Source organism: Streptomyces sp. NPDC008163, from assembly GCF_042956885.1.
GTDB lineage: Bacteria > Actinomycetota > Actinomycetes > Streptomycetales > Streptomycetaceae > Streptomyces > Streptomyces drozdowiczii_A.
Map to the genome: position 1 here is coordinate 112,306 of NZ_JBIBHG010000008.1, position 111,748 is coordinate 224,053.

Sequence of the window (111,748 nt, forward strand, 5' to 3'; positions counted from 1 at the left end):
CTACCAACAAGTGGACGGTCGGCAACCTTCCTATTGCGCTGCCGCCTATCGAAGACCAGAGAGAGGCCGTCGCGGCCCTCGACGAGCAGACAGCCGCGATCGGATCGCTTATTGCGGAGACCGAGCGGTTCATCGAGCTTGCCCGGGAGCGGAGGGCAGCGTTGATCACTGCGGCGGTTACGGGGCAGATCGACGTACGAGAGGCGGCGTGATGGCCGACCACAACGAGGTGGTCTTCGAGACGGAGATCTGTGAGCACCTGCGGGATCGCGGCTGGCTGTACTCGGCGAACGACCATGACGGTGGTGAGTATGACCGCGAGCGTGCGCTGTTCCCCGCTGATCTGTTCGCGTGGCTGGAGGAGACGCAGAAGCCGGCGTACGAGAAGGCGTTGAAGGCCGCGGGCTCGCAGGCGAAGTTCCTGGACGTGCTGACCGCGGCGCTCGACCGGCCGCTGGAACACGGCGGCGGCACGCTGAACATCCTGCGCAACGGGGTGCAGTACATCGGCGGTGGCCGGTTGAAGATGGCGCAGTTCCGCCCGGAGACGTCCCTCAACGCGACCACCACAGCGCACTACGAGGCGATGCGGGTACGAGTGGTGCGGCAGGTGCACTTCTCGACCGCCGACCAGCGCAGTATCGATCTGGTCTTCTTCATCAACGGACTCCCGGTGGCCACGGTGGAGCTAAAGACCGACTTCACCCAGTCGCTGGATGAGGCGATCAACCAGTACAAGCAGCATCGCAATCCGTTGTCGAACGGGCGGCCGGAGCCGTTGCTGTCGTTCGGGCACCGGGCGCTGGTGCACTTCGCGGTCTCGAACGACCTGGCGGCGATGACCACGAGGCTGGAAGGGGAGAAGACCCACTTCTTGCCGTTCAACATGGGCTTGGACAGCGGTGCCGGCAACCCGCCCGGTGCGGACGGGCGATCATCGACGGCGTACCTGTGGGAGCACGTCTGGCAGAAGCACGCCTGGCTGAACATCATCGGACGGCTGATGATCGTGCAGACCAAAGAGGAGTGGGACGTCACCACCGGCACCTCGGTACGGCGTACGAGCATGCTCTTCCCGCGCTTCCACCAGTGGGAGGCCGTCACCAAGATTGTGGAGGCGGTGAAGGAGGAGGGTGTCGGGCAGCGGTACCTGATTGAGCACTCGGCTGGGTCGGGGAAGACGAACACCATCGCCTGGACGGCTCATCGGCTGGCCCGTCTACACGTCGATGATCAGAAGGTCTTCGACTCGGTCATCGTGGTCGTGGACCGCACCGTGCTCGACTCCCAGCTGCAGGACGCGATCCGGCAGATCGACGGCAGCGGCAAGATCGTCACGACGATCAGCCCCGAGGACGTCCGCAAGGCCGGCGCGAGGTCGAAGTCGGGTCTGCTGGCGCAGGCGTTGAAGAACGGTGAGCTGATCATCGCGGTGACGGTGCAGACCTTCCCACATGCGCTGAACGAGATTCGGACCGATGCCAGCCTGAAGGGCAAGCGCTTCGCTGTCATCGCCGATGAGGCGCACTCCTCCCAGTCAGGTCAGATCTCCTCCAAGCTGAAGCAGGTGCTGACCGCCGAGGAGGTCAAGGAGATCGAGGAGGGCGGCGAGGTCGACGTGGAGTCGATCCTGGCCTCAGAGATGACCGAGCGGGCCGAGTCTGAGAACATCTCCTACTTCGCCTTCACCGCGACGCCGAAGAACAAGACCCTCGAACTGTTCGGCCGCAAGGGCGCCGACGGGAAGCCGCATGAGTTCCACCTGTACTCGATGAAGCAGGCGATCGAGGAGGGCTACATCCTCGGTGTGCTCAAGGGGTACCAGACTTACGACACCGCGCTGAAGATCGCCGACAAAGCCGAGAGTGGTGACGGAGGGGAGGTTGAGGAGGCCACCGCCCGCAAGGGGCTGATGCGATGGGTGCAACTCCACCCGACGAACATCAGCCAGAAGGTGCGGATCATCGTCGAGCACTTCCACGCCAACGTCGCCTACCTCCTCGAAGGCAAGGCGAAGGCAATGGTGGTGACCGACTCCCGCAAGTCCGCGGTTAAGTACAAGCTGGCCATCGACGCCTACATCGCCAGGCGTCGCGCCGAAGACCCCTCGTACGACTACCGCACGCTGGTCGCCTTCTCCGCTGGGGTGGCGATACCCGAAGATGAGACCTGGCACAGTGACTGGGGTCCGCAGCCGTCAAAGGACGCCGAGTTCACCGAGGCCAACATGAACCCCGGCGCCGGGGCTGATCTGGCGGCCGCGTTCAAGGGCGACACCTACAAGATCATGTTGGTCGCCAACAAGTTCCAGACCGGCTTCGACCAGCCCTTACTCACGGCGATGTACATCGACAAGAAACTGTCAGGCGTCACCGCCGTGCAGACGCTCTCCCGGCTCAACCGCACCCACCGCACCCCAGGCGGAGAGCAGAAGCGCAAGACATTCGTCATTGACTTCGCCAACAAGCCCGAAGACATCAAGGCAGCCTTCGAGCCGTACTTCAAGAACGCCACCCTGGAGACCGAGACCGACCCGTACGTCGTCGTCCACCTGGCCAACAAGCTCGCCCAGGCCAATATCTACACCGAGGACGACGTCCGTAAGGTCGCCGAACTATGGGTGACCCGGAAGGGCAACAACGCGCTCTCGGCGGCGATCAGCCCGGCACAGCACGACTTCCGGCGCCGCTACGCGCGAGCGATCGAGGAAGAGGACAAGGTCGCCCTCAACGCGCTCGACCTCTTCCGCAAGGATGTCTCCACCTACGTACGCCTCTATGACTTCATGTCCCAGATCGTCGACTACGGCGACCCCTACATGGAGATGCTCTCGATCTTCCTGCGCCTGCTGGAGAAGGTCATCGCCGAGTCCGCCTGGGCGGCCGAGGTGGACCTTTCCGACGTGGTGCTGGTCGGGGTCAAGCACAGCAAGGCGAGCCCGGTCGACATCTCGCTCGTGGGCGACGGCCAACTGAAGGGCATCAGCGCCGCCGGCACGGGCACGAAGAAGGAGCCGAAGTACGTTGCGCTCCAGGTCGTCATAGGCAAGATGAACGACCTCTTCGGTGCCGAAACATTCGCCGAGTACCAGGTCCGGGAGTTCGTACAGGGGCTCGTCCAGCGGTTGCTCACCGACTCGAACCTGGTGAAGCAGACCAGGGTGAACACTAAGAAGCAGTTCCTGGAGTCGCAGGACTTCCAAGCAGCGGTTACGGAGGCGGTTGCAGACAACCAGGACGCCCACAACACGATGGCTGACTACTTTTTCACCGACGGGCCAGCTATCAACTCGATCATCGTCGCCCTCGCGGATGCCTTCTACGAAGCAGCGATCGATCAGCAGGTGGATTCTTAGTACGGCAGCACGCATGTCGCGCCCCCAGCAGACCGACCCGCTGAATCTCGGGTGGAGCGCACCAGGCCCGCGTCGCGCAGGGTCTGCAGGGCGCGGGAGACCTATGGCTCGCACCGGTTAGTAGTCGCCGGGGTACAGCGCCACTAACTCAGTTGACCCGCGTCCGCCTTGTCCGGATCCTGAAAGGTTCGTCTCCACCAACGCGAGAGGACGATCATGAATGAAGCATGGGTCAACATCGGCTGGGCGAACAACGCAGCGCGGCTCGATCTAAAGAAGGTGGAGGGTGCCAGCGGGCTCGGCGTGATGCAGCTTCGGTTCCACGTCGAAGTATCTTGTCGAGATGAAGCGGCAGCTCAGAAGCCGCTGTGGTTCGAGGGCGGGTTGTTTGCAGAGGGACTTGGAACGTCGAGTGGGTACGTGCGACGGCTTGTGGTCGAGGACTCACCGGTCACCCTGCACAGCCTGGCCGCTACGACGAACTTCGTCCTGGTGGCCGACATCGACCATCGACAGCTCCAGGTCATCGAGGAGCATCGCACGAGCGGGATGAAGTTCCGGTTGCAGCTCACCGGTACCGCCATGACTGATGGCAACCTCGAACGCGTCGGGGTGGGGAATGTCGAGTGCGAGCTCACCCAAAGCGACTGGGCGGCGGTCCTTGAGCAGATGCAGTACCGTCGCCTGCTCCTGATCGAGCTGGACGCACCGGACGCCCACCGGTCGGCTGAGTACAAGCTGGCTCTCGACTTCTACCGCAACGCCGAGAAGCAGTACCTCAAGCAGGAGTGGCGTCTGACGGTAGAAGCGCTCCGCCAGTCGCTTGCGGCCCTCGTCGGGAAAACCGTTGACGAAGAGGATGAAGCGGCCGATGTGGAAGCGGCGTTCAAGACACTCCGCAGGGAAGCCAACAAGACCAAGATCGGCTACTCCCCGCGTGCCGAGCAGGTGCGGCGTGCGCTGAAGTTCATGTGTGACCTGGGGGCTCATCCGGAAACGGCCGAGACGACCAAGGCTGAGGCGTACGCCACTCTCCTCATGGTCGGTGGACTGCTGCACGGGTGGCAGATCTGATTCGGATGAGGAATGTGCAGTCCCCGGACTCGTAGGCAGGTGCTGACCAACCCCGCGCCGGCCTAGAGCTGCTGAATCAAAGTGCCCTGCCGAGCTCAAGGATTAGCTGCGAAATACAGGACTGGCCAGCGGAACTGCGGAAAATTACTTTCCGGATGCGTAGAGTTGGGATATAACGTGCACATGAACGAGCAATCCGCTCTTGAGTTTTCTGACCGTCTAGAGTATGTCGCCAACGCGCTCGGCACAGAGCCATGGGTCACCGTCTACGAGCTCGCGAAGGGTGAACGCGAGGAGGTAAGTTACCACTGCGCGCTCGCTCGCCCCGAGGTTCTGGAAAGGTGCCTTGCCAACACCTCGTGGGATCTACTTATCGGTCACGGGATGCCCGGCTTCTCATTCTATGGTGACGGTCGGCATGAGTACCACCGCTTCGGCCGTGACGATGGGGTTGAGCCGTTCATTATTGACCGCGATTTCCACGGCCTGAAGTCGTCCTATCTTGAGCTGTCCGAAGAATTCCGACACTTCCACAACCTCTACGAGGACCGGAAGAAGGGTGTCTTCATCGCTCTGGACGACAATGGTGACGACGTGGAAGTTGTCCGTATGGCGCCGCAGAAGGTTCAGGTTCGGGCGAAGTACCTCAAGGAATATCTGGCAGCCCGCGGCATTGTGATACTGCTCTTCTTCGAGTTCGACCGTTGGTCCTCGAGGACGCTGGACGAGCTTGGGATTGAAAAGCAGAACGTGGACGAGCAGGAGGCGAACTATCGGTACATCCGGTGGGTAGACATGCTCCCCGGCATCACCGATCCTGCCCGCCGTACCATGGCTCGTATCATGGGAAAGAAGGTCGTCAACGGTTCTGGGAACCCGCTCCCTTCATGGGTGAGGGACCGTAGTGGCCAGCCGTACGAGGATTTTGTCATTGGGGTGGACGAGGAGGGGAATAATATCCTCTACACCTGTGACGAGGAAGAGTTGGCAAACTACTTCGGCAAGAATCCTGGTTCGCCTCACTACTTGACGCCCGTCTTCTTCAACAAGGCCGTCATGGCCAAGTACTACAGCGATCCGGCGAAGTACCGGGTTGAAGACAGTCACCTTTACTGTGGTGGGTACTGGGGCTTGCGCCTCGATAACAACCACCGGGACTACGTGGTCGTCTACCTGGGTGACCTCGGGAAGCTGTCTCACAAGGAACAGCTCTACTGGAAGAGCTTCAATGTCGTGCCTGACGGAGGCGTGAGCGAGGTTGCGTACCGGCGCGGCATCTTGGGTGAATGGGCTGCTGCCGACGAACCAGCACTTTCCTTCAAAGCCTCGTACGGGCGTTTCCGTGACGGCTGGCGTGAGCGCTTTAGCTGGGATCTGTTCAAGCCGCTCAAGCCGGAGGATGAGCACTACTGGGCGACCCTGCACGTACCTGCGAGCGAGAACCAGCGGGAGTTCGACGACCAGGTCATGTCGCTGTCGAAGGTTCTCATCGAGCGGCTGAACGAACGCGAGATCGCCAAGTACATCACGGTCGAGCAGAATGACAAGGGTATTACGAAGTTTCAGAAATACCTAGATGAGATTGGGTTTCCCGACCGACAGGAACTCATCACGCTGCTGCGTAATCTCAACGGTCTACGCAGCGGGCCGGCTCATGTTAAGGGGAGGGACTATCAGCGAGCTGCCGAGCACTTCTCCCTTTATGAGAAGGGTTTTGCTCAAGCGTTCTCAGACTTGCTGGTGAGGGCGACCGAACTCGTTGACAAGCTGGGCATTTTCGCGATGCCGAGCGACGAACAGTGAGTCGTGCGCGTTTGGTCTGAATGGCCTGAAGCCCCGGCCGCAGGCAGATCGGAACGTTCTGTTGGAATCAGTTGTTGGGGGATAAGTGAGAGTCTGCTTTCTGATCAACGAAGGTTGGAGCTCGCCGGAGGCCGGAACTTGGGGATGGCTCACAATGAGGGAATCCCTGGTGCGAGTGTTCATGGAATCCGTTCCGCGGCATAGGCGTCATGCCCGCTTTTCCACGGGAACTCTTCCACTGCGGCGGCTTGCCCAAGAGGTGGGCGGCACTGAAGCCGCTGCGAACAGCGTTCTCGGCGAGCACTGGGCAGCCTGGAGCACTTTCTTTGGACCGGACCTTGCCAAACACGTCGAATCATTTGATATCGCAGGTATGGTCGTGGAATCTTTGACTCCCTCGGACGCCCGCGCCATGCACATCCGGCTGAAGGATAGGGAGTGGTACCTGGGAGCAGTGCAAATTCGTCCGGAGATTCCGGAGCACTGGGCGGTGTTTCTGAAGGGTATCCCGAGCCGGTTTCGGATCTTCGAAGACTCCCTCTATTTGTTTCATAGGGGATATGAGTTGGAAGTCGAAGACAACCGAGACCACGTGGAATATCGTGAGTGGGAATCTTCCGGCCTCTTCTCCTCGGTCCGCTGGGAGGACTCCGGGGTGCGGGAGACCATCTTTGATCCATACGACAACATGCAGCACTTTCGCAGGCTCGGCGAGGCGGACGAACTGCTGCACGGCCAGTTCTCATCTGCGCTGGGTGAGACTCTGATGCGTTGCTCAGACCTGAACCCGAACCTCACTCAACGGCTCCATGCGGCCATCAAGGCGTTCGAGGGCCACGAGACGGCGGAAGAACTGGCGCATGTGTCGTTGTCCTGTCGACGATTCACCGAAAAACTTGCGGACTGCCTATATCCTCCACGTGATGAGAAGGTAAACGGACGAAAAGTCGGCCAGGCTGAGTACCGGAACCGCCTGTGGGCATACGTCGCGGAAAATGTCACCTCTGACACCTCGCGCGAACTACTCATCGCGAACGTCGAGGACCTGGGAAAGCGGATTGACAAGCTGGACAGCCTGAGTAACAAGGGGCTGCACTCTGACGTTTCGTCCTCAGATGTGAACCGGTTGTTGCTTTCGCTTCTTGTCGTGACACATGACTTGATCTCGCTTCGCCCGCCCGGCGGTGCCTTCTCGTACGAACCGTACGAGACCACCATTCGTACCTTTATGGAGGGGTTGCGGCAACAACAAGAACGTCGGTCTCAGGATGACGAGGAATAGAGTTGTCAGTGGCTGGCGCGGATCATCACGGTGAGGACTGGTGAGGCCGGTGACGGTTGGCTCTGCCCGATGTCCTCGTACCCCCACGACTTGTAGAGCGCATGGACTTTTCCGCCCCCAGCAGCCGGGTTGACCATGAGCGTCACGTACGGTTCATCGCGCGTGGCGAGGAGGGCGTCGTGGATGCGGCGGGCGGTGCCGGTCTTCCGCCAGGTCGGTCGGACGCCGATCTCCTTCAGGGCCACGGCCGGGCGCTTGGTGTACTTCTCCGGCGGCGTCGGGTTGGTGCGCTGCCAGTAGCGGTCGCCGTGCTCGATGGTGTTGCCGTAGGCGTAGCCGACCGGGTGCCCGTCGGCGTAGGCGAGGACGGCCGTGAATCCTGGCTCGCAGCCGTGTCGGTCAAGGCGCTCGCCGAACGCGGTGACGGCGTAGTTCGGCAGGTGGAGGAGCGGGGCGCGCACGTCGGCGTACACGTCGAGGAGGTCGCCGCGGGCTGTGTCGAGGGTGGTGAAGGTGCGCAGTTCGATGGCGGGTGCCGTGGTCATGCGGCCATCCTCCAGTTGGCGGCGTGATCGGTCCAGGTCTGCACGGTGGAGCTGCCCGGAGCGGTGGCGCGCAGCGCGGCCCCGAACTCCTGCAGCATGCGCGTTACCCGGGCGTGCTGGGTGGCGGCTTCGGCGGGGACCTTCATCGCGGTGGCCGTGGCGGCATCGGGGGCGCCCTGTGCGAGCTGGGCGTGTGCGAGCCGGGTGGTGGTGATGGCCCGGGAGCGGATCATGTGGGGCCGGAGGGCGGCCAGGCAGCGGTGGGCGTGGTACTCGGCGGTCGAGTAGTCGCCGAGCGCCAAGTGCGCGGAGAGGGCCAGGGAGTCCAGCTCGGCCTGGTCGTAGAAGGCAAGCATCCACACCGGCCGGTAGTCGGCGGGGTCGGCGCGCAGCATGGCGTCCTGCGCCTGCTCGAAGGCCCGGCGGGTGCCGGTGCGGTCCTGGGCCGTTCCGTGGATGGCGCCCTGGCGGGCCAGGCCGAGGGACGCGAACAGGGGGTCGCGGCGGGTGAGGTGCAGGTTGCGGGCGACGTCGTTGGCGGCGAACGCGTCGGCGGGACGGCCCATGTGGCGGTACATGGTGCCCGCGTGGCACGTATGGACCGAGGAGCGCATCCTCCACTGGAAGCGCACCGGCGAGAAGCCCTCGTCAGTGATGGTCTGGACGCCGGAGCACACCGGCCTCTTCCTCGACCACGTTGCGGAGGACCGCCTGTACGCCCTGTTCCACCTAATCGCGTTCCGCGGACTGCGACGGGGCGAGGCGTGCGGGCAGAAGTGGACCGACACCAACCTGGACGCCGGTCTCATCACCGTCGCCAAGCAACTCGTCGTGGACGGCTGGGAGGTGTACGAGGACGACCCCAAGACCGACGCCGGCGCGCGGACCATCGCACTGGACTCCGACACGGTCCAGGCTCTCAAGCAGCACCGCGCCCAGCAGGACAAGGACCGCGAGGAGTGGGGGAGCGCCTGGGTGGAGACGGGGCGGGTCTTCACCAAGGAGAATGGCGAGCTGCTCCATCCCGCCAACGTCACGCGGCGGTTCATCGAGCTGTACGAGGAGATCGACCTCCCACCGATCCGGCTCCACGACCTCCGCCACGGCGCCGCGACCCTCGCCCACGCGGCCGGGGCCGACCTGAAGGACATCCAGGAGATGCTCGGCCACTCCTCGATCACCATCACGGCCGACACGTACACGAGCCTGCTCCCCGAGGCCGACTTGGCGATCGCCGAGGCCGCAGCCCGGCTCGTCCCGCGCGCCCGCGCCACCTCCGAAAACACCGCCCCCGAAGCGGAGCCCGAGCCCGACGACGCGGAGCATCCCGGCCCGGAGTCCGTGCCGGACGATGCTGATCCGTTGGGAGGAATTTCGGAGATCAACTCTCCGTCCGCTCACGCACCGCTCACGCAAACGGCCCCGGACGAGGAGTCCGAGGCCGAGTAGTAGCCCTCCCTGGGGGAGAAATCCCAGGTCAGAGCGGTAACGCGTTGTGCCCCCGGCAGGATTCGAACCTGCGACACCCGCTTTAGGAGAGCGGTGCTCTATCCCCTGAGCTACGAAGGCATGGCTGTGGCCGCCAGTGTAGCGGGTGGTGTGCTCGGTGCACGGGGGGCTTGGGGATCTTGGGAGGGCAGCGTTGGGGTGCCGGCCGTGAGGGGGCGTTCGTCGCCCGGAGGCCCCCGCGTTCCCGCCGCCCCTGGGGAAGCCCCTAAGGCCGTGTCACCTGTACCCGGTAGTCCCCCTTCTCGTCCTTCTCCAGTACCGAGATCCGTATCCCGTTCGCCCGGTCCGTGAACGTGTCGCCCGGTTGGTACGGGGCGTCCGAGAGTTCCGCGTGGACGTTGGGGAGGCGGGTGCAGCCGGGGCTGTTCTTGGTGCTGTCGGTGACCGAGACCGGGCCCTGGCCCGTGTCCACGTCGGAGCTGACCTTGTAGATGAGGACGCCGGGGCGGCAGACCGCCTGGTCGTTGCCCGCCTGGGTGCGGACCTCCACCGCGTAGCCGGACTCCGCGGTCAGGGGGACGAAGGCCAGCTTCAGGCCGCCCCGGGTGGCCAGGGGCTCCAGGACGTGGTCCGTCGTGCCGGAGCGGGCGGCGCAGCTCACCTGGTCGTTGTCCAGCCAGCCCAGCTTCCACTTGTGCCAGCCGAGCAGGTCGTTGTTGGCGCCCCAGTCCTCGGACATGATGTCCCAGTGCCCGACCGAGCCGCCGCCCTCCATCGTGTAGAGGTCGGGGAGCCCGAAGACGTGGCCGTTCTCGTGGGGCAGGACCCGGTAGCCGGTCTGGGCGTACGAGCCCGAGCCGTCGTCCTGGCGGCTGTAGACGAATGAGGTGTTGGACAGCGGCACCCCGTCCGCGATGGGGGCGTCGTCGTTCCCCGAGAAGGTCACCGAGAGCACGGTGTCCAGGGCGGAGGGCCCGGCGTTCGGGGTGACCAGGATGTTGACCAGGTCGTACTCGTCGAAGTCCACCCTCGGGTCCGCGGCCGCCACGATGTCCTGGACCAGGTGGCGGTAGCCCGGCTCGTACGGGGAGCCCCGCTCGATTCCGTACTCCTCGAAGGGCAGCGGCATCCGCAGCCACGAGCGGATCGGCGCCTCCGGTATGTAGGTGAGACGGCCGTACGAGCTCGTCCGGAACCAGTCCGTCGTCTGCGGGAAGAATTCGGCCAGCCGGTCCATGGCCGGCTCGGTGCCCTCCGCGTCCGGGAAGTCGATCATCAGGTTCAGCGCGCGGACGCGGCCGGTGGAGCGGGCGTAGCCGGGCTGCGTCGGCATGCCCTCCGACATCTGTACGCCCATGGCCGACGCGATCCGGCAGGGGCCGAGCCCCGTGGCCAGGGGGGCCGTCGCGGCGGGGCCGGCCGACGCGGGGCTCTGGAGGGGCAGCGTGCTGCTGGCGGTCGCCAGGGCCGCGATGATCAGGGCCGTTGCAGCGCCGAGAGCGACCGGGCGGCGGTGCTTGCGTATCCGGCGGCGGGGCTGCTGCATCGAGGCGCCTTCCGGTCCGCGGCAGCCGGCCGACCCCGGCTGCGCTCTGCCGTCAGCCTCTGCCGGGTGATCGCGGGCCGCTCGCTGGGTGCGCCGTTCGGTTGGTTTTCCGGCGACGGCGGTGTGCGTGACGCAGGTCACAAATGGCCGGGAAATAACCGGGGACCCTCTCCCCGTTTGCACTCGTGTCCCCGCGAAACGGGGAAGCGGTCCCCGGTTGTTTCTCCGGCCGGAACCGCACAGGGAAGAACCGGAAGACGAAGAGACCCGGAAGACAAGGAGCACCGCCGTGGCCACCACCGCACCCGCGCAGCCCCGTACGCCCAGGCCGAGGGCCGACGCGCTGCGCAACCGGGAGCGGATCGTGACGGCCGCGCGCGAGATGTTCGTGGAGTTCGGGCCCGACGTGCCCCTCGACGAGGTCGCCCGCCGCGCCGGAGTCGGCAACGCGACGCTCTACCGGAACTTCCCCGACCGGGCCGCCCTCGTCCACGAGGTCGTGCTCGCGGTCACCTCCCGCACCACCGACCGCGCCGAGGAGGCCACCGCCGAAGAGGCGGACCCCTTCGACGCGCTCACCCGCTTCGTCCACGCGGCCGCCGACGAACGCATCGGGGCCCTGTGTCCCATGCTCTCCGGCGGCTTCGACAAGGACCACCCCGAACTGCTCGCCGAGCGCCGGCGCCTCGAAGAGGCCGTCGAAGGGCTCGTCGCGCGCGCCATGTCCGCGGGGCGCCTGCGTACCGACATCGCCGTCGGAGACGTACTGGTCGCCCTCTCCCAGCTCACCCGGCCGCTGCCGGGCATCGCCTGCCCGAACATCGACCGGTTCACCCACCGCCACATCCAGCTGTTCCTGGACGGACTCGAAGCTCCGGCCCGGTCCGTACTCCCCGGAACGGCGGCGACCTTGGAGGACCTGCGGCGCCGCACGTGACGTGACCCGCGCCCGCCTGACCTCTGCGACCTGAGCCCGACTTCCTCCCGTCCGTATACGTGTCCTCAGCCGTGCCCGCGACCAGCGGCACGCACGGTTCGCGATCTCTCGCGCCCTCGCGCGCTCCTAGGTGGCTGCTCCCATGTCAAAAACACCTGATCTCCGACTCCCCGACCCCAGTCGCTGGAAGGCCCTCGCCTTCATCGCGCTCGCGCAGCTGATGGTGGTGCTCGACGCCACGATCGTGAACATCGCGCTGCCGCACGCCCAGACCGCGCTCGGTATCACCGACGCCAACAAGCAGTGGGTCATCACCGCCTACGCCCTCGCCTTCGGCGGGCTGCTGCTCTTCGGCGGGCGCATCGCCGACCTCTGGGGCCGCAAGCGCACCTTCGTGGTCGGCCTGATCGGCTTCGCGCTGGCCTCCGCGCTCGGTGGCGCGGCGCAGAACCAGGGCATGCTCTTCGGTTCCCGCGCCCTCCAGGGCGTCTTCGGCGCGCTGCTCGCGCCGGCCGCGCTCTCGCTGCTCGCGGTGATGTTCACCGACGCCAAGGAGCGCGCGAAGGCGTTCGGCATCTACGGGGCGATCGCTGGTGGCGGTGGCGCCGTGGGCCTGATCCTCGGCGGTTTCCTGACCCAGACGCTGAACTGGCGCTGGACCTTCTTCGTCAACATCCCGTTCGCGATCGTCGCCGCCGCCGGTGCCTACTTCGTCATCCGCGAGCCCTCCGGCAGCCGCAACCGCTCGTCGCTCGACATCCCGGGCGTCGTCCTGTCCGCGCTGGGTCTGGTCTCGCTGGTGTACGGGTTCACCCGCGCCGAGTCCGCGGGCTGGTCGGACGCGCTGACCATCGGTTCGTTCGTCGCCTCCGCCGTGCTGCTGCTGGCCTTCGTCCTGACCGAGGCCAAGGTGAAGTCGCCGCTGCTCCCGCTGCGCGTCGTGATGGACCGCAACCGCGGTGGTGTCTACCTCTCGCTGGGCCTGGCCATCATCGCGATGTTCGGTCTGTTCCTCTTCCTCACGTACTACCTGCAGGTCGTGAAGGGCTACTCGCCGATCAAGACCGGCTTCGCCTTCATGCCGATGATCGCGGGCATGATCACCGGCTCCACGCAGATCGGCGCCCGGCTGATGACCCGGGTCCCGGCCCGCAGGCTGATGGGCCCCGGCTTCCTGACCGCCGCCGTCGGCATGCTGCTGCTCACCCAGCTGGACATCGACTCCTCGTACGCGGCGGTCATCCTGCCGGGCCAGCTGCTGCTGGGTCTGGGCATGGGTACGGCGTTCATGCCGGCGATGTCGCTGGCCACGCACGGTGTCGAGCCGCGTGACGCCGGTGTCGCCTCGGCGATGGTCAACACCTCGCAGCAGGTCGGCGGTGCGATCGGCACGGCCCTGCTGAACACGATCGCCGCCTCGGCCGCCACGGCGTACGCCACCTCGCACGCCGCGCTCGGCGCCAAGAACCCGGAGCTGCTGAAGCTCCAGTCGATGGTGCACGGCTTCACCGGTGCGATCTGGTGGGCCGTCGGCATCCTGGTGGTGGCCGCCGCCATCGCGCTGACCTTCGTCAACGCGGGCCGTCCCACCCCGGCGGGGACCACCGGAGGCTCCGCTTCCGGTGACGCCGAGGGCATCGAGGACGAGCTCCGGGTCCCGGTCGTCGCCCACTGACCCGGCCCCCTTGCCGATACGTTTCTGCCCCGGTTCCCTCGTACGGAGGAACCGGGGCAGACGTGCGTAACGGCGGGGTTCAGCGCAGCCAGGGGAGGTCGGCGTCGGCGCCCTCCGGCTGGAGTCCGGCCGCCAGGATCTGCATGATCTCGCCCAGCGAGCGCACCTGCTCGGGCGTGAGGCGGTCGAACATCGCCTGGCGGACGGCCTTCACATGGCCGGGGGCGGAGCGCCGGAGCATCGCGTGGCCCTCGTCGGTCAGGACGGCGTTCTGGCCGCGCTTGTCGGAGGGGCAGTCCTCGCGGCGCACCCAGCCGTTCTTCTCCAGCCGGGCCACCGCGTGGGAGAGGCGGGAGCGGGTGATCTTGGCGTTCCTGGCCAGTTCGGTCATCCGCAGACGGTGCCGGGGCGCCTGGGAGAGCTGGACGAGCAGGCCGTAGTAGATGTGCGGCATGCCGGCATCGGCCTGCAACTGGCGGTCGAGGTGATCCTCCAGAAGCGTGGTGGCGTGCAGATACGCCCGCCAGACGCATTGTTCTTCGTCGGTGAGCCAGAGCGGCGCACCGGTTGATGCCGTGGTCATGTACTCCACTGTACGACCTTTTCTTGAAAGTTGAACTAGATAGGGCTAAGGTCTCTCAAGGTAGGAGCTTGAAGATTAAAGAATCCTTCCTGTCGAAGCCCTCTACAAGAAGAATTACCTTGAGTAGCCGCAGTTGGGGAGTGTCATGACAATCACCGCGGAGCGCATGCCCGCCCTCTACCTCTCCCACGGAGCCCCGCCGCTCGCCGACGACCCCGTCTGGCCGGGCCAGCTGGCCGCCTGGTCGGCGGAGCTGCCGCGACCCACCGCCATCCTCATGGTGTCCGCGCACTGGGAGGAGGCACCGCTCGCGCTCGGCGCCACCGAGACGCTTCCGCTGGTCTACGACTTCTGGGGCTTCCCGGAGCACTACTACCGGGTCGAGTACGCCGCCCCCGGCGCCCCGCGGCTCGCCGAGAGCGTCCGCAAGCTGCTGCGCGGCGCCGGTACGCCCGTCCAGGACACCCCGGGCCGCGGCCTCGACCACGGCGCGTACGTCCCGCTGGTCGAGATGTTCCCGGACGCCGATATTCCGGTGCTCCAGATCTCCCTGCCCACGCTCGACCCGCAGAAGCTCATGGCCATCGGACGCAAGCTCGCGCCACTGCGCGACGAGGGCGTCCTGATCATCGGCAGCGGCTTCTTCACGCACAACCTCGCCGCCCTGCGCCACACCGGCGGCGGCGTCCCCGGCTGGTCGGTGGAGTTCGACGACTGGGGACACCGCGCGCTCCAGGCGCAGGACATCGACGCGCTCCTGGACTTCGAGCACAAGTCCCCGGCGGGCCGCCTGGCACACCCGCGCACCGAGCACTTCGCCCCGCTCTTCGTCACCCTCGGCGCCGCCGAGCAGGAGCTCGGCCAGGGGCGCAGCGTGATCGACGGCTTCTGGATGGGGCTGGCGAAGCGCTCGGTGCAGTACGGCTGAGCCTCTTACGGGTGCGGCGTCACAGCACCGGCGGGTTCAGCTCCACCGAGCGCAGCGCCGCCGCCAGGGCCGGTGCGTCGCCCACGTCCAGCGCGGTGTCCGTGAACTTGATGGTGTGGTCGTCGCCGTGTGCCGCCGCCCGCTCGAACAGCTCCCCGGCCGTGAGCGACGCCCCGAACCCGGCCGGCAGGACGGCGGCCTCGGCGGGGGAGTACGCGGCGGTCACCGCCGCGCTCGCCGCCCACGCCGCACCCACGCTCGGCACCCACAGCTCGCGCGGCAGCGCCGGCAGCGTCCGCAGGACGGCGTTGGGCGCGGTCGCCGCGTGCACCAGCATCACCGGGTTGCCGTGCCCGTACTCCGTGTAGCGGTGCACCGCGGCCCCCACCAGCTCCTGCAGCCGGGCGCGCGCCTCGTCCGCGTCGGTCACGGCCGCCCCCTGCCACTGCGGGAACGCCGTGATCTGGGCCAGCCGGGCCCGGATGCCGCCGCTCTGGTCGGGCACCCGGTCCACGGCGTCCAGGGCGGCGCCCGCGGTCGGGACCGGGGCGAGCGGGGCGAGCGGAGGCAGCGGCTCGTGGCGGGCGGCCCAGTAGCCGAGCGCGTGGGCCAGCTCCCTGACGCGGGGGCCGGTCTCCTCGGTCGTCAGCAGGGTGCGCACGCTGTGGCCGAGCCGGATCGCCGGATGCGTGGAGCCGCCCGCGATGCCCGGGAGCAGCCGGGGCCACCACTCGGCGAGCACGTCGCGCCAGGGGCGGTCGGCGGTCTCCCGCTCGAAGTACACCGCCCAGTCGGCGATGCGGCGGGGGTCGCCCAGGGCCTCCCGCCAGTTCGCCGGGGTGACCTCGGCGAAACGGTCCGGCATGTCCTCCAGCTTCGTCCGGTAGTAGTCGAGCCAGCGGTGCACGGTGGCGGACTGGCCGTTGCGGACGAGGGCCTCCACGGCCATCGGCGCGTGATTGGTCAGCCAGCCCTCGCGCTCGGGGCCGGAGGAGTGCAGCCGTTCCAGGGCCTCGTCGAGCGTGCCGGTGGTGTCGGGGGCGGTGCGGTGCGTCGTCTCGTTCATGACAGTGACGCTAGGCACCCGGCGCGCGCCCGGTAACGGACTGCGGTCCCGAGCCTGCGGGCATGGGGCCTAGGACTCCGGACCGGGGGCCCGCGGGACCGGGACCAGGGCGGAGGTCCGGGCAACCGGCTACCCGTACCCGGCGTCTTCCGGGGTACGGGGGGTGTCGAGGGGCCCCGGAACGACCCGGGTACCCGGCCTGACCAGCACGGACGTGCCCGGCTGCGGCATGCGCCCGCCCCGGTGGCGGGACAGGGTACTGCATGATCGCGAAATTGAATGCCAGGCATGGGAATTCTGTCCGGATTCCAGTCGTTGTTTCCATCGGATGCAGGGCACCCGAGAGGGTGTCGCGACCTACTCAGCAAGGGAGCACGCATGGCAACCCGTGCCGTCGCCCGTCGTTCGTCCGCCACCGGCGGGACCAACCGGGCGAGCAGTGTTCGCGCCGTGGGCGGAGAGATCGCCGATCGCGACCTGGTCGGCATGTACTTGGACGAGATAGCGCGTACGCCGCTGCTCGACGCCGCCAAGGAGGTCGACCTCTCCCAGGCGGTCGAGGCCGGTGTCTACGCACGCCAGATCCTCGACGGCCAGGTGGAGAGCGACGCGGGCGGCGCCTCGCGCGAGGAGCTGGAGGCGCTGGTCGCCGAGGGTGAGCGCGCCAAGGACGTGTTCATCCGCTCCAACCTCCGACTCGTCGTCGCCGTCGCCCGCCGCTACCCGCGAGCCGGGCTCCCCCTGCTCGACCTGATCCAGGAGGGCAACGCGGGCCTGGTGCGCGCGGTCGAGAAGTTCGACTACGCCAAGGGCTTCAAGTTCTCCACGTACGCCACCTGGTGGATCCGCCAGGCCATCACCCGCTCCATAGCGGACCAGTCGCGCACGATCCGGCTCCCCGTCCACCTGGTGGAGGAGCTGGGCCGCATCCGCCGGGTGCAGCGCGAGTTCAACCGGGAGAACGGGCGCGACCCGGAGCACGCCGAGATCGCCGCCGAGCTGGGCTCCACCCCGGAGCGCGTCGGCGACGTCCTGGACTGGGCCCGCGACCCGGTCAGCCTCAACATGTCCGTGGACGACGAGGGCGACACGCAGTTCGGTGACCTCCTGGAGGACACCTCCGCCATCTCGCCCGAGCAGTCCGTGCTCACGCTGCTGCGCAGCGAGGAGCTGGAGGAGCTGATCGGCAAGCTCGACAACCGCACCGCGTCGATCATCCGCATGCGGTACGGAATCGAGGACGGCCGGGAGCGCACGCTCACCGAGGTCGGCAAGGAGCACGGCCTCACTCGCGAGCGCATCCGCCAGATCGAGAAGCACGCGCTCCTCGAATTGAAGCGAATGGCTCACGACACGGGCTTTGACGCTGCGGCCTGAGCCCGAGTCCAGTAACCTCCGAATTGGGCCGCTTCACCCGGCCCCCAGAGCTGAGTCCCGGCGCCCACCCCCCCTGGCGCCGGGGCTCATCCTTTTCTGCCCGGTCTCCGCTACGCCCCGCCGGACCCCGCGCGGCTGAGCCGGCCGCCCAGCTCCGTCACGTACGCCACCAGCTGCGGCGGCCGGTGCACGGTGAACTCGCAGTCCACCATCGCCAGCCGCACCGCCAGCCACTCCAGCTGATCCCGCAGCACGGCCCGCAGCCGGCAGCCGCCCTCGCCCTCCGGCTCCAGCGGCCCGATCCGGCCGTGCAGCCGCGACGCGACGAACTCCGGCGGCGCCGCGAAGCTCACCTCCACCTCGATCTCCGGCTGCCGGCGCGCCATCGAACTGGACAGGAACTCCGCCGCGTCCCCCTCCGGCAGCTCCCTCGGCGTGAACCGGGCGCCGGTCGCGAACGGCTCGCTGACCCGGTCCACCCGGAAGGTGCGCCACGCCTCGCGCCCCAGGTCGTACGCCACCAGATACCAGCGCCACCCGGTGCTCACCAGCCGGTACGGCTCGACCTGGCGCCGTGACTCCGCGCCGTCGCCCGCCCGGTACGCGAAGCGCAGCCGCTCCCGGCCGGTGACCGCCGACGCCATCACGGTCAGGGTCTGCGGGTCGATGGTCGAACCGTCGCCCCGGGCGAGGGGGACCGTCGCGTTCTGGAGGGTGGAGACCCGGTGGCGCAGCCGGGACGGCAGCACCTGCTCCAGCTTGGCCAGCGCCCGTACGGACGCCTCGTCGACGCCCTCGATGGCATGGCCGGCGCCCGCCCGCAGCCCCACCGCGATGGCGACCGCCTCCTCGTCGTCCAGGAGCAGCGGCGGCATGGCGGTGCCCGCCACGAGCCGGTAGCCGCCGACCGAACCGCGCGAAGCCTCGACCGGATAGCCGAGGTCGCGCAGGCGGTCGATGTCGCGGCGGATCGTGCGCGGGCTGACGTCGAGGCGCTCGGCGAGCTCGCTGCCCGGCCACTCGCGCGGTGTCTGGAGCAGTGACAGCAGATTCAGCAGTCGTGCCGGGGTATCGGTCATGTCACTCAGCATGCGCGCCCATTGGGTCATGATCTGGCCTATTGGCTGTTTAAGTTCTTTCCATGACTTCCTCCGCACCGCTGCCGTCTCCCGCGGCACCTTCGGACCGCCGCCGGTGGTTCGCCCTGGCCATCGTGATGACCGCGGCCTTCATGGACCTGGTCGACGTCACGATCGTCAACATCGCCATCCCCAGCATCGAGCGGGACACCGGCGCCTCGTTCAGCTCCATCCAGTGGATCGTCGCCGGATACGCCCTGGCCTTCGCCGCCGGGCTGATCACCGGCGGGCGGCTCGGTGACATCTACGGACGCAAGCGGCTCTTCCTCGTCGGCATAGGGGGTTTCACCCTCGCCTCCGCGCTCTGCGGCTTCGCCGCCAACCCGGAGATGCTGGTCGCCTCCCGCTTCCTCCAGGGCGGCACGGCGGCCCTGATGGTGCCGCAGGTGCTGTCGATCGTGCACGCCACCTTCCCCGCCCACGAGCGCGGCAAGGTCTTCGGCCTGTTCGGCGCGATCGTCGGCCTCGGCGCGGTCTCCGGACCACTGCTGGGCGCACTGCTGACCGAGTGGAACATCGCCGGTCTCGAATGGCGTCCGATCTTCCTGATCAACCTGCCGGTCGGCATCCTCGGCCTGGTCCTGGGCAGCAAGTTCATCACCGAGTCCAAGTCGCCCAGGGCGCTGCGCCTGGACCTGGTCGGCGTCGTGCTCGTCACGCTCGGCATGTTGATGCTGATCTACCCGCTGACCCGAGGCCGTGAGCTGGGCTGGCCGCTGTGGGGCTATCTGTCGATGGCCGGGAGCGTCCTCGTCTTCCTCGTCCTCGTGCTGTTCGAGCGCGCCAAGGCCGGCCGGGACGGGTCGCCGCTGATCGAACTGTCGCTGTTCCGGGTGCGGAGCTTCGCCGCCGGGATCGCCGTGCAGCTTACCTTCGGCATCGGGCTCGGCATCTTCTTCCTGGTCTGGACGCTGTACATGCAGATGGGCCTCGGCTGGAGCGCGCTGCGGGCCGGTACGACCGGTGTTCCGTTCTCCGTCTCCGTGTCGGTGGCCGCCGGTCTCTCCGTGCAGAAGCTGGTGCCCCGCTTCGGCCGCAAGGTCCTCCAGACGGGCGCCCTGCTCATGGCGGCCGGCCTGCTGCTCTACATCTGGGAGTCGCACCACTACGGCACGGGCATCACGTCCTGGCAGATGGCGCTGCCCCTGGTCGTCATGGGCGTCGGCATGGGCCTGATCGTGGCACCGCTGGCCGACGCGGTGCTCTCCGAGGTGCCCAAGGAGCACTCGGGGTCCGCCTCCGGCCTGTTCAACAGCGTGCAGCAGATGGGCAACGCGCTCGGACTCGGGCTGGTCTCGGTCGTCTTCTACGGGGCGATCGGCGACCGGCTGACCCCCGAGCAGGTCGGCCCGGCGTTCGCGGACGCCTTCGAGCAGTCGCTGTGGTGGGTGGCCGGGGTGCTGCTGCTGATCTTCGTGGTGATGTTCGCCCTGCCGGCCAGGCCGAAGCAGCACGTAGAGGGCGCGGCGGACGACGAGCCGGCCACGACGGAGCCCGCCGAGGAGCCGGTGCTCACGCACTGAGCCGACGGCGTACGAGGCGGAGTCACAGTGCCCGCGTCCCCCCGAGGGACGCGGGCACCGCGGCCTTCCGCGCGGCGGGCGGTCCGTCGGCGGGCCGGGGCCGGGACTCCGTTCAGCAGATGCGCGTACGGGCTTCCATCGCGCAGCGCGCCGTCGCCTCGTCGCCGTACACCTCGCACATGTGGCGGCCGTCCGGCGTCGCCGTGTGCTCGACCTCCCACAGGCTCGTCTCGCTGCCGTCGAGGAGCAGGAACGCGTGCTCGTACAGCGTGAAGCCGGCGTCCCGGCCCTCCACGCGGCACTGCCGGCCGAAGACCTGCGTGATGTGGTGCGCGAAGGCGGCCCGCAGCATCCGGGCGGTCTCCTCGCCGGGCACATCGCCGTTCTCCGCGCGGCGCAGCACGCGGCGGGCGTGGTCCGCGGAATTGTCCGGCGCGTACATCCGGGGGAGCGGGGCCGGGGGCGCGGCCAGCAGCGCCGACATGAGCTCCAGGTCGGCCCGGGCCGCTTCGGCGTCGCAGAAGTCGGGGACGTCCCACAGGCTGCCGGTCAGCCGGGCGGCGGCGATGTGCGCGTCGGCCTCGTCGTCGTACAGCTCGTGCTGCCGGGTGTCGGGATGGCCGTCCCCGCGCGGACCGCTGTGCACCAGCTCCCACAGGGTCAGCGCGGAGCCGTCGCTCAGCAGATACGTATGGCGGTAGGTCTCGCGGTGCAGGGTGGCGCTGTGGTGCGAGGAGTGCAGGGAACTGCTGTGGGCCAGCGCGGAGCCCAGCCGCTCCACCGTGCCGTCGGGGAGGTCGAACGAATTGAGAGCCCGACGCAGGATTCGCTCGACGTGCTGCTCGGTCGTCTCGTACGGATCGCTCAAGGTGCTGTCTCCAGGCCGTCGCCGCGTGTGACTTGATGCGTGCATAACGTAGCCCCTGGGGCTGACATCGGGACCGGGGTTCAGAAAAACGCACGGGGCGCACGGAAGGTTCCGCGTACGGGATGCGGGCTTCCTGGCGCGGGCGGGGCTTCCTCGCGCGGGCGGCGCGCTTCCTCGCTCGCGGGGGCCGGGCTTCGTTACGCGGGGGGCCCGTAGAGGTCGCTGTACGAGGGGAAGGTGCCCCCGCCGTCGCGGCCTCGAACGCCCTTCGCCGCCCGGACCGCCTTCACGATGGCCCGGGCCACCACCTCCGCCCCCGCCGCGAGCAGCGGGTTGAGCGCGACGGGGTCCTCCGCGTCCAGGTCCCGCCGGCCGGTGGCGAGCGCGAACACGGTGTCCCCGTCGGTCATCAGGTGCACGGGCCGGATGGCGCGCGCCAGCCCGTCGTGCGCGGTGCCCGCCAGCTTCTGCGCCTGCGCCCGGCTCAGGGCGGCGTCGGTGGCGACGACGGCGAGCGTGGTGTTGAGCGGGGGGCGCGCGTCCGTGCCGGGCGCCTGCGCCAGGCGCCGCCGCGCCGTCTCGTGGACCTCGGCCGGCGGGGCGACGGCCGGCTCCTCGCCGCCGTACTCCCCGAACAGCACCCCCGTACGGGGATCGAGCACCGAGCCCGCCGCGTTGACCACGACGAGCGCGCCGACGGTGAGCCCGGAGGGCAGCAGGACGCTGGCGCTCCCCACCCCGCCCTTGAGCTGCCCGGCGACCGCCCCCGTGCCCGCGCCGACGCTCCCCTGCACGACCGCCGCGCCCTCCTCGGCCCGTGCGGCGTCCGCCACGGCCGCCCGGCCCGTCGCCGCGTCCGGCCTGGCCCGCCAGTCGCCGCCGCGCCCCAGGTCGAAGACGCAGGCCGCCGGGACCACGGGGACCACCTGGGCCGGATCGGCGCCCACCCGCACCCCGCGCCCCCGCTCCTCCAGCCACGCCATGACCCCGGACGCTGCGTCGAGCCCGTACGCGCTGCCGCCGGTGAGCACGACCGCGTCGATGCGCTGGACCAGGTTGCGCGGATCCAGCGCGTCCGTCTCCCGCGTCCCCGGCCCGCCCCCGCGCACATCGACGGCGGCGACCACCCCGCCCTCGGGCGCCAGCACCACGGTGGTCCCGCTGAGCGCGCCCTTCCCGGCGACCTGGGCGTGACCGACGCGCAGCCCGGCGACATCGGTGAGGGCGTCCTGACGGGGCATCGGGGGCTCCTTGGGATGGGGGTCGGAGGGGCGGGCGGCCAACGTACCGCCGACGACCCCTCACACCTGGGGGCCTCCCCCCCGCCGCCGACGACCCCTCACACCTGGGGGGCCTCCCCCCCCGCCCCCGCCCCTCCCCACCTCCACCCGCCCCCACCTCCACCCGCCACCCCCACGACGCGCTCACCCCCTGGCGTCACAAAACAGGGTCAACCGCCACATACCGTCCTACCGTGTCACCGTGACCGAGCCACCTGAAGCCGCAGGCGCAGCCGCGCAGCCCGTCCCCGGGGGTCGTACCGGGACCGTCGACGCGGGCGGCGGTGTGCCGGCGCCGGGCGGGTCCGGGCGGGCCGGGGGGCTCGTTCCCCGGTCCGTGACCGCGCGGGCGACCGCGGCCGGCGTCATCGTCTCCCTGCTGCTCGTCGTGGCCATCGTGCTCGGCAGCCGGTTCCTGGAGCACTTCGACTCCGCGCTGCTGCCGTACGCCGTGGCCACCGTGTTCCTGGCCTTCGGCGTCGCGTACCGCTACACCGTCTGGGTCTCCGCGCCCGGCGCCAAGCGGCTGTTCAAGAAGGGCTGGGGGAGCCTCTTCTCGATGGACAACTTCCGTCGCGCGCCCACCGCGCTGCCGAAGATGATCGCCACCTACCTCGGCTTCCAGAAGTTCCTCGGCGCCCGCTCGCACGCCCGCTGGGCCGCCCACCAGCTGATCTTCTGGGGCTGCATCCTCGCCGCGCTGATCACCTTCCCGCTGACCTGGGGCTGGTTCACCTTCACCTCGAACACCGGCTCCGGACCCGGCTACGAGATGCGTATCTGGGGCTTCAAGATCCTCGGCTTCGACTCCCTCGACTTCCTCGGCTGGCTGATGTTCCACGGCCTGGACATCGCCGCCGTCCTCGTCATCCCCGGCGCCTCCTACTTCCTGTGGCGGCGGATGAAGGACCGCGGGGCCGTCACCGGCCAGCGGTTCGCCTACGACCTGGTGCCGCTGATCGCGCTCATCGTCATCTCGGTCACCGGGCTGCTGCTCACCTTCTCCTCGATCTTCCTGCACGGCGGCGGCTACGAGTTCCTGGCGATCCTCCACATGGTCGCGGTGGTCTTCACCCTCATCTACATCCCGTTCGGGAAGTTCTTCCACATCGTCCAGCGCCCCGCCGCCGTCGGCATGCAGCTGTTCAAGTACACCGGCCGGCAGGACGAGGAGGTCTTCGCCTGCCGCCGCTGCGAGGAACCCATCGACACCGCCCCCTACGTCGAGAACCTGCGCGGCACCATGCGCGACCTCAGCCTCGGCTTCGACGAGTGGGCCGAATACTGCCCGCGCTGCAAGCGGGTGCTGCGAGGCAGCGCCTACCTCTCCCAGGTGAAGAAGGGTTTCAAGTGACCGCGGACTCGCGAACGCCCGAACCGCATGCGGTCGTTCCCATCGATCCCTCCCTCGCCCCGCCGGGCACCCGCGCCTTCCGCGACGCGGGCGGCATCCCCGCCGACCGGTGGCACGCCGACCAGAACGGCGAGACCCTCGTCCCTACCCACTGCTGCTTCTGCGGCGTCCAGTGCGGCATGTATCTGCGCGTCGACCGCGGCGGCAAGGTCTTCGGCGTCGAACCCCGCAACCACGACATCAACCGCATGCGCCTGTGCCCGAAGGGCATCAACGCCTACCAGCAGATCAACCACCCGGACCGGCTCACCGCCCCCCTGATGCGCCGCTCCCGCGACGAGGACTTCCGCGAGGTCTCCTGGGACGAGGCGCTCGACTTCACCGTCGCCGAGATCCGCCGCATCCAGAAGACGTACGGGAACGACGCCTTCGGACTGCTGGGCGGAGCGAGCCTGTTCTCCGAGAAGACCTATCTGGTCGGCAAGTTCGCCCGGGTCGCCCTCAAGACCCGGCACGTCGACTACAACGGCCGGCTCTGCATGGTCAGCGCGGCCGGCGCCAACAAGCTCGCCTTCAACATCGACCGGGCGGGCAACCCCTTCTCCGACATCCTCCTCACCGACTGCCTGCTCATCGCCGGCTCCAACGTCGGCGAGTGCTTCCCCGTCATGACCCAGTACGTGTGGGGAGCCCGGGACCGCGGCGCCAGCCTCATCGTGGTCGACCCCCGCGAGACGGCCATCGCCCGGACCGCCGACATCCACGTCGCCCTCAAGCCCGGCACCGACTCGGCGTTCTTCAACTCCGTGCTGAACGTCGTCATCGCGGAGGGCCTCACCGACGAGGCGTACCTCGCCGCCCACGCCACCGGCTGGGAGGAGGTCAAGGCCAAGGTCGCCGAGTACCCGCCGTCCCGCGCCGCCGAGATCTGCGGCATCCCCGCCGAACAGATCGTCCAGGTCGCCCGTACCTTCGCCCGCGCCCCCAAGGCCATGGCCTGGCACGCCCGGGGCATCGAACACCACTCGCAGGGCGTCGAGAACTGCCTCACCGTGATCAACCTCTGCACCGCCACCGGACACATTGGCAAGCCCGGCGCCGGCTACGGCACCATCACCGGCCAGGGCAACGGGCAGGGCGGCCGTGAGCACGGCCAGAAGTCCGACCTCCTTCCCGGCGGACGCTCCATCAACAACGCGGACCACCGCCGGCAGATCTGCGAGATCTGGGGCATCGAGGAGTCCGAACTCCCGCCCGCCGGAACCTCGATGATGGAAATGGTCTGGCAGATGCAGCGCCGCGAGATCCGCGGCCTGATCGGCATCTGCAACAACCCCTTCGTCTCCCTGCCCAACTACAAGGTGGTCAAGGAGGGGTACGACGCCACAGAGTTCCACGCCCAATTCGACTTCTTCCTTTCCGAGACCGCCGCCAACGCGCACGTGGTCTTCCCCGTCACGACCTGGGCCGAGGACGACGGCGTCATGGCCAACGCCGAGGCCCGGGTGGTCAAGCACAACAAGGCCCAGGACCCGCCCCCAGGAGTCCGGACGGACACCTGGGTGATGTGTGAACTCGCCCGCCGGCTCGGGGCCGGTGACAAGTTCGCCTTCGACAACTCGCGCCAGGTCTTCGACGAGCTGCGGATCGCCTCCGCCGGCACCGTCAACGACTACTACGGCATCACCTACGAACGGCTGGAGGAGACCGGCGGCATCGCCTGGCCCTGCCCCTCCACCGACCACCCCGGAACCCCCCGCCTCTTCGAGGACGGCAGGACCTACCACCCCGACGGCAAGATCCACCTCCAGGTCGTCGAGTGGCACCCGCCGATGGACCCGTACGACGACGAGCACCCCATGACGCTCACCACCGGACGCACCGTCGCCCACTTCCTCTCCGGCAACCAGACCCGCAGGCTCGGCGGCCTGGTCGAGCAGACCCCCCGCCCCTGGGCCGAGGTCCACCCCTCCCACGGCTTCCGCAACGGTGAACCGGTCCGCGTCGTCACCCGGCGCGGCAGCGAGGTCTTCCCCGCCCTGGTCACCGAGGCGATCCGCCCCGACACCGTCTTCATCCCGTACCACTGGCCGTTCCCCACCGCCGCCAACGCGCTCACCATCGACGCCCTCGACCCCCGCTCGAAGATCCCCGAGTACAAGGTGTGCGCCTGCCGCATCGAGCACGCCGAGCGGATCGACGAGGTCCCCGCGCCCCCGGTCGCCCCCGGACACGTCGCGTACCCGGAGACCCAGGTCTCCCGCACCGACCCGCTGCCGCCCACGTCCCCGCAGGGCCGCGGCACCTCGGAGAGGAGCTGATGCCCGCATGATGGGCCGAACGATCTTCATCGACCCGGGCCGCTGCATCGGCTGCCAGGCGTGCGTCTCCGCCTGCCGCGAATGCGACTCGCACCGCGGCAAGTCCATGATCCACCTCGACTACACCGACGAGGGCCAGTCCGTCGCCTCCCTCCCCACCGTCTGCATGCACTGCGAGGACCCCGTCGCCCCGTGCGCCGAGGTGTGCCCCGCCGACGCGATCCTGGTGACCGCCGACGGCGTCGTGCAGCAGGCCGACACCACCCGCTGCATCGGCTGCGCCAACTGCGTCAACGCCTGCCCCTTCGGCGTACCGAAGATCGACCTCCAGGCGAAGCTGCAGATGAAGTGCAACCTCTGCTACGACCGCACCGCCTACGGCCTCGCCCCCATGTGCGCCACCGTCTGCCCGACCGGAGCGCTCTTCTACGGAACCGCCGAGGAACTCCAGGCCGAACGCCCCGGTGTCCAGGTCGCCGACTCGTTCGTCTTCGGCGAGAGCGAGGTCCGCACCGGCGTCGCGATGGTCGTGCCCGCCGACCGGGTCCAGTGGCCGGTCCCCGGCGGCCTGCCCGTCGTGGAGATCAACGGGAAGGACGTCCGACGGTGACCGAGACCGACTACCCGCCCCCCGGCGACCCGAGGCAGCCCCCGACCGGCGACCCCGGCGGCACTCCGCCCGGCGCCCCCGGACAGCCGGCCTCCGGCGACCCGCGCGAGGCCCTGCACGACCGGATCGCCGCCGACGCCCTCACCACCCGGCGCGACTACCTGCGCATCGTCGCCACCGTGTCCGGCGGGCTCGCCATCGGCGGCCTCGGCGTCGCCGGCGGCATCCTGCCCCGCCACGGCGACCCCGACGACAGCAAGGCCCCCGCCCCCAAGAAGATCGCCGCCCAACTCCTCCCCGGCGAGTCCATCGCCTTCGACTACCCCGACGAGGAGGACCGGGCGGTCGCCGTCCGGCTCAACGACGGCACACTCGTCGGCTACTCCGCCATCTGCACCCACCTCGCCTGCGGGGTCCTCTGGCGCAAGGACCGGGGCACCGAGGGTGAGCTGTACTGCCCCTGCCACGAAGGCGTCTTCGACGCGCGCAGCGGCGAGGTCACCGCGGGGCCGCCGCCCCGGGGGCTGCCCAAGGTCGTCCTCACCGAGGAGACCGACGGCAGCATCTGGGCCGTCGGCACCACGCACTCCGGCGAGAGCATCGAGCACGGGCTGTGCCGCCAGTTCGGCGAGGACCGCCCCGACCTGGCCTCCCGCCTCGGCTGCCCCGGAGTCCGCGACGGTGGTGCCGAGGCGCCCGCCGCCCCCGGCGGAACCGGCCGCACGGCGGCTCCCGGCCCGGTCGCCCCCGGCCCGTCCCGTACGCGCACCGGAGCCGGCGCGTCCGACACCCCCGGGAGCCCGTCATGAGCGACGACGACCACCGGCCTCCCGGCGCTCCGGGCCCGCAGCCCGCGCCCGACCCGCAGACCCCCGGCCCTCCGGAGCACCCCGGCCCGCACTACCCCGAGTACCACCCCGGCAGCGCGCGGGCCGAGCTCAACCGGCCCGTCCACGAGCGCTACCCGCAGATCCGGCCCACCAGCGGCTACGGCGACCCCCGCGTCCGCCACACCGGGCCCGGACCCGGTGCCGGCACCGACCAGGAGCCCGAGCGGTCCTCCAAGCTCACCGCCCGCCTGGTGCTGGCCATGTCCGTCGTCATCGGGCAGCTGTGGGGCCTGACGGTCATCGTGGACGAGTGGATGGAGGGCAACTCCGGCACCGCGTGGTGGGGCGCAGGCTTCCTCTGCCTGTCGTTCCTCGTCGTCCTCGGGCTCTGGCTGCTCGACCCCAAGGACCGCTGACCGGCCCGCCGGGGCGGGGCGGCCGTACCCTGGAGGCATGAGTACCGCCCCCGCCCCCGGACCGCGAGACGCGAAGCCCACCACGCCGGACCGGCCGAGGCCCGAGCCGGCGCTGATCTTCGACGATCCGCTGGACCAGCAGTCCGCGGACGACACGGACCAGGGGTGGGGCGAGCGGGCCCCGTCCGGCGGCAGCGCCGCGGACCTGGCACGCTTCCTCGACGAGAAGCCCCCGCACCACATCTGACGCCGGTCGCCGTCCAGGGCGGCGACCCACCGTCGTACGGCACGGGCCGCCCGCCTCAGCACAGGACCACCGCGAATCCGCCGGAGATCCCCGCCCCCGCGAGGCCCGCCGCCGTCGCCCTGGGCACCGCGAGGACGATCAGCGCCCCCTCGCCCGCCAGGTCCCCGGCCTCCGCCGACGGCACCCGCTCCACGCGCGCACCCCTGGCCACCACCCGGGCCTCCGCCGCCGCCCCGGGGCCTCCCGACGCGACCACGTCCACCCGGTCGCCCGGCCGCAGCAGCCGCACGGTCTCCGCGTCCGCGATCCGTACCGGCGCCGACACCAGGCGTACCGGAGGCGAAGCCCGTTCCCGGGACGCCGCCCGCGCCGTATCACCGCCGTGCCCGCCGTCACTGCCCCCGGCCAGTCCGGAGACGGCGAGCGCGGCCGCTGTCAGGGCCAGGGCCGCCGCCATCGAACGGCGCTGCCGCCACATCGCGCGGCGCAGTCGCTGACCGGCACTCACGCGCACCCGCAGCGGCGGGAAAGCGGGTACTCCGCACGGCGGGGGAGCGGGCAGTGGTCCCACCGGCCCGTCCGCGTAAGGAGCGGTGGAAGGGGGCTGGGGGACGGAGTGGAAACCGGACGAGCGCATCGCGAACACCGCCTGCGTCAGGGGCCGATGGGGCAGGCCCGGCCACCGGAACCCCGAGGTCCCGGCCGCCGGACAACCCCCACGATGCACCGGTCGCCCGATTCCCGCCGGAGCCTGTGGACCGCCGACCACATGGGGAAAACTCCGTCACCCGCAGGCGGGAACCCGCAGGCGGGAACCCGCAGGCGGGAACAGGCAAGCAGGCCCACAGGCAAGGCGGGAACAGGCAAGCAGGCCCACAGGCAAGGCGGGCCCACAGGCAAGGCGGGCCCACAGGCACGCGCGACCACTGGCCGCCGGACCCCCCCGCCGCAGCCACAACGCCCCTACGGCAGCGCGATCCCCGTCTCGATCCCGTCCAGCGCGTGCCCGCACGCGCACCCGCGGTCCTCAGTCGCCGGCAGCCCCGCCACCGCGTCGAAGAGGACCGAGCGCAGCCGGTCCACATTGGCGGCGAAGACCTTCAGCACCTCCTCGTGAGAGACGCCCTCGCCGGCCTCCGCGCCCGCGTCCAGGTCCGTGACCAGGGTCATCGTGGTGTAGCAGAGGCCCAGTTCGCGGGCGAGCACGGCCTCCGGGTGTCCGGTCATGCCGACGACGGACCAGCCCATCGCCGCGTGCCAGCGCGATTCGGCGCGGGTCGAGAAGCGCGGGCCCTCGACCACCACCAGCGTGCCGCCGTCCACCGCCTCCCAGTCCCGGCCCCGCGCGGCGGCCAGCGCCACCTTGCGGCCCTCGGGACAGTACGGGTCGGCGAAGCCCAGATGCACCACGTTCGGCTGGACCCCGTCGGCCCGGGTCTCACCGTCGTAATAGGTCTGCACCCGCGTCTTCGTGCGGTCCACCAGCTGGTCCGGCACGATCAGCGTGCCCGGCCCGTACTCCGGGCGCAGGCCGCCCACCGCGCACGGGCCCAGCACCTGGCGCACGCCGACCGAGCGCAGCGCCCACAGGTTGGCGCGGTAGTTGATGCGGTGCGGGGGCACGTGGTGGCCCCGGCCGTGCCGGGGGAGGAAGGCCACCCGGCGGCCGCCGGTCTCGCCGATGAAGACGGAGTCGCTGGGGTCTCCGTAAGGGGTTTCCACGCGGACCTCGGTGACGTCCTCCAGGAAGGAGTACAGCCCCGAGCCGCCGATCACGCCGATCTCTGCGTTCGCCATGCGGTCACCCTAGGCCGTGTCCGCGGAGCACCGTCCGGCGGGCGCGGGCGCGCGAAGACCCCGCCGGACAGGTCGGCGGGGTCTTCGTGAAAGCTGTGGAGCCGGTCGCTCAGGCGGCCGACGAACCGCTCGTCGAGGAAGAGGAAGAGGAAGACGACGAGGAGGCGGACGACGCGGACGCCGGGGCCGCCGAGGACTTCGAGTCCGAGGACGCCGAAGACGTGGACGAGCCGGAACCGGAGCTCTTCGAGGCCGAGGGAGCCGGCGTGCTGCTCGACGAGGAGCCGCGGCTGTCGTTCCGGTAGAAGCCGGAACCCTTGAAGACGATGCCGACCGCCGAGAACACCTTCTTCAGGCGTCCGTCGCAGTTCGGGCACACCGTGAGGGCGTCATCGGTGAACTTCTGCACCGCTTCGAGGCCCTCGCCACACTCGGTGCACTGGTACTGGTAGGTCGGCACTTTGTTCCTCCTGGCACTCTGACTCGATGAGTGCTAACGACGCTCCATAGTGACGTATTCCGCTGGATCAGTCCACCGTGACCGGCCCGCGGTGACCGATACCACGCGCCACGGTCCGCCCCACACCGGCCGCCAGGAGCCTCGAACGCAGCGTCAGCAGGGTCGCCAGGGCCAGCACCGTACCCACCAGCGGGACCAGGAAACCGGCGCTCGCGCCGTGTCCGTCCGCGAGCCGGCCGGCCACCGTCACCGCGGCCGCCTGGCCCAGCGCGACCGCGCCCGTCAGCCAGGTGAACGCCTCGGTCCGCGCCGAGCCCGGCACCAGCGCCTCGACCAGCGTGTAGCCGCTGATCAGGGCCGGAGCGATGCAGAGCCCGACCAGCAGGCCGAGCGCGGCGAGCAGCGGCGCCGAGTGCACCGCCCACAGGCCGGACGCGGTCAGCGCCAGCGCCGTGTAGCCGACGAGCAGGCGGCGGCGGGGGCCGGACTTCCAGGCGACGGCCCCGCAGGCGATCCCGGCGAGCATGTTGCCGGCGGCGAAGATCCCGTACAGCACACCATTGGCGCCCGGGTTGCCGATCTCCTCGGCGAACGCGGTCAGCGAGACCTGCATGCCGCCGAAGACCGAGCCGATGCCGAGAAAGGCGACGGCCAGCACGCGCACACCGGGGATCGACAGGGCCGAGGCGTGCCGCTCGGCGCCGGGCAGGGCGCGGTCGCGGACCGGCGGCTGCGTGGCGCGCCGCGCGGCGAAGAGCAGACCGCCGACCAGGGTGAGCGCGGCCTCCGCGATCAGGCCGGCCGCCGGGTGCACGCCCGTGCAGAGCGCGGTGGCGATGACCGGGCCGATGACGAAGGTGAACTCGTCCGTCACCGACTCGAACGCGGCGGCCGTCGCCAGCAGCGGGGACGCCTCGCGGCCCGGCGCCGCGCCGAGCATCGCCGCCCAGCGGGCCCGCACCATGGGGCCGATCTGCGGGACGGACGCGCCGGTCGGCACGGCCGCGGCGAACAGGGCCCACAGGGGCGCGTCCGCCAGGGCCAGCGTCACCAGGAGCGAGACGGATGCGGCGTGGACCAGGACGCCGGGCAGCAGTACGGCCCGCTGGCCGAACCGGTCGGCGAGCTTGCCGGTCTGCGGCGCGAACAGAGCCATGGAGACCCCTGTGACGGCTGCGACGGCGCCGGCGCTCCCGTAGGAGCCGGTGGTGTGCTGGACCAGCAGCACGATGCCGATGGTCAGCATCGCGAAGGGCTGCCGTGCGGCGAAGCCGGGAAGGAGGAAGGTCCACGCCCCGGGGGTGCGCAGCAGCTGCCCGTATCCGGGGCGTTCGGAGACCGTGGACGCCACGGTCCTTGCCTTTCTGCCGCCTGGTGGCCGTGCCCCCGGGCCGGCACTGGAGTGCGGGCCCGGGCGGGGCTGCCGAGAGCTGTCCTCTTCGCGCGGAACTGCGGTAGATGCCGGGCGCTCGTGGCCGGTGTGCGGGGCACAGCCGGTACGGAGGACGCCACGACCGCCATACGGTCGCGCCAGCTCTGCGTCAGGCAGAGTTGGTCGATCAATTGGTGGTGCTGGGTTTCCTTCATGCTACAGGCAGGAAGGGCGGGGGCCCTGCGATTGTGTGCACCCCGCCCCTCACCGCCTGTGAACTCCGTGTGTGCTCAGTGATGTGCCTTCGCGTTGCGCTTCTTGCCCTCGTCCGCCCTGCCGCCGAGCTTCTTGACGGCCTTGAGCGCCCCGGCCACCTGCGGTACGGGGGACTCCTGTCCGGCGGGGTGCCCGCCGGGAGTTCCGAGCCAGCCGGCCAGCTTGCCGCCCTCGGCGACCGCGCGCAGGCGTGCCTCGGCCGCGTCGCGCACCGGGTCGGTGGCCACGACGAGCAGTTCGTCGCCGCGCCTGAGCACCGTCGACGGGGCGGGTACGAAGCTCTTGTCGTCGCGCACCACGAGGGTGACCGCGGCGCCCGCGGGCATGCGGAGCTCCCCGACCTCGACGCCGTGCATCTTCGACTCCGAGGGGATGGCCACCGACAGCAGGTGCCCGCGCAGCCGTTCCAGGGGCGCCGATTCGATGCCCAGGTCGGCGGCGTCGGACGGGTCGTCCTTGATGTTGAGGGCCTTGGCGAGCCAGGGGAGGGTCGGGCCCTGGATGAGCGTGTAGACGATCACCAGGACGAAGACGATGTTGAAGACCCGGGTGGAGCCGTCGATCCCGGACACCATGGGAATGGTCGCCAGGATGATGGGTACGGCGCCGCGCAGCCCGGCCCACGACATGAGGGCCTTCTCCTGCCAGGGCAATCGGAACGGCAGCAGGGAGATGAAGACCTCCAACGGCCGTGCCACCACGGTCAGCACCAGGCCCACGACGACGGCGGGCCAGAAGTCGTCCAGCAGGTCGTGCGGGGTGACCAGCAGGCCGAGCAGGACGAACATGCCGATCTGGGCGAGCCAGCCGAGCCCGTCGGCGAAGCCCCGGGTCGCCGGCCAGTGCGGCAGCTTGGCGTTGCCGAGGATCATCGAGGCCAGGTAGACGGCGAGGAACCCGCTGCCGTGCAGCATGGCGCCGGCCGCGTACGCGGACACCGCGATGGCCATGACGGCGATCGGGTAGAGGCCGGACGCGGGGAGCGCCACATGGCGCAGCCCGTACGAGCCGAGCCAGCCGACGGCGATGCCGACGGCGGCGCCGATGGCCAGCTCCAGGGCTATCTCGCCGATCAGCACGTACCAGCTGTCGACCTCGCCGATGGTCGAGAAGGCGACCACCAGGATCACCACGGGGGCGTCGTTGAAGCCGGATTCGGCCTCCAGGACACCGGTGACGCGGGCGGGCAGCGGGACCTTGCGCAGCACGGAGAAGACCGCGGCGGCGTCCGTCGACGAGACGACCGCGCCGATGATGAGCGCCTGCCGCCACTCCAGGCCCACCAGGTAGTGCGCCCCGGCCGCGGTCACGCCCACGCTGATGCCGACGCCGACGAGCGACAGCATCACGGCCGCGGGCAGCGCCGGTCTGATCTCTTTCCACTTCGTGCCGAGTCCGCCCTCGGCGAGGATCACGACGAGCGCCGCGTAGCCGATGACCTGCGTCAGTTCGGCGTTGTCGAACTTGACGTCGAAGAAGCCGTCCTGGCCCAGGGCGATGCCGATGCCGAGGTACAGGAGCAGGCTGGGGAGCCCGCTGCGGGACGAGACGCGTACCGCCACGACGGCGACGAGCAGGACGAGCGAGCAGACGAGCAGGAGTTCGTTGAGCGTGTGGACAGTCAGTGGCCGGTCCTTTCCCTGCGTACGCCTGCCGGATCGTCTTCCGGCGGCCGGTACTTCGTTACCTTACCTAATCTTTAACGTTTTCTTGATGCGTTCGAGTATTCGTACGATCGCTACGCAATTCGAGCCATCCTGATACCGCGTCCGAGTGGGTGACGCGCTGCGCCTATGGTTGCTCCTGCACTCCCAGGACCGCCCTGCCCTCGAAGGACAGCGATGCCCGCCACAACAACCGCCTCTTCCGGATCCACCGGTACCGCCGGTGGCGGGCCGCGCAAGAAGAAGAAGGGGCGCCGCGCCCGCCTGCTCTTGATCGTCCTGGTGCTGGCGCTCGTCGCGGGCATCGGTTACGGAACGTACTGGTCCGTGTCCACCGTGCGTGCCTCGTACCCGCAGACCAATGGGACCATCCACCTCGACGGCCTCTCCGGCAACGTCGACGTCAAGCGCGACGGCTACGGCATCCCGCAGATCTACGCGGACTCGGACGCCGACCTGTTCCGCGCCCAGGGCTTCGTCCAGGCGCAGGACCGCTTCTGGGAGATGGACGTACGCCGTCACCTGACGGCCGGCCGGCTCTCCGAGATGTTCGGCTCCGGCCAGGTCGAGACGGACTCCTTCCTGCGGACGCTGGGCTGGCGCAAGGTCGCGCAGGAGGAGTACGACACCGTGCTCTCCGCCGAGACCAAGAAGAACCTCCAGGCGTACGCGGACGGCGTGAACGCCTACCTCAAGGGGCGCGACGGCAAGGACATCTCCGTCGAGTACGCCGCGCTGGGCCTCACCAACGACTACAAGCCGTCCCAGTGGACCCCGGTCGACTCGGTCGCCTGGCTGAAGGCCATGGCCTGGGACCTGCGCGGCAACATGCAGGACGAGATCGACCGCTCGCTGATGACGAGCCGGCTCGACCCCGACGAGATCAAGCAGCTCTACCCCGATTACCCGTACGAGAAGCACGAGCCGATCGTCACCGAGGGCGGCATCTCCACGGCCACCGGCACCTTCGACCCCAAGGCGACGGACACCGGCGCGAGCGGCGGGAACACCGTGGCGGACGCGACCCAGGGTCTGAACACGCAGCTCGGCGCGCTCTCCGACACCCTGGACGAGATCCCCGCGCTGCTCGGCCCGAACGGCACCGGCATCGGCTCGAACTCCTGGGTGGTCTCCGGCAAGTACACGACCACCAACAAGCCGCTGCTCGCCAACGACCCGCACCTCGCGCCGATGCTGCCGTCCCTCTGGTACCAGATGGGCCTTCACTGCCGGCAGGTCTCCGAAACCTGCAAGTACGACACCGCCGGATACACCTTCTCCGGCATGCCCGGCGTGATCATCGGTCACAACCAGGACATCGCCTGGGGCTTCACCAACCTCGGCGCGGACGTCACCGACCTCTTCCTGGAGAAGGTCACCGGCGACGGCTACCTGTACGACGGCAGGACCAAGCCCTTCACCACCCGCGAGGAGACCATCAAGGTCGCGGGCGGCAAGGACCGGCACATCACCGTCCGCGAGACCAACAACGGCCCGCTGGTCTCCGACCGCAGCAGCGAGCTGGAGAAGGTCGGCCAGAAGGCCCCCGTCACCAACTCGGCGCCGGACCGCGCCGACGGTTACGCCGTCGCCCTGAAGTGGACCGCGCTGGAGCCCGGCCACTCCATGGACGCCGTCTTCGAGCTGAACCGCGCCAAGGACTTCACCAGCTTCCGCAAGGCGTCCGAGCACTTCGAGGTTCCCTCGCAGAACCTCATCTACGCCGACACCAAGGGCAACATCGGCTACCAGGCGCCCGGCAGGATCCCGCAGCGCAAGCAGGGCGACGGCACCACGCCGAGCCCCGGCTGGACGTCGGCGTACGGCTGGAAGAAGGACCCGATCCCGTTCGCCGAGCTGCCCTACGAGTACAACCCGGAGCGCGGCTACATCGTCACCGCCAACCAGGCCGTGATCGACGAGGACAAGTACCCCTACCTGCTCACCAAGGACTGGGGCTACGGCAGCCGCAGCCAGCGGATCAACGACCTCATCCAGTCGAAGATCAAGGGCGGCGGCAAGATCTCGACCGAAGACATGCAGAAGATGCAGATGGACAACACAAGCGAGATCGCCGCGCTGCTGGTGCCCGAGCTGCTGAAGATCAACATCGCCGACAAGGACGTCCGCCAGGCGCAGAAGCTGCTGGAGGGCTGGGACTACACCCAGGAGGCCGACTCGGCCGCCGCCGCGTACTTCAACGGCGTCTGGCGCAACATCCTCAAGCTCGCCTTCGGCGACAAGCTGCCCAAGGAGATGCGCGTCGAGGGTGAGTGCCTGAACGTGCCGCCGCCGAAGAACTCGGGCCCGGCCGACGAGCAGGACCGCCTGGTACGCGAATGCGGCCAGCGCTCCCCGGACTCCGCGCAGCCGGACGGCGGTGACCGCTGGTACCAGGTCGTCGCCAACCTCATGGACAAGCCGGACAGCAAGTGGTGGAAGTCGCCCAAGAGCCGCAAGGACAGCGCGACCGAGAACCGCGACGAGCTGTTCGCCCGCGCCATGGAGGACGCGCGCTGGGAGCTGACGGCCAAGCTGGGCAAGGACATCACGACCTGGAACTGGGGCCGGCTGCACCAGCTGACCCTGAAGAACCAGACCCTCGGCACCGAGGGTCCCGGACTCCTCCAGCGGGTCCTGAACCGGGGCCCCTGGAACCTCGGCGGCGGCGAGGCCGCGGTGGACGCCACCGGCTGGAACGCGGCCGGCGGCTACGAGGTGGTCTGGGTGCCGTCGATGCGGATGGTCGTCAACGTGGCCGACTGGGACAAGTCCCGCTGGATCAACCTCACCGGTGCCTCCGGGCACGCGTTCGCCGCGCACTACACCGACCAGACCGACAAGTGGGTCAACGGTGAGCTGCTGCCCTGGGCCTACGGCACGAACGCGGTGGCCGGGACGACGACGGACACGCTGACCCTGAAACCGTAAGCGCGCCACCCAGGGCCCCCGGTGCTTCAGCTCACGCCGAAGCGCCGGGGGCCTTCCGGTGTGACCACCGCGTTCACGGGGAAGTCGTGCGGCTCCGCGGGCACCTGTGCGGTCACCTCGTTCGCGTACAGCAGGACGACGAGCGCGGGCGTGGCCCCGGCGGCCGTCAGGCGCGCCAGCACCCGGTCGTAGCTGCCGCCGCCGCGCCCCAGGCGCATGCCGCGCGCGTCCACCGCTAGGCCGGGCAGCAGCACCGCGTCCGCCTCCAGGACGGCGTCGGGGCCCAGCCGCCCGCCTGCCGGTTCGAGCAGCCCGCGCCCCGCCTTGGCGAGCCCTTCCGCGCCCTCGTACGGTGCCCAGTCCAGGTCGTTGTCGGCGAGGAGCACCGGGAGCAGCACACGTACGCCCCGCGCGCGCAGCGCGTCCAGGAGCGCGCGGGTGCCCGGCTCGCGCCCCACCGAGACGTACGCGGCGACGGTACGGGCGCCGCTCAGTTCGGGCAGTTCGAGCGCGTGGCGGGCGAGGGCCGAGGCGGCCCGCAGGGTGTCCTGATCCGTCAGGAGGCGGCGTGCGGCCAGCAGTTCACGCCGCAGCTCGGCCTTTGCGCACATATCGGTGTTCAAGGGATACCCACTGGCCTCTCAGGCAGGGCTATATGAGGACAAAGTTAACCGGAGCCTCATCTTCCGCCCATGTGGCCCCGTTAAGGTTCAGCGCATGACCCAGTCGAACCCCAGGATCAGCAAGGCCGTCATCCCGGCGGCGGGCCTCGGGACCCGCTTCCTTCCGGCCACCAAGGCCACTCCCAAGGAGATGCTGCCTGTCGTCGACAAGCCTGCCATCCAGTACGTCGTCGAGGAAGCGGTGGCCGCCGGACTGCACGACGTACTGATGGTCACCGGCCGCAACAAGCGTCCCCTGGAGGACCACTTCGACCGGAACTACGAGCTGGAGGGCGCCCTGACCCGCAAGGGCGACGCCGACCGGCTGCGCAAGGTCCGCGAGTCCACCGACCTCGCCACCATGCACTACGTCCGCCAGGGCGACCCCCGGGGCCTGGGCCACGCCGTCCTGTGCGCAGCCCCGCACGTCGGCGACGAGCCGTTCGCGGTGCTCCTGGGCGACGACCTGATCGACCCCCGCGACCCGCTGCTGACCCGGATGACGGAGATCCAGGAGCGCGAGGGCGGCAGCGTCATCGCGCTCATGGAGGTCCCGCCCGCGATGATCCACCAGTACGGCTGCGCGGCCGTGGAGCCCACCGCCGAGGCGGACGTCGTGCGCGTCACCGGCCTGGTCGAGAAACCGGAACCCGCCGACGCGCCCAGCAACCTGGCGATCATCGGCCGGTACGTCCTGGACCCCGCGGTGTTCGAGATACTGCGCCGGACCGAGCCCGGCCGGGGCAACGAGATCCAGCTGACCGACGCGCTGCAACTGCTCGCCGAGGACGAGAAGGCCGGCGGCCCCGTGCACGGCGTCGTCTTCAAGGGCCGCCGCTACGACACCGGCGACCGCAGCGACTATCTGCGTGCCATTGTCAGACTCGCGTGCGAACGTGATGATCTGGGACCGGAGTTCCGCAGTTGGCTCCGCCGGTACGTCACCGAGGAGATGTAACACGTTGAGCAGCACGATCTGGTCGGTGGACGAGCACCTGGAAGACATCCTCGCCGCGGTGAAGCCGCTCGAACCCATCGAGCTGCAACTGCCCGACGCCCAGGGCTGCGTCCTGGTCGAGGACGTCGTGGTGGAGATCGCCCTGCCGCCCTTCGACAACAGCTCGATGGACGGTTACGCGGTCCGCGTCGCCGATATCGAGGGCGCCACCGAGGAGTTCCCCGCCGTCCTCACCGTCATCGGGGACGTCGCCGCCGGAGACGACGGCCTCGGCCCCGGCCGGCGCGTCGGCGCGGGCGAGGCCGCCCGCATCATGACCGGCGCCCCGCTCCCCGAAGGCGCCGAGGCCGTCGTCCCCGTCGAGTGGACCGACGGCGGTACGGGCGAGGGCCCCGCCGCGGCGATGCGCGCCCACAGCGACGCCCCCGAGGGCGCCGGCGGAGAGGTCCGCGTCCACCGCCCCGCCGAGACCCGCGCCCACGTCCGCGAGCGGGGCAGCGATGTGCGCCCCGGCGACCTCGCGCTCAAGGCGGGCACGGTGATCGGACCGCCCCAGATCGGCCTGCTCGCCGCGATCGGCCGCTCCACCGTCAAGGTGCGGCCCCGCCCCCGCGTCGTCGTCCTGTCCACCGGCAGCGAACTCGTGCAGCCCGGCGGCGAGCTGACCGGCGGCCGGATCTACGACTCCAACAGCTTCGCGCTCACTGCCGCCGCCCGGGACGCCGGGGCCATCGCCTACCGCGTCGGTGCCGTCGCCGACGACGCCGAGACCCTGCGCGCCACCATCGAGGACCAGCTCATCCGCGCCGACCTCCTCGTCACCACGGGCGGCGTCAGCGTCGGCGCGTACGACGTGGTGAAGGAGGCCCTGTCCTCCGTCGGCGACGAGGACGGGCCGGGCGGCGGCGTCGACTTCCGGAAGCTCGCCATGCAGCCCGGCAAACCGCAGGGCTTCGGCTCCATCGGCCCCGACCACACCCCGCTGCTCGCCCTCCCCGGGAACCCGGTCTCCAGCTACGTCTCCTTCGAACTGTTCGTCCGCCCCGCGATCCGCACCCTGATGGGCCTGCCCGCGGCCGACCGCCCGACCGCGAAGGCCACTCTCCTCGTGGACAAGGCCCTGTCCTCGCCCGCCGGGAAGCGCCAGTTCCTGCGCGGGACGTACGACGCCGAGGCGGGCACCGTCGCGCCCGTCGGGGGCTCCGGCTCGCATCTGATCGCCGCGCTCGCCCAGGCGGACTCGCTGATCGTGCTCCCCGAGGACGTCACCTCCGCCGAACCCGGCAGCGACACCGAGGTGATCCTGCTCCGCTGACCGCGCCCCGGTGGCGGTACGGTATCTGGCGCTGTGCCGTCCGGGGGACCTTCCCCGGCCCCCGGACCCGCGCCCCGGTGCGGCCCGGGGAATCCGGCGCCCATACCGCTAGGCGGAGTGAGTTGAGTACGCAGAACAGGCTGACGCACATCGACGAGGCGGGGGCCGCCCGCATGGTCGACGTATCCGGGAAGGACGTCACCGCGCGCGTCGCCCGGGCCAGCGGCCGGGTCCTCGTGTCGCCGCGTGTCGTCGAACTGCTCCGGGGCGAGGGCGTCCCCAAGGGCGACGCCCTCGCCACCGCGCGGATCGCCGGGATCATGGGCGCCAAGCGCACCCCGGACCTGATCCCCCTCTGCCACCCGCTGGCCGTCTCCGGGGTCGGCGTCGAGCTGAGCGTGGCCGACGACGCCGTGGAGATCACCGCCACGGTGAAGACCACCGACCGCACGGGCGTCGAGATGGAGGCCCTGACCGCGGTGTCCGTCGCCGCGCTGACCGTCGTGGACATGGTCAAGGCCGTCGACAAGGCCGCGGTCATCACGGACATCCGGGTCGATGCGAAGTCGGGCGGCAAGTCCGGCGACTACGTACGCGCCCAGGCACCCGGGACCGACGCGTGAGCGCCGCCGGCGCCCCGGCCCCGTACCGCGCCCTCGTCGTGACCGCGTCGAACCGCGCGTCCGCCGGGGTCTACGCGGACAAGGGCGGGCCCCTGATCACCGAGGCGCTGACGGGGCTCGGCTTCACCGTCGACGGCCCGCAGGTCGTGCCCGACGGCGACCCGGTCGAGCAGGCGCTGCGGACCGCGGTGGCATCCGCGTACGACGTGGTCGTCACCACCGGCGGTACGGGCATCTCGCCCACCGACCGCACGCCCGAGGCCACCCGCCGCGTCCTGGACCACGAGGTGCCCGGCATCCCCGAGGCGATCCGGGCCGAGGGCCGCGACAAGGTCCCCACCGCCGCGCTCTCCCGCGGCCTGGCGGGCGTGGCCGGGCGCACCCTGATCGTCAATCTCCCCGGCTCGACCGGCGGGGTGCGCGACGGACTCGCCGTCCTCGAACGGCTCCTGGTGCACGCCGTGGACCAGCTGCGCGGCGGCGACCACCCCCGACCCGGGAGCCCGAGCTGAACGTCCCGACCTGGCCGGTGATCCTGGTGGACGGCGATGTCGCCCTCCGGCCCATCAAACTGCGCGACCAGCGGGAGTGGCGCGAGGTCAACCGGCGCAACCGGGACTGGCTGCGCCCCTGGGAGGCGACGGTCCCGCCGCCCGCGCCCGGCGGACCGGTCGCCCAGCGGCCCACGTACCGGCAGATGATCCGCCATCTGCGCTCCGAGGCGAACGCGGGCCGGATGCTGCCGTTCGCCATCGAGTACCGGGGCCGGCTGGTCGGGCAGCTGACCGTCGCCGGGATCACCTGGGGCTCGATGTGCTCGGGACACGTCGGTTACTGGGTGGACCGGGAGGTGGCCGGGCGCGGGGTGATGCCGACCGCCGTCGCGCTCGCCGTCGACCACTGCTTCCAGGTGGTGGGGCTCCATCGCATCGAGGTGTGCATTCGTCCCGAGAACGGGCCGAGCCGGCGGGTCGTGGAGAAACTCGGATTCCGCGAGGAAGGGCTGCGCCCGCGTTATCTGCACATCGACGGGGCCTGGCGCGATCACCTGATCTACGCGCTCACGGCGGAGGAAGTGCCGGACGGGCTGCTGCGGAGGTGGCGCCGCTCACGGCCGGTGCCCCGTACGGATCAGCCGGAGCCTCCCACGTAAATAAAAAGTTTGTTCGAATTACTCTCGATCGGCTGATCCTCGCCCGCATAAAAAAAGTCCGCGATATCGGCCGGATCGCGCGACACACCGCGCCAATTGGCGGATCCCTCCGCGCAAACCCCTCTACGGTGTGAGATGTGAGCAGCAGCGGCCTCATCTACGCAGTCATTGTCGGGGCCTGGGCCGCCTATCTGGTGCCGATGTGGCTCCGCAGGCAGGACGAGCTGAACGAAGAGCGTCCGACGGAGCGCTTCAGCACCGCCATCCGGCTGCTGTCAGGCCGGGCGGCGATGGAGCGCCGGTATGCCAAGGGGCTGCAGGAGCGCACCGAGGACGAGGCGGCACCCGACGCCGACCCGGACGCGGGCACGGACCGAATGGACTCCGTCGACGTCCGGGCCTTCGCCGCGCCCCCGGCGCACACCGAGGCCCGGATGCACGACCCGGCCATCGCTCCGGAGCGCGCCCCCCGCAAGCGGCGCGGCGCCGAGCCCGCCGTCCCCGGTCCCGCCCGGCGCGCCCGCCCCGGCGGCATCGACGCGGAACGCGCCCGGCGAGCCCAGCGCCTCCAGGTCCTCGCGCGCCGTCGGCGGACCACCGTGATCCTCTTCCTGGCCTTCACGCTCGGCGCGATCGTCGCGGCCGTCGGCGGGCTCCGCTTCCTGTGGGCGCCCGCGGTCCCGGCTGTGCTCCTCAGTGCGTACATCGCGCACCTGAGGGCGCACGAGCGGCGGCGGTTCGCCTTCACCATGGACCAGCGGCGCGCCGAGGTGGCGGCCCAGCGGCTCCGCGAGAACCGCCCCCGCCGCCATCAGCCCGCCCCCACGGCCCCGGCCGAGACGGACGAGGACTCCGAGCCGCGCCACCCGGCCCCCGAGCCGACGCCCACGGTCTCCCCGCAGGAGGCCGGCCGCCGCGCCCTGGTCGAGCAGACGGACCACGCGGAGTGGGTGGACCAGCAGCGCGAGCGCGGCCGGGTCCAGGGCGACAGCTGGGAGCCGGTCCCGGTGCCGCTGCCCACCTATGTCACCGCCCCGGTCGCCCCGCGTGCCACGGGCGGGGTCGAGGTCGGCAATCCGGAGACCTGGAGCGCGGCCCGCTCCAGCGCCGCCGAGCCCGCGCAGCCGGACCCCGCGACACCCCCGGTCGAGCCGGCCCCGCGCCAGCGCTCCCCGCAGTCCCGCCGCTCCCGCGACCGGGGCCGCACCCCGCTCTTCGACCAGTACGAGGACGGCGACCGCCCCCGCGCGGCCAACGAGTGACGCCGCGTCGGGCGGCCGTGAGCCACGCCACGGCTGACCAGCGCGGAACGGATTTCCGAGCACCCCCTGGAGGGTGCTAGAGTTTCACACGTCGCAAGGGCCTGTGGCGCAGTCTGGTAGCGCACCTCGTTCGCATCGAGGGGGTCTGGGGTTCAAATCCCCACAGGTCCACAGACAATGAAATCCCGTCCAGCCTCCGGCTGGGCGGGATTTCGTCGTTCCGGGACCGCCGTGGGGCGGACGGGGCATCAGGTGAACGATGCCGTCGCCTGGGCCTTGAGGAGTCCTTCGACTCCGTTGAGGAAGGTCTCGCACACCAGCTCCGGGTCGAAGAGGCAGCCGGCCGCCATCGCGCCGTCGCGGAGCATGACGAAGTGGCGGGCCGCGCGGTCGGCGGGTTCCTCCCGGATCGTGCGCAGGAGCCCGGTGAGCGTGTCCAGGAACCACTGGCGGTGCGCGAGGACGACCTGATGCACCGGGTCCGCCGGGTCGGGGTACTCGGCGACGGCGTTGAGGAAGGCGCAGCCCCGGAAGCCGGGGGACTGGATCGACTCGGCGATGGACGCGCCGATGGCCCGAAGCGTGTCGGGCGCGGGGAGTCCGGCGGCGATGGCCGCCTCGGCCCGGCCCCGCAGGGCGCGGTCCGCCTCGGTCAGGTAGGCGACGACCAGGTTCTCCTTGCTGGGGAAGTGGCGGTAGAAGGTCGCCCGGGTCACCTGCGCTTCCTTGACGATGCGATCCACCCCGACGGAGTGGATGCCCTCCGAGTAGAAGATTCGGGTGGCTGTGGTGAGGAGCCGGTCCCGGGCTTCGGACGGGCGGCTTTCGGATGTGTGGGGCGCCATGGCTCCAGCCTACGTGGCGCACTAGGTAGAACGTTCGGTCTTGACAGGGGGGTGCGGCCTTGCCAGTCTGATGAACAGAACGTTCGTTCTCGTTCGACGCGACGCTCCGCCGCGTTCCCGTACCCCCGTCGAAAGGTTCGTCATGAGCACCGTTGCCGCCCCGTCGGGCACCACGAACACGGCTTCCGCGCTGCGGCGGCTGTACTTCGTCCGCGCCGCGTTCGCCCTCCTCTGGGCCCTCGTGATGTTCGCGACGGCCGACGGGATCAGCCCGGTCGTGGCCGCGCTGCTCGTGCTCTATCCGCTGTTCGACGTGGGCGCCGCCGTCGTGGACGCCCGGGCGTCCCGCGTCACCCGCTCGCCGGCGCTGCTCTACGTCAACATGGCGGTCAGCCTCGCCGCGGCGGCGGGAGTCGGGATCGCCGCCGCCTCCGGGATTCCCGCGGTGCTGCGGGTGTGGGGGGCGTGGGCGGTCGTCGCGGGGCTGGTGCAGCTGGTCGTGGCCGTGCCGCGCCGCTCGATGGGCGGCCAGTGGCCGATGATCCTCAGCGGTGGCATCTCGGTGCTGGCCGGGGCGTCGTTCGTCGGGTCGGCGGGCGCCGATGACCCCGCGCTCACCGGCGCGATCGGTTACGCCGTGCCCGGTGGCGTCTTCTTCCTCGTCTCGGCCCTGCGGCTGGGGCGCTCCGGCGGCCAGGCGAGGGCCAGGAGCGCCGCGTCGTCGTAGGTGTCGGCGCGGCTGAAGTCCTGGGCGTCCTCCTGGAGCCAGGCGAGCAGGTGGTGCGGGTCGACCGGCGGGGGATGGGCGCGCTGGTAGGCGGTCAGGCGGTCGGCGAGCGGGTAGAAGGCCCCGGCCTCGTCGCGGGTCTCCGCGATGCCGTCGGTGTACAGCAGGAGGGTGTCGCCGGACCGGAGGAGCATCCCGGAGGACTGCGGGCCGTCCGGGCCCTCCGCGGCGGCGAGGGCCCGCAGCCCCAGGGGGAGCCCGGTGCCGGCCGGGAGCTCCCGGACCGTGCCGTCGCGCAGTACGAGCGAGGGCGGGTGGCCGCAGGAGTACGCCTCCGTGCGGCCGTCGGGCGCGATCTGGACGAGGAGGGCGGTGGCGAACGCCTCGTCGTCGTGCGGGAAGCGGTTGAGGCCGGTGTCGAGCCGCCCGGCCAGGCGGCCCAGCGTGCCTTCCTCGTACGCCGCCTCGTGAAACGAGCCGAGGACCGCCGATGCGGTGGACACCGCGCCGAGGCCCTTCCCGCGTACGTCCCCGATGAGCGCGCGCACCCCGAACTCGGTGTCCGCCACCGCGTAGAGGTCGCCCCCGATGCGCGCGTACTGCGCGGCGGCGAGATAGCTCGCGGCCGTACGGAAGCGGCCCAGCGTCTCCGGTGGGGGGCGCAGCACCGCCCGCTGCGCGGTCTCGGCGACGGACACCACCTTCCGCAGCCGCGCGGACTCCCGCTCCCCGCGGCGCACCACGAAGCAGCTCAGGGCGGCGATGACGCAGATGACCACGGTGGTGCCGATCACGGAGCCGATCCGCTGCGGCTCGGCGGGCAGGAGCAGCCAGCGGATCCCCGCCGCCACCACCGCCGAACCGATGATCATCGGCGGCCCGAACCCGAACGAGATGACGGCGGGCACCGCGACCAGCACCGAGGCGATGTGGGAGGAGGGCGGGGTGGTCAGTTGCAGGACCGCCACCAGGACACACAGCAGCAGCGCGGTGCCCAGGACCGCAGCCCTGGTGCCCCGCCCGGTCGCCGGCGGGGTTCCGTCGTCCGGTTCAGCCGTCGGCATGCCCGCTCCTCCCGCCGTTCCGGGCCGTGCTGTCGATGTGGGCCAACTGGTGGCCGAGGCTCGTCAGCCACACCTCCAGGTCGACGGAGAGCGCGGTCGGCGGGTAGTCGGCCGGTGCCGGGGCGGGCGGTCGCGCGGGAGCCGGGGCGCCGCCGCCGACCAGGGCCGCGACCCGGTCGGCCTCCGCTTCCAGGTCCGCCGCGGCCGTGCGGGCCCAGGCCGCGGGGGACCCGGTCGGTTCGGCGGTCTGGGGGAGGCCCAGGTGGGGCAGGCGGTGGGCGCCGAGGATCACATGGCTCGCGACGATGAGCACCGCGTGCCAGTCGGCCCCGGTCCGGTCCGGGAGGCCCGGGGTCTCGCTGCGGTACTGCGCGTACGCCGCCTCGGCGAGGCGCAGCCGGTGCAGGCTCGGGAGGACCGGCGCCGGGGTCCGTACGCCGGGTGCGGGGATCATCAGGATCCGCGCGGTGGCGGGCACCAGGCCGCCGCAGGAGTGCAGGAGTTCGGCCATGGTGCGACGGACCTCGTGGCGGGCCCCGGCCGGCCAGGCGAGAAGCCCGCACAGCAGCCCGATCGCGCTGCCGGTGAGCACGTCGACCATCCGCGCTTCCGAGAGCCGCCACGTCACGGGCGAGATCTGGGCGAACGCCGTCGCCACGACCAGCGTGAACCCTGCCTGCGCCCAGGCGATACCCAGCAGGGGTCCCAGACAGAACGCGGTCAGCATCGCCGGGACGAGCAGCGCGGCGTACACATCGGTGTGCGTGCCGAGCCCGATCAGGAGCGCGCCGGCCGCCAGGGCGCCGACGACGTTGCCGGCCACGGCTCGGCGTACTGCCTGCCAGGTCGCGCCCACCGTCGTCCGCCCGAGCGTCAGCACCGCCAGCAGCACCCAGAACCCGTGGGCCAGGTCGAGGGTGCCGGCGACCAGCCGGGCGGCGGCGAGCCCGAGGGCGATGCGCACGGCGTTCTGGAAGAGCACCGACCGGAGGGTGATGTTGCCGAGGATCCGGCGCGCCCACAGGGCCGGTGCCGGAAGTTCCGCGTACCAGAACTGATCGCGTGGGACGGCCGGTCCGACGGGGCGGCCGTGCGCGGCGATGTCCGTCGTGACCTCCGCGATCCGGGCCGATTCCGCCAGTGCCAGGATGCGCGACTGCCGCCGGAGCACGGCGATCGGCGGTACGGGGCCGGGCGGCCCGGTCGTCAGCCGTACGCGCTCCGCCCCGAAGGCCCGCATGGCCGCTTCCAGGGAACCGGCTACGGGTGGCCGCTTCCCGGTGCGCAGGAAATACGCGCAGTTCGTGCACACCACGGCGACTCGGGCCAGGAGCTCGGCGGACGCCGGGTCGGTGGGCGTCGGCGGCTCCTCCGAGAGGGTCGCCAGCTGGTTCAGGAGCCGCCGGACCGAGCGGCCGGCCTGGTCGAGCGCGCGGTCCGTCCGCCCGGCGCTCGCGGGCTGTTCGGCCGGCGGCACCGACGAGGGGCGCAGCCGTTCACCGGCCGCGCGCAGGGTCGCGGCGGGTACGCCGCCGGGCGAGGCGGCCTCGTCCGCGGCGGTCCGCAGCGCGTCCGCCAGGCGGCGGCGGTAGGAGGGGACGGCCCGTTCGGGCAGGAGGAGGGTCTCGCAGGCCGCGAGGAGCAGGACGCCGATGGTCAGGCCGATGAGCCGGTCTCCCAGGGTGCCGGGGGCGTACGGCGGGAAGCAGGCGAGGATGTAGAAGAGCTGGAGGCCCGGGGCCGCACCCGCCGGGCGCGGCCCCGCGACGGCGGCGAAGGCGAGCAGGAACCCGACGACGAGCATCCCCCCGACTGCGGCCCAGGCGGCCCCCGCGAGCACGGTTCCCAACGACGCCAGCACGAGGGCCGGCGGGAGGGCGCACAGCACCACGGCCGCCTTCTGGCGGCCGGAACCGGGGACGACGGAGAGCAGGCCCAGCGCGACGGGTGCGAAGAGTGCGTACAGGGCGGCGACCGGCCGGTCGGCCGCGTGGAGCAGGGGGTAGAACCCGGCGGCCGCCGAGAGGGCCACCCGGACGCCTCTGCGGACGACGACGGCCCGTGCCGTGCCGGCGGTCACCCGGGTGCCCGGCCGCCACCACCGTCCGGAGCCGGAGCGTCGCGTACCGGCAGTGCGCACATCCCGCGACGCTCCCTTCTCCGGCCGGACCGCGTCCCTCCTCACGGAGGCCATATGGCTCCCCGTCATTGTTGAACAGGCCCGGCCTTCGCGCTCGCGGACGTCCACCGGCAGGAGGTGTCACGGGTTGTTCAGGTACGCCAGCACCGCCAGCACCCGGCGGTTGTTCGAGCCGTCGTCCGTGATGCCCAGCTTGGCGAACAGGGAGGTCGTGTACTTGCTGATCGCGCTGTCGCTGAGGAACAGGCGGGCCGCGATGGCCTGGTTGGAGAGGCCCTCGGCCATCAGGGCCAGGACCTCGTGCTCGCGTTCGGTGAGTGGGTCCAGGCGGCGGTGCGAGGAGCCGCTGGACAGGAGCTTCGCGATGACCGCCGGGTCCATGGCGGTGCCGCCGGCCGCGACCCGTTCCAGCGCGTCGATGAACTGGTCCGCGTCGAACACGCTCTCCTTCAGGAAGTAGCCGACGCCGCCCGACCCGTCGGCCAGCAACTCGCGGGCGTACAGCTGCTCCACGTACTGCGACAGGATCAGGACGGGCAGCCCCGGCATCTCGGTGCGGGCGGCGAGGGCGGCGCGCAGGCCCTCGTCGGTCTGCGTCGGCGGCATGCGGACGTCCACCACCGCCACGTCCGGGCGGAACTCGCGCAGGGCGGCCAGGGTCTCCGGGCCGGTCGTGGCCGTACCCACCACCTCGTGTCCGTACGCCTCGATGAGACGGACCATGCCGTCCCGCAGGAGGTACAGGTCCTCGGCTACGACGATTCGCATGGCACCATGATCCTCGCCCGGGTCGGCCCGCCGGCCGGACTCGTGACCTCCAGGCTGCCGTCGAACACCGCGAGGCGGCGCCGCAGTCCCGCGAGGCCGCCGCCGTCCCGGACGGCCGCGCCGCCGCGCCCGTCGTCCTCCGCCTCCACGACCAGGCCGGTTCCGTCCTGCGCGAGGGTGATCCGCATCCGGGTCGCACGGGCGTGCTTGACCGCGTTGGTCAGCAGCTCGGCGATGCCGAAGTAGACGGCGGACTCGACGGGCGCGTCCAGCCGCCCCGGCACGTCCGCGACGACCTCCGTTTCGAGGGGGCTGTCGAGGGCGAGCGCGCGCACGGCGTCGACGAGGCCCCGGTCGTTGAGCACGGGCGGGTTGATTCCGTGCACCAGGTCGCGCAGTTCGGCCAGGGAGGCGGTGGCGCCCGCCCGCGCCTCGCGCATCAGCGCCCTGGCCCGGTCCGGGTCGGTTTCCATCAGCTTCTCCACCGTGGCCAGGGACATCCCGAGCGCGACGAGCCGGGCCTGCGCTCCGTCGTGCAGGTCCCGTTCGATCCGGCGGATCTCGGCGGCCTGGGCCACCGTCGCATCGGCTCGCTGCCCGGTGAGTTCGTCCACGCGGTCCGCGAGCGCCATCCGGGCGGACGGCCGCAGGAAACGGACCGCGACCGGGGCGAGTGTCCGCCAGGCGCGAGGGGAAGAGGCGACGGTCACGAGGAGGCCCAGGAGCCCGGCCGGCGTGCCCGTTCCCAGCGCGACGGCGCCCCACACCACCCCCGCGAGTGGCACGCACGCCACGATCCCCGCGGTGAAGGGGGCGATCGCCGTGAACCGGAGGTCGCGCCAGTGGGCCGGGTCCTTCCAGCGCAGCCGCCACCGCTGGTCCATGAGGGCGTCCCGCTGGGTGCGGTGGTAGTCGAAGCCGTTCCACCAGTGGCCCGTGGCCATGCGTGTCACCGGCGGGGCGTGCCGGTAGCCGGACGGGATCTCCGTCCCGGACCAGCGGGCGACCAGGGCGCGGACCGCCCGGCACACGGGCCGCGCGAGGGCGAGCGTGCCCACGCACACCAGCACCAACGGCCCGGCCCACGACCAGGGGTTCGACGCGCCCCACCCGACGCCCCACGCCACGGCGCCCGCCCACACGGCCGGGACCAGCAGCGTGACGGCGGCGACGGCGCACGCCCGTACGAACCCGACAACCACCCCGGCCGCCCACGACCTCAGCACTCTCATCGCCTGCCCGCCGCCTCTCCGCGTCCGTCCCGATGCCCCCACTCTGCACCGGTCGGGAGGCGCGGAGGCCCGGTCCGGGCGAGGAGTGGGTCTGGACCCACCCCCTTGTGCGCCCAGACGCATACCGCGCCCGATCGGCGCTTCGTAGCGTCGTCACCATGACCACGAACACGAACCTTCAGCCCGAGGCCCTGCGGGCCCTCGCGTCGGCGCGCCGGAGCATCACGCTCTACGGCGCACTCACCGCCACCGCCCTCGGCGCGGTCGTCGTGGTGGCAGCCACCGGTCACACGGTGAACACCTTCATGTGGGTCCGCGCGGTCCTGCTGCCGGTGATCGCGTACGTACTGCTCCGCATCACGGCCTCGGCCGCCGGGGGTTCACGCCGCGCCTTCGACCGCGTGAGCACCCTCGCGGTGATCATGCCCGTCGCGATCATCGGCGTCGACCTGATCCCGGGCGTCTGCCCGCCCTGGTACGCGGTGACCCAGACGCTGTGCATGCTGCCGGTGATCCACGTCGCGTTCCTCACCCGGCGGACGGCCCTGAAGAGGGCGTTTCCGAAGGCGGGTTGAGGGCGACGGCGACCGGCCTCAGGCCGCGCCGTTCCCCCGCAGCGGCTTCGCGAAGCAGCGGCTGCTTTCGTACGTGCGGTAGTGGCCGAACTTCTCGCACAGGGTGTAGCCGCTGGAGACGTACAGGGCGATGGCCTCCGGCTGGCGGTCGCCCGTTTCCAGGACCATGCGGGTGCGGCCGGCGGCGCGGGCGTCCGCCTCCAGGGCGGCCAGGATGCGGCGGGCGAGGCCCAGGCCGCGGCCCTCCGGTATGACGTACATCCGCTTCAGCTCGGCGTCGCCGTCCGAGTAGCCCTCCTCGTTGCGCTCCTGGGAGCGCCAGCCGCCCGTGGCGACGGGCTGGTCCGACGCGTCGTACGCGATCAGGTACAGGCCGTGAGGCGGGTCGAACATCGTGGCGTCCAGCGGTGTGACATCGCCCTCGTCGCCGTAGCGCTCCGCGTATTCGAGCTGCACGCGATCGTTGAGTTTGACGGCATCGGGGTGGCCGAAGGCCCGGACCTGGATATTCATGCGAAGTATGGTACATGTATGCGACGCCATGGGCCGGTATCGTGCCGTAATGCTCACTGTGACCTCCGTGAATGTAAACGGACTCCGCGCCGCCGCCAAAAAGGGCTTCGTCGAGTGGCTGGCGCAGACCGACGCCGACGTGGTCTGCCTCCAGGAGGTGCGCGCCGAGCCCGAGCAGCTGCCCGCGGACGTGCGTGACCCCGAGGGCTGGCACACCGTCCACGCGCCCGCCGCCGCCAAGGGCCGGGCCGGGGTCTCCCTCTACTCGCGGCGCGCCCCCGAGCGCGTACAGATCGGTTTCGGCGGGTACGGGCACGCCGGGTGCGAGGAGTTCGACACGAGCGGGCGGTACGTCGAGATCGACCTGCCCGGGGTCACGGTCGCGAGCCTCTATCTGCCCTCCGGCGAGGTCGGCACCGAGCGGCAGGACGAGAAGGAGCGCTTCATGGCCGCCTTCCTGCCCTACCTCGTCGGGCTGAGGACCCGCGCCGCCGCCGAGGGCCGCGAGGTCGTCGTCTGCGGCGACTGGAACATCGCCCACCAGGAGGCCGACCTCAAGAACTGGCGCGCCAACCGCAAGAGCTCCGGCTTCCTCCCCGAGGAGCGCGCGTGGCTGACCCGGGTCTTCGAAGAGGCCGCGTACGTCGACGTCGTACGCGCCCTGCACCCGGACGTCGAGGGCCCGTACTCGTGGTGGTCGTACCGGGGGCGCGCGTTCGACAACGACACCGGCTGGCGCATCGACTACCAGGTCGCGACCCCCGGCCTCGCCGCCCGCGCCGTGAAGGCATGGGTCGAACGGGCCGCCACCCATGGCGAACGGTGGAGCGACCACGCGCCGGTGACGGTGGTGTACGAGCAGTAGGGCGGGGTAGGGCGAGGGCGCCCTACCCGGTGTGGGCCAGGGCGTCGTCCCAGACGTTGCCGCCGTACCCTCCATGATGCAGCCGCCACCCGTGAGGAAGAGCCACGAGGCGGGCGGCCCCCACTCCGTCCGTCCGGCGTGGGCGGTCGTCGCGCCCGCCCGCCGCTGTGCAACGCCTCGGGTCCCGGACCGGATCTACTCCGCCCCCTCCTCCAGCTTCCGCCGCAGTCTCCGGTCCAGTGCCATCGACAGTTCCGCGTCCACCACCGCCCGGGCCAGCGGCCGCAGTTGCGGTGGTTCCGGGTCCGTCTCCGCGCCGTACTCCTGGAGCACGGACACGAACAGGTCCGCCAGCGCCTCCGCGTGCCTGCGGACCTGGCGGCCCGTGGACAGGACCGCGGAGAGCGGGACGCCTTCCCGTACCAGCTCCGCCGAAACGTCCAGCAGGCGGCGGCTGATGTGGACGATCTCCGCGCCGTCCGTCCCCAGGTAGCCCAGCTCCATCGCCAGCGCCAGGTTCTCCGGCGTGGACTCGCCCTCGAAGTAGTCCGCGAGCTGTTCGGGCGTGAGGCGGACCGGGGTCTCCTCGGACGGTTCGCCCAGGCCCAGCACCTCGGCGACATCGCGGCCGCTCTCGAACGTACGGGCCAGGTCGGCGATACCGGTCAGCGTGTGGCCGCGTTCCAGGAGGCCCGTGATCGTGCGCAGGCGGGCCAGGTGGTGGTCGTCGTACCAGGCGATGCGGCCCTCGCGGCGGGGCGGCGAGATCAGGCCGCGCTCACGGTAGAAGCGCACGGTCCGCACGGGGATGCCGGCCTCCTTGGCCAGCTCCTCCATGCGGTACTCGCGGTGCTCGGGTCCTTCTGCCACCCCCGCACCCTATCCGCCCGCCCGGCGCCGGGACCCCAGGTTGTACCGCCGGTAACTTTCCTTCGTCCGCCCCCTACCCATCGGTACGAAGCTGCTCTACCCTCCCAACCATGCCAGTGATTGCTGGCAGAGTCGTGTGACGTACCGCGGGAGGCGGCAGCATGGCCCAGCACGAGCATGTACGCGTGGCGGTGATCGGATCCGGATTCGGGGGCCTCGGCGCCGCGGTCCGGCTGCGCCGCGAAGGCATCACCGATTTCGTGATCCTGGAGCGCGCCGGTTCCGTCGGCGGCACCTGGCGCGACAACAGCTATCCCGGCTGCGCCTGCGACGTACCGTCCCACCTGTACTCCTTCTCGTTCGCCCCCAACCCCGAGTGGCCGCGCACCTTCTCCGGGCAGGAGCACATCCGCGCCTACCTGGAGCACGTCGCCGACACCTTCGGGCTCCGCGCCCATCTGCGCCTCAACCACGAGGTGAAGCAGATGCGCTGGGACAACGACGAGCTGCACTGGGTCATCGACAGCGCCAACGGCACCACCACCGTCGCGGATGTCGTCGTCTCCGCGACCGGGCCGCTCTCCGACCCGAAGACGCCCGACATCCCGGGGCTCGCCGACTTCCCCGGCGAGGTCTTCCACTCCGCCCGCTGGGACCACGACGCCGACCTCACCGGCAAGCGCGTCGCGATGATCGGCACCGGCGCCTCCGCCATCCAGATCGTGCCCGCGATCCAGCCCCGGGTCGGCAAGCTGACGCTCTTCCAGCGCACCCCGCCCTGGGTCATGCCCCGCATGGACCGCAAGATCAGCGGCCTGGAGCGCAAGCTGCACCGCGCCCTGCCCGCCACCGGCACCGCCCGCCGCGGACTCCTCTGGGGCATCCGGGAGTTGCAGGTCAGCGCCTTCACCAAGCACCCCGACCAGCTCGGCCTGGTCGAGCGCATAGCCAAGTCCAACATGGCCCGCGCCATCAAGGACCCCGCCCTGCGCGCCAAGCTGACCCCCTCGTACCGCATCGGCTGCAAGCGCATCCTGCTGTCGAGCACGTACTACCCGGCCCTCGCCCAGCCCAATGTCGACGTCGTCGCCTCCGGCCTCGCCGAGGTCCGCGGCAACACGGTCGTCGCGTCGGACGGTACGGAGACCGAGGTCGACGCGATCATCTTCGGCACCGGATTCCACGTCACCGACATGCCGATCGCCGAACGCGTCGTCGGCGCCGACGGGATCACGCTCACCGAGTCGTGGAAGGACGGCATGCAGGCCCTGCGCGGCGCCAGCGCGGCCGGCTTCCCGAACTGGATGACGATCATCGGCCCCAACACCGGGCTCGGGAACTCCTCGATGATCCTCATGATCGAGTCCCAGCTGAACTACATGGCCGACTACCTGCGCCAGCTGAACCTCCTCGGCGGCAAGGCGGCCCTCGACGCCCGCCCCTCCGCCGTGAACACCTGGAACCGCCGCGTCCAGGAGCGCATGAAGCGCACCGTCTGGAACACCGGCGGCTGCAACAGCTGGTACCTGGACGCCACCGGCCGCAACACCACGGTCTGGCCCGGCACCACCTCCGAGTTCCGCAGGGCCACCCGGACCGTCGACCTGTCCGAGTACCAGGTCCTGCGCCCGTCCGTCCCCGCCCCGCGCACGTCCGGCGACACCGTCTCCGAGGAGGCCGTCCGATGAGCCGCCCCCTGCCCGTCGCCGGCCGCCGCCCGGTGGCCGCCCGCGAACTCCTCGCCGTCTCCGCCGACGGCTCCCGCATCCACGTCGAGATCCACGGCCAGGAGGGCGCGCCCGCCGTCGTCCTCTCCCACGGCTGGACCTGCAACACCAGCTTCTGGGACGCCCAGATACGCGACCTGGCCGTCGACCACCGCGTCATCGCCTACGACCAGCGCGGCCACGGCACCTCGCCCGCCGCCGCCCGCGACGGCTACAGCACGGACGCCCTCGCCGACGACCTCGAAGCGGTCCTCGCCGCGACCCTCGCCCCCGGCGAGAAGGCCGTCCTCGCCGGGCACTCCATGGGCGGCATGACCATCATGTCCGCCTCCCGCCGCCCCAAGCTGCGCGAGCACGCCGCCGCCGTCCTGCTGTGCAGCACCGGCAGTTCGCGGCTCCTCGCCGAGTCGCTGGTCGTGCCGATGCGCGCCGGAGCCGTACGCACCCGGCTCACTCGCGCGGTCCTCGGCGCGCGCGCCCCGCTGGGGCCGGTCACGCCGGTCTCCCGGCGGATACTGAAGTACGGGACGATGGGCGCCGGTTCGGCCCCCGACCGGGTCGACACCTGCGCCCGCATCGTGCACGCCTGCCCCCGCATACCCCGGGTCGCCTGGGGGAACGTCCTCGCGGAGTTGGATCTGGACGAGGGCGTACGGGAGTTGCGCGTGCCCACCGCGATCGTCGCGGGTACGGAGGACCGGCTCACCCCGCCCGTCCACGCCCGCGCCATCGCGGCGGCCCTGCCCGACTGCCTCGGCCTCACCGAGCTGACGGGCATGGGGCACATGACGCCTGTCGAGGCGCCGGAGATCGTCACGGCGAAGATACGGGAACTGGTGACCGCCTACCTGCCGTCCGGAGCGGACCGGGACGCGCGGGGTACTACAGACATCGAGGGCAAGGAGGAGGTCGCATGAGCGGCACGGGAAGTCTCGAAGGACAGGTCGTCGTCGTCACCGGCGCGGCACGCGGCGTCGGCGAACTCCTCGCCCGCAAGCTCTCCGCCCGGGGCGCGATCCTCGCCCTCGTCGGCCTCGAACCCGACGAGCTGAAGAAGGTCTCGGCCCGCCTCCACGGTGAAAGCGACCACTGGCACGCGGACGTCACCGACCACGAGGCGATGTCCCGCGTCGCGCGGGACGTGAAGGCGCGCTTCGGCAAGGTCGACATCGTCGTCGCCAACGCGGGCGTCGCCACCGGCGGTCCGCTCGTCGACTCCGACCCGGTCGCCTGGCGCCGCGTCATCGAGGTCAACCTCATCGGCGGCGCGGTGACGGCTCGCGCCTTCCTGCCCGTCCTGATGGAGAGCCGGGGCTACTTCCTCCAGATCGCGTCCCTCGCCGCGATGACCCCGGCCCCGATGATGAGCGCCTACTGCGCCTCCAAGTCGGGCGTCGAGGCGTTCGCGCACAGCCTGCGCGCCGAAGTCGGCTACAAGGGAGTGAAGGTGGGCGTCGGCTACCTCTCCTGGACCGACACCGACATGGTGCGCGGCGCCGACGAGGACGACGTCATGCGGGACCTCCGCAAGCGCCTCCCGTGGCCCACGAACCGCACGTACCCGCTCGGCCCCGCCGTCGACCGCATCGTCGCCGGCATCGAGCGCCGCTCCGCCCACGTCTACGCCCAGTGGTGGCTGCGCGGTATGCAGTCCGTACGCGGCTACCTGCCGACCCTCATCGGCGTCGTCGGCCAGCGCGAGATGCGCCGCTTCGGCCCGCGCATGGAGGGCATGAGCAAGGGCCTCGTCGGCGCCGGAGGCGCCGCTGACCAGCAGGAACGTTCCGCGCGTACGGAGCGTGAGTGATCGACATGCGGAGCGTGGCCGGCCGTGTGAATCTGGTCGAGGCCCCACCGGGGCCGAATCCCACGCACCACATAGGAGTGAACAGCATGGGCATCGCCGACCAGTTCAAGGACAAGGCCAAGGACCTCGCGGGCCAGGCGCAGGACCAGACCCAGGACCGCCAGCGTCAGGGCCAGGGCCGCGACCGCGCCAAGGACGCCGGCCAGCAGGGCCGCGACCGCGCGAAGGACGCGGCGCAGCGCGCCCGGAACGAGGCGAGCGAGCGCTTCGACCGGTAACGGTCGTGCGGTGACGCCGAGGGGCGCGCCCGGATTCTTCCGGGCGCGCCCCTTCGTGTGCGTGGGCCGTCAGGCGGCCTTGACGGATGCGATGAACGGGGCCCAGGCGGCGGCGTTGACGACGAGCGCGGGCCCGTCGGGCCGCTTGGAGTCGCGGACGGGGACGAGCCCGGGGTGACCGTCGGCGACTTCGAGGCAGTTCCCGCCAGAGCCGTTGCTGTAGCTGCTCTTGCGCCAGCGGGTGGTGCTCAGATCAAGGGTGCTGCTGGCCATTGCGGAACTCCTCAGCCGCCTTCTTCAGCAGGGCGAGGGACACCTCTGGCGGCAGCGCGGCGGCCCTGAGGCGATCGTATGCGTTGCGGTACTGCTTAACGAGCCCCGGATCATCGATGGTCTGCCCGTGGTATGCGCCTTCGGTGTAGAACAGCGGCGGCTCGTCATCGAAGTCCAGGAGCAGCAGCGGCATCTCACTGATGGGGCGGGTGGCCGCGTTCCACGGAAGGATCTGTAGAACGACCCGACGGCTTTGCACCAGGGCGGCGATGTGATCCAACTGTTCGGCCATCTCCGCTGGTTCCAGCAGCGGATGGCGGAGCACCGACTCGTCCAGGACCACCCAGTACTCGGGCTTCTTGGGGTCGGTGAACAGCTTGGCCCGCTCCTGTCGGGCGTCGATCTTGGCCTGTACCTCCTCGGGAGTGTCCAGAGGGTGCGTGGCCTGGATGACGGCTTGCGCGTAGGCCGGGGTCTGGAGGAGTCCCGGGATCAGACTGCCCGACCACTCGTTGATGGTCCGGGCGCGGATCTCCGCTTCCACGATGCTCGCGAAGAACGCCGCGTGCCCCTTGGTTTGGGCCTCCCGTACGTCTTCACAACGCCGTACGAAAAAGTCCGTGCCGAGCTTGCGGTCCACATGCACAGCGAGATCCGGCGGCATGCGGCGGGCGCCGTGCTCGATGGCGCTGAGCATGGGGACTCCGTAATAGCTGCCCTCAAGCAGCCTCTCCAGGGTCAGGCCCGCCGCCTCCCTCTGGTAGCGCAGCTCCTTCCCGTAGAACTGCGGTACCCCCGCCGACCCGTCAATGTCCTTCGCCACCGCCGACCGCCTTTCACACCTCGCTCTGTGGAGCGGAATTGGCTTCCACGGTAGAGGTCCGTACGGCAGCGTGTGAGGTGTTCGTCACAGCAAGCAACCGAAAGGTGGACGGTCCTCATGGACGACGCCCCGTACGACATCGGCCCGGAAATCGACGCACTGCGCACGGCGCTCAAGGCCAACGGCATCACGCTGCCGTCGCTCGGAGTTGACCCGCTGACGCTCGCGGGCTGGACGAGCCGGCCGCCGCTCGTCGCGCTGGGTAACTGCAACACGGAGACCGCGCGCCGGCTGGCCGACGTGCTTCAGAGGGCGGCCGGGGGATGAACGGGCTGCCGCTGACATGGGATTTCCTGGCGGTCCCGCAGGCCGTGCCGGAGGTGCGGCAGATACTGCGGGAGCGGTTCGACGGCGAGGACGCGGGCGATCTCCTGCTGTGCGTCAGCGAGTTGCTGGCGAACGTGATCACTCACGTGGGGGAGCGCACGCCGGTGGCGCTACGCGTGAGCGCGACGGCCTCCGGGCGCGTACGGGTGGCGGTGAGCGACCCCGCTGCGGCCGTGTGGCCCATGCTCCGGGAATCCGGCCCGGAGGGCACGTCGGGCCGGGGGCTCCAGCTACTGGACGCGCTCGCCCTCCGCTGGGGCGTGGACCAGTCCCCGCACCGCAAGACGGTGTGGTGCGAACTGCGGACGCCGACGCGGCGGGCGGGCCTTCGGCCCGGGGAGGCGGAGGCAGCGGCAACGCGGTACGGAACACGTACTGGCTCGCTCCCGAATGGCGCGTCGTGCTGTTGACGGTCGCAGAACGTCATCGGCGGCCACGCCCACGCCACCGGCATCCGCGCGACCTCGCCCTTCGCGATCTCGGCCGGTGACGGCCGGGCGGGCCCTCGGAACCCGCCCACTACGAGGCGCTGGGCGTCTCCGCGTACACCGCCCCGCTCGTTCAGGACTTCGCGGCGGCGGAATTCACCGTGCGGGACGGATGACGTCGAAGACGTTCTTCTGGATGCCGTTGGGGAACGCCTCGTGCTCCACGAGCTTCAGGTGCCGGGTGTCCTTGTCGGCCGCGCTGAACAGGCGCTTGCCGGCGCCGAGGAGGAGCGGGAAGACGAGGAGGTGGTAGCGGTCGATCAGACCGGCGTCGGAGAGGGCCCGGTTGAGGGTGGCGCTGCCGTGCACGATGAGCGGGCCGCCCTCGGTCTCCTTGAGCGCGGCGACGTCGTCCAGGGAGCGCAGGATGTGGGTCTCGCCCCAGGTGTCCACGAGCCCGTCCTCGGTGAGCGTCGTGGACACGACGTACTTGGGCATCGCCTTGTAGCCGGCGAACTCCGCCATGCCCGGCCAGACGGGGCTGAACGCCTCGTAGCTGACCCGCCCCATCAGGAGCGCGCCGGCCTCCTCCTGCTCCCGGCCCTTGATCTCGTACGCCTCGGGCAGGAAGTCGATGTCCTTGAAGGTCCAGCCGGAGTTCCGGTAGCCGGGCTCGCCGCCGGGGGCCTCGACGACACCGTCGAGGGAGACGAAGGCGGTGGTGATGAGCGTGCGCATGGGTGACGTCCTCGGGGAAGGTGCGGGTGGGGGCTACTGGTAGCTGTCGTACGTCGGGCGGCCCGTCGGGCGGTAGACCGCCAGGACCGTACCGCCCTTCGTCGCCGTGACGCTGACCGGCTCCAGCGCGGTCGGGATCGCACCGTCCGCGAAGAGGCGCTTGCCGGTGCCGATGATCACCGGGTGGATGGTGAGGCGGTACTCGTCGACCAGGTCCTCGCGCATCAGGGTCTGGGCGAGGTCGCCGCTGCCGACGACGTTGATGTTGCGGCCCTCGGTCTCCTTCAGACGGCGTACGGCCTCGGCGGTGTCACCGGTCAGGAGGGTGGAATTCTGCCAGTCCAGGGACGTCAGGGTGCGGGACGCCACGTACTTCCGCATGGCGTTCATCCGCTCCGTGAACGGGTTGGCCGGGTCGGCGGTCGGCCAGTACGAGGCGAAGATGTCGTACGTCTTGCGGCCGAGGAGCATCGCGTCGGTGTCCTCGTACCAGCCGCCGATCGCCTCCCCCACCTCGTCGTCGGACGTCGGCTTCTGCCAGCCGCCGTGCGTGAAGCCGCTCTCGGCGTCCTCGTCCGGGCCGCCGGGGGCCTGCATGACGCCGTCGAGGGTCAGGAACGTGGAAACGATGATCTTGCGCATGGGGTGCGCTCCTTCCGTCGAGAGGTAGACGCCGGGAGCGCCCGAAACTCATCGGCGGAGGCGTACTTCGCCGGCCTCACCGCACCGGGAAGCCGTACGCGTACCCCTGCTCCCGCAGCCACGGAAGGGCCCGGCCCAGCGCGGCCAGGGTCTGGGAGCGGTCGCCGCCCGCGTCGTGGAACAGGACGGTCGGGCCGTTGGCGATCTCGCGCTCCACGGTCGCCACGATGGCGTCCGCGCCGGGGTGCTCGAAGTCCTTGGTGTCGACGTTCCAGCCCAGCGGCCGCATCCCGTGCGCGGCGGCGAGCTTCCGGCTGTACGGGGTGAACGCGCCGCCGGGGGCGCGGTAGTACTGCGGGTGGACGCCGCCCGACGCCTCGGTGATCATCCGCTCGGCGTCGAGGATCTCCTTGGCCTGGTACGCCTCGGGCTTCTTGTCCATCGTGACGTCGTGCGAGACGGTGTGGTCGCACAGGCGGTGACCGCCCGCCACGACAGCCTTGACCAGGCCGGGGTACGCCCGGGCCTGGGTGCCGACCATGCAGAACGTGGCCTTGACCCCGTTCTCCTTGAGCAGCTGGAGCACCTGGGGCGTCCAGGTCGGGTCCGGGCCGTCGTCGATGGTGATGTTGACGCCCTTCGGGCCCTTGTCCGAGGCGTGCGCGATGTCCTCCGCGACCGCTTCGGGCACGGACCGGCCGTGGCGCGGCGCGGACTGCGACGAGACGCCTGCCGCCCGCTGTCCGTCGGTGGTGCCGGCCTGCGCGGTCCACATCGAGGTGGCGGCGGCCAGCGCGGTGACCCCGAGAGCCGCCGCGATGAGCCGGCTGTGCCACGTCCGTTCCCTGTGCTTCGCCATGTCCGCCCGCCCCTTTGCCCGCCGTCGCCGCTGCTGCCGATGCCGTGTCTGCCCTGCTCCCACGAGGAGAGGCGGGAGCGCCCGGAGGCTGCCTCTGTTACCGATCGCGGACACTTCTGCGGGAGACCGGCGACAGAGGAGGGGCCTCCCCAAGCGGCGCCCGTGCTGGCAGAGTCGTGCGCATGATCGACGAAGACGCGGTGAAAGAGCGCCTCCACAACAATCTCCGGACCGTCCGCGAGGCGGTTCTCTGGAAGCTCGACGGGCTCGGCGAGTACGACATCCGGCGGCCGTTGACCTGGACCGGGACCAATCTGCTGGGCCTGGTCAAGCACCTGTCGTTCTGGGAGGCCCGCTACTTCGGGGACGTCTTCGGGCGGCCGTTCCCCGAGCCGCTTCCCCGGTGGCAGGACAACGAACCGGGCGGCCCGGAGATGTGGGCCTCCGAGGAGGAGTCCCGGGAGGAGATCGCCGGACGCTACCGGCGGGTGTGGGCGCACACCGACGCGACGATCGCGGCGCTCGCCCTCGACGCGCCCGGGCGGGTGGAGTGGTGGGGGCGGCCCGAGGTGCGGCTGTTCGACATCATGATCCACATGCACGGCGAGACCGCCCGCCACGCGGGCCACGCCGACATCCTCCGCGAACAACTCGACCACGCGACGGGCCGCGCGGCCGCGTTCACCGAACCGCGCCAGGACGACGCGTTCTGGGAAGCTCACCGCGCGAAGGTGGAACGCGCGGCGAAGGCGGCGGAGGGCGGCGCCTGACGCTCAGGCGTCCCGCCCGCGCAGCGCCCTCACCTCGCGGTCCGCCGCCCACGCGTCCGCGACCGGGCCCAGGTGGCCGAGCTTGTCCGGGTTGATGACCGAGCGGACCGTCTGGATCTGCCCGTCCAGGACGTCCAGGGACAGGATGTGGAGCACGCCGCCGTCGCGCACGCGGAACAGCGCCCCCGGGCGGCCGTTGACCTCGCGCGGTTCGCAGGTGATGCCCGCCTCGGCCATGAGCGGGTAGACCGTGGCGAGCAGCCGGGCCGCGTTGTCCGCGCCGACGACCGTCCGGGCCAGCTGCGGGGCCTTGCCGCCGCCGTCGCCGACGAGCTGGACGTCGGCGGAGAGCAGGCTCCGCAGCCCGTCCACATCGCCCCGGGACAGCGCGTCGAAGAACCGGCCCGCCAGCTCCCGCTGTTCCGCGCGGTCCGCCTCGAACCGGGGCCGCCCCTCGTGCATGTGCCGCCGGGCCCGTACGAGCAGCTGACGGCAGGCCGCCTCGGAGCGGCCCACCGCCGCCGCGATGTCGCCGAAGCCGAAGGCGAAGACCTCCCGCAGCACGAACACCGACCGCTCCAGCGGACTCAGCCGTTCCAGGAGGAGCAGGGACGCCATCGACACCGAGTCCGCCAGCTCGGCGGCCCGCGCCGGGTCCGCGTACGGGTCCTCCAGCAGCGGCTCCGGCAGCCACGGGCCGACGTACTCCTCCCGCCGCACCCGGGCCGACCGCAGCACGTCGATCGCGATCCGGGTCACCGTGGTGGAGAGGAACGCCTTCACCGAATCCGGCCGGGTGGCCGAGGCGTCGTAACGGAGCCAGGTCTCCTGGACGGCGTCCTCCGCCTCCGCGACGCTGCCCAGGATGCGGTACGCGATCGAGAACAGCAGCGCCCGCAGCTCCTCGAACTCCTCGGCCTTGCCCATGCCCGTTCCTCTCCCTCGTAGCTTCCGCTCAGTGGAACTGTCCGGGCTTGTAGTCGCCCGCCGGCTGCTGCGTGATGATGTTCAGCCGGTTCACCGCGTTCATGAACGAGACCAGCATGACGAGTGCGGTCAGCTGCTCCTCGTCGTAGAACTCGGCGGCGTACGCCCAGGTCTCGTCGTCCACCCCGGTCGCGGCGTCGGCCGTACGCGTGCCCTGCTCGGCGAGGGCGAGGGCCGCGCGCTCGGCGTCGGTGAACACGGTGGCCTCCCGCCAGGCCACGACGAGATTCAGCCGCACCGCGCTCTCCCCGGCCGCGACGGCCTCCTTGGTGTGCATGTCGATGCAGGCCGCGCAGCCGTTGATCTGGCTGACCCGGAGCGCGACGAGCTCCTGCGTCGCGGCGGGCAGCGGCGAGTCCTTCAGCTCCCGCCCGACGGCCATGAAGTACTTGAGGGCCTTGCCGGCGACGGGGCTGGTGAAATAGTTGAGCCGTGCGTTCATCGGGTGCTCCTCGGGATCGCTCTGGTGCGTACATTCCCGGGACGAGACAGGGGGTGCGGCTGTGACATGGCCCCTCGCGATGTGACGCAGGTCTCCTCGGCTACGCCGCCGTCCGTACGCGTACGGCCTCGGCGGCCCAGTCGAGCGCGGGGCCCGGGTTCTCCGGAGCCGGCCAGCCGTTGATCACGGCGAGCAGTTCCACGTACCGGTCGCGGCGCGGATCGTTGAGGCGCCGGAGCCGGGGGAGGAGCCCGTCCGGGCGGGCGTGCTCGGCGGTGAGGGCCGCGACGACCGGGTCCGCGTCGGGCGAGGCGGGGTCGATCCCGGCGGTCAGGGCGGGGGCGACGAGATCGCGTACGGCGGCGGCGAAGGTGCGCCGGGGGACGCCTCCCCGGGGCTGCTCGGCGGCGACCTCCCGGAGGGTCCGCCGCAGCCCGGCGCGGAAGTCGGGGTCCTGGGCCAGCGCGGCCCACTCCGCCCAGGCCCGGGTCCGCTCGGCATCGTGATCGCCGGGCAGCTCCGGTGTCAGGGTGCGGGCGACGCCGTCGAGCGCGAGGCCGTCGAAGACCGCGTGCAGGAAGTCGGTGACGAGGCGGCGGCGTTCGTCGTCGGTGAGCCGGGCGAGCTGGTGCATGAGATCGGTCTCCTCAGGGGTGAGCCGGCGCTCGGCCACGGCGGCCAGCAGCGCCTGCCGCAGGCGCAGGACGCGGATCTGCGCCTCCAGCGCCTCCACGTGCGCCGCGGCGACTTCGGGCAGCGGCAGCTCCCGGTCGGCCACCCCGCGGATCGTGTCCAGGCCGAGCCCGAGCTCCCGCAGGGTCCGTACGAGGCCGAGGCGCGCGACGGCGTCGGGGCCGTAACGGCGGTAGCCGGCCGGGGTGCGGGCGGACGGCGTCACGATCCCGCGATCGGAGTAGTACCGGACCGTCTTCACACTGAGCCCGCTGCGCCGGGCCAGCTCCCCGATCGAGAGGAGCGCGTTGTCGTCCATGGGGCCAGCTTGGGGTCTCCCGCCGGGGGAGAGGCAAGCCGGGCCGTACGCTCGCGCGCACCGGGGGGTGAGGCTCCGGCGGCCTCGACCGGCTGAGGCAACCGGGCCCGGGGCGAGTCGGTCCCAACTCGCCTGGCAGCATGCGCCCATGACCACCCAGGACATACAGACCCGGGGCGAGGCGCTGGTCGCCGCCGCTCTGGCCAAGGACGCGAAGGCCGCCCACCGGCACACGGACTTCTTCGTGTTCGGGAGACACATCGACGAGGGCATCCCCTACTGGGAGCGGGCCGCCGAGGCCGGGGACATCTGGTCGCACTACACGCTCGCCCGGTACCGGAAGATCCGGGGCGACCGGGCGGCGGCGGACGCGCTGTACCGGGCCGTCGCGGAGTTCGACGCGGGGTCCGCGTACGGGCTCGGGGTGCTGCTGCGCGAGGACGGGCGGAACGACGAGGCCGCCGAGTGGCTGCGGCACGCGTGGGAGTACGGACGGCACCTCGAAGCCAAGATCGAGCTCGGAAAGCTCATGGCCGCCGAAGGGCGGGCCGCGGAGGCGTCCGCGTTCCTGATGAGCGACACCGAACTGGGGGACATCGCGGTCTTCCGCTGGTCGCAGCTCTTCGACTCGTTCGAGGAGGTCTTCGACCGGGTCGCCGCGGCCCTGGACACCGCCGAGGCCGACGAGGACGGCGCTGCCGCCCTGGCGGCGGTGCGGGAACTCTTCGAGCTGGACGCGCACTTCGCGGACTACCCGGGACTCGCCCCGCGCGCCGACGCGCTCTACCGCCGGGGCTCCGAGCTCAGCGCCGAGGCGGGGATGTACTACGCGATGTTCCTCACCGAGACCGGTGAGGAGTCCTGGCCCGAGGCCATCGAGCTGCTGCTCCGGGCCCGTGAGGAGGGCGTCCCGCAGGCCGCGGCCCTCCTCGGCAACAAGTGCGAGCAGCGCGGCGAGATGGCGATGGCCGAGCGCGCCCACCTCCTCGCCGTCCGGGCGGGCGAGGAGGCGCCGAAGTGGAACCTCGGGATGCTCTGCCTGCGGTTCGGCCGGTACGACGAGGCCGAGCGCTGGTTCCGTGAGTTCGGCGAGGACGACCAGGACGCCGTGCGGCAGCTCGCCAGGATTGCCGCGCTCCGCGAGGGCGGCCCGCGCGCCGCCGACGAGCCCGACTACCGGCAGCTGTCCGTACTGCGCGAGCGGGCCGAGGCCGGGGACGTACGGGCCGGGTACGAGTACGCCGACATGCTCAACGACTGGGGCGGCAAGAACGCCCGCCACCTGATCCCCTGGATGGAGCCCGCCGCCCGCGCCGGGGACGCGGACGCGCTGTACGACCTGGCTCAGCTGTGCGCGAAGCTGCGCCGCTTCACCGACCGCGACACGTGGCACCGCAAGTCCGCCGAGGCGGGGGACCAGCACTCCTGCCACCACATGGGCCGGCTCTCCGACTTCCACCACGACTACCAGGAGTCCGAGCGCTGGTACGTCCGCGCCGCCGGCCTCGGCTCCCGCCTCGACTCCATGATCGCGGGCAAGCTGATGGTCCAGCGCCAGGCGTACGCGGAGGCCGAACCGTACCTCCGCCGGGCCTGGGAGGAGGGCGACGACAACGACGCCTTCCGCACGGAGACCGCCGGCTACTACGGCACCGCACTGCGCCATCTCGACCGCCTGGCCGAGGCCATGACCCTCCTGGCGACCGCCGTCGAGGGCTGGCGCGACGTACGACGCCTCTACGACACGGACGACCTGGACGTCCTGGCCCGGATGATCGACCCGGAGAAGGAACTGGAGGCGCTGGACGAGGCGTTGGACGCGGAGCTGGACGCCGGGCTGGAGGAGGACGACGAGGAGTGAGCCTCCCGCCTACCTCGGCGGCAGCGGGGGCCGCCTGCGGTCCGGGGCCGTGTCGTACGTGGGCGGGGTCGCCGGGGGATGGGCCGCCAGGAGGTCCAGGGCGGTGCGGACCGCGTCGTCCAGGACCGCGTAGCGGCCCTCCGCCCAGTCCAGCGGGGTGCGCAGCGCCTCCAGGTCCGGTTCGACGCCGTGGTTCTCGACGGACCATCCGTACGTGTCGAACCAGGCGGCGTTCATCGGCACCGTGATCACCGTGCCGTCGCCCAGCCGGTGGCGGCCGGTCATGCCGACGACGCCGCCCCACGTGCGCTGGCCGACGACCGGGCCCAGCTTCAGCAGGCGGAACGCGGCCGTGATCATGTCGCCGTCGGAGGAGGTCGCCTCGTCGGCCAGGGCGACGACGGGGCCCCGGGGGGCGTTGGAGGCGTACGAGACGGGCTGGGCGTTGCGGGTCAGGTCCCAGCCGAGGATCGTCCGGGTGAGCTTCTCCACGACCAGCTCGCTGATGTGGCCGCCGGCGTTGCCGCGTACGTCCACGATCAGCGCGGGGCGGGAGACCTCCATGCGCAGGTCGCGGTTGAACTGCGCCCAGCCGGAGCCGCCCATGTCGGGGATGTGGAGGTAGCCGCACCGGCCGCCGCTCAGTTCCCGGACGACCTCGCGGCGCTTGGCGACCCAGTCCTGGTAGCGCAGGGGGCGTTCGTCGACGAGGGGCACGATCGCGATGCGGCGCGGACGGCCCCCGCCCTCCGCCGGGCGGAAGGTCAGCTCGACCGTCGTGCCGCCCGCCGCCGCCAGCAGCGGGTACGGCCCGGCGACCGGGTCCACCGGCCGGCCGTCCACATGGGTCAGCACCGCCCCCTCGCGGATTCCCGTACCAGCCAGCGGGGAGCGGGCCTTGGAGTCCGAGGAGTCGCCGGGCAGGATGCGCAGCAGGGTCCAGCCGCCTTCCCGGCAGGCGAAGTTGGCGCCGAGCAGGCCGATCGCGCGCTGGTAGTGCGGCGGGCCCTCGTTGCGGCGCGCGGGCGCCACGTACGCGTGCGAGGTGCCCAGCTCGCCCAGCACCTCGCGCAGCAGGTCCGCGAACTCGTCCGGCGTGGCGACGCGTTCGACGAGGGGGCGGTACTGGTCCAGGACCGCCGGCCAGTCGATGCCGCACATGTCCGGCTCCCAGAAGTACGAGCGGATGATGCGGCCCGCCTCGTCGTACGCTCCGCGCCACTCCGCCGCCGGGTCCACCTCGTGCAGGATGCGGCGCAGGTCCAGATAGACGGTCGAGTCGAGGTCGCCGGGCTCCGTGGCGGGGACCGCGCGCAGCTCGCCGTCGTCCATCACGACCAGCCGGGAGGCGTCGCCGCTGACCTCGAACCAGTCGAGATGGCCCACGAGTTCGGTCTTCTTCGCCTTGGCGATGCTGAAGTGCTCCAGGGTCGGCCGGCCCGACATGTCCGCCGGGTTGGCGAAGGTCTCGCCCAGCGCCCCGGAGATCGGCCAGCGCAGCCACACCAGACCGCCGCCGGACACGGGCGCCAGCGCGGAGTACTTGGAGGCGGAGACCGGGAACGGCGTGACCCGGCTCTGCAGGCCCTCGAACTCGACGGTGACCGTCGACCCCTCCGTCATCCCCGCCTCGGCGGTGTCGACCGGGTCCAGGCCGCCCGCCGCCGGCCGCCCGTCGGGCAGCAGGGCGAAGGGGGACGGGGTCGCCGAGGAGAGCGGCACCAGGTAGGGGCGGCAGCCGAGCGGGAAGGACAGGTCGCCGGTGTGGACGTCGTAGACCGGGTCGAAGCCGCGCCAGGACAGGAACGCCAGATAGCGGCCGTCGCCGGTGAAGACCGGGTTCTCGTCCTCGAAGCGGCCGTTGGTGACGTCCACGATCGCGGGCTCGCCCGGACCGCCGATCCGGGCCAGCTTGATCTTGCGCAGCGAGCGGCCGATGCCCGGGTGCGACCAGGTCAGCCAGGCGCCGTCCGGGGAGAACGCCAGGTCGCGGACGGGCCCGTTGACGGACCGGATCAGCTCGACCGGCTCGCCGGTGGCCGTCTCCTCGTCGGTGTCCAGGAGCAGCAGGCGGCCGTCGTGCGAGGCGATGGCGAGGCGTTCGCCGTCCGGGTCGGAGACCAGCTCCTGGACCCGGCCGATCAGGCCCGAGGCGAGGCGGCGGACCGGGCGGTCGCCGCTGGCGCGCGGCAGCGGGGCGATCTCGACCGCGTCCTCGCCCTCCGCGTCGGTGACGTACGCGACCTCGCCCCCGCTGCCCAGCATCTCCGGCAGCCGCACCCGTACGCCCGGGGTGTCCGAGATGGTGCGGGCGGGCCCGTCGCGGTGCGTGAGCCAGTACAGGCTGCCGCGTACCGACACGGCGCTCGCCCGGCCCGTCTCGTCCACGGACACCGCGTCCACATGGCTCGACGCCGGGACCTGGTACGTACGCCGCCCCGCGCGCGGCCCGCCGAGCCGGACCTCCAGCTTCCGGGGCACCGCGTCCGGGGTCTCCAGGTCGTCCACGAGCCACAGCTCGCCCGCGCACTGGTAGACCACGCGGCGCCCGTCGCTCGCCGCGTGCCGGGCGTAGAACGCGTCGTGGTCGGTGTGGCGGCGCAGGTCCGTGCCGTCGGGGCGGCAGGAGTAGAGGTTGCCGACGCCCTCGTGGTCGGAGAGGAAGGCGATCCGGCCGCCGACGAACATCGGGGAGTCGAGGTGCCCGCCGATGTCCGGGAGCAGCCGCTCGCCGTGCAGCCACAGCCGGCCCATGGCCCCGCCCCGGTAGCGCTTCCAGGCGGCCGGTTCGTGCGGCGGGGTGCCGGTGAGCAGCAGGGTGCGGCGCTCGCCGCCGGTGTCGGCGACCGCGATGTCGGAGACCGGGCCCCAGGGCAGCTTGCCGCCGGGGCTGCCGTCGGTGGGGACGCTGTAGGCCCAGGAGAAGTAGGAGAACGGCTGGTTGTGCGAGGAGACGGCGAGGATCTGCGCCGCGTCGCCGGGGTCGGGCGTCCAGCCGCAGACCCGGGTGTCGGTGGAGCCCCAGTGGGTGAGCCGGCGGGCCGGTCCCCCGGCGACCGGGGCGAGGTGGATCTCCGGGTCGAGGCTGCGCCATGACGTGTACGCGATCCGGGTCCCGTCGGGCGAGAACCGGGGATGGCCGGCTCTGGTGCGGTCGACGGTGACCCGCCAGGCCCGGCCGGGGCGCTCGCCCTCGGCGGCGAGCGGTGCGACCCAGAGGTCGTCCTCGGCCGCGAAGCAGAGCAGATCCTCGTGGAGGTGCGGGAACCGGAGATACGAGACGTCGTCACTCACCCCCCAATGCTTTCCGCGCGAAGGGGGCCCGGCAACTCAGAGAGGCCCGCCTTTTGTGGTGCGAGCCACAAGCGAAACCGTTTCGTTTCGCTCGGCGGGCGGGGTACCGTTCTGCTGTACGAAACGGTTTCGTTCGATGAGTCATCGGACAGGAGGTCGAACCATGGCACGCACACGGCTCACGCCCGAGCGTGAGAGCGAGCTGTACGCCGCCGTGCTCGACCTGCTCCGCGAAGTCGGCTACGACGCCCTCACGATGGACGCCGTCGCCGCCCGTACGCATTCCAGCAAGGCCACCCTCTACCGCCAGTGGGGGAGCAAGCCGGCGCTCGTCGTCACGGCCCTGCGGCACAACAAACCCGGCACCCTCGGCGATGTCGACACCGGCTCGCTGCGCGGTGACTTCCATGCCGTGCTCAGCCGCAGTGACGACTGTCAGATGGAGAAGGACGCCGCGCTGATGCGGGGTCTGAGCCATGCCGTCCACAACAACCCCGATCTCCTCCGGGCGCTGCGCGAACTGCTGGTCGAACCGGAGATGACCGGTCTCGACACGCTGCTGCGCCGGGCCGTGGACCGAGGAGAGGTGAGCCCGGACAACCCGGCGCTCAGATACGTACCGCACATGCTGATCGGCGCCTTCGCCACTCGGCAACTGGTCGAGGACCGCCCGGTCGACCAGGCATTCCTTCTCGATTACGTCGACTCCGTGATCCTCCCCGCTCTCGGCGTCTGACCTCAGGTCCCCGCGCTTTCCGCACGGCCCCCTCCCCAAGCCCCACCTGACACGCCGCTCTCGTCGTCGGGGTGGTTCCTCACGCCCATTTCCACTCAACGACCTGACCGGGAGTACGCCCCCGTGGCCACATTCCTCTACAAGCTCGGACGGCTCGCCTTCCGGCGCCGCCGCTATGTCGCCCTGATCTGGGTGGCACTGCTGGCGCTCGCCGGGTTCGGCGCGTCCTCCGCAGCCACCGCGACCTCCAGCTCCTTCTCCATCCCCGGTACGGAGGCCCAGAAGGCCTTCGACCTGCTGGAACAGCGCTTCCCGGCCGCCAGTGCGGACGGCGCCACCGCGCGCATCGTCTTCAAGGCCCCCGACCACGAGAAGATGACGGACCCGGCCAACAAGGCCGAGGTCAACAAGATCACCCGGGAGCTGAAGGAAGGCTCCGACCAGATCGCCTCCGTCACCGACCCGTACACCGGCAAGGCCGTCTCCAAGAACGGCTCCACCGCGTACATCTCCGTGTCGTACAAGGTCAACTCGATGGAGCTGACGGACGCGACCCGGGACGCGCTGGAGGACGCCGGCACCCACGCCCAGAAGAGCGGGATGACCGTCGAGATCGGCGGTGACGCGCTCCAGGTGATGCCGGAGACCGGCGCCACCGAGGTCATCGGCATCGCCCTGGCCGCCGTGGTCCTCGTCATCACCTTCGGCTCGCTCATCGCGGCCGGGCTGCCGCTGCTCACCGCCCTGATCGGGGTCGGCATCGGCGTCTCCACGATCACCGCCCTGGCCAACGTGCTCGACCTGGGCTCCACCACCTCCACGCTCGCGATGATGATCGGCCTCGCCGTCGGCATCGACTACGCGCTGTTCATCGTCTCCCGCTACCGCGCCGAGCTGGCCGAGGGCCGGGAACGCGAGGAGGCGGCGGGCCGGGCGGTCGGTACGGCCGGGTCCGCGGTCGTCTTCGCCGGGCTCACCGTGGTCATCGCCCTCGTCGGCCTGGCCGTCGTCAACATCCCGATGCTGTCCAAGATGGGCTTCGCCGCGGCCGGCACGGTCGCCATCGCGGTCCTCATCGCCCTCACCCTCGTCCCGGCCATGCTGGGCTTCGTGGGCAAGCGCGTCGTGGGCCGCAAGGCCCGCAAGGCCGCCGGCACGGCGGACAAGCCCGAGGCCAAGCCGAACATGGGCACCCGCTGGGCCCGCTTCGTGCTGCGCAAGCCGGTCTGGGTGCTGCTCGTCGGCGTCCTGGGCCTCGGCGCCATCGCCGTACCGGCCGCCTCGCTGGAGATGGGCCTGCCGGACGACGGCTCCCAGCCCACCAGCACCACCCAGCGCCGCGCCTACGACCTGCTCTCCGACGGCTTCGGCCCCGGCTTCAACGGGCCGCTCCTCGTCGTCGTGGACACCGAGGACAGTGCGGACGGCAAGGCCGCGGCCAAGCAGGTCGGCGACGAGATCGCCGGCATGAAGGGCGTCGTCGCCGTCACCCCGGCCACGTTCAACAAGGCCGGCGACGCGGCGATGATCACCGTCGTCCCGAAGGACCGCCCCAGCTCCGTCGAGACGGAGAACGTGGTCCACGCGATCCGCGACGCGGGCAAGGACATCAAGTCGGACACCGGCGCCGAGGTGCTGGTCACCGGTGCCACCGCGATGAACATCGACTTCTCGCAGAAGATGAACGACGCGCTGCTGCCCTACCTGGCGCTCGTGGTCGGCCTCGCCTTCCTGCTGCTGATGGTGGTCTTCCGGTCGGTCCTGGTGCCGCTGAAGGCGGCGCTCGGCTTCCTGCTCTCGGTCGTCGCGGCCCTGGGCGCGGTCGTCGCGGTCTTCCAGTGGGGCTGGCTCGGCTCGCTCTTCGGGGTCGAGCAGACCGGTCCGATCATGTCGATGATGCCGATCTTCATGGTGGGCGTGGTCTTCGGCCTCGCGATGGACTACGAGGTCTTCCTCGTCACGCGGATGCGTGAGGCGTACGTCCACGGCGAGAAGCCCGGCCAGGCCATCGTCACCGGCTTCAAGCACGGGGCGCGGGTCGTCACGGCCGCCGCCGTGATCATGATCGCGGTGTTCTCCGGCTTCATCGGCTCCAGCGAGCAGATGATCAAGATGATCGGCTTCTCGCTCGCCATCGCCGTCTTCTTCGACGCGTTCATCGTCCGCATGGCGATCGTGCCCGCCGTCCTTGCGCTGCTCGGCAAGCGCGCCTGGTGGCTGCCGCGCTGGCTGGACCGCGCGCTGCCCAACGTGGACGTCGAGGGCGAGGGCCTGCGCAAGGACCTGGACGAGCCGTCGTCCGGCGACGCGGGCCCCGAGTCCGGCGGGGAGCGTGAGCTGATCCGCGTGTGACCCACGCGGATGGAACTCCGGGGCCGCGTCCGAGCGGTGCGCGGCCCCGGCAGCCCGGGTTACCTGTGGGGACGGGGGGCCGGGGCGGCGAGAGCCCCCGTGCATGGGTGCACGGGGGCTCTCGGCGTGTGTCAGGCGCGGGCGGTCTCCGGCCTCGGCGTCTCGTGCTGCGGGGTCTCGCGCTTCGGGGCGTCGTGGTGCGGCGCCTCCTGATGCGTACGGCGCAGGAAGCGGACCAGCGGGGCGCAGTCGAACTGCACGACGTCGACGCCCGCCGCGTCGTGCCGCTCCACGACCACCTGGACCCGGCCGCACGGCCAGATCCGCCAGCCGTCCTGCTCGACCGGATAGCGCAGACCGCGCTCCAGCAGCTCGCGCTCGACGGCCCACTCCGTGCCGCCCGGGTAGGCGATGCGGATCGCCGCGGGGGACTCCGCGCCGTCGAACCGCAGCTCGACCGGGACGACGGGCAGGTCGCGGGCGTCGGTGACGAGCCGGGCGCGTGCATGGTCATGGATCACGGAGGACATGGGCCGACTCTCCATCCTGCTTCTGCAACTTTGTTATCTAATGTCCCATATTTTACGTAAAGAGCATTACGGAAGCCCTATGCAGTTGTGGTGGACGCGCTCTTGCGAACGCTTCGCAACAAGGTCCTATCATTGAGAGGTTCACGACCCCGCGCACCCGGCGCAGCAACGCGAGAACGCAGGAAGCGGAGCCTCCCCCATGCATGTACCCGACGGATTCATCAACGCACCCGTCTCCGCCGTCGCGGGCGTCGTCGCCGCCGGAGCCGTCGCCGTCAGCCTGAAGGGGGCGCGCCGCGAACTCGACGAGCGCACCGCGCCGCTGGCCGGTCTGGTCGCCGCCTTCATCTTCGCCGTGCAGATGCTGAACTTCCCCGTCGCCGCCGGGACCAGCGGCCATCTGCTCGGCGGGGCGCTCGCCGCGATCCTCGTCGGGCCGTATACGGGGGTGCTCTGCATATCCGTCGTCCTGCTGATGCAGGGCATCCTCTTCGCCGACGGCGGCCTCACCGCGCTCGGCGTCAACGTCCTCGACATGGGCATCGTCACCACCGTCGTCGCGTACGCCCTCTTCCGCGGCCTGGTCGGCGTGCTGCCGCGCACCCGCCGCTCGATGACCGCAGCCTCCTTCGTCGCCGCGCTGGTCTCCGTACCGGCCGCCGCCTGCGCCTTCACGCTGATGTACTGGATCGGCGGGACCACCGACATTCCGATCGGCAAGGTCTTCACCGCCATGGTCGGCGTGCACGTCCTCATCGGCATCGGCGAGGCCGTGATCACCGCGCTCACCGTCGGCGCCGTCCTCGCCGTCCGCCCCGACCTGGTCCACGGCGCGAAGGGCCTCGCCGCCCCGCTCAAGCTCCGCGTCGACGGCGAACTGGTCGACGCCCCGGCACCGGTCCGCGAGCCCGCCCCCGCCGCGCACCGCCCGACCCGCGGCCTCTGGGTCACCGGCCTGGTCACCGCCCTCGTGCTCGCCGGGTTCGTCTCCTTCTACGCCTCCGCCAACCCGGACGGCCTGGAGAAGGTCGCCGCCGACAAGGGCATCGACAAGGAGGCCGAGGAGCACGCCGCCGCGGACTCCCCGCTCGCCGACTACGGCGTCAAGGACGTCTCCAACGCCCGCCTCTCCGGCGGCCTCGCCGGCATCATCGGCGTCGGCGCCACCCTCGTCGCGGGCAGCGGCGCCTTCTACGTGGTCTCCCGCCGCCGCCGTACGCAGGGCGAGGCCGACACCCGTACCGACGAGAAGGTCTGACATGGGCGCCGGCCACGCCCACAAGCTCTACCGGCACGGGCACTCACCGGTCCACGACCTGCCACCGCACTGCAAGCTCGCCGCCGTGTTCTGCTTCGTCGTGGTCGTCGTCTCCACCCCGCGCGAGGCCGTCTGGGCCTTCGGGCTCTACGCGCTGCTCATCGCGGGCGTCACCGCGCTCGCCCGCGTCCCGGCCGGCTTCCTGCTGAAGAGGCTGCTGATCGAGGTGCCGTTCGTCGCGTTCGCGCTGCTCATGCCGTTCGTCGTGCCCGGCGAGCAGACCCACGTCCTCGGCCTCTCCGTCAGCGTCCCCGGCCTCTGGGGCGCCTGGAACGTGCTCGCCAAGGGCACGCTCGGGGTCGCCGCGTCCGTGCTCCTCGCCTCCACCACCGAGCTGCGCGAACTGCTGCTCGGCCTCCAGCGCCTCAAGCTGCCGCCGCTGCTCGTCCAGATCGCCTCCTTCATGATCCGGTACGGCGATGTGATCACCGACGAGATGCGCCGCATGTCCATCGCCCGCCGCTCCCGCGGCTTCGAGGCGCGCGGCATCCGGCACTGGGGCGTCCTCGCCAAGTCGGCCGGGGCCCTGTTCATCCGCTCCTACGAGCGCGGCGAACGCGTCCACCTCGCGATGGTCAGCCGGGGCTACCGGGGCTCCATGCCCGTCATCGACGAGGTGACCGCCTCGCGCACCCAGTGGGCGTACGCCTCGGCCCTCCCGCTGCTCGCCCTCGCCGTGTGTCTGGTGGGATGGACCGTATGAGCACCGACCCCGCCCCCGTACCGCCCTCCCTGGAGGTCAGCGGCCTCGCCTACGCGTACCCCGACGGCCACCAGGCGCTCTTCGGCGTCGACCTGACCGTCGGACGCGGCGAACGCGTCGCGCTGCTCGGCCCGAACGGCGCCGGCAAGACGACCCTCGTTCTCCACCTCAACGGCATCCTGGAGGCCGGAGCCGGGTCGGTGCGCGTCGCCGGGATGCCGGTCGACAAGCGGAACATGGCCGAGATCCGCCGCCGCGTCGGCATCGTCTTCCAGGACCCCGACGACCAGCTCTTCATGCCCACCGTCCGCGAGGACGTCGCCTTCGGGCCCGCCGCCGGGGGACTGCGCGGCGCGGAGCTGGAGGAGCGGGTCATGGAGGCGCTGAAACAGGTCGGCATGGAGGAGTACGCGGGCCGGCCGCCGCACCACCTCTCCTTCGGGCAGCGCCGCCGCGTCGCCGTCGCCACGGTCCTCGCGATGCGGCCCGAGATCCTGGTCCTGGACGAGCCCTCCTCCAACCTGGACCCGGCCTCCCGGCGCGAACTCGCCGACATCCTGCGCTCCCTGGACGTCACCGTCCTGATGGTCACGCACGACCTGCCGTACGCGCTGGAGCTCTGCCCCCGCGCGGTGATCCTCAGCGACGGCGTCATCGCCGCCGACGACCGCACCCAGGACCTCCTGTGCGACGAGCCCCTGATGCGCGCCCACCGGCTGGAACTCCCCTTCGGTTTCGACCCGCGTTCCGTGACGGTGAATTCCGGGTGACCCGCCCCACCTCCCACCTGCGGCGCCGTGCACCATGGGGGGATGAGCGGGAGTGCGGCAGCAGGCGTGGACGTACGGGGCACGGCGGCGCCCGGATTCGAAGCGGTCCGGGACGCGTTCGTCCGTAACTTCGAGCAGCGCGGGGACCGGGGGGCGGCGCTCGCCGTCTACCGGCACGGGCGCAAGGTGGTCGACCTGTGGGCCGGCACCAGAGACGTGGACGGCACCGAACCCTGGGCCGTCGACACCGTCCAGGTCGTCCGGTCCGCGGGCAAGGGCATCGCCGCGGCCGTCCCGCTGCTGCTCCACCAGCGCGGCCAGATCGACCTGCACGCCCCGGTCTCCACGTACTGGCCGGAGTTCAAGGCGAACGGCAAGGAACGTGTCCTCGTCCGCCACCTCCTCGCCCACCGGGCGGGCGTCCCGGCCCTGGACCGGCCGCTGACCCCGGAGGAGGCCGCGGACGGGGTGAGCGGGGCGCACGCCGTCGCCGCCCAGGCCCCGGCCTGGGAGCCCGGCACCGCGCACGGCTACCACGCCCAGACCTTCAGCTGGCTCATCGGCGAACTCGTGCGCCGCGTCACCGGGCGCACCGTCGGCCGCTGGGTCGCCGAGGAGATCGCCCGCCCGCTCGGCCTCGACTTCTGGTTCGGCATCCCGGACGACGAGGCGCACCGGGTCGGCCGGATCGGGCCCGTCGAGGCGCCCGCCGCCGAGAACACCGGCGCGCTGCGGATGCGCCCGAAACGGTCGGTGGTGGACGCCTACCGCGACCCGGAGTCGCTGACCCGGCGGGCATTCGGCGCGATCGACCCGCTGCCCGACGAGAACGACGCCGCCTACCGGGCCGCCGAACTCCCCGCCTCCAACGGCACCGCGACCGCGCGCGGCCTGGCCCGCTGCTATGCGGCGATGATCGGCCCGGTGGACGGCCAGCGGCTCTTCGCCCCGGCCACGCTGACGCTGGCGCGCACGGAGGAGTCGGCGGGCCCGGACCGGGTCCTGGTCGTCAACACCCGTTTCGGCCTCGGCTACATGCTCCACGGCCCGTCGAGCCCGCTCCTCGCCCCCGGCTCCTTCGGCCACCCGGGCCGGGGCGGGTCGCTGGGCTTCGCGGACCCGGAGAGCGGGATCGCCTTCGGGTACGTGACGAACGGGCTCCAGAAGGGGGTCACGGCGGACCCGAGGGCGCAGGCGTTGGTGCGGGCGGTGCGGTCGGTGCTGTGACCGGTGGGCGCTCGGGGGGAGTTGCTGCCGGCCGCCCCGGGCCGAGGCCCTGATCCGCGAGGTACCGTCGGCGCCATGACTCGCTTTGATGGATACGGCGTCCTCATCACCGGTGCGGGCCGGGGCATCGGCGCCGCCACCGCCCGCCTGCTGGCCTCGGAGGGCGCCCGCGTCCTCGTCACCGACCTGGACGGGGACCGGGCGGAGGCCGTCGCGGCGGAGATCCGGGCGACTGGGGGCGCGGCCGAGGCGCGGGCCTGCGACGTGGCGGACCGGGCGGCGGTCGAGGCGGCGGTGGCGTACGCCGTGGAGACCTTCGGCGGGCTCGACGTCCTCGTCAACAACGCCTACTCGTGCAGCCTGGACAGCACGCTCTTCGAGGACGAGCCGGACGAGACCTGGCACCGCGACCTGGACGTCAGCCTGGGCGGCGCCTACCGCTGCTCGCGGGCCGCGATGCCGCACCTGGCCGCGTCGGGCCGGGGCGCGATCGTGTCCATCGGCTCCGTGAACGGCGTGCAGGACTTCGGCAACCACGCGTACAGCGCCGCGAAGGCGGGCCTGGCGAGCCTCACCCGCACCCTCGCCGGCCACGCGGGCCCGCGCGGCGTCCGCGCCAACCTCGTCGTCCCCGGCACGATCCGCACCGACGCCTGGGCGGGCCGCGAGGCGGAACTGGACCGGGTCAGCGCGCTGTACCCGCTGGGCCGGGTCGGCGAACCGGAGGACATCGCGAAGGCGGTCGCGTTCCTGGCGTCGTCGGACGCGGAGTGGATCACGGGGACGTCGTTGTGCGTGGACGGGGGCCTCACGGCGGTGAACACGGGGTTCCGGGCGGCGGTTTCGCAATAGAGGGCCGGACGGGGCGCTCGCACCCCGCACTCCTCCGCGAACGCTCGTCCCGATCCCGTGCAAGTACGGGTGAGACCGCCGCCCCGGCGGTCCGGGACAGGAGACCCCATGGACCCGGACGAGGATCTGCTCGCCCGCTCCGCACGTGAACCCACGGCCTTCGAGCCGCTGGTGGCCCGCCACTCCGCCGCCCTGCACGGCTACCTCGTACGCCGTGCCCCGTCCGCCGCCGACGACCTGCTCTCCGAGGTGTGGCTCCAGGCGTACGCCCACCGCGCGACGTTCGACGCCGCGCGCGGCTCCGCCCGGGGCTGGCTGTTCGGCGTCGCCCGCACCGTGCTCGCCCGCCACCGGCAGACCGCGGCGCGGGCAGCCGCCCGCACGGAGCGGGGACCCGACGCCGCGACGGCCGACCCCTGGCAGGCGGTCGACCAACGCCTGGACGCGGCCTCGGTGGCCCCGGAGCTGCGCCGCGGACTCGCCGAACTCCCCTCCGCGGAGCGCGAACTGCTGCTGCTCGTGGCCTGGGAGCAGCTGACCCCCGCCGAGGCGGCAGCCGCCGTCGGCATCCCCGCCGGAACGGCCCGTTCGCGCCTGCACCGGGCCCGCGCCCGCCTGCGCGACGGACTGACCGGCCCCGCCCGTACGACCCTGACGGGAGACTTCGCATGACGCACGAGAACCGCCTTACGGACCTGATGGACTTCCCCGGCGCCGCCGCCCTGGAGCGTGCGGGCCGCACCGAACCCCTCGACCCGGCGGTCCGGGCCCGCGCCCACGCGCTGCTCCTGGACGCGATCGCGGCGGACGCCGCCCCGGCTCCCGTCGCCCGGCCCCGCTCCGGCCGCCGCCGGGTGTTCGCCCTCGCGGCGGCCGTCGCGGCGGTGGCGGTGGGCGCGGCGGTCCTCCCGGTCACCGGCTTCGGGGACGGCGGCCCGGCGGCGAGCGCGTCGGCGGCGGAGGTGTTCACGAGCATGGCGGACCGGGTGGCGGGGGGACCGGCTTCCTCCGCCCCGTACTGGAAGACGACCATCCGGACGTGGGCCGAGGGGGACCGGGCCCACACCGACGACATCTACCTGGCCCGCGACAAGGTGGTCATCAAGACGGAGAACGGCCGCACGATCACCAAGGAGAACCCGAACGGGACGAGTTGGGCCGTCGGGAACAGCTCCGTCGGCTGGGACGATCTGGACGCCCTCCCCACCCGCCCCGACGCCCTCCGCCGCACCCTCGCATCCGGCGCGACGGGCTCGGCCGCCGAACAGACGGTCCGCCAGGCCGGCGAACTCCTCACCGGAGCCCCGGTCTCCCCGCGCCTGCGCGCCGCGCTCTACCGCGTGCTCGCGGGGACACCGGGCGCGGTGGTGACGGAGAACGTCAAGGACGGCACGGGCCGCACGGGCACCCGGATCTCCTGGAAGTGGAAGGAGAAGTGGCCCGTCCACAGCGACCACAACCCGAACTGGATCGTGCAACCGTCCACCGGCCGCCTCCTGGAACGCAACATGGAGCCCGGAAACAACCCCGGCCACATCTCGCAGCGCGACACGTACGTGTACGCGGGCCCGTCGACAACGACGGGATGAGGCGTCGTGATAGCGGAGCTATTGGGGCGTTTCGGGAACGCCGCGAGGTGCCGTGCCAGGCGTCGCGGACCCGGCCATGATCGGCAAGACAGCCCCTAGCCCCTCGCACGCCCCAGGAGTGTCCCCAACGCCGAACGGCCCCCGGGGGCAGTCCCGGGGGCCGTTCGCGGCGTGGCCGTTCCCTCAAACGGGGACGCCGAGGTGGGGTTCCTGCTGGGGCACCGGTTGCCTGGTGTGGGTCACCGCGAAGGCGCCCGGGCCCGTGAACGTCAGCAGCAGGAGCGTCCAGCAGAAGAGGGCCGCGGGTTCGCCGCCGTTCTCCATCGGCAGCAGGCCCACCCGCTGGTGGACGTCGAAGTACGCGAAGGCCATCGAGCCGGAGCCCAGGAAGGCGGCCGTGCGTGTGCCGAGGCCCAGGGTCACCAGGAGGCCGGCGGCGAGCTGGATGACGGCCGCGTACCAGCCGGGCCAGGTGCCCGCCCGGAGGGTGTCGCGGCCCAGGACGCCGAAGAGCGAGGCGACGCCGTGGCAGGTGAACAGCGACCCGATGACGATGCGGAACAGGCCGAGCGTGTAGGGCCGGGCGCGGTCCAAGTACGTGATCATCATGAGTGCCGTCCCCCGGTCAGCTGTAGATGCCGAACTCGTAGAGCGAGTAGCCCCAACCCGTGCCGCGTGCGGTGCCGTTGACGCGGACGTAGCGGCCCGTGCCGGTGACGTCGAGGTCGTCGATGTCACCGTTGCCGTCGGTCACGGTCTTGATCGTCGTCCAGTTCTGGCCGTCCTCCGACGTCTGGATCTCGTAGCCCTTCGCGTACGCCGGGTCCCACGCCAGCTGCACGTGCTTGATGGCCGTGGAGGAGCCCAGGTCGACCTGGAGCCACTGCGGGTCGCTCCAGTCGCTCGCCCAGCGGGTGTCGGACTTGCCGTCCACCGCGTTGTCCGCGCCGCACGGGCAGCCGCCGGTCGGGTCCGTCTGGAAGGAGGAGGCCGTGGCCGGCTTGCCCTGCGAGACGTTGGTGCCGTCCACCTTCGGCGGGATCACCTTGAGGGACTTGGTCTCGACGCCCACGTTGCCGTGACCGTCCCGGGCCTTCACGTACACCTTGTAGACGCCCGTCTTGCTCGGCGCCTTCGCGGTCAGCGTGCCGTCGCCGTTGTCGGTGGTCTCGGCGGGGACCAGGGCCTTGTTCTGGTCGATGTAGTTGCTGCTGAAGAGGACCTGGTAGGTGATCGCGTCGCCGTCCGGGTCCGTGGTGTGCGTGCTGACGCGCACGTCGGAGCCGGTGGGGACGCCCTCGGTGGCGTTGTCGACGGTCATGCCGGAGATCACCGGCGGGGTGTTGTCGCCGGAGGTGTCCGCGCCGTACGCCTTCTTCACCGCGTAGTACGAGAGCCGCTTCTCACCGCCCGGCAGCAGGTTGAACCACACACCGCCGAAGTCGTCCTCGGTGCCGTAGTGGAACATCGTGGCGCCCAGGGCCACCCCCGTGTGCCCCGTGACGCAGCCCCACGCCTTGGTGTAACCCTCGGCCTTCGAGGCGTCGGTGGGCTCCTCCGGTACGCCGTTGGCGTCGTCGTCCACCTCCCACTCACCGGCCGGGCCCGTCTCCGTGACGATGTAGGGCTTGTCGTAACCGCCCTGCTCCCAGTCCGACTTGACGTTGCACACCGCGTCGTAGGCGTTGACCGCGTAGAGGTCCAGGTCCGGGGCGTTCTTCTTGTAGTACGGCCAGGCGCCGGTCCACGCGTCCGTGGAGGTGACCGGGTGGTTCGGGTCGACCTCGTGGATCTTCTTCGCGATGTCGTTGACGAAGGAGGTGTACGCGTTGCGCTGGGCCTCCAGCTCGTCGCCGCCGTAGCAGTTCTGCAGCCCGAGCGTGGACTCGTTGCCCACGTTCCACATCAGCACACCCGGGTTGTCCTTGTAGGTGTCGACCCACTTCGGGAACTCGGCGAGCATGTCGTTCTTGTACTGCGTGTCCGTCAGGTAGTTGACGCAGCCGCCGCTGCCGGGACCGCCACCGGGCTGGAGCCAGAAACCGGCGATCACCTTCACGCCGTTGGCCGCCGCCGTGTCGAACAGTGGCTTGCTGGTGGCGTCCGTGCCCCAGGTGCGGATCGTGTTGACGCCCATCGACGCCAGGTCCGGGAGGTACTTCCCGGCGTCCGCGACCGAGGGGCCCCAGGTGAGGCCCTTGACCGTATACGGCGAACCGTCCACGGTCAGCTGCCAGTTGCCCTGCGAACCGGTGACCTTCACGACGTTGCCGGCCGCCTGCGCCGCCGGCGCCTGGAGGGCGAGCAGTCCGCCGCCCAGCAGCGCTGCCGCCGCGACGGGCGCGATCAGGCGCCGGGTGGTACGGGTGGGGGGATGGTGCATGTGTCTCTCTCCTTGCGGGTGGGGGGAGTCGGGGGATGGGGAGGTGATGCCGTACGCGCGTGGTCCGGGGCCTCCGCGATCTTGGAGAGCGCTCTCCGGTGCGGGCCGAAAAAAGGCCCCGGACCTGTGGGGGTACGCGCGGTGCCGGCTACGGCAGCTCGTAGTTCCCGTCGAGCACCGCACCCTTGTCGGGGTGGTTCTCGTCGTAGCCGTGCGGGTCGCACTGGAGGCCGCCCTTGATGCAGTGGGTGACCATCGCGTCCAGCGTGGCGGTGTCCCAGCCGTTCATGAAGTCGTAGTGGAACGAGAAGCCCGCTCCGCTCGCGAGCTTCACCTGCGACATGTCGCCGTTGACCGGCCACGCCATCTTGAACTCGATCATCGGCAGCGCGACCGGGTGGTCCGCCGGGCAGGAGTTGTAGTTGGCTCCGCCCGCGACCGGGTACGCCATGTGGCTCTTGTGGTCCGGTGTGTCCAGATGGATGCCGTCCCAGCAACTCGGTGCCTGGAGGCGCAGGTTGAGCTGCACGTCCCGGCGGTCGGGGCAGCTGGCCGGGAAGTTGTAGTTCTTGAAGGAGTCACCGCACTCCCAGCCCTCGACGGTGCCCTTCAGGTTCTTGAACTCCTCCTGGGTCTGCATCGGGCTGCCGACCACGTACCGCAGGCCCTTGGGGAAGGGGCGCACGCTGCGGTAGTCGGTCACGCCCGACTTGTAGTAGATGGTCTGGACGCCGTCCGGGAGGACCTTGGTGTCCCCCTTGAACAGGCTCGGCATCCAGTAGCCCGACTTGTCACCGGGCGCCAGGCACGTGGTGTCCCCTGACTCCAGTGAGGCGGCGGTGGTGTACGCGTTCGTCGTGGTGTTGCCCATGAACGTGTGGTCGTGGGACTTGCCGGGCTGGCCCGGGTAGACGATCGGGTCGTCCGGCGCGGTGTGCGTGGGGGCGCACTTGGCCTGGAACTCGTGGAAGTACGCCGTCGGCGGGACGTCCATCGAGGGGGTGACCCCGGTGACCGGCGGGTCGGCCATGATGTAACCGTCCCCGTCCGGGTCGTCGCCGGAGGCCTTCGTGGACGCCGGCATGCCGGGCATCCCCGGCATCGAGTAGGCCGCGTGCCCGGCGTGCGCCGCGGCGCTCGTCTCGGGCGCCGCGTTCGCCGTGGCCGCGATCCCGGCGATGCCCGCCGTGGTCAGGCTCAGCGAGGTGAACAAGAGCAGTCCGGTGAGGGTTCTGGACCTCCGTGGCATGGAGACCTCCTGCTGCGTCGTGGGGGAGCGTGGGGTGGGGGGAGGGCGCCCGGCCGGGGAGGACGGAAGCACTGCGATCATTCTTGGAGAGCGCTCTCCCGTGTTTCTGGAGTGTTCCGTCCCTGACAAGAGCGTGTCAATACTTCGGGTCGGCACTTCATGAGTCCTCCCCGTCCTCCACGGGGATGCCGAGCGCCCCCAGGAACGCCGTCGCGGCCGGAGTCCGGCCGGTGCGGCTCCAGGTGGCGTGCTGGACGCGGACCGGCGCGTCGGAGACCTCGACCGCGACGATGCCGGGGAGTTGGACGGCGTACGCGGGCGGCAGCATCGCCACCGCCAGGCCGGGGGTGACGAGGCTCGCGATGTAGTCCGCGGTGGTGACCTCGAAGGCGACGTCCCGGGCGAGTCCGGCGGCGGCGAACGCCTGGTCGGTCTGGGCGCGTCCGGCCGTGCCCGCCGGAAAGTCCACGAACACCTCGGAGGCGAGTCTGCGCAGGTCCACGGAGGTTGTCCCGGCCAGCGGATGGTCCGGGGCGACCACGGCGACGAGCCGGTCGCGGGCCAGTTCGTGGCGGCCGACGCCCCGGGGCACGGCGGTCGCGGGCAGCCCGAGGAAGGCCACGTCGAGGGTGCCCTCGCGGACCTGCTCGACCAGCTCGTCGCTGGCGCCGACGCGCAGGCTGACCCGCACCTGGGGGTGGCGGCGGCGGAAGTCGCCCAGGGCGGCCGGGATGTCGACGGCGGTGACCGTCGGGATCAGGCCCACCGCGAGCCGCCCGCGCACCTCGCCGACGGCCGCCGCGACCTCGGCGGCGGCGCGCTCGGCGGCCTCCAGGCACTGCCGGGCGGCCGGGAGGAACGCCTCGCCGGCCGGGGTAAGCCGCACCCGACGGGTGGTCCGCGCGAAGAGCCGCCCGCCCAGCTCCCGTTCCAGGCGGGCGATCTGATGACTCAGGGCGGACTGCACGACGAGGCACCGCTCGGCGGCCCGGGTGAAGCTGCCGGTCTCGGCCACGGCGATCACGTAACGCATCTGCTGGAGCTCCATGGATGCATCGTCCATTCATCGTGGATCGAGAACAATGCGGTGACGGACATGTGTTGGACTCATCAATGGGCTCGGGCCGAGACTTCGGGACATGACAAGCCGACCCACGCGGGGGGCCGCCGGGGCGCTGCCCCGTACCGCCCTGACCGCGCTCGCCCCGGCGGTGTGGGGCACCACGTACCTCGTCACCACGGAGTTCCTGCCGGCCGGGCACCCGCTGTTCGCCGGCTTCCTGCGCGCCCTGCCCGCCGGCCTCATCGCCCTCGCCCTCACCCGCACGCTGCCGCGCGGCACCTGGTGGGGGAAGGCGGCGGTGCTCGGGGTGCTCAACATCGGGCTCTTCCTGCCGCTGCTGTTCATCGCGGCGGAACGACTCCCGGGCGGCGTCGCCGCCACGCTGGGCGCCGCGCAGCCGCTCGTCGTCGCCGTCCTCGCGGTGGCCGTCCTCCGCCACCGTCTGTCCGCCCGGCCCCTGGTGTGGGGCGTGACGGGGGTGCTCGGCGTCGGCCTCGTGGTCATCGGGCCCGGGGCGCAGCTCGACGGGGCCGGGGTGGCGGCCGGTCTCGCCGGGGCGGCCACGATGGGGTTCGGCGTGACGCTCACCAAGCGGTGGGGGCGGCCCGAGGGCGTCGGGCCGCTCGCCTTCACCGGCTGGCAGCTCACCGCCGGGGGCCTCTTCCTGGCGCCGGTGACCTTCCTCGCCGAGGGCGCCCCGCCCGCGATCGACGGCCGCGCCGCGCTCGGCTACCTCTGGCTGGGCCTGGTCGGCGGGCTGCTGACCTACGCCCTGTGGTTCCGGGGGATCGGCGCGCTGCCGGTCACCTCGGTCGCCGTCCTCGGACTGCTCTCACCGCTGGTCGCGGCCGGTCTGGGCGCGCTCGTCCTCGGGCAGACGCTCGGCCCGGTCCAGCTCACGGGCTTCGCGCTCGCCCTCGCCTCGATCGTCGGCGGCCAGCTCCCGGGGCGCGCCCCGGGCGCCCTCCCCACTCCCGTACCCGAAAGGACCCCTCGATGAGGATCGCCGTCATCGGAGCCGCAGGCATGGCCGGTTCCCGCGTCGTCACCGAAGCCGCGCCCCGGGGCCACGCGCTCCTCGCGGTGTACCGCTCCACCCGCCCGGACGCCCTGCCGCCCGGCGTCACCCCGGTGGCGGGGGACGCGGACGACACCGAGGCGATGTGCGCCCTGCTCGACGGGGCCGACGCGGTGGTGGCCGCCACCCGTCCGCCCGTGGGGCGCGAGCACACGATCGCGGCGACCACGACCGCGCTGCTCGACGCGGCGGCGAAGACCGGGACGCGCGCTCTGGTGATCGGCGGCGCGGGCCCGCTGGCGGTCCCCGGGCACCCCGGGCGGCTGGTGGTGGACGATCCCGCGTACGTACCGCCGCAGTGGCGCACGGTCGCCGCCGCCAGCTCCGCCCAGCTCGCCGCCTGCCGGGCGCACCCGGCGGCCGACTGGACCTACCTCAGCCCGCCGGCCGTCCTGGAGCCGGGCCCCCGCACGGGTGCGTACCGCCGGGGTACGACCACCCTCCTCACGACGGGGGACGGCGCGTCCCGCATCGCGGTGGAGGACCTGGCGGTGGCGGTGCTGGACGAGCTGGAACAGCCGCGCGGGGACCGGCACTTCACGGTGGGCTACTGAGCGCCGGAGGCCCGCAGCGCGGCGGCGATCCGGTCGTGGATCAGGAGGTCGGCGGGGTCACGGTTCTCCCTGAGCCGGTCCAGGTCCCCGGGGCCGAACCAGCCGTAGTCGCTGATCTTGGCCCACTCCAGGGCGGGGTGGTCCAGGTCGCCGTCGACCTCCACGAGGTAGTCCGCCTCGTGGCGCAGCCCGCCGCCGTCGCCGCCGGTCCAGCTGGTGACGCCGAGCAGGGTCCGGAGCCGGCGCAGGCGCCATCCCGTCTCCTCGGCCACTTCCCGGGCGAGGGCGGTCAACAGGGTCTCGCCGGGCTCCACATGGCCGCCCACGATGTCCCAGCAGCCGGGGAACAGCCGTTGGCGGGGGCCGCGCTTCTGCGCGAAGGCGCGGCCCTGTCCGTCGAAAATCACCCCGCCGACGGCCCAGGTCTCGCCGTCGGCGGGGACCGGGACGTCGACGCCGGGATCGACCAGGACGTCCGGGCCCGGCGCCCCGGGCCCCTGGTCCGCCGGGCCCGTCACGGACCCGCTCGCAGGACCTCCGCGACGACCGGGCCCGCCGCGTCGCCGCCGTGGCCGCCGGACTGGACCAGGGCGGCGGCCGCCAGGTCGTTGCTGAAGCCGGCGAACCAGCTGTCGGAGGTGGCGTGCCCGTCGACCTCCGCCGAGCCGGTCTTGGCGCCCTTGTCGCCGCCGACACTCGCCATGGCCTGGGTCGCGGTGCCCTCGGGGGCGGTCGCGGTGTAGCGCAGCATGTCCTTGAGCTGGCCGGAGACGCCGGGCGGCAGCGGGGTCGCGGTGGCGAAGGTCCGGTTGTCCAGGGACTGCGCCACGATGAACGGCTGCCGGAAGCGGCCGTTGACGGCGGTGGCGGTCACCGAGGCCATGTTGAGCGGGTTCATGAGGATCTTGCCCTGGCCGATGAACGAGGCGGCCGTCTCGGCGCCGGAGGACTCGGGGACCTTGCCGTCGACCGTGGCGATGCCCGTCTGCCAGTTCCGGCCGATTCCGAAGTACTGCTCGGCCTCGACGGACAGGGCGGTGTCCCGCTTGTCCTTCAGGGGTGCGACCGGCTTGATGAAGGCGGTGTTGCACGACCGCGCGAAGGCCGTCTTCAGAGTCGCGCTCGGCATCGAGAAGTTGTCCAGGTTGTGGAAGGTGACACCCTCCCAGCTCACCTGGGACGGGCACTCCACGGGCGCGCCCGCGCTGCCCAGTCCGTTCTGGATGATCATCGCGGAGGTGATGATCTTCATCGTCGAGCCCGGAGCCACCGCACCGCTGCGGGACGTCTCGAAGCCGGTCGGAGGGTTGTTGGCGATCGCCCGGATCGCGCCCGTCGACGGCTCCACGGCGGCGACCGACGCCTTCTCGAACTTCTTCACGCCCCGCTCGGCCGCCGCCTGCACCTTCGCGTCCAGCGTCGTCCGCACCCGGCCCGACTTGCCCTTGACCAGGGTCAGCAGGGTCTTGTCCACGCCGTCGGCGGTCGCGCTGTTGATCCAGGTCTCGATGCCCGTCGTGCCGCCGGCCTTCTCACCGTACTTCTTGCGCAGCTCGTCCAGGATGCCGCCGAGCGACGGGTACTTCTCCTTGGTGAGCACCTGCCCGTTGCGGTCGACCGCCTCGATCGACGCGCTGGAGGACTCGCCGGTCTCCAGCGACTCGCCCTTGGCGAGGTCCGGGTGGATGACGGAGGGCTCCCAGTCGACGAGCGGGCGGCCCGTGGTGAGTCCGCGGACGACGGTGAGCTTCGAGGCGTACGACCAGGACTTCGTCGCGCCCTTGTACGAGACCGTCGCCTTCACGGTGTACGGGACGGTCGAGCCCGTCGCCGCGCCCGGGGTGATCACGGCCTTGGTGACGTGCGCCGTGTCGCTGTAGCCGGTCAGCGCGGGCTCCGCCTCGGCCTTGTTGTTGGTGAGCGCCGCCGCCACCGTCGCGTCGCCCCCCGCCCACGCGGCGAGGAACTTCTTCGACGTGTCGGCGATCTCCTCCTCGGTGACCGGACCCGACCTCACCTCGGAGGAGTCGGCGGCCGTGCTCGTATTGCCGCCGACACCGCTGTCCCCGAGGCCGTCCAGGATGTTGTACGCCCCGTACCCCACCCCGCCCAGCACGAGTGCGAACACCCCGCCGACTATGCCTACCTTCGCCCCACTGCGCATTCCCCTACGTCCCCATCCCCCGGCGCCTGCTTCTTGAACACGTTCAAGAAGGCTGTACGGGGCACCTTACGGGACGGTCGTGACAGGAGTACCGGTTGTTATCGGAACGCGACGCGGACCTGCCGTGAATGGCGGGATGGGGCCGCTCAGATCCAGGTGTCCAGCCACATCCGGTCCCGCCACGCGTCCTCCGGGATCGGTGTCCCCGTGAACAGCGGCCAGAAATAGATGAAGTTCCAGATGATCAGCAGCACCAGGACCCCGGCCGCCACCGCGCCCAGCGTCCGCCGCCGCTCCCCGGAGGGATCGGGTTTCGCCAGCCCGAGTTCGTACCGCGGTCCCGTCTCCGCCGCCGGTCCCAGCATCGCGCCGATCATCATCGACACCGCCAGGCACAGGAACGGCACGAACACGACCGCGTAGAACAGGAAGATCGTGCGCTCCTGGTACAGGAACCACGGCACCCATCCCGCGGCCACCCCGCAGGCGATCGCGCCCGCCCGCCAGTCGCGGCGGAAGATCCACCGCCACAGCACGTACACCAGGGCGAAGCAGGCCGCCCACCACAGCAGCGGCGTCCCGAGCGCCAGCACCTCGCGGGAGCACTTCCCGGTCACCGACTCGGCGCAGCCGTTCTGCTCCTCGTAGAAGTACGAGACGGGCCGGCCCAGCACGATCCAGCTCCACGGATTGGACTGGTACGTGTGCCCGGACGTGAGGTGCACATGGAAGTCGTACACCTGGTGCTCGTAGTGCCACAGGCTGCGCACCCAGTCCGGCAGCCAGGTCCAGTTGCCGCCCTTGCCGTCGGTCGTCGCCCAGTCCCGGAAGTAGCCGTGCCGGTCCGGCGAGTTCCGGACGATCCAGCCCGTCCAGGAGGCGAGGTACGTGGCCAGCGCGACCGGCACCACCGAGACGAACGCCGGGAGCACGTCCCGCAGCAGCACCGCCGTGTACGGGCGCACGGCCCCGGCGGTGCGGCGCGCGCCCGCGTCCCACAACACCGTCATCAGGCCGAACGCGACCATGATGTACAGGCCGTTCCACTTCGTCGCGGCGGCCAGGCCCAGCGAGACACCGGCGGCGATCCGCCAGGGCCGCCAGCCGAGGCGCAGGTGCTCCGCGACCCAGGTGTCCGGGCGCAGCACCCCGTCCTCGTCCACCGGAAGCGCCGCCGCGAGCCGGGCCCTGGACCGGTCGCGGTCGATCAGCAGGCAGCCGAACGCGGCCAGCACGAAGAACATCAGCACCAGGTCGAGCAGCGCGGTGCGGCTCATCACGAAGTGCAGGCCGTCCACCGTGAGCAGCGCGCCCGCCAGACAGCCGAGGAACGTCGAGCGGAACATCCGGCGGCCGATCCGGCACAGCATCAGCACCGACAGCGTGCCGAGCACGGCGACCATGAACCGCCAGCCGAACGGCGTGAACCCGAACATCTGCTCGCCGAGCCCGATGATCCACTTGCCGACCGGCGGGTGCACCACGTACCCGGGATCGGTCGGCACCGGCACCTGCGAGGGGTCGTTCAGGATCAGCTTGTCGACGTCCTTGGGCCACGCGCCCTCGTACCCCTGGTTGATGAGCGCCCAGGAGTCCTTCGCGTAATACGTCTCGTCGAATATCACCGCGTGCGGGCTGCCCAGCTTCCAGAAGCGCAGCACCCCCGCGACCGCCGCGACCAGCAGCGGACCGCCCCAGGCCGCCCAGCGCACCAGCCGGTCCGCGAGCAGCGGCGGCACGCCGAGCACCGCCCACAGCTGGTTCCCGGGCCGGGTGTACGGCGGGCTCAGCCGCTCCCGCAGCCCGATTCCGGGGCGCGGGGAATGGCCGAAGCGGCGCAGCCGCCGCTGCCAGGAGGTCGGCTCCGGGCCGTGCTGTTCCCCGGCGTCTTGGCCCTGCCGGGCTTCGGGCGCAGTACTCGTCACCGCGCCATCGTAGGGAACGCGTCTGTGGGAGCGGTGTTCCCCGTGCGGGAGGATGGGGCTTGTGACTGGAACGACTGGAACGCTCGTGCTCGCAGGGACCCCCATCGGCGACCTGGCGGACGCCCCGCCCCGCCTCGCCGCCGAGCTGGAGGCGGCCGACGTGATCGCCGCCGAGGACACCCGCAGGCTCCGCCGGCTGACCCAGGGGCTCGGCGTCCACACCACGGGACGTGTCGTCTCGTACTTCGAGGGCAACGAGTCCGCCCGTACGCCCGAACTCGTCGAGGCACTGGCCGGCGGGGCCCGGGTGCTGCTGGTCACGGACGCCGGGATGCCGTCCGTCTCCGACCCCGGCTACCGGCTGGTCGCCGCCGCCGTGGAGCAGGACATCCGGGTCACCGCCGTGCCCGGCCCGTCCGCCGTGCTCACCGCGCTCGCCCTGTCCGCGCTGCCGGTGGACCGGTTCTGCTTCGAGGGCTTCCTGCCGCGCAAGGGCGGTGAGCGCCTCTCCAAGCTCCGCGAGGTCGCCCGTGAGCCCCGCACGATGGTCTTCTTCGAGGCCCCGCACCGCCTGGACGACACCCTCGCCGCGATGGCCGAGGTCTTCGGCGCCGAGCGGCGCGGCGCGGTGTGCCGCGAGCTGACCAAGACGTACGAGGAGGTCAAGCGCGGTCCGCTGGGCGAGCTGGCCGCCTGGTCGGCCGCCGAGCAGGTACGCGGTGAGATCACCGTCGTCGTGGAGGGCGCGGGCTCCACGGGCGAGGAACTGTCCGCCGAGGAGCTGGTGCGCAGGGTGCGGGTGCGCGAGGAGGCGGGGGAGCGGCGCAAGGAGGCGATCGCCGCCGTCGCCGCCGAGGCGGGGCTGCCCAAGCGCGAGGTGTTCGACGCCGTCGTGGCGGCAAAGAATGCTGCTCGGACCGGCCACGCGGACGGCAAGGGACTATCGTGAAAAGCAAAGCGAGAGCCGCGTACCGGCCCCTTTGACCACGAGAAGGCCAAAACCGCTCCAACACTCGACAGGGCCCGGTGCGCTCCCGCCGGTGAAGGCGTCCACTGGAAGACAGGGCGCATTCCCCGGAGTGCTTGTCCGACGGACAAGAGGAGCAGGCATGAGCGACACCACAGCAGCCACCGCACACGAGGCATACGCCTTCGCCTGCATGAGGTGCGGACACGGGTGGGAGCAGGCGTACGAGATAGAACACCACGTCGACGCGTCCGGTCACGCCTACGTGGTCTACAAGGCGGACGGTGAACGGGTGCCCTCGCCCCTGTCCACCCCGACCTGCGCCAACTGCGGCGGACACGTCGTCCGGATCATGCGGGCCGGCCGGGTCTCCAACATCCAGCAGTTCCTGCACCACCAGAACCGCTCCCAGCCCGCGGCCGGTCCGCTGACGCCCGGGGAGCAGGCCGAGGAGCCGGTGGCCGCCACCGCCGCCCCGTCCGCCGGCCACCACTGGCACCTCTCCGACCTCCTGCACCCGTTCCGCAAGTGACCGCCTGACCGTGTTACCGCGTCGGCCGGTGCGGCGCGGTCCTCGTACGATCGTGGCCATGAGCCGCAGCGAAGCCCCACCCCTGCCGGAACCCCTCCGGGTGCCGGTCGCCGATTCGCACACCCACCTGGACATGCAGGACGGCACCGTCGAGGAAGGTCTCGCCCGGGCCGCCGCGGTGAACGTGACCACCGTGGTCCAGGTGGGCTGCGACGTGAAGGGGTCCCACTGGGCCGCCGAGACCGCCGCCGCGCACCCCAACGTGCACGCGGCGGTCGCCCTCCACCCCAACGAGGCGCCGCGCATCGTCCTGGGCGATCCCGACGGCTGGTCGCGGCAGGGGGCGCGCGAAGGGGGCGGTACGGCCGCGCTGCACGAGGCGCTCGCCGAGATCGACGCGCTGGCCGCGCTGCCGCACGTACGCGGGGTCGGCGAGACCGGCCTCGACTACTTCCGTACGGGCCCCGAGGGCATGGCCGCCCAGGAGGAGTCATTCCGGGCCCACATCGAGATCGCCAAGCGCCACGGCAAGGCCCTCGTCATCCACGACCGCGAGGCCCACGCGGACGTCCTGCGCATCCTCGCGGACGCGGGGGCGCCCGAGCGGACCGTCTTCCACTGCTACTCCGGCGACGCGGACATGGCCCGGGTGTGCGCGGAGGCCGGCTACTTCATGTCGTTCGCCGGGAACATGACCTTCAAGAACGCCCAGCCGCTGCGCGACGCGCTGGCGGTCGCCCCCCTGGAACTGGTCCTGGTGGAGACGGACGCCCCGTTCCTGACCCCGGCGCCGTACCGGGGGCGCCCCAACGCGCCGTACCTGATCCCGGTCACGCTGCGGGCGATGGCGGCGGTGAAGGGGCTGGACGAGGACGTGCTCGCGGAGGCGATCGCGGACAACACGGCCAGGGCGTTCGACTACTGAGCGGGGGCCCGTCCGGGGCCCCGTACGCTTTACAGGTGAGCAGCACTGAGCCCGACGCCCTCCTGGGCCCCGCAGACATCCGCGAACTCGCCGACACCCTCGGCGTACGCCCCACCAAGCAGCGCGGGCAGAACTTCGTCATCGACGCCAACACGGTCCGCCGGATCGTGCGCACGGCGGAGGTCCGGCCGGACGACGTGGTGGTCGAGATCGGGCCGGGCCTCGGCTCGCTGACCCTCGCGCTGCTCGAAGTCGCCGACCGGGTCGTCGCCGTCGAGATCGACGACGTGCTCGCGGCGGCCCTGCCCGCCACCGTCGCCGCCCGGATGCCCGCCCGCGCCGACCGCTTCGCGCTGGTGCACTCGGACGCCATGCTCGTACGCGAACTGCCCGGCCCGCCGCCCACGGCGCTGGTCGCCAACCTCCCGTACAACGTCGCCGTGCCGGTGCTGCTCACCGTGCTCGACCGCTTCCCCAGCATCGAGCGCACCCTGGTCATGGTGCAGGCGGAGGTCGCGGACCGGCTGGCCGCCCGGCCCGGCAACAAGGTCTACGGCGTGCCGTCCGTGAAGGCCAACTGGTACACGGACGTCAAGCGCGCCGGGTCCATCGGCCGCAAGGTCTTCTGGCCCGCGCCCAACGTCGACTCCGGGCTCGTCTCGCTGGTGCGCCGCAGCGAACCCGTGGCGACGACCGCGAGCAAGGAAGAGGTCTTCGCGGTCGTGGACGCGGCCTTCGCGCAGCGCCGCAAGACGCTGCGCGCGGCACTCGCGGGCTGGGCCGGTTCCGCACCGGCCGCCGAGGCCGCGCTCGTCGCGGCGGGCATCTCGCCGCAGGCGCGCGGGGAGTCCCTGACGATCGAGGAGTTCGCGGCCGTCGCCGAGAACAGGCCCGCCGCCGAGACCGGGAGTGCCCAGTGAGTGTCACCGTGCGGGTCCCCGCCAAGGTCAACGTCCAGCTCGCGGTGGGTGCCGCGCGCCCCGACGGCTTCCACGACCTGGCCAACGTCTTCCTCGCCGTCGGCCTGTACGACGAGGTCACCGTCACCCCCGCCGACAGCCTGCGCATCACCTGCTCCGGGCCGGACGCGGCCCAGGTCCCGCTGGACGCGTCGAACCTCGCGGCCCGGGCGGCGTCCGCGCTGGCCGCGCGCCACGGCATCGCGCCCGACGTGCACATCCACATCGACAAGGACATCCCGGTCGCCGGCGGCATGGCGGGCGGCAGCGCCGACGGGGCCGGCGCCCTGCTGGCCTGCGACGCGCTGTGGGAGACCGGCACCCCCCGCGAGGACCTGCTCGCCCTCTGCGCCGAACTGGGCAGCGACGTGCCGTTCAGCCTGGTCGGCGGCGCCGCGCTCGGGACCGGCCGGGGCGAGCGGCTGACCCCGGTCGAGACCGGCGGCACCTTCCACTGGGTGTTCGCGGTGGCCGACGGCGGGCTCTCCACCCCGGCGGTGTACCGCGAGTTCGACCGCCTCACCGAGGGCACCCGAGTCCCCGGGCCCGTGGCCTCGGACGCCCTCCTCGACGCGCTGCGGTCGGGCGACCCGAAGGCCCTGGCCGCCACCCTGAGCAACGACCTCCAGGCCCCCGCGCTGGCCCTGCGCCCGTCCCTCTCCGCGACCCTGGCGGCGGGCACGGAGGCGGGGGCGCTGGCCGCCCTGGTCTCGGGCTCGGGCCCGACGACCGCGTTCCTCGCGGAGGACGAGGCGACGGCCCACCGGGTGGCCGCAGCCCTCACCGCCTCCGGCACCTGCCGCACGGCACGCACGGCGGCCTCCCCGGCCCCGGGGGCCACGGTGCTCTAGCCGGTGACCCGTACGGACTGCTTCGCCAGCTCGTACGCCGGCAGCATGCCCTCGTGCTCGTCCGAGTCCAGGCCGCCCAGGTGGACCACGACAGGGCCCTCGGGGGTGGCGAGCGCGAAGGCGTGGGCGGGGCGGTCCTCGTCCATGAGGTCGCTGTGGGCCGTGTACGTCACCTCGGTCAGCGACTGCCCCCCGCTCGTGACCTCCTCGTACGTGGCCTTCGACGCGTTCACGTCCGCCCCGACGAAGCCCTTCAGCGCCTCGCGCGGGGTCACGGTCGTCGCCTGCGCCCGCCACACCCGCAGAAAACCGACGTGCCCGGCCGGCTTGGCGTCGATCTCGCAGGCGAGGGTGACCGGGCCCTGCTCGGCCAGTTCGGCGAAGTCCGAGTCCGGGTCGATCTCGACGGCCTTCGGCTTCCAGTCCTCCGCCAGGCCGAAGGTCACCGGCAGTTCGCAGCCGGAGCCCGCGCCGCCGACCGTGCCGCCCCTGGCCGCGGTCTTCACCGCGGGCGGCGCGGACCTCTCCGGCTTCGCGTCCCCGCCGGAACCCGCCTCCGGCGAACAGCCGGTCAGCGCGGACGCGGCCAGCAGCACGGGCACCAGCCCGCGAACCGTACGACGTGTCATGACAGTCCCCACCCCTTGATCGTTGCGCGCAAGGTACACCGGGGCAGGTACGGGCGCTCGTACGGAGGTCCGCGCGGCGGCGACTACGCTGGAAGGCCGGAGTCTTCCTCGCAGCTGGAGCGTTCGTGGCCGTCAACCTCATCAATGTCGAGCAGGTCAGCAAGGTGTACGGCACCCGTGCCCTGCTCGACGGTGTCTCCCTCGGCGTCTCGGAGGGAGACCGGATCGGCGTCGTCGGCCGCAACGGCGACGGCAAGACGACCCTGATCCGGATGCTCGCCCGGCTGGAGGAGGCCGACACCGGTCGCGTCACGCACAGCGGCGGGCTGCGCCTGGGCGTGCTGACCCAGCACGACTCGCTGGACCCCACGGCCACGATCCGCCACGAGGTCATCGGCGACCTCGCCGACCACGAGTGGGCGGGCAGCGCCAAGATCCGCGACGTGCTCACCGGCCTCTTCGGCGGGCTCGACCTGCCGGGCTTCCAGAACGGGCTGGACACCGTCATCGCCCCGCTCTCCGGTGGCGAGCGGCGCCGGATCGCGCTCGCCAAGCTGCTCATCGCCGAGCAGGACCTGATCGTCCTGGACGAGCCGACCAACCACCTCGACGTCGAGGGCATCGCCTGGCTCGCCGGCCATCTGCGCGCCCGCCGCTCCGCCCTGGTCTGCGTCACCCACGACCGCTGGTTCCTGGACCAGGTCTGCACCCGCATGTGGGACGTGCAGCGCGGCACGGTCCACGAGTACGAGGGCGGCTACAGCGACTACGTGTTCGCCCGCGCCGAACGGGAGCGGATCGCCGCGACCGAGGAGGCCAAGCGGCAGAACCTGATGCGCAAGGAGCTCGCCTGGCTGCGGCGCGGCGCCCCCGCCCGCACCGCGAAGCCCCGCTACCGCATCGAGGCCGCCAACGAGCTCATCGCGGACGTGCCGCCGCCGCGCGACACCAGCGAGCTGATGAAGTTCGCGAACGCCCGGCTCGGCAAGACCGTGTTCGACCTGGAGGACGTCACCGTCCAGGCCGGCCCCAAGACCCTGCTCCAGCACCTCACCTGGCAGCTCGGCCCCGGCGACCGCATCGGCCTGGTCGGGGTCAACGGCGCCGGCAAGACCTCGTTGCTGCGGGCGCTCGCCGAGGCCGCCCGCAGCGAGGGCGAGGTCCAGCCGGCCGCCGGGCGGATCGTCGTCGGCAAGACCGTCCGGCTCGCCTACCTCTCCCAGGAGGTCCACGAGCTGAACCCGGAACTGCGGGTCCTTGAGGCCGTCCAGCAGGTGCGCGACCGGGTGGACCTCGGCAAGGGCCGCGAGATGACCGCCGGACAGCTCTGCGAGCAGTTCGGCTTCGCCAAGGAGAAGCAGTGGACGCCCGTCGGCGACCTGTCCGGCGGTGAGCGGCGCCGGCTCCAGATCCTGCGCCTCCTGATGGACGAGCCCAACGTCCTCTTCCTGGACGAGCCGACCAACGACCTCGACATCGAGACCCTGACCCAGCTGGAGGACCTGCTCGACGGCTGGCCCGGCTCCATGATCGTGATCTCCCACGACCGGTTCTTCGTCGAGCGCACCACGGACCGGGTCATGGCCCTCCTCGGCGACCAGTCGCTGCGGATGCTGCCGCGCGGCATCGACGAGTACCTGGAGCGCAGGCAGCGCCAGGCCGGGACGGCCGCGCCCGCCGCCCCCGCCGCCGCGCAGTCCGCCGCCCCGGCGGCGCCCGCGGTCTCCGCGCAGGCGGCCCGCGCGGCCAAGAAGGAGCTCCAGAAGGTGGAACGGCAGCTGGAGAAGATGTCGTCGCGCGAGACGACCCTGCACGCGCAGATCGCCGAGAACGCCACGGACTTCGAGAAGGTGGCGAAGCTCGACGCGGAGCTGCGGGAACTGGTCGCGGAGCGGGACGTGTTGGAGATGCGCTGGCTGGAACTGGCCGAGGACGCCTGAGCGTCGTTACGCGTGGGGCGGGTGGTACAAAGAAAGCCTTGCCCGGTGCGGGCCATGACCGTGCCGCTTTCACCACAGGGGGACGGGTCCGATGAGCCAGCCGCCCGGACAGCAGCCGCCGCAGGGCGCGTTCGGAGCACCGTACGATCCGGCGACCGGCAGCCCGTACGGACCGCAACAGCAACAGCCCGGCTACGGCTATCCGCCGCAGGGTTACGGACCGCCCCAGCCGGGCCCGTACAACCAGGAGCCGGGCCCGTACACGCAGCCGGGGCCGCACCAGATGCCCACCCAGCAGCAGTACGCGGCCCCCACGCCGCCCCCCAGCGGGCGGTTCCGGGGCCGGACCGGGAAGATCGTCGGCGCCGTTCTCGCCGTGGCGCTCCTCGCGGGCGGCGGGATCTGGTTCGCCACCAGTGACGGCGGGGGCAACGACAAGCCGCACGCCGGGCCGACCCACTCCGCGAAGCCCACCGCGGCGCCGTCGCCGACCAAGGGCGGGGCCACCGGGGAGCCGGCGGTCAGCCCCGAGGAGGAGGCCCGGACCATCAACGCCGGCGCCGAGCCCGGCGAGGCGAAGGTCGCCTGGATCCAGAAGGGCGGCGTCGACCTGCCGCGCAACGGCGAGGACCAGTTCGGCCCCTGGTTCGCCGGGGACGTCGTCGTCCGGGCCCTGTTCAACACGGTCTCCGGCTACTCGGTCTCCGACGGCACCCGGCGATGGAACCTCCGGCTGCCGGCCAAGATGTGCGCGGCCCCCTCGCAGCCCACCGCCGACGGCAGGATCGTGCTCGGGATCAGGCACGACACCGCGGACGACGCCGAGTGCGACACGCTCCAGATGGTCGACCTGAGGACCGGTGAGGCCGGCTGGCGCACGTCGTACGTCCGCAAGGGCGTCTGGGACGGGCTCTCCGACCTCGTGATGTCCATCAACGGCGACACCGTGACCGTCGGCCGCACCGGCCGCACCGAGGGCTTCCGGGTCAGCGACGGCAAGCGGCTCTTCGGCGAACGGCCCGGTCCGTGCCAGCCGTTCGGCCTCGCCAGCGGACCGGTCGCCATCGCCGCCGTCAGTTGCCACACCGCCGACGACCAGTACAAGGACCAGCAGGTACAGCGGATCGACCCCGCCACCGGCAAGGCGCTGTGGACGTACAAGCTGAAGAAGAAGTGGGAGGTCGGGCAGATCTACTCGGTCAGCCCGCTCGTCATCTCGCTGAAGCAGTTGGAGGACCCCGACAAATGGGCCATCCTCGTCCTCAACGCCGACGGCACCTACCGCTCCCAGCTCTCCGGCGGACCGGGGGACTACCAGGTCGAGTGCGAGCGGGACATGATGTCGCTCGGCCGGAACCTGGACAACTGCGTGGGCGTGGCCGCCGACGCGAACACCTTCTACATGAGCACCAATCACGGCGAGCTCGGAGCCACCCAGGCCAACAAGGTCGTGGCGTTCGACCTGTCCACCGGCAAGTTCCGCTGGTCGGCCGACGCACCGGACGGCCAGGCCGTCACCCCGCTGCGCACCGAGGGCGGCAAGCTGCTGCTGTACGTCCACGCGGCCAAGGGCAAGGGCGGCGGGATCGCCACGCTCCCCTCCACCGGCGGCACCCCGCAGTTCGTGCAGCGCCACCCGGCGTCCGGCGCCGACCTGGAACGCGGCGTCTACGAACCGCGCATCGTGTACACCGGCGGCCGCACCGTGCTGACGCCCTCGCGGCTCAGCGGCATCGAGGGCGACGACGAGGTGGACGCGCGCTCCGTGGTGGTCTACGGCGGCTGACGGTCCGAAGCATCACAGCGGCATCACGGCCCGGTCCTCCCTTGGGAACAGGGGCGGACCGAACCGGAAGGCGCCCCCGGACGGGTGGTACAAAGAAGTCCCGCTCGACTGACGTGACACTGCGGGATCCATGCCCGATTCGCTCCATTCCGTCGTGGTCCAGGGGGTCTTGCCCCCGGCGCCGGCGGGATCGCGGGGGAGTCCGGAACGGGCACCGGACCGCACGAAGGGGGACGTGCTGATGACCCAGCCGCCCGGACAGCAACCGCCGCAGGGAGGCTTCGGTGCTCCGCAGGAGCCGCCGCACGGGGTACCGCAGCCGCCCCAGGGCCCGCCGCAGACCCCGCCGCCGCCCGCCGCACCGCCCCAGGCCCCTGCCGCGCCGCCGACCCCGCCGCCCACGCAGCCGGGCTACGGCTACCCGCAGCAGCCCGGCCCGTACGGCCAGCCCCAGCAGCCCGGCCCCTACGGCCAGCCGCAGCCCGGCCCGTACAACCAGCAGCCCGGCCCCTACGGGCAGCAGCCGGGCCCGTACGGCCAGCAGACGCAGGCCGGTTACGGCTTCCCGCCGCAGCAGCACCCCGGCGCGCCGGTGCCGCCCGGACCGAACGGTCCCGGCGGCGGCAACCCGTTCAAGCGCAAGCCGGCCCTGATCATCGGGGCCGCGGTCGTCGCGCTCCTGGTCATCGGCGGCGGCGTGTACCTCGCGACGAGCGGCGGCGACGGGGACGACGACAAGCCGGTCGCCAAGAAGAGCGAACAGGTCAAGAAGCCGACCGGCTCGCCCACCGTCGACCAGGGCGACGGCAACGGCACCGGCCGGGAGGAGGACGACGACCTCAACAGCGGCCGCAAGGACGGCGAGGCCAAGGTCCTGTGGCTGCAGAAGAACGACGTCGACCTCCCGCGCAACGGCGCGGACGTCTACGGCCCCTGGATCGTCGGCGACACCATCGTCAAGGGCATGTACCGCACCGTCTCCGGCTACTCGGTCGCCGACGGCAAGCAGGCGTGGACGCTGAAGCTGCCGGCCGACATCTGCTCCGCGCCCGAGCAGACCACCACCGACGGCAAGATCGTCATCGCCATCAAGAACGGCACCACCGACAAGGCCGACTGCTCCGCCCTCCAGCAGATCGACCTCAACACGGGCAAGGCCGGATGGAAGAAGGAGGTCAAGAAGAGCGGCCTCTTCGACATGATGTCCGACCTCTCCATGGCCATCAGCGGTGACACCGTCACGGCCGGCCGCACCGGCTCGTCCAACGCCTTCCGGGTCAGCGACGGCAAGGAGGTCTTCGGCAAGCGGGGCGGCAACTGCGAGCCGTTCGCCTTCGCCGGCGGCGCCAAGCTCATCGCCGCGGTCAACTGCCGCACCGGCGACGTCGAGAACCCGCAGCAGGAGATCGAGGAGCTCGACCCGAACACCGGCAAGGCGAAGTGGACCTACAAGCCCGCGCGTGGCTGGGAGGTCGACAAGGTCTACTCGGTGACCCCGCTCATCGTCTCCCTGACCAAGGGCGACAGCAGCGAGGACAAGCAGTGGAGCGTCCTCGCGCTCCGCGAGAACGGCACGCTGCGCTCCCAGCTGTCCAGCGACAAGGGCGACAAGTTCTCGCCGGACTGCGGCGGCGGCTTCTCCATCTTCGGCCAGCAGCTCCAGGGCTGCGTCGGTGTCGCGGCCGACGCCAACACCTTCTACATGTCCACGTCGGACGACTCCAGCGGCTCCGCCCGCACCAACAAGGTCGTCGCGTTCAACCTGAACACCGGCAAGACGAAGTGGAAGGCGAACGCGCCCGCGGAGGAGACGATGAAGCCGCTCGGCATGGAGGGCGGCAACGTCCTGCTCTACGTCGAGGGCGGCTACAGCAAGGGCGGTGGCATCGCCACCCTCTCCCCGGCCGGCGGCAGCCCGAAGATGATCCTCAAGCACCCGGACTCCACCTCGGAGATCGAGCGCTCCTTCTACAACCCGAAGATCCAGTACGTGGACGGGCGTTCGTTCATCACGAGCGGGCGGGTCAGCGCGAGCAACGACAAGGAAGAGCTGGAGACGAAGACCATGATGGCCTTCGGCAACTGACGGCTCACCCCCACCCGGACGAACCCGACCGCCCCCCTTCCCCGAGGTACGCAACGCCATGACCCAGCCGCCCCAGCAGCCGCCCAACGACCCGCCCCAGGGCGGCTTCGGCGCGCCGCAGGACCCGCCGCCCGGTGGTTTCGGCGCGCCGCAGGACCCGCCCTCCGGTGGTTTCGGCGCGCCGACCCCGCCGCCTCCCCCCGGCCCGCCCCAGCAGCAGCCGGGCTACGGCTTCCCGCAGGGCCAGCCGCCCCAGCCGCCCACCCAGCCCGGCTACGGCTTCCCGCAGGGGCAGCCGCCCCAGCCGCCCACCCAGCCCGGCTACGGCTTCCCGCAGGACCAGCCGCCCACCCAGCCCGGTTACGGTTTCCCGCAGCAGGGCCAGCAACAGCCGTACGGCTACCCGACCGCCCCGATGCAGCCGGCCTACCCGACGCCGCCGCAGGGCGGGGACGGGAAGAAGTTCTCCACCCAGGCCCAGATCATCGTCGCGGCCGTGGTCGCGGTCGCCCTGATCGTCGGCGGCGGCATCTGGTACGCCTCCAGCGGCGGGGACGACAAGAAGGACGAGGCGGGCACCTCCGCCGGCACCTCCGGCGAGAACAAGGGCGGCAAGGGCGAGGACGGCGGGAAGGGGGGCTCGACCGGCGGCAAGGAGAAGGCCCCGGCGAACGTCGACTCGACCGTCAACTTCCAGCTCCCGCAGCCCAAGGTCACCGACGTCACCACCGTCGACGGCTCCTGGATCACCGACAAGGTGTATGTGAAGTCCGGCGTCAACGAGGTCGTCGGCTACAACCTGGACAAGGGCGGGAAGGCCTGGTCGATCCCGCTGGACGGCCAGGTGTGCGGGGCCTCCCGGCACATGTCCAAGGACTTCAAGACCGCCATCCTCTTCGAGGAGGGCAAGCGCACGAAGGCCAAGAAGTACCAGCAGTGCACCAAGGTCGGCGCCCTCGACCTGGCCACCGGCAAGCTGCTGTGGAGCAAGACGGTGATCGCCTCCAACGGAGGTGACGAACCCATCCGCTTCGACGAGGTCACCCTCAGCGGCAGCACGGTCGCCGCCGGCGGCTCCAGGGGCGGTGCCGCCTTCAAGCTGGAGGACGGCGCCGAGCTCTGGAAGCCGAAGGTCAGCACCGACGGCTGCTACGACGCCGGATACGGCGGCGGCGAGGCCCTGGCCGTGGTCCGCAAGTGCGGCACGTACGACGCCCCGCAGCTCACCATCCAGGCGCTGAACCCGACGACGGGCGCCCCGCTCTCCTCGTTCAAGATGCCGGCCGGCGTCGACTACGCGAGCATCGTCTCCACCAAGCCGCTCGTCGTGGCCGCCGACGTCGGCGAGACCGCCGGTGACGGCAGCAGCATCTCGGACTTCTTCTCGATCGACGAGACCACCGGCAAGCTGAAGATCCGCATCTCCGCCGACGCCGAGAAGTACGCGGCCAAGTGCGGTTCCACGGAGGTCGAGCAGTGCCAGCACCTCGCCGTCGGCAACAACCGCATCTACCTGCCGACCGAGGAGCACGAGGGCACCGGCGAGAGCTACAGCCGGACCAACGAGATCGTCTCCTTCGACCTCACCACCGGCAAGCAGACCGGTGACCGGGCCGACGCGGGCGACAAGTACACGATGTTCCCGCTGCGGATGGACGGCAACAACATCATCGCGTACCGGGAACCCCCGTACGACAAGGGCGGTGAGGTCGTCTCCATCGACGGCAGCACCTTCAAGCAGACCGTCCTGATGCGCAACCCGTCCGACGAGGCCGTCCGCGACGCGGAGACCAGCTTCTCCTCGGACTACGCGGAGTTCCGCTACGAACAGGGGCACTTCTTCATCTCCGAGACGATGATCAGCGCACCGCGCAAGAGCTCGCTGGACGAGAAGGAGTACCTGGTGGTGTCCTTCAGCACCAGCTGAGTACGCATCACGTGTGGGGGTGGAACCGGCCGGTTCCACCCCCACACGCGTATCCGGACGTGTAACTTGCAGGCCCTGGAGGGCCGGGGGGCCCGTGCCGGTGCGACGGGGGGAACAGCGCGATGGGGGTCCGGCTGATGGTGGTGGACGACCACCGACTGCTCGCGGAGGCGCTGGCCTCGGCGCTGAAACTGCGCGGCCACCGGGTGCTGGCCGCTGCCGCGCCGACCACCGGGGCCGCGGACCTCGTCGTCGGACGGGCCCCTGAGGTCTGCCTGTTCGGCACCGCATCGCCCGCCGTGCCCGGCACCTTCGACCCCGTCGTCCGCATCCGGCGCGAGCGCCCGCAGACCGCGGTCGTCGTGCTCGGCCCGGTCCCCAGCCCGCGCGGCATCGCCGCCGCGTTCGCGGCCGGGGCCGCCGGGTACGTCCGGCACGACGAGCGGATCGAGGGCGTGGAGCGCGCCATGGCCAAGGCCAGGGCGGGGGAGGCGGCCATCGCGCCCCAGCTCCTCCAGGGCGCCTTCGCCGAACTGCTCGACCCGGTGGCCCAGCCGGACGACGAGGGCCGCAGGCTGCTGCGGCTGCTCACCCCGCGCGAGGTCGAGGTGCTGGTCCGGGTCGCGGAGGGCGAGGACACCCGGCGGATCGCGGCCGGGATGCGGATCGCGCCGAGCACCGCCCGTACGCACGTGCAGCGCGTCCTGATGAAGCTCGGCGTCGGCTCCCGTCTGGAGGCCGCCGCGCTGGCCGCCCGGACCGGGCTGCTGGACCGCGCGGCGGTGACACGCCGAGGGCCGGACCCCGTCGGCTGACGGTGTCCGGCCCTTGCCGCGTAACGGCGTACTAGCTGCCCGGAGTCTCCTCCGGGGCGTGCTCCGGGGCCTGGGCCGGGCGCAGCTTCATCCAGACCAGGAAGAACAGGCCGAGCACCAGCATGGCGAGGCCGGTCCAGAGGTTGATGTGGACGCCCTGGGCCTTCTTCAGGTCCTCGTCGGACGGGCTGATCCCGGCGATCGTCACGATGATCCCGTAGACTACGAAGAGGCCGCCGATGATCCGCCGGATGTCGAAGAGGCGGGCCGCCGTGGCGGACTTCTGCTCCAGGTCGGAGACTTCCTTGTGCAGGTCGGACATGGTGGGTTGCTCCGATCAGAACGAGTAGGGGACGTAGCACAGGGCGGCGAGCACGATGGCTCCCCAGCCCAGCAGCGCGGGCCTGCGGTACCAGGCGCTGTCGCCCTCCTCGGGGACCTCGGGGGCGCCCGGGGACTCGGTTCCGTAGACGAGACCGGCGAGTTCGGCCTCGGGCTTGGGAGCGGTGAAGAGCGTGACCGCGATCATGACGACCGCACCGGCGACGAAACCGACGATCGCGGAGACGAAGTTGGCGCCCTGGTCGCTCGGGATGTCGATGACACCCTGCTTGTAGATGACGAAGTAGTTGACCATCGCGGCCGTGGTGCCCGCGAGCAGGCCCCAGACACCGGACTTCATCGAGGCGCGCTTCCAGAACATGCCGATGATGAACACGACGAAGAGCGGGACGTTGAAGAACGAGAAGAGCGTCTGCAGGTAGCTCATGATGTTCGAGAAGCTGGCGGCGATGAACGCGGTGCCGATGGAGGCCAGCACGCCGAGCGCCGTGATCAGCCGGCCGAAGCGCAGGTAGTACGCGTCCGACTCGTCCTTCTTCACGTACCGGGCCCAGATGTCCGTGGTGAACACGGTGTTGAACGAGGAGACGTTGGCGGCCATGCCCGCCATGAAGGCGGCCAGCAGACCGGTCACCGCGATGCCCAGCACACCGTTGGGCAGCAGCTCGCGCATCAGCAGCGGGATCGCGTCGTTGTACGTGGTGCCGGAGCCGGCGGCGCCGATGTTCGGCACGACCACGGCGGCGACCAGGCCCGGGATCATCACGGCGAAGACGATGAACATCTTCGGGAAGGCGGCGATCAGCGGGGTGCGCTGGGCGGCCGAGAGGTTCTTCGCGGACAGGGCGCGCTGCACCTCGGCGAAGTTCGTCGTCCAGTAGCCGAAGGAGAGCACGAAGCCGAGGCCGAGGACGATCGTCAGCCAGTTGGCACCGAGCGGGTTGGCGTCACCGATGCCCGTTCCGCCCCAGGCCGACATGAAGTTGGAGCCGTGCTTCGACGTCAGTGAGTCGCTCAGCCCGTCCCAGCCGCCGACGCGCTTGAGGCCCAGCAGGGTCAGCGGGATCAGCGCGGCGAGGATGACGAAGAACTGCAGCACCTCGTTGTAGATCGCGGAGGAGAGCCCGCCGATCGTGATGTAGACCAGCACGAAGAGGCCCGCGACGACGATCGCGACCCACTGCGGCCAGCCGAGGAGCGCCTCCACGACGATCGACAGGGCGTACAGGTTGACGCCCGCGATCAGGATCGCCGAGAAGGCGAAGAGTATGGAGCTCAGCAGGTGCGCGGACTTGTCGAAGCGCTGGAGCAGGAACTCCGGCACCGAGCGCACCTTCGAGCGGTAGTAGAACGGCATCATCACGAGGCCGAGGAAGACCATCGCGGGGATGGCGCCGATCCAGTACCAGTGCACCACCGCGACGCCGTACTGCGCGCCCGTCGCCGCCATGCCGAGGATCTCGGTGGCGCCGAGATTCGCCGCCACGAAGGCCAGACCGGTCACCCATGCAGGCAGGGACCGTCCGGACAGGAAGAAGTCGAGGCTGGTCTTGACACTCGCCCGGGCGGCGAAGCCGATGCCGAGCACCACGACGAAGTAGATCGCCAGGATCGTGTAGTCGAGCCCGTTCGTGGGGAGCCGGAGCTCTGCTGCCAGATTTTGCATGTGGGGGTCTCGCTTCGTTGCGCGAACTGAACTCGAAGGAAACTACGCTCTTGTGTTCGGAAAGTGAACAGTTCCGAAGAGGTTCTTTGTTTGTTTGTGATCGTATTGCCTAAATCACAGGCTTTAAGCGGCCGTGATCCGCCTCGCACCGCCCGTATGCCCCCGTCGTCGACTCATTGACGCATCTGTTGACTTGTGGTTCATTGTGTTGGCTTATGTTTGGTGGGAGGAGTCTGGTGAAGAAGACGGTTACGACGCTCGCCGACGGCCGGGAGCTGATCTACTACGACAGCCGCGACGACCTCGTCCGCGCGGCCGTCGACACGCGCCCCCTCGACGCCGTCTCCACCTCGTCCGAGATCCGGCGCGACCCCCTGCTCGGCGACAGCGTGGCCATCGCCTCGCACCGCCAGGGCCGGACCTACCACCCGCCGGCCGACGAGTGCCCGCTGTGCCCCTCGCGCGAGGGCCGGCAGAGCGAGATCCCGGAGCCCGACTACGACGTCGCCGTCTTCGAGAACCGCTTCCCCTCGCTCGCCGGGGACTCCGGCCGCTGCGAGGTCGTCTGCTTCACCTCCGACCACGACGCCTCGTTCGCCGACCTCACCGAGGAGCAGGCGGGGCTCGTCCTGGAGGCGTGGACCGACCGCACCGCCGCCCTGGCCGCGCTTCCGCAGGTCAAGCAGGTGTTCTGCTTCGAGAACCGGGGCGCCGAGATCGGCGTCACGCTCGGCCACCCGCACGGCCAGATCTACGGCTACCCCTTCATCACCCCGCGCACCGAGCTGATGCTCCGCTCGATGGCCGCCCACCACGCGAAGACCGGCCGCAACCTCTTCGACGACGTGGTCGCCCGCGAGGAGGAGGACGGCACCCGGATCGTGCTCGCCGCCGAGCACTGGATCGCCTTCGTCCCCTACGCGGCCCACTGGCCGTACGAGGTCCACCTCCACCCGCGCCGCCGCGTCGCCGACCTGCGCGAGCTGGACCAGGAGGCGCGCACGGAGTTCCCACAGGTCTATCTGGAACTGTTGAGGCGATTCGACCGGATCTTCGGACCCGGAGAGCCGCCGACCCCGTACATCTCCGCCTGGCACCAGGCGCCGTTCGGGGTCCCCGGGCGTGAGGACTTCGGGCTCCACCTCGAGCTTTTCACCATCCGACGGACCTCCGGCAAGCTGAAGTTCCTCGCGGGTTCCGAATCCGGCATGAGCGTGTTCATCAACGACGTGCCGCCGGAGACCGCGGCCCAGCGACTGCGAGAGGTAGCGAGCCAGTGAGCAAGACCCCGAAGAAGTACCTGGTCACCGGCGGTGCCGGTTACGTGGGCAGTGTCGTCGCCCAGCACCTGCTGGAGGCCGGGCACGCCGTCACCGTCCTGGACGACCTCTCCACCGGCTTCCGGGAGGGCGTCCCGGCCGGGGCCGACTTCATCGAGGGCCGCGTCCAGGACGCCGCGAAGTGGCTCGACCCCACCTACGACGGGGTGCTCCACTTCGCCGCGTACTCCCAGGTCGGCGAGTCCGTCGCCGACCCCGAGAAGTACTGGCTCAACAACGTCGGCGGCTCCACCGCCCTGCTCGCCGCGATGCGCGACGCCGGGGTGCGCACCCTGGTCTTCTCCTCCACCGCGGCCACCTACGGCGAGCCGGTCTCCAGCCCCATCACGGAGGCCGACCCCACCGCCCCGACCAGCCCGTACGGCGCCACCAAGCTCGCCGTCGACCACATGATCACCGGGGAGGCCGCGGCCCACGGCCTGGCCGCCGTCTCGCTGCGCTACTTCAACGTGGCCGGGGCCTACGGCGACTGCGGCGAGCGCCACAGCCCCGAGTCCCACCTCATCCCGCTGGTGCTCCAGGTCGCCCTCGGACAGCGCGAGTCGATCTCCGTCTACGGCGACGACTACCCGACCCCGGACGGCACCTGCGTCCGCGACTACATCCACGTCGCGGACCTGGCCGCGGCGCACCTCCTCGCCCTCGACGCCGCGGCCCCGGGCGAGCACCTGATCTGCAACCTCGGCAACGGAAACGGCTTCTCGGTCCGCGAGGTCATCGAGACGGTCCGCGAGGTCACCGGCCACCCCGTCCCCGAGACCGCGGCCCCGCGCCGCGCCGGCGACCCGGCCGTCCTCGTCGCCTCCGCCGCCACCGCCAGGGACCGGCTCGGCTGGCAGCCGTCCCGCGCCGACCTGGCCGGAATCGTCTCCGACGCCTGGACGTTCGCCCGCCGAGAGGAGCCCACCGCACCATGACCGAGGACCACGCAGAGCTCACCGCTTCCTTCACCGCGCTGTACGGAAGCGAGCCCGAGGGGATCTGGGCCGCCCCCGGCCGGGTCAACCTGATCGGCGAGTACACCGACTTCAACGACGGCTTCGTCATGCCGCTCGCCCTCCCGCACACCGCCCGGGCCGCGGTCTCCCGCCGCACCGACGGCGAGCTGCGACTGCACTCCACCGACGTGCCCGGCGGTGTCGTCCGGCTCCGCGTGGGCGGGCTGACCCCGCACGAGGGCCACGGCTGGGCCGCCTACCCGGCCGGCGTCGTCTGGGCGCTGCGCGAGGCGGGCCACGAGATCACCGGCGCCGACATCCAGCTGACCTCCACCGTCCCCACGGGCGCCGGGCTCTCCTCGTCCGCCGCCCTCGAAGTGGTCACCGCCCTCGCCCTCAACGACCTCTTCGGCCTCGGGCTCGACGCGGCGGAGCTCGCGGTCCTCGCCCAGCGCGCCGAGAACGCCTTCGTCGGCGTCCCCTGCGGGGTCATGGACCAGATGGCGTCCGCCTGCTGCACCGAGGGCCACGCCCTGCACCTGGACACCCGGGACCTCGGCCGACGCCAGGTGCCCTTCGACCTGGCCGCGCACGGGCTGCGGCTCCTGGTGGTCGACACCCGGGTCAAGCACGCGCTCGGCGACGGGGCGTACGCGGAGCGCCGGGCCGGCTGCGAGGAGGGCGCCCGCCTGCTCGGCATAGGCACCCTGCGCGACCTCCCGTACGAGGAGCTGGGCGCCGCCCTGGACCGGCTCGCGGAGTCGGGCGCGGACGAGTCCGTCGTGCGGTACGTGCGCCATGTGGTCGGCGACAACCAGCGCGTCGAGCAGGTCATCGCCCTGCTCGACGCGGGCGACGTGCGCGCGGCCGGCCCGGTCCTCACGGCGGGGCACGTCTCGCTCCGCGACGACCTGCGGGTCTCCTGCGTGGAGCTGGATCTCGTGGTCGAGGCGGCCAACGCGGCCGGGGCGCTCGGAGCGCGGATGACCGGGGGCGGCTTCGGCGGCTCGGCCATCGTGCTGGTCGAGGAGGCGCGGGCGGACGCGGTCACCAAGTCCGTCCTGGAGGCCTTCACCGCGGCCGGTTACGGCACCCCGGGCGTCTTCCCGGCGGTGCCGTCGGCGGGCGCGCGCCGCCTGGTCTGACGGCCGCGGTCAGCCGAGCTCCTTGGTGAGGGTGAACTCCGTGACGCCCGGCGGGAAGTCCTCGACCCGGCCGCGCACCTCGTACCCCTGCTTGCGGTAGAAGCCGGGGGCCTGGAAGTCCCAGGTCTCCACCCGGGAGCGGACGCAGGCCCGGTCCGTCCGGGCCACCCGTTCCGCCTCGGCGAGCAGCCGCGCGCCGAGGCCGGAACCCCGGTGCGCGGTATCGACCCACAGCAGCTCCAGATGGAGCCAGCTCGCCCAGGTCCGGGCCGCGAGACCGCCCGCGAGGCGCCCCCGCGCGTCCAGCGCCCAGACGTGCAGCGGCTCCTCCTGCGCTTCCGGGGAGCGCAGGGCCCGCATCTGCGGGGAGCGCGCGGTGTTGTCGTCCCGCAGCAGCCGGTGCAGCTGGGCACGCCGTTCCTTGTCCACTTCTGTCTCAAGACGGAACATGCGCCCCACCCTAGGGCGCACCCCCGGACAAGTTCCGCCAATTACCTTCTCCCCGGTGCCCCCGCCCGTACGCTGAGCGCGGCGGGGGGCCTGCTTCGGGTGCTCCTGTCATACACAGCAGGGGGGTGCCTGTGGCCCGAATCCGGGTTCTCGTGGTGGACGACCACCGGATCTTCGCCGAATCGCTGGCCGCCGCGCTCGCGGCCGAGCCGGACGTCGAGGTGGCCGCGGCCGGCAGCGGCCCGGCGGCGCTGCGCTGCCTGGAGCGCGCGGCGGCCGAGGGCCGGGGATACGACGTGCTGCTGGCCGACGCGGAGCTGGGCGCCACCGCCGTGCCCGCCCGCACCGGCGGGGGCCCGGTCCCGGTGCCCGCCCCGCGCTCCGGGCCCGGCATGGCCGGTCCGGTCGACGGGATCGCCCTGGTCGGCGCGGTCCGCGCGGCGCGTCCCTCGGTGCGTACGGTGGTGCTCGCCGAGAAGGACGACCCGGCCCGGGCCGCCCTCGCCCTCCAGGCCGGGGCCTGCGGCTGGGTCGCCAAGGACAGCTCGCTGCAACGGCTCCTCGCGGTGATCCGGGGTGTGCTGCGCGACGAGACGCATCTGCCCGCCGCGCTGCTGACGGAGGTGCTGCGGGAGCTGCTGGCCGACCGCAAGCACCGCTCCGAGAGCGAGAAGCTGGTCGAGTCGCTGACCCCGCGCGAGCGCGAGGTGCTGCGGTGCATGGTGGCGGGGCTGGGCCGCAAGGCGGTCGCGGAGCGGCTGTTCCTCTCCCCGCACACCGTGCGGACGCACATGCAGAACGTGCTGGGGAAGCTGGACGTCCACTCGACACTGGCCGCCGTGGCGCTGGCCAGACGCGCGGGCGTCGGCCCCGCCGACCTGGAGGAGGAGCCCGGGCTAGCCGGGGATGTTGTCGAACGGGGCGGTCAACTGGCGTAGCAGTCCGGCCAGTTCGGCGCGCTGCTGGCGGGAGAGCTCGCCGAGGATGGCGCGCTCCTGGGCGAGGAGGCCCGCCAGCGACTGGTCGGCCTTGTCGCGGCCCTCGGCGGTGAGCCGGACCAGGACGCCGCGCCGGTCGCTGGGGTCGGGCAGCCGCTCGACCAGGTTCTTCTTGGTGAGCCGGTCGATGCGGTTGGTCATCGTGCCCGAGGTGACCAGGGTCTGGGTGAGCAGCTGGCCGGGGGAGAGCTGATACGGGGCACCGGCCCGGCGCAGCGAGGTGAGCACGTCGAACTCCCACGGTTCGAGCTGGTGCTCGGCGAAGGCGATGCGGCGGGCCCGGTCGAGGTGGCGGGCCAGGCGGGAGACGCGGCTGAGGACCTCGAGCGGTTCCACGTCGAGGTCGGGGCGCTCGCGGCGCCATGCAGCGACCAGACGGTCGACCTCGTCCTCCATGTGGATCAGTGTAGATGGTCTGTCGACATGAAGTCTCTTGAATTCAAGTGTCTTGACATCAAGATATTCTCTGATCATCCTGGAACCCATGACCGCACCCCTCTGGGACCCGCAGCAGTACCTGCGCCACGCGGACCACCGCACCCGCCCCTTCCACGACCTGCTGGCCCGCGTTCCCGACCCGCCCGGCACGCCCGCGCCCCGCATCGCGGACCTCGGCTGCGGCGCCGGAAACGTCACCGCGCTGCTCGCCGCACGCTGGCCGCACGCCCGGATCACCGGCTACGACAACTCCCCGCAGATGCTGGAGAGGGCCCGCGCCCACGCCACGGAGCTGCTGGACTTCGCCGAGGCCGACGCGGCCACCTGGACCCCCTCGGAGCCGTACGGCCTGATCGTCTCCAACGCCCTGCTCCAGTGGGTCCCCGGCCACGCCGCCCGGCTGCCGCTCTGGCTGGACGCCCTGCTCCCCGGCGGCACCCTCGCCCTCCAGGTCCCCGGCAACTTCGACCAGCCCTCGCACGTCCTGATGCGCGAACTCGCACGGTCCCCGCGCTGGCGCCCCCGGCTCGGCGGCCTGCTGCGCCACGCGGACGCCGTGCTCGACCCCGCCGGATACCTGGACGCGCTGACCGGCTCCGGCACCACGGCCGACGTCTGGGAGACCACGTACCTCCACCTGCTCCCGGGCGAGGACCCCGTCCTGGACTGGGTCAAGGGCACCGGGCTGCGCCCCGTACTCACCGCCCTCGCCGACGACGAGGAGGCCCGGGACGCCTTCCTCGCCGACTACCGCGACCGGCTGCGCGCGGCTTACCCGAAGAGCCCGCACGGCACGGTCTTCCCCTTCCGCCGCATCTTCGCCGTCGCCCGCCGGGAGCACCGATGATCGCCTCGCTCGACCACGTCCAGCTCGCCGCCCCGGCAGGCAGCGAGGAAGTCCTGCGCGCGTACTACACGGACGTCCTCGGCATGACGGAGATCCCGAAGCCACCGGTGCTCGCGGCCCGGGGCGGCTGCTGGTTCGCCGCCGGTCCGGTCCAGCTGCACCTGGGCATCGAGGCGGACTTCCGCCCGGCCCGCAAGGCGCACCCGGGCCTGCGCGTCACGGACATCGGGGCGTACGCGGCCCGGCTGGCCGAGCGCGGCGCCGAGGTGGTCTGGGACGACGGCCTGCCGGGCCACCGCCGCTTCTACAGCCACGACCCGGTGGGCAACCGGCTGGAGTTCCTGGAGCCGGTGACGGGCTGAGACACGGCAGCGCCCCGCCCCCGCAAGCGCGGGAACGGGGCGCCGTGGGTCGCGCGGGTCTAGAACACGCCGTTGTAGATGTCCCAGCCGTAGCCGATCTTGACGCGCTTCTCGACCTGGCCGGTGCCGGTGGACGAGTAGCGGTACACGTCGCCCTTGCCGTCGACGCCGATCAGATCGCCGAAGCCGTCGCCGTCCAGGTCGCCCGGCGCGGCGATCTGCTTGTACGTGTTGTAGCCGTAGCCGATCTTGACTCGGGCCGAAAGCGGCTTCGCCGCGTTGCCCGTGCCCTTGTAGAGGTACAGGTCGCCCTTGGTGTCGCGGGCCACGACGTCCGCGATGCCGTCGCCGCTGAGGTCTCCGGAGCCGACGAGCGCGGTGTACGTGTCGTAGCCGTAGCCCACCTTGACCTTGGCCGCGAACTCCGTACCGAGCCCGTTGCCCCTGTACAGGTACAGGTCGCCCTTCGTGTCGCGGGCCAGCAGGTCGCCGTTGCCGTCACCGCTGAGGTCGCCCGGACCGGTGAGGTTGTTGTAGACCTGCCAGCCGGTGCCGAGGTATTCGTCGTCGATGATGAGCGTGCCGTCGTAGTTCTGGACCAGGTCGGCCCCGCCACCGTTGTTGAGGGACGACGCCAGCGCCAGGCCCACCTTGTTCCAGCCCTCGTCGTCGCCGTTGTGCCCGCGCGGAAGGAACTGGCCGTTGTTGGCGGAGTCGTACCAGTA

105 protein-coding genes, 2 tRNA genes and 1 pseudogene (2 of these 108 running past the window's edge) are annotated in these 111,748 nt (G+C 71.3%); 63 read left to right on the forward strand and 45 right to left on the reverse strand.

The window, feature by feature from the left end; genetic code table 11:
• The 5 genes from ACFZAT_RS19160 to ACFZAT_RS19180 form a co-directional block, all read left to right on the forward strand.
• On the forward strand, positions 1-212 hold the final stretch of the coding sequence (locus ACFZAT_RS19160; protein ID WP_391265402.1) for a hypothetical protein. 985 nt of this gene lie to the left of the window's left edge; only the last 212 of its 1,197 coding nucleotides appear in the window; the start codon falls outside the window, past its left edge; its stop codon occupies positions 210-212.
• Positions 212-3,355: a type I restriction endonuclease gene (locus ACFZAT_RS19165; RefSeq protein WP_391265403.1), complete on the forward strand. Its 3,144-nt coding sequence runs from the start codon at positions 212-214 to the stop codon at positions 3,353-3,355. The genes ACFZAT_RS19160 and ACFZAT_RS19165 overlap by 1 nt, the downstream gene beginning before the upstream one ends.
• A gap of 216 nt (positions 3,356-3,571) precedes the next feature.
• Positions 3,572-4,429, forward strand: a complete 858-nt coding sequence (locus ACFZAT_RS19170; RefSeq protein ID WP_391265404.1) for a hypothetical protein — start codon at positions 3,572-3,574, stop codon at positions 4,427-4,429.
• Between the two features lie 183 nt (positions 4,430-4,612).
• Entirely contained in the window at positions 4,613-6,232 is a 1,620-nt protein-coding gene (locus ACFZAT_RS19175; RefSeq protein WP_391265405.1) for a hypothetical protein, read from the forward strand.
• Positions 6,233-6,401: 169 nt separating this feature from the next.
• Positions 6,402-7,514, forward strand: coding sequence for a hypothetical protein (locus tag ACFZAT_RS19180; RefSeq protein WP_391265406.1), 1,113 nt, complete (start codon positions 6,402-6,404; stop codon positions 7,512-7,514).
• 5 nt (positions 7,515-7,519) lie between these two features.
• On the opposite strand, the gene ACFZAT_RS19185 is transcribed toward ACFZAT_RS19180, so the two are convergent.
• Positions 7,520-8,059 (reverse strand): GNAT family N-acetyltransferase, encoded by a 540-nt coding sequence (locus ACFZAT_RS19185; protein ID WP_391265407.1) that lies wholly within the window; start codon positions 8,057-8,059, stop codon positions 7,520-7,522.
• Positions 8,056-8,649: pseudogene (locus ACFZAT_RS19190) on the reverse strand (XRE family transcriptional regulator); the annotation flags it as partial. The pseudogene ACFZAT_RS19190 and the gene ACFZAT_RS19185, both read right to left, overlap by 4 nt.
• Positions 8,650-8,713: 64 nt before the next feature.
• On the opposite strand from ACFZAT_RS19190, the gene ACFZAT_RS19195 reads away from it, so the two are divergent.
• On the forward strand, positions 8,714-9,508 hold the full coding sequence (locus ACFZAT_RS19195; protein WP_391265408.1) for a tyrosine-type recombinase/integrase: 795 nt from the start codon (positions 8,714-8,716) through the stop codon (positions 9,506-9,508).
• A gap of 47 nt (positions 9,509-9,555) precedes the next feature.
• Here the strand turns inward: ACFZAT_RS19195 and ACFZAT_RS19200 are convergent.
• Positions 9,556-9,628, reverse strand: a tRNA-Arg gene (locus tag ACFZAT_RS19200).
• A 145-nt stretch (positions 9,629-9,773) separates the two neighbouring features.
• Positions 9,774-11,054: a M6 family metalloprotease domain-containing protein gene (locus tag ACFZAT_RS19205; protein WP_391265409.1), complete on the reverse strand. Its 1,281-nt coding sequence runs from the start codon at positions 11,052-11,054 to the stop codon at positions 9,774-9,776.
• A 289-nt stretch (positions 11,055-11,343) separates the two neighbouring features.
• On the opposite strand from ACFZAT_RS19205, the gene ACFZAT_RS19210 reads away from it, so the two are divergent.
• Positions 11,344-11,991: a TetR/AcrR family transcriptional regulator gene (locus ACFZAT_RS19210; protein WP_161212698.1), complete on the forward strand. Its 648-nt coding sequence runs from the start codon at positions 11,344-11,346 to the stop codon at positions 11,989-11,991.
• A 142-nt stretch (positions 11,992-12,133) separates the two neighbouring features.
• Complete coding sequence (locus ACFZAT_RS19215) at positions 12,134-13,666, forward strand: DHA2 family efflux MFS transporter permease subunit (RefSeq protein ID WP_391265410.1); 1,533 nt, start codon at positions 12,134-12,136, stop codon at positions 13,664-13,666.
• A gap of 79 nt (positions 13,667-13,745) precedes the next feature.
• Here the strand turns inward: ACFZAT_RS19215 and ACFZAT_RS19220 are convergent, their stop codons facing one another.
• Positions 13,746-14,258, reverse strand: coding sequence for a MarR family transcriptional regulator (locus ACFZAT_RS19220; protein ID WP_391265411.1), 513 nt, complete (start codon positions 14,256-14,258; stop codon positions 13,746-13,748).
• Between the two features lie 136 nt (positions 14,259-14,394).
• Here ACFZAT_RS19220 and ACFZAT_RS19225 point away from each other — a divergent pair, with 136 nt between their 5' ends.
• Positions 14,395-15,177, forward strand: a complete 783-nt coding sequence (locus tag ACFZAT_RS19225) for a dioxygenase (RefSeq protein WP_391265412.1) — start codon at positions 14,395-14,397, stop codon at positions 15,175-15,177.
• 19 nt (positions 15,178-15,196) lie between these two features.
• On the opposite strand, the gene ACFZAT_RS19230 is transcribed toward ACFZAT_RS19225, so the two are convergent.
• A complete protein-coding gene (locus ACFZAT_RS19230; RefSeq protein WP_391265413.1) occupies positions 15,197-16,243 on the reverse strand; it encodes a questin oxidase family protein in 1,047 nt (348 codons plus the stop codon).
• Positions 16,244-16,621: 378 nt separating this feature from the next.
• Here ACFZAT_RS19230 and ACFZAT_RS19235 point away from each other — a divergent pair, with 378 nt between their 5' ends.
• Positions 16,622-17,620, forward strand: a complete 999-nt coding sequence (locus tag ACFZAT_RS19235; protein ID WP_391265414.1) for a sigma-70 family RNA polymerase sigma factor — start codon at positions 16,622-16,624, stop codon at positions 17,618-17,620.
• Positions 17,621-17,730: 110 nt separating this feature from the next.
• Here ACFZAT_RS19235 and ACFZAT_RS19240 read toward each other — a convergent pair whose 3' ends face one another.
• The gene (locus ACFZAT_RS19240; protein ID WP_391265415.1) at positions 17,731-18,699 is read right to left on the reverse strand and encodes a WYL domain-containing protein; all 969 of its coding nucleotides are present in this window, start codon (positions 18,697-18,699) and stop codon (positions 17,731-17,733) included.
• A 62-nt stretch (positions 18,700-18,761) separates the two neighbouring features.
• On the opposite strand from ACFZAT_RS19240, the gene ACFZAT_RS19245 reads away from it, so the two are divergent.
• A complete protein-coding gene (locus ACFZAT_RS19245) occupies positions 18,762-20,282 on the forward strand; it encodes a DHA2 family efflux MFS transporter permease subunit (protein WP_391265416.1) in 1,521 nt (506 codons plus the stop codon).
• Between the two features lie 112 nt (positions 20,283-20,394).
• On the opposite strand, the gene ACFZAT_RS19250 is transcribed toward ACFZAT_RS19245, so the two are convergent.
• Together ACFZAT_RS19250 and ACFZAT_RS19255 are read right to left on the reverse strand one after the other, a co-directional pair.
• Complete coding sequence (locus ACFZAT_RS19250; protein ID WP_391265417.1) at positions 20,395-21,150, reverse strand: DUF6227 family protein; 756 nt, start codon at positions 21,148-21,150, stop codon at positions 20,395-20,397.
• Positions 21,151-21,347: 197 nt separating this feature from the next.
• On the reverse strand, positions 21,348-22,391 hold the full coding sequence (locus ACFZAT_RS19255) for a P1 family peptidase (RefSeq protein WP_391265418.1): 1,044 nt from the start codon (positions 22,389-22,391) through the stop codon (positions 21,348-21,350).
• A 241-nt stretch (positions 22,392-22,632) separates the two neighbouring features.
• Here ACFZAT_RS19255 and ACFZAT_RS19260 point away from each other — a divergent pair, with 241 nt between their 5' ends.
• The 6 genes from ACFZAT_RS19260 to ACFZAT_RS19285 are packed head-to-tail and all read left to right on the forward strand — an operon-like array spanning position 22,633 to position 28,208.
• Positions 22,633-23,784, forward strand: coding sequence for an MFS transporter (locus ACFZAT_RS19260; RefSeq protein ID WP_391265419.1), 1,152 nt, complete (start codon positions 22,633-22,635; stop codon positions 23,782-23,784).
• Positions 23,781-26,105 carry a molybdopterin-dependent oxidoreductase gene (locus tag ACFZAT_RS19265; RefSeq protein WP_391265420.1) on the forward strand — a complete coding sequence of 775 codons (2,325 nt, stop codon included), beginning with the start codon at positions 23,781-23,783 and terminating at the stop codon, positions 26,103-26,105. The genes ACFZAT_RS19260 and ACFZAT_RS19265 overlap by 4 nt, the downstream gene beginning before the upstream one ends.
• Positions 26,106-26,112: 7 nt before the next feature.
• Complete coding sequence (locus tag ACFZAT_RS19270) at positions 26,113-26,715, forward strand: 4Fe-4S dicluster domain-containing protein (RefSeq protein WP_018104243.1); 603 nt, start codon at positions 26,113-26,115, stop codon at positions 26,713-26,715.
• The gene (locus tag ACFZAT_RS19275) at positions 26,712-27,524 is read left to right on the forward strand and encodes a Rieske 2Fe-2S domain-containing protein (protein ID WP_391265421.1); all 813 of its coding nucleotides are present in this window, start codon (positions 26,712-26,714) and stop codon (positions 27,522-27,524) included. The genes ACFZAT_RS19270 and ACFZAT_RS19275 overlap by 4 nt, the downstream gene beginning before the upstream one ends.
• Complete coding sequence (locus ACFZAT_RS19280; protein ID WP_391265422.1) at positions 27,521-27,961, forward strand: hypothetical protein; 441 nt, start codon at positions 27,521-27,523, stop codon at positions 27,959-27,961. The genes ACFZAT_RS19275 and ACFZAT_RS19280 overlap by 4 nt, the downstream gene beginning before the upstream one ends.
• Positions 27,962-27,998: 37 nt before the next feature.
• Positions 27,999-28,208, forward strand: coding sequence for a hypothetical protein (locus ACFZAT_RS19285; RefSeq protein ID WP_391265423.1), 210 nt, complete (start codon positions 27,999-28,001; stop codon positions 28,206-28,208).
• A gap of 55 nt (positions 28,209-28,263) precedes the next feature.
• Here the strand turns inward: ACFZAT_RS19285 and ACFZAT_RS19290 are convergent, their stop codons facing one another.
• The 5 genes from ACFZAT_RS19290 to ACFZAT_RS19310 all read right to left on the reverse strand — a co-directional run bounded on the left by ACFZAT_RS19290 (position 28,264) and on the right by ACFZAT_RS19310 (position 33,711).
• Positions 28,264-28,716 carry a hypothetical protein gene (locus tag ACFZAT_RS19290; protein ID WP_391265424.1) on the reverse strand — a complete coding sequence of 151 codons (453 nt, stop codon included), beginning with the start codon at positions 28,714-28,716 and terminating at the stop codon, positions 28,264-28,266.
• A gap of 455 nt (positions 28,717-29,171) precedes the next feature.
• A complete protein-coding gene (locus ACFZAT_RS19295) occupies positions 29,172-30,005 on the reverse strand; it encodes an S-methyl-5'-thioadenosine phosphorylase (protein ID WP_391265425.1) in 834 nt (277 codons plus the stop codon).
• A gap of 109 nt (positions 30,006-30,114) precedes the next feature.
• Entirely contained in the window at positions 30,115-30,465 is a 351-nt protein-coding gene (locus ACFZAT_RS19300; protein WP_391265426.1) for an FmdB family zinc ribbon protein, read from the reverse strand.
• Between the two features lie 67 nt (positions 30,466-30,532).
• Positions 30,533-31,816 (reverse strand): MFS transporter, encoded by a 1,284-nt coding sequence (locus ACFZAT_RS19305; RefSeq protein WP_391265427.1) that lies wholly within the window; start codon positions 31,814-31,816, stop codon positions 30,533-30,535.
• A gap of 311 nt (positions 31,817-32,127) precedes the next feature.
• Positions 32,128-33,711: a potassium/proton antiporter gene (locus ACFZAT_RS19310; RefSeq protein WP_391265612.1), complete on the reverse strand. Its 1,584-nt coding sequence runs from the start codon at positions 33,709-33,711 to the stop codon at positions 32,128-32,130.
• A 243-nt stretch (positions 33,712-33,954) separates the two neighbouring features.
• Between ACFZAT_RS19310 and ACFZAT_RS19315 the strand changes: the two genes are divergently transcribed.
• On the forward strand, positions 33,955-36,708 hold the full coding sequence (locus ACFZAT_RS19315; RefSeq protein WP_391265428.1) for a penicillin acylase family protein: 2,754 nt from the start codon (positions 33,955-33,957) through the stop codon (positions 36,706-36,708).
• A 26-nt stretch (positions 36,709-36,734) separates the two neighbouring features.
• Here ACFZAT_RS19315 and ACFZAT_RS19320 read toward each other — a convergent pair whose 3' ends face one another.
• Complete coding sequence (locus ACFZAT_RS19320) at positions 36,735-37,319, reverse strand: 5-formyltetrahydrofolate cyclo-ligase (protein ID WP_391265429.1); 585 nt, start codon at positions 37,317-37,319, stop codon at positions 36,735-36,737.
• A 106-nt stretch (positions 37,320-37,425) separates the two neighbouring features.
• On the opposite strand from ACFZAT_RS19320, the gene galU reads away from it, so the two are divergent.
• The 7 genes from galU to ACFZAT_RS19355 all read left to right on the forward strand — a co-directional run bounded on the left by galU (position 37,426) and on the right by ACFZAT_RS19355 (position 42,852).
• The gene (gene galU / locus ACFZAT_RS19325; RefSeq protein ID WP_073968657.1) at positions 37,426-38,328 is read left to right on the forward strand and encodes a UTP--glucose-1-phosphate uridylyltransferase GalU; all 903 of its coding nucleotides are present in this window, start codon (positions 37,426-37,428) and stop codon (positions 38,326-38,328) included.
• Between the two features lie 4 nt (positions 38,329-38,332).
• Entirely contained in the window at positions 38,333-39,643 is a 1,311-nt protein-coding gene (glp, locus tag ACFZAT_RS19330; RefSeq protein ID WP_391265430.1) for a gephyrin-like molybdotransferase Glp, read from the forward strand.
• 122 nt (positions 39,644-39,765) lie between these two features.
• Positions 39,766-40,266, forward strand: a complete 501-nt coding sequence (gene moaC, locus ACFZAT_RS19335) for a cyclic pyranopterin monophosphate synthase MoaC (protein WP_391265431.1) — start codon at positions 39,766-39,768, stop codon at positions 40,264-40,266.
• A complete protein-coding gene (locus ACFZAT_RS19340; protein ID WP_391265432.1) occupies positions 40,263-40,778 on the forward strand; it encodes a molybdenum cofactor synthesis domain-containing protein in 516 nt (171 codons plus the stop codon). Before moaC ends, ACFZAT_RS19340 begins: the two co-directional genes overlap by 4 nt.
• A gap of 17 nt (positions 40,779-40,795) precedes the next feature.
• Positions 40,796-41,419, forward strand: coding sequence for a GNAT family N-acetyltransferase (locus tag ACFZAT_RS19345; protein ID WP_391265433.1), 624 nt, complete (start codon positions 40,796-40,798; stop codon positions 41,417-41,419).
• Between the two features lie 137 nt (positions 41,420-41,556).
• Complete coding sequence (glpR, locus tag ACFZAT_RS19350) at positions 41,557-42,681, forward strand: gephyrin-like molybdotransferase receptor GlpR (RefSeq protein ID WP_391265434.1); 1,125 nt, start codon at positions 41,557-41,559, stop codon at positions 42,679-42,681.
• A gap of 97 nt (positions 42,682-42,778) precedes the next feature.
• A tRNA-Ala gene (locus tag ACFZAT_RS19355) sits at positions 42,779-42,852 on the forward strand.
• Between the two features lie 77 nt (positions 42,853-42,929).
• Here ACFZAT_RS19355 and ACFZAT_RS19360 read toward each other — a convergent pair.
• A complete protein-coding gene (locus tag ACFZAT_RS19360; RefSeq protein ID WP_391265435.1) occupies positions 42,930-43,526 on the reverse strand; it encodes a TetR family transcriptional regulator in 597 nt (198 codons plus the stop codon).
• Between the two features lie 142 nt (positions 43,527-43,668).
• On the opposite strand from ACFZAT_RS19360, the gene ACFZAT_RS19365 reads away from it, so the two are divergent.
• Positions 43,669-44,253 (forward strand): hypothetical protein, encoded by a 585-nt coding sequence (locus tag ACFZAT_RS19365; RefSeq protein ID WP_391265436.1) that lies wholly within the window; start codon positions 43,669-43,671, stop codon positions 44,251-44,253.
• Here ACFZAT_RS19365 and ACFZAT_RS19370 read toward each other — a convergent pair.
• The 4 genes from ACFZAT_RS19370 to ACFZAT_RS19385 form a co-directional block, all read right to left on the reverse strand.
• Positions 44,157-45,317, reverse strand: coding sequence for a SpoIIE family protein phosphatase (locus tag ACFZAT_RS19370; RefSeq protein WP_391265437.1), 1,161 nt, complete (start codon positions 45,315-45,317; stop codon positions 44,157-44,159). The two genes, ACFZAT_RS19365 and ACFZAT_RS19370, sit on opposite strands and share 97 nt — an antisense overlap.
• Positions 45,304-47,397, reverse strand: coding sequence for an FUSC family protein (locus ACFZAT_RS19375; RefSeq protein WP_391265613.1), 2,094 nt, complete (start codon positions 47,395-47,397; stop codon positions 45,304-45,306). The genes ACFZAT_RS19370 and ACFZAT_RS19375 overlap by 14 nt, the downstream gene beginning before the upstream one ends.
• Before the next feature lie 180 nt (positions 47,398-47,577).
• Positions 47,578-48,225, reverse strand: a complete 648-nt coding sequence (locus tag ACFZAT_RS19380) for a LuxR C-terminal-related transcriptional regulator (RefSeq protein ID WP_391265438.1) — start codon at positions 48,223-48,225, stop codon at positions 47,578-47,580.
• Positions 48,210-49,457: a histidine kinase gene (locus ACFZAT_RS19385; RefSeq protein WP_391265439.1), complete on the reverse strand. Its 1,248-nt coding sequence runs from the start codon at positions 49,455-49,457 to the stop codon at positions 48,210-48,212. Before ACFZAT_RS19385 ends, ACFZAT_RS19380 begins: the two co-directional genes overlap by 16 nt.
• A gap of 158 nt (positions 49,458-49,615) precedes the next feature.
• On the opposite strand from ACFZAT_RS19385, the gene ACFZAT_RS19390 reads away from it, so the two are divergent.
• A complete protein-coding gene (locus ACFZAT_RS19390) occupies positions 49,616-50,032 on the forward strand; it encodes a hypothetical protein (protein WP_391265440.1) in 417 nt (138 codons plus the stop codon).
• 18 nt (positions 50,033-50,050) lie between these two features.
• Here the strand turns inward: ACFZAT_RS19390 and ACFZAT_RS19395 are convergent, their stop codons facing one another.
• Positions 50,051-50,545, reverse strand: a complete 495-nt coding sequence (locus ACFZAT_RS19395) for a GNAT family N-acetyltransferase (protein WP_391265441.1) — start codon at positions 50,543-50,545, stop codon at positions 50,051-50,053.
• A 49-nt stretch (positions 50,546-50,594) separates the two neighbouring features.
• On the opposite strand from ACFZAT_RS19395, the gene ACFZAT_RS19400 reads away from it, so the two are divergent.
• Positions 50,595-51,410: an exodeoxyribonuclease III gene (locus ACFZAT_RS19400; RefSeq protein WP_391265442.1), complete on the forward strand. Its 816-nt coding sequence runs from the start codon at positions 50,595-50,597 to the stop codon at positions 51,408-51,410.
• Positions 51,411-51,605: 195 nt separating this feature from the next.
• Here the strand turns inward: ACFZAT_RS19400 and ACFZAT_RS19405 are convergent, their stop codons facing one another.
• On the reverse strand, positions 51,606-52,247 hold the full coding sequence (locus tag ACFZAT_RS19405; protein WP_391265614.1) for a MerR family transcriptional regulator: 642 nt from the start codon (positions 52,245-52,247) through the stop codon (positions 51,606-51,608).
• Between the two features lie 194 nt (positions 52,248-52,441).
• Between ACFZAT_RS19405 and ACFZAT_RS19410 the strand changes: the two genes are divergently transcribed.
• The 4 genes from ACFZAT_RS19410 (at position 52,442) to ACFZAT_RS19425 (ending at position 56,092) form a co-directional block, all read left to right on the forward strand.
• Entirely contained in the window at positions 52,442-53,968 is a 1,527-nt protein-coding gene (locus ACFZAT_RS19410; RefSeq protein ID WP_391265443.1) for an NAD(P)-binding domain-containing protein, read from the forward strand.
• Positions 53,965-54,924, forward strand: a complete 960-nt coding sequence (locus tag ACFZAT_RS19415) for an alpha/beta fold hydrolase (RefSeq protein ID WP_391265444.1) — start codon at positions 53,965-53,967, stop codon at positions 54,922-54,924. Before ACFZAT_RS19410 ends, ACFZAT_RS19415 begins: the two co-directional genes overlap by 4 nt.
• Positions 54,921-55,814 (forward strand): short-chain dehydrogenase/reductase, encoded by an 894-nt coding sequence (locus ACFZAT_RS19420; RefSeq protein ID WP_391265445.1) that lies wholly within the window; start codon positions 54,921-54,923, stop codon positions 55,812-55,814. Before ACFZAT_RS19415 ends, ACFZAT_RS19420 begins: the two co-directional genes overlap by 4 nt.
• Positions 55,815-55,900: 86 nt before the next feature.
• The gene (locus tag ACFZAT_RS19425) at positions 55,901-56,092 is read left to right on the forward strand and encodes a hypothetical protein (RefSeq protein WP_391265446.1); all 192 of its coding nucleotides are present in this window, start codon (positions 55,901-55,903) and stop codon (positions 56,090-56,092) included.
• A gap of 69 nt (positions 56,093-56,161) precedes the next feature.
• Here ACFZAT_RS19425 and ACFZAT_RS19430 read toward each other — a convergent pair whose 3' ends face one another.
• Positions 56,162-56,365, reverse strand: a complete 204-nt coding sequence (locus ACFZAT_RS19430; RefSeq protein WP_391265447.1) for a DUF397 domain-containing protein — start codon at positions 56,363-56,365, stop codon at positions 56,162-56,164.
• The gene (locus ACFZAT_RS19435) at positions 56,346-57,188 is read right to left on the reverse strand and encodes a Scr1 family TA system antitoxin-like transcriptional regulator (RefSeq protein ID WP_391265448.1); all 843 of its coding nucleotides are present in this window, start codon (positions 57,186-57,188) and stop codon (positions 56,346-56,348) included. The genes ACFZAT_RS19430 and ACFZAT_RS19435 overlap by 20 nt, the downstream gene beginning before the upstream one ends.
• Positions 57,189-57,305: 117 nt before the next feature.
• On the opposite strand from ACFZAT_RS19435, the gene ACFZAT_RS19440 reads away from it, so the two are divergent.
• Together ACFZAT_RS19440 and ACFZAT_RS19445 are read left to right on the forward strand one after the other, a co-directional pair.
• Positions 57,306-57,515, forward strand: a complete 210-nt coding sequence (locus ACFZAT_RS19440; RefSeq protein ID WP_391265449.1) for a hypothetical protein — start codon at positions 57,306-57,308, stop codon at positions 57,513-57,515.
• A complete protein-coding gene (locus ACFZAT_RS19445; RefSeq protein WP_391265450.1) occupies positions 57,512-57,985 on the forward strand; it encodes an ATP-binding protein in 474 nt (157 codons plus the stop codon). Before ACFZAT_RS19440 ends, ACFZAT_RS19445 begins: the two co-directional genes overlap by 4 nt.
• 174 nt (positions 57,986-58,159) lie before the next feature.
• Here the strand turns inward: ACFZAT_RS19445 and ACFZAT_RS19450 are convergent, their stop codons facing one another.
• The 3 genes from ACFZAT_RS19450 to ACFZAT_RS19460 form a co-directional block, all read right to left on the reverse strand.
• A complete protein-coding gene (locus ACFZAT_RS19450) occupies positions 58,160-58,741 on the reverse strand; it encodes a dihydrofolate reductase family protein (protein WP_391265451.1) in 582 nt (193 codons plus the stop codon).
• Positions 58,742-58,774: 33 nt separating this feature from the next.
• Positions 58,775-59,383 carry a dihydrofolate reductase family protein gene (locus ACFZAT_RS19455; RefSeq protein WP_391265452.1) on the reverse strand — a complete coding sequence of 203 codons (609 nt, stop codon included), beginning with the start codon at positions 59,381-59,383 and terminating at the stop codon, positions 58,775-58,777.
• A 76-nt stretch (positions 59,384-59,459) separates the two neighbouring features.
• Positions 59,460-60,242, reverse strand: coding sequence for a polysaccharide deacetylase family protein (locus ACFZAT_RS19460; protein ID WP_391265453.1), 783 nt, complete (start codon positions 60,240-60,242; stop codon positions 59,460-59,462).
• A gap of 182 nt (positions 60,243-60,424) precedes the next feature.
• On the opposite strand from ACFZAT_RS19460, the gene ACFZAT_RS19465 reads away from it, so the two are divergent.
• Positions 60,425-61,012, forward strand: coding sequence for a DUF664 domain-containing protein (locus ACFZAT_RS19465; protein WP_391265454.1), 588 nt, complete (start codon positions 60,425-60,427; stop codon positions 61,010-61,012).
• A gap of 3 nt (positions 61,013-61,015) precedes the next feature.
• Here ACFZAT_RS19465 and ACFZAT_RS19470 read toward each other — a convergent pair whose 3' ends face one another.
• From ACFZAT_RS19470 to ACFZAT_RS19480, 3 genes are all read right to left on the reverse strand, one after another.
• On the reverse strand, positions 61,016-61,939 hold the full coding sequence (locus tag ACFZAT_RS19470; RefSeq protein WP_391265455.1) for an RNA polymerase sigma-70 factor: 924 nt from the start codon (positions 61,937-61,939) through the stop codon (positions 61,016-61,018).
• A gap of 28 nt (positions 61,940-61,967) precedes the next feature.
• Positions 61,968-62,441: a carboxymuconolactone decarboxylase family protein gene (locus ACFZAT_RS19475; RefSeq protein ID WP_391265456.1), complete on the reverse strand. Its 474-nt coding sequence runs from the start codon at positions 62,439-62,441 to the stop codon at positions 61,968-61,970.
• Positions 62,442-62,541: 100 nt separating this feature from the next.
• Positions 62,542-63,432, reverse strand: coding sequence for a MerR family transcriptional regulator (locus ACFZAT_RS19480; protein ID WP_391265457.1), 891 nt, complete (start codon positions 63,430-63,432; stop codon positions 62,542-62,544).
• A 148-nt stretch (positions 63,433-63,580) separates the two neighbouring features.
• Between ACFZAT_RS19480 and ACFZAT_RS19485 the strand changes: the two genes are divergently transcribed.
• Positions 63,581-65,293, forward strand: coding sequence for a sel1 repeat family protein (locus ACFZAT_RS19485; RefSeq protein WP_391265458.1), 1,713 nt, complete (start codon positions 63,581-63,583; stop codon positions 65,291-65,293).
• A 9-nt stretch (positions 65,294-65,302) separates the two neighbouring features.
• On the opposite strand, the gene ACFZAT_RS19490 is transcribed toward ACFZAT_RS19485, so the two are convergent.
• The gene (locus ACFZAT_RS19490) at positions 65,303-68,587 is read right to left on the reverse strand and encodes a S41 family peptidase (RefSeq protein ID WP_391265459.1); all 3,285 of its coding nucleotides are present in this window, start codon (positions 68,585-68,587) and stop codon (positions 65,303-65,305) included.
• 163 nt (positions 68,588-68,750) lie between these two features.
• On the opposite strand from ACFZAT_RS19490, the gene ACFZAT_RS19495 reads away from it, so the two are divergent.
• Both ACFZAT_RS19495 and ACFZAT_RS19500 read left to right on the forward strand, forming a co-directional pair.
• The gene (locus ACFZAT_RS19495; protein WP_391265460.1) at positions 68,751-69,323 is read left to right on the forward strand and encodes a TetR/AcrR family transcriptional regulator C-terminal ligand-binding domain-containing protein; all 573 of its coding nucleotides are present in this window, start codon (positions 68,751-68,753) and stop codon (positions 69,321-69,323) included.
• 123 nt (positions 69,324-69,446) lie between these two features.
• On the forward strand, positions 69,447-71,675 hold the full coding sequence (locus ACFZAT_RS19500) for an MMPL family transporter (protein WP_391265461.1): 2,229 nt from the start codon (positions 69,447-69,449) through the stop codon (positions 71,673-71,675).
• Between the two features lie 131 nt (positions 71,676-71,806).
• Here ACFZAT_RS19500 and ACFZAT_RS19505 read toward each other — a convergent pair whose 3' ends face one another.
• Positions 71,807-72,205, reverse strand: a complete 399-nt coding sequence (locus ACFZAT_RS19505) for an SsgA family sporulation/cell division regulator (protein ID WP_391265462.1) — start codon at positions 72,203-72,205, stop codon at positions 71,807-71,809.
• A gap of 199 nt (positions 72,206-72,404) precedes the next feature.
• On the opposite strand from ACFZAT_RS19505, the gene ACFZAT_RS19510 reads away from it, so the two are divergent.
• The 7 genes from ACFZAT_RS19510 (at position 72,405) to ACFZAT_RS19540 (ending at position 78,664) form a co-directional block, all read left to right on the forward strand.
• A complete protein-coding gene (locus ACFZAT_RS19510; RefSeq protein WP_391265463.1) occupies positions 72,405-73,463 on the forward strand; it encodes an energy-coupling factor ABC transporter permease in 1,059 nt (352 codons plus the stop codon).
• Position 73,464: 1 nt separating this feature from the next.
• Positions 73,465-74,226 carry a cobalt ECF transporter T component CbiQ gene (gene cbiQ / locus ACFZAT_RS19515; RefSeq protein ID WP_391265464.1) on the forward strand — a complete coding sequence of 254 codons (762 nt, stop codon included), beginning with the start codon at positions 73,465-73,467 and terminating at the stop codon, positions 74,224-74,226.
• Positions 74,223-74,996, forward strand: a complete 774-nt coding sequence (locus ACFZAT_RS19520; protein WP_391265465.1) for an ATP-binding cassette domain-containing protein — start codon at positions 74,223-74,225, stop codon at positions 74,994-74,996. The genes cbiQ and ACFZAT_RS19520 overlap by 4 nt, the downstream gene beginning before the upstream one ends.
• 66 nt (positions 74,997-75,062) lie before the next feature.
• Positions 75,063-76,223, forward strand: a complete 1,161-nt coding sequence (locus tag ACFZAT_RS19525) for a serine hydrolase (RefSeq protein ID WP_391265615.1) — start codon at positions 75,063-75,065, stop codon at positions 76,221-76,223.
• A 75-nt stretch (positions 76,224-76,298) separates the two neighbouring features.
• Positions 76,299-77,075 (forward strand): glucose 1-dehydrogenase, encoded by a 777-nt coding sequence (locus tag ACFZAT_RS19530; RefSeq protein WP_391265466.1) that lies wholly within the window; start codon positions 76,299-76,301, stop codon positions 77,073-77,075.
• 108 nt (positions 77,076-77,183) lie between these two features.
• Complete coding sequence (locus ACFZAT_RS19535; protein ID WP_391265467.1) at positions 77,184-77,747, forward strand: sigma-70 family RNA polymerase sigma factor; 564 nt, start codon at positions 77,184-77,186, stop codon at positions 77,745-77,747.
• Positions 77,744-78,664: a CU044_5270 family protein gene (locus ACFZAT_RS19540; RefSeq protein ID WP_391265468.1), complete on the forward strand. Its 921-nt coding sequence runs from the start codon at positions 77,744-77,746 to the stop codon at positions 78,662-78,664. The genes ACFZAT_RS19535 and ACFZAT_RS19540 overlap by 4 nt, the downstream gene beginning before the upstream one ends.
• 183 nt (positions 78,665-78,847) lie before the next feature.
• On the opposite strand, the gene ACFZAT_RS19545 is transcribed toward ACFZAT_RS19540, so the two are convergent.
• The 4 genes from ACFZAT_RS19545 to ACFZAT_RS19560 all read right to left on the reverse strand — a co-directional run bounded on the left by ACFZAT_RS19545 (position 78,848) and on the right by ACFZAT_RS19560 (position 83,344).
• A complete protein-coding gene (locus tag ACFZAT_RS19545; RefSeq protein WP_391265616.1) occupies positions 78,848-79,270 on the reverse strand; it encodes a DoxX family membrane protein in 423 nt (140 codons plus the stop codon).
• A 19-nt stretch (positions 79,271-79,289) separates the two neighbouring features.
• Positions 79,290-81,047 carry a discoidin domain-containing protein gene (locus tag ACFZAT_RS19550; protein ID WP_391265469.1) on the reverse strand — a complete coding sequence of 586 codons (1,758 nt, stop codon included), beginning with the start codon at positions 81,045-81,047 and terminating at the stop codon, positions 79,290-79,292.
• Positions 81,048-81,195: 148 nt separating this feature from the next.
• Entirely contained in the window at positions 81,196-82,296 is a 1,101-nt protein-coding gene (locus tag ACFZAT_RS19555; protein ID WP_391265470.1) for a DUF1996 domain-containing protein, read from the reverse strand.
• A 157-nt stretch (positions 82,297-82,453) separates the two neighbouring features.
• A complete protein-coding gene (locus ACFZAT_RS19560; protein ID WP_391265471.1) occupies positions 82,454-83,344 on the reverse strand; it encodes a LysR substrate-binding domain-containing protein in 891 nt (296 codons plus the stop codon).
• A gap of 91 nt (positions 83,345-83,435) precedes the next feature.
• Between ACFZAT_RS19560 and ACFZAT_RS19565 the strand changes: the two genes are divergently transcribed.
• Positions 83,436-84,359 carry an EamA family transporter gene (locus ACFZAT_RS19565; protein WP_391265472.1) on the forward strand — a complete coding sequence of 308 codons (924 nt, stop codon included), beginning with the start codon at positions 83,436-83,438 and terminating at the stop codon, positions 84,357-84,359.
• A complete protein-coding gene (locus ACFZAT_RS19570) occupies positions 84,356-84,991 on the forward strand; it encodes an NAD(P)H-binding protein (protein WP_391265473.1) in 636 nt (211 codons plus the stop codon). Before ACFZAT_RS19565 ends, ACFZAT_RS19570 begins: the two co-directional genes overlap by 4 nt.
• On the opposite strand, the gene ACFZAT_RS19575 is transcribed toward ACFZAT_RS19570, so the two are convergent.
• The 3 genes from ACFZAT_RS19575 to ACFZAT_RS19585 all read right to left on the reverse strand — a co-directional run bounded on the left by ACFZAT_RS19575 (position 84,985) and on the right by ACFZAT_RS19585 (position 89,080).
• A complete protein-coding gene (locus ACFZAT_RS19575; RefSeq protein ID WP_391265474.1) occupies positions 84,985-85,509 on the reverse strand; it encodes an NUDIX domain-containing protein in 525 nt (174 codons plus the stop codon). The genes ACFZAT_RS19570 and ACFZAT_RS19575 overlap by 7 nt on opposite strands.
• A complete protein-coding gene (locus tag ACFZAT_RS19580) occupies positions 85,506-87,155 on the reverse strand; it encodes a penicillin-binding transpeptidase domain-containing protein (protein ID WP_391265475.1) in 1,650 nt (549 codons plus the stop codon). Before ACFZAT_RS19580 ends, ACFZAT_RS19575 begins: the two co-directional genes overlap by 4 nt.
• Before the next feature lie 146 nt (positions 87,156-87,301).
• Positions 87,302-89,080 (reverse strand): phospholipid carrier-dependent glycosyltransferase, encoded by a 1,779-nt coding sequence (locus ACFZAT_RS19585; protein WP_391265476.1) that lies wholly within the window; start codon positions 89,078-89,080, stop codon positions 87,302-87,304.
• 52 nt (positions 89,081-89,132) lie between these two features.
• Here ACFZAT_RS19585 and rsmI point away from each other — a divergent pair, with 52 nt between their 5' ends.
• The 5 genes from rsmI to ACFZAT_RS19610 all read left to right on the forward strand — a co-directional run bounded on the left by rsmI (position 89,133) and on the right by ACFZAT_RS19610 (position 93,314).
• Entirely contained in the window at positions 89,133-90,029 is an 897-nt protein-coding gene (rsmI, locus tag ACFZAT_RS19590) for a 16S rRNA (cytidine(1402)-2'-O)-methyltransferase (protein WP_391265477.1), read from the forward strand.
• Positions 90,030-90,189: 160 nt separating this feature from the next.
• Entirely contained in the window at positions 90,190-90,579 is a 390-nt protein-coding gene (locus ACFZAT_RS19595; protein WP_391265478.1) for a hypothetical protein, read from the forward strand.
• Positions 90,580-90,637: 58 nt separating this feature from the next.
• Positions 90,638-91,504 carry a TatD family hydrolase gene (locus tag ACFZAT_RS19600; protein WP_391265479.1) on the forward strand — a complete coding sequence of 289 codons (867 nt, stop codon included), beginning with the start codon at positions 90,638-90,640 and terminating at the stop codon, positions 91,502-91,504.
• 35 nt (positions 91,505-91,539) lie between these two features.
• Positions 91,540-92,424 (forward strand): 16S rRNA (adenine(1518)-N(6)/adenine(1519)-N(6))-dimethyltransferase RsmA, encoded by an 885-nt coding sequence (gene rsmA, locus ACFZAT_RS19605; RefSeq protein WP_391265480.1) that lies wholly within the window; start codon positions 91,540-91,542, stop codon positions 92,422-92,424.
• Positions 92,421-93,314, forward strand: a complete 894-nt coding sequence (locus tag ACFZAT_RS19610) for a 4-(cytidine 5'-diphospho)-2-C-methyl-D-erythritol kinase (RefSeq protein ID WP_391265481.1) — start codon at positions 92,421-92,423, stop codon at positions 93,312-93,314. Before rsmA ends, ACFZAT_RS19610 begins: the two co-directional genes overlap by 4 nt.
• On the opposite strand, the gene ACFZAT_RS19615 is transcribed toward ACFZAT_RS19610, so the two are convergent.
• Entirely contained in the window at positions 93,311-93,943 is a 633-nt protein-coding gene (locus tag ACFZAT_RS19615; RefSeq protein WP_391265482.1) for a lipoprotein, read from the reverse strand. The genes ACFZAT_RS19610 and ACFZAT_RS19615 overlap by 4 nt on opposite strands.
• Positions 93,944-94,068: 125 nt before the next feature.
• On the opposite strand from ACFZAT_RS19615, the gene ACFZAT_RS19620 reads away from it, so the two are divergent.
• The 5 genes from ACFZAT_RS19620 to ACFZAT_RS19640 all read left to right on the forward strand — a co-directional run bounded on the left by ACFZAT_RS19620 (position 94,069) and on the right by ACFZAT_RS19640 (position 102,497).
• A complete protein-coding gene (locus ACFZAT_RS19620; protein ID WP_391265483.1) occupies positions 94,069-95,883 on the forward strand; it encodes an ATP-binding cassette domain-containing protein in 1,815 nt (604 codons plus the stop codon).
• Between the two features lie 91 nt (positions 95,884-95,974).
• On the forward strand, positions 95,975-97,669 hold the full coding sequence (locus tag ACFZAT_RS19625) for a PQQ-binding-like beta-propeller repeat protein (RefSeq protein WP_391265484.1): 1,695 nt from the start codon (positions 95,975-95,977) through the stop codon (positions 97,667-97,669).
• A 241-nt stretch (positions 97,670-97,910) separates the two neighbouring features.
• Positions 97,911-99,755: a PQQ-binding-like beta-propeller repeat protein gene (locus ACFZAT_RS19630; RefSeq protein WP_391265485.1), complete on the forward strand. Its 1,845-nt coding sequence runs from the start codon at positions 97,911-97,913 to the stop codon at positions 99,753-99,755.
• A gap of 58 nt (positions 99,756-99,813) precedes the next feature.
• Positions 99,814-101,682, forward strand: coding sequence for a PQQ-binding-like beta-propeller repeat protein (locus ACFZAT_RS19635; protein ID WP_391265486.1), 1,869 nt, complete (start codon positions 99,814-99,816; stop codon positions 101,680-101,682).
• Positions 101,683-101,804: 122 nt separating this feature from the next.
• Complete coding sequence (locus tag ACFZAT_RS19640) at positions 101,805-102,497, forward strand: LuxR C-terminal-related transcriptional regulator (RefSeq protein WP_391265487.1); 693 nt, start codon at positions 101,805-101,807, stop codon at positions 102,495-102,497.
• Positions 102,498-102,528: 31 nt separating this feature from the next.
• Here the strand turns inward: ACFZAT_RS19640 and ACFZAT_RS19645 are convergent, their stop codons facing one another.
• Both ACFZAT_RS19645 and ACFZAT_RS19650 read right to left on the reverse strand, forming a co-directional pair.
• Positions 102,529-102,819: a hypothetical protein gene (locus tag ACFZAT_RS19645; RefSeq protein WP_391265488.1), complete on the reverse strand. Its 291-nt coding sequence runs from the start codon at positions 102,817-102,819 to the stop codon at positions 102,529-102,531.
• A 15-nt stretch (positions 102,820-102,834) separates the two neighbouring features.
• Entirely contained in the window at positions 102,835-104,505 is a 1,671-nt protein-coding gene (locus tag ACFZAT_RS19650; protein ID WP_073968593.1) for a sodium:solute symporter family protein, read from the reverse strand.
• Between the two features lie 236 nt (positions 104,506-104,741).
• On the opposite strand from ACFZAT_RS19650, the gene galT reads away from it, so the two are divergent.
• Genes galT through galK form a run of 3 tightly spaced genes read left to right on the forward strand, consistent with a single transcriptional unit; the run spans position 104,742 to position 107,928 of the window.
• Entirely contained in the window at positions 104,742-105,785 is a 1,044-nt protein-coding gene (gene galT / locus ACFZAT_RS19655; protein WP_391265489.1) for a galactose-1-phosphate uridylyltransferase, read from the forward strand.
• On the forward strand, positions 105,782-106,762 hold the full coding sequence (gene galE / locus ACFZAT_RS19660; protein ID WP_391265490.1) for a UDP-glucose 4-epimerase GalE: 981 nt from the start codon (positions 105,782-105,784) through the stop codon (positions 106,760-106,762). The genes galT and galE overlap by 4 nt, the downstream gene beginning before the upstream one ends.
• Entirely contained in the window at positions 106,759-107,928 is a 1,170-nt protein-coding gene (gene galK, locus ACFZAT_RS19665; protein ID WP_391265491.1) for a galactokinase, read from the forward strand. The genes galE and galK overlap by 4 nt, the downstream gene beginning before the upstream one ends.
• 9 nt (positions 107,929-107,937) lie before the next feature.
• Here the strand turns inward: galK and ACFZAT_RS19670 are convergent, their stop codons facing one another.
• Positions 107,938-108,378, reverse strand: coding sequence for a GNAT family N-acetyltransferase (locus ACFZAT_RS19670; RefSeq protein WP_391265492.1), 441 nt, complete (start codon positions 108,376-108,378; stop codon positions 107,938-107,940).
• Between the two features lie 131 nt (positions 108,379-108,509).
• On the opposite strand from ACFZAT_RS19670, the gene ACFZAT_RS19675 reads away from it, so the two are divergent.
• The gene (locus tag ACFZAT_RS19675) at positions 108,510-109,316 is read left to right on the forward strand and encodes a LuxR C-terminal-related transcriptional regulator (RefSeq protein WP_391265617.1); all 807 of its coding nucleotides are present in this window, start codon (positions 108,510-108,512) and stop codon (positions 109,314-109,316) included.
• On the opposite strand, the gene ACFZAT_RS19680 is transcribed toward ACFZAT_RS19675, so the two are convergent.
• Positions 109,275-109,772, reverse strand: a complete 498-nt coding sequence (locus ACFZAT_RS19680) for a MarR family winged helix-turn-helix transcriptional regulator (RefSeq protein ID WP_073864884.1) — start codon at positions 109,770-109,772, stop codon at positions 109,275-109,277. The genes ACFZAT_RS19675 and ACFZAT_RS19680 overlap by 42 nt on opposite strands.
• Before the next feature lie 88 nt (positions 109,773-109,860).
• On the opposite strand from ACFZAT_RS19680, the gene ACFZAT_RS19685 reads away from it, so the two are divergent.
• Complete coding sequence (locus tag ACFZAT_RS19685; protein ID WP_391265493.1) at positions 109,861-110,661, forward strand: trans-aconitate 2-methyltransferase; 801 nt, start codon at positions 109,861-109,863, stop codon at positions 110,659-110,661.
• Positions 110,658-111,023: a VOC family protein gene (locus ACFZAT_RS19690; protein WP_391265494.1), complete on the forward strand. Its 366-nt coding sequence runs from the start codon at positions 110,658-110,660 to the stop codon at positions 111,021-111,023. Before ACFZAT_RS19685 ends, ACFZAT_RS19690 begins: the two co-directional genes overlap by 4 nt.
• Before the next feature lie 59 nt (positions 111,024-111,082).
• On the opposite strand, the gene ACFZAT_RS19695 is transcribed toward ACFZAT_RS19690, so the two are convergent.
• Positions 111,083-111,748: the final stretch of an FG-GAP-like repeat-containing protein gene (locus tag ACFZAT_RS19695; protein WP_391265618.1), read on the reverse strand. It continues 996 nt past the right edge of the window; 666 of the gene's 1,662 nt are visible here — the last part of the coding sequence; its start codon lies beyond the right edge, outside the window — the gene reads right to left on this strand; the stop codon is at positions 111,083-111,085.

Excerpts from the sequence above, each read along its gene's own strand:
- ACFZAT_RS19165 (WP_391265403.1), top strand. The coding sequence starts at position 212 with ATGGCCGACCACAACGAGGTGGTCTTCGAGACGGAGATCTGTGAGCAC.
- ACFZAT_RS19170 (WP_391265404.1), top strand. The coding sequence starts at position 3,572 with ATGAATGAAGCATGGGTCAACATCGGCTGGGCGAACAACGCAGCGCGG.
- ACFZAT_RS19175 (WP_391265405.1), top strand. The coding sequence starts at position 4,613 with ATGAACGAGCAATCCGCTCTTGAGTTTTCTGACCGTCTAGAGTATGTC.
- ACFZAT_RS19185 (WP_391265407.1), bottom strand. The coding sequence starts at position 8,059 with ATGACCACGGCACCCGCCATCGAACTGCGCACCTTCACCACCCTCGAC.
- ACFZAT_RS19195 (WP_391265408.1), top strand. The coding sequence starts at position 8,714 with ATGGTCTGGACGCCGGAGCACACCGGCCTCTTCCTCGACCACGTTGCG.
- ACFZAT_RS19205 (WP_391265409.1), bottom strand. The coding sequence starts at position 11,054 with ATGCAGCAGCCCCGCCGCCGGATACGCAAGCACCGCCGCCCGGTCGCT.
- ACFZAT_RS19215 (WP_391265410.1), top strand. The coding sequence starts at position 12,134 with ATGTCAAAAACACCTGATCTCCGACTCCCCGACCCCAGTCGCTGGAAG.
- ACFZAT_RS19225 (WP_391265412.1), top strand. The coding sequence starts at position 14,395 with ATGACAATCACCGCGGAGCGCATGCCCGCCCTCTACCTCTCCCACGGA.
- ACFZAT_RS19230 (WP_391265413.1), bottom strand. The coding sequence starts at position 16,243 with ATGAACGAGACGACGCACCGCACCGCCCCCGACACCACCGGCACGCTC.
- ACFZAT_RS19235 (WP_391265414.1), top strand. The coding sequence starts at position 16,622 with ATGGCAACCCGTGCCGTCGCCCGTCGTTCGTCCGCCACCGGCGGGACC.
- ACFZAT_RS19240 (WP_391265415.1), bottom strand. The coding sequence starts at position 18,699 with ATGACCGATACCCCGGCACGACTGCTGAATCTGCTGTCACTGCTCCAG.
- ACFZAT_RS19245 (WP_391265416.1), top strand. The coding sequence starts at position 18,762 with ATGACTTCCTCCGCACCGCTGCCGTCTCCCGCGGCACCTTCGGACCGC.
- ACFZAT_RS19255 (WP_391265418.1), bottom strand. The coding sequence starts at position 22,391 with ATGCCCCGTCAGGACGCCCTCACCGATGTCGCCGGGCTGCGCGTCGGT.
- ACFZAT_RS19270 (WP_018104243.1), top strand. The coding sequence starts at position 26,113 with ATGATGGGCCGAACGATCTTCATCGACCCGGGCCGCTGCATCGGCTGC.
- ACFZAT_RS19280 (WP_391265422.1), top strand. The coding sequence starts at position 27,521 with ATGAGCGACGACGACCACCGGCCTCCCGGCGCTCCGGGCCCGCAGCCC.
- ACFZAT_RS19285 (WP_391265423.1), top strand. The coding sequence starts at position 27,999 with ATGAGTACCGCCCCCGCCCCCGGACCGCGAGACGCGAAGCCCACCACG.
- ACFZAT_RS19295 (WP_391265425.1), bottom strand. The coding sequence starts at position 30,005 with ATGGCGAACGCAGAGATCGGCGTGATCGGCGGCTCGGGGCTGTACTCC.
- ACFZAT_RS19315 (WP_391265428.1), top strand. The coding sequence starts at position 33,955 with ATGCCCGCCACAACAACCGCCTCTTCCGGATCCACCGGTACCGCCGGT.
- ACFZAT_RS19320 (WP_391265429.1), bottom strand. The coding sequence starts at position 37,319 with ATGTGCGCAAAGGCCGAGCTGCGGCGTGAACTGCTGGCCGCACGCCGC.
- galU (WP_073968657.1), top strand. The coding sequence starts at position 37,426 with ATGACCCAGTCGAACCCCAGGATCAGCAAGGCCGTCATCCCGGCGGCG.
- ACFZAT_RS19360 (WP_391265435.1), bottom strand. The coding sequence starts at position 43,526 with ATGGCGCCCCACACATCCGAAAGCCGCCCGTCCGAAGCCCGGGACCGG.
- ACFZAT_RS19365 (WP_391265436.1), top strand. The coding sequence starts at position 43,669 with ATGAGCACCGTTGCCGCCCCGTCGGGCACCACGAACACGGCTTCCGCG.
- ACFZAT_RS19370 (WP_391265437.1), bottom strand. The coding sequence starts at position 45,317 with ATGCCGACGGCTGAACCGGACGACGGAACCCCGCCGGCGACCGGGCGG.
- ACFZAT_RS19380 (WP_391265438.1), bottom strand. The coding sequence starts at position 48,225 with ATGCGAATCGTCGTAGCCGAGGACCTGTACCTCCTGCGGGACGGCATG.
- ACFZAT_RS19385 (WP_391265439.1), bottom strand. The coding sequence starts at position 49,457 with ATGAGAGTGCTGAGGTCGTGGGCGGCCGGGGTGGTTGTCGGGTTCGTA.
- ACFZAT_RS19390 (WP_391265440.1), top strand. The coding sequence starts at position 49,616 with ATGACCACGAACACGAACCTTCAGCCCGAGGCCCTGCGGGCCCTCGCG.
- ACFZAT_RS19395 (WP_391265441.1), bottom strand. The coding sequence starts at position 50,545 with ATGAATATCCAGGTCCGGGCCTTCGGCCACCCCGATGCCGTCAAACTC.
- ACFZAT_RS19400 (WP_391265442.1), top strand. The coding sequence starts at position 50,595 with ATGCTCACTGTGACCTCCGTGAATGTAAACGGACTCCGCGCCGCCGCC.
- ACFZAT_RS19405 (WP_391265614.1), bottom strand. The coding sequence starts at position 52,247 with ATGGAGGAGCTGGCCAAGGAGGCCGGCATCCCCGTGCGGACCGTGCGC.
- ACFZAT_RS19410 (WP_391265443.1), top strand. The coding sequence starts at position 52,442 with ATGGCCCAGCACGAGCATGTACGCGTGGCGGTGATCGGATCCGGATTC.
- ACFZAT_RS19415 (WP_391265444.1), top strand. The coding sequence starts at position 53,965 with ATGAGCCGCCCCCTGCCCGTCGCCGGCCGCCGCCCGGTGGCCGCCCGC.
- ACFZAT_RS19420 (WP_391265445.1), top strand. The coding sequence starts at position 54,921 with ATGAGCGGCACGGGAAGTCTCGAAGGACAGGTCGTCGTCGTCACCGGC.
- ACFZAT_RS19425 (WP_391265446.1), top strand. The coding sequence starts at position 55,901 with ATGGGCATCGCCGACCAGTTCAAGGACAAGGCCAAGGACCTCGCGGGC.
- ACFZAT_RS19430 (WP_391265447.1), bottom strand. The coding sequence starts at position 56,365 with ATGGCCAGCAGCACCCTTGATCTGAGCACCACCCGCTGGCGCAAGAGC.
- ACFZAT_RS19440 (WP_391265449.1), top strand. The coding sequence starts at position 57,306 with ATGGACGACGCCCCGTACGACATCGGCCCGGAAATCGACGCACTGCGC.
- ACFZAT_RS19445 (WP_391265450.1), top strand. The coding sequence starts at position 57,512 with ATGAACGGGCTGCCGCTGACATGGGATTTCCTGGCGGTCCCGCAGGCC.
- ACFZAT_RS19450 (WP_391265451.1), bottom strand. The coding sequence starts at position 58,741 with ATGCGCACGCTCATCACCACCGCCTTCGTCTCCCTCGACGGTGTCGTC.
- ACFZAT_RS19455 (WP_391265452.1), bottom strand. The coding sequence starts at position 59,383 with ATGCGCAAGATCATCGTTTCCACGTTCCTGACCCTCGACGGCGTCATG.
- ACFZAT_RS19460 (WP_391265453.1), bottom strand. The coding sequence starts at position 60,242 with ATGGCGAAGCACAGGGAACGGACGTGGCACAGCCGGCTCATCGCGGCG.
- ACFZAT_RS19465 (WP_391265454.1), top strand. The coding sequence starts at position 60,425 with ATGATCGACGAAGACGCGGTGAAAGAGCGCCTCCACAACAATCTCCGG.
- ACFZAT_RS19470 (WP_391265455.1), bottom strand. The coding sequence starts at position 61,939 with ATGGGCAAGGCCGAGGAGTTCGAGGAGCTGCGGGCGCTGCTGTTCTCG.
- ACFZAT_RS19475 (WP_391265456.1), bottom strand. The coding sequence starts at position 62,441 with ATGAACGCACGGCTCAACTATTTCACCAGCCCCGTCGCCGGCAAGGCC.
- ACFZAT_RS19480 (WP_391265457.1), bottom strand. The coding sequence starts at position 63,432 with ATGGACGACAACGCGCTCCTCTCGATCGGGGAGCTGGCCCGGCGCAGC.
- ACFZAT_RS19485 (WP_391265458.1), top strand. The coding sequence starts at position 63,581 with ATGACCACCCAGGACATACAGACCCGGGGCGAGGCGCTGGTCGCCGCC.
- ACFZAT_RS19495 (WP_391265460.1), top strand. The coding sequence starts at position 68,751 with ATGGCACGCACACGGCTCACGCCCGAGCGTGAGAGCGAGCTGTACGCC.
- ACFZAT_RS19505 (WP_391265462.1), bottom strand. The coding sequence starts at position 72,205 with ATGTCCTCCGTGATCCATGACCATGCACGCGCCCGGCTCGTCACCGAC.
- ACFZAT_RS19510 (WP_391265463.1), top strand. The coding sequence starts at position 72,405 with ATGCATGTACCCGACGGATTCATCAACGCACCCGTCTCCGCCGTCGCG.
- cbiQ (WP_391265464.1), top strand. The coding sequence starts at position 73,465 with ATGGGCGCCGGCCACGCCCACAAGCTCTACCGGCACGGGCACTCACCG.
- ACFZAT_RS19520 (WP_391265465.1), top strand. The coding sequence starts at position 74,223 with ATGAGCACCGACCCCGCCCCCGTACCGCCCTCCCTGGAGGTCAGCGGC.
- ACFZAT_RS19530 (WP_391265466.1), top strand. The coding sequence starts at position 76,299 with ATGACTCGCTTTGATGGATACGGCGTCCTCATCACCGGTGCGGGCCGG.
- ACFZAT_RS19535 (WP_391265467.1), top strand. The coding sequence starts at position 77,184 with ATGGACCCGGACGAGGATCTGCTCGCCCGCTCCGCACGTGAACCCACG.
- ACFZAT_RS19540 (WP_391265468.1), top strand. The coding sequence starts at position 77,744 with ATGACGCACGAGAACCGCCTTACGGACCTGATGGACTTCCCCGGCGCC.
- ACFZAT_RS19545 (WP_391265616.1), bottom strand. The coding sequence starts at position 79,270 with ATGATCACGTACTTGGACCGCGCCCGGCCCTACACGCTCGGCCTGTTC.
- ACFZAT_RS19550 (WP_391265469.1), bottom strand. The coding sequence starts at position 81,047 with ATGCACCATCCCCCCACCCGTACCACCCGGCGCCTGATCGCGCCCGTC.
- ACFZAT_RS19555 (WP_391265470.1), bottom strand. The coding sequence starts at position 82,296 with ATGCCACGGAGGTCCAGAACCCTCACCGGACTGCTCTTGTTCACCTCG.
- ACFZAT_RS19560 (WP_391265471.1), bottom strand. The coding sequence starts at position 83,344 with ATGGAGCTCCAGCAGATGCGTTACGTGATCGCCGTGGCCGAGACCGGC.
- ACFZAT_RS19565 (WP_391265472.1), top strand. The coding sequence starts at position 83,436 with ATGACAAGCCGACCCACGCGGGGGGCCGCCGGGGCGCTGCCCCGTACC.
- ACFZAT_RS19570 (WP_391265473.1), top strand. The coding sequence starts at position 84,356 with ATGAGGATCGCCGTCATCGGAGCCGCAGGCATGGCCGGTTCCCGCGTC.
- ACFZAT_RS19580 (WP_391265475.1), bottom strand. The coding sequence starts at position 87,155 with ATGCGCAGTGGGGCGAAGGTAGGCATAGTCGGCGGGGTGTTCGCACTC.
- rsmI (WP_391265477.1), top strand. The coding sequence starts at position 89,133 with ATGGGGCTTGTGACTGGAACGACTGGAACGCTCGTGCTCGCAGGGACC.
- ACFZAT_RS19595 (WP_391265478.1), top strand. The coding sequence starts at position 90,190 with ATGAGCGACACCACAGCAGCCACCGCACACGAGGCATACGCCTTCGCC.
- ACFZAT_RS19600 (WP_391265479.1), top strand. The coding sequence starts at position 90,638 with ATGAGCCGCAGCGAAGCCCCACCCCTGCCGGAACCCCTCCGGGTGCCG.
- ACFZAT_RS19615 (WP_391265482.1), bottom strand. The coding sequence starts at position 93,943 with ATGACACGTCGTACGGTTCGCGGGCTGGTGCCCGTGCTGCTGGCCGCG.
- ACFZAT_RS19625 (WP_391265484.1), top strand. The coding sequence starts at position 95,975 with ATGAGCCAGCCGCCCGGACAGCAGCCGCCGCAGGGCGCGTTCGGAGCA.
- ACFZAT_RS19630 (WP_391265485.1), top strand. The coding sequence starts at position 97,911 with ATGACCCAGCCGCCCGGACAGCAACCGCCGCAGGGAGGCTTCGGTGCT.
- ACFZAT_RS19635 (WP_391265486.1), top strand. The coding sequence starts at position 99,814 with ATGACCCAGCCGCCCCAGCAGCCGCCCAACGACCCGCCCCAGGGCGGC.
- ACFZAT_RS19640 (WP_391265487.1), top strand. The coding sequence starts at position 101,805 with ATGGGGGTCCGGCTGATGGTGGTGGACGACCACCGACTGCTCGCGGAG.
- ACFZAT_RS19645 (WP_391265488.1), bottom strand. The coding sequence starts at position 102,819 with ATGTCCGACCTGCACAAGGAAGTCTCCGACCTGGAGCAGAAGTCCGCC.
- ACFZAT_RS19650 (WP_073968593.1), bottom strand. The coding sequence starts at position 104,505 with ATGCAAAATCTGGCAGCAGAGCTCCGGCTCCCCACGAACGGGCTCGAC.
- galK (WP_391265491.1), top strand. The coding sequence starts at position 106,759 with ATGACCGAGGACCACGCAGAGCTCACCGCTTCCTTCACCGCGCTGTAC.
- ACFZAT_RS19670 (WP_391265492.1), bottom strand. The coding sequence starts at position 108,378 with ATGTTCCGTCTTGAGACAGAAGTGGACAAGGAACGGCGTGCCCAGCTG.
- ACFZAT_RS19680 (WP_073864884.1), bottom strand. The coding sequence starts at position 109,772 with ATGGAGGACGAGGTCGACCGTCTGGTCGCTGCATGGCGCCGCGAGCGC.
- ACFZAT_RS19685 (WP_391265493.1), top strand. The coding sequence starts at position 109,861 with ATGACCGCACCCCTCTGGGACCCGCAGCAGTACCTGCGCCACGCGGAC.
- ACFZAT_RS19690 (WP_391265494.1), top strand. The coding sequence starts at position 110,658 with ATGATCGCCTCGCTCGACCACGTCCAGCTCGCCGCCCCGGCAGGCAGC.